Raw genomic sequence first — 113,204 nt, 5'->3', positions numbered from 1 at the left:
TACCGTCAGGGTTGCCCGCGCCAGGATGTACAACCAGATCGCGCGGTTTGTTGATCACGATGATGTCATCATCTTCGTAAACGATATTGAGCGGAATATCCTGCGGCTGGAAGCGCGCCTCTTCTTCGATTTCCACATCGATAGCGATGCGTTCTCCCCCCAGCACTTTTTCTTTCGGTTTATCGCCAATGGTGCCATTGACTAATACGCGTTGGTCGAGGATCCATTCTTTTATCCGCGATCGCGAATAATCAGGGAACAATTCGGCCAAAGCCTGATCTAAGCGTTGACCGAGTTGATTTTCGGTCACCGTTGCGGTGAGTTGTACTCGTTGTGCCATATACAGCTTCTTCGTTTAACGTTGGGTTTTACGGCTTTGCCGTTTAATATAGTGTGCTATTGTAGCTGGTCTTAATCGGGAGCAGGAACAGAGATTCTCCCGCATAAACATTTTGAGGAAGTCAAAACGTCATGACGCGCATGAAATACCTGGTGGCAGCCGCCACACTGAGCCTGGCTTTGGTGGGTTGCTCCGGCTCTAAGGAAGAGGTGCCTGATAATCCGCCGAATGAAATCTACGCGACCGCCCAGCAAAAACTGCAGGACGGTAACTGGAAACAGGCGATAACGCAACTGGAAGCGTTGGATAACCGTTATCCATTCGGCCCTTATTCCCAACAGGTACAGCTGGATCTGATTTATGCGTATTACAAAAACGCCGATCTGCCGCTGGCTCAAGCGGCCATCGATCGCTTCATGCGCTTGAATCCCACCCATCCGAACATCGACTACGTCATCTATATGCGCGGCCTGACCAACATGGCTCTGGATGACAGCGCCCTGCAGGGCTTCTTCGGCGTCGATCGTTCCGACCGCGATCCGCAGCACGCGCGCGATGCCTTCAATGACTTCTCCAAACTGGTACGTGGCTACCCGAACAGCCAGTATGCCACGGACGCCTATAAGCGCATGGTATTCCTGAAAGATCGCCTGGCGAAGTATGAGCTGTCGGTGGTGGATTACTACACCGACCGCGGCGCATGGGTTGCCGTCGTTAACCGCGTGGAAGGTATGATGCGTAACTATCCGGATACCCAGGCCACCCGCGATGCCCTGCCGAAGATGGAAAATGCCTATCGTCAAATGCAGATGAATGCTCAGGCGGACAAAGTCGCGAAGATTATCGCCGCGAACAGTAAGAACACCTGAGCCTGACTCATGGATCGCAAACGGCAGCCACTGGCTGCCGTTTTTTTATTCGTTATCCTGGTTAGCTGAAGCGGTTTAGCGTCGAGTTAACTCATCAAATATGGCCTGCTTTGGCAGGTTCGACAAGTAAAATCTCACTTCTTCCTGCCCTGTCTCACAAAATGAATTCGTTGACAAAAAGTGACAATAAAACGTGATTTAGATCACACATTTTGACATTAGGAAAGGTATGCTGGATTCACCAAGACGGGAAAGACAAGAGGTAAAATTTATGACAATGAACATTACCAGTAAACAAATGGAAATTACTCCGGCAATCCGCCAGCATGTCGCAGACCGTCTCGCCAAACTGGATAAGTGGCAAACTCATTTAATTAACCCGCACATCATTCTGTCTAAGGAGCCGCAGGGTTTTATCGCCGATGCAACCATCAACACGCCAAACGGCCATCTGGTTGCCAGTGCGCGTCATGAAGATATGTACGCCGCCATTAACGAATTGATCAACAAGCTGGAACGGCAGCTCAATAAAGTGCAACACAAAGGGGAAGCCCGCCGCGCCGCGACGTCGGTGAAAGAGGCAGGCTTTGTGGAAGAAGAAGAGTAATCCTTAACTTAAGTTGTGTCATGCCACGCGCCTTCGGGCGCGTTTTTTATTGACAGAGTGAAAACAGTACAGGTACTGTAATCCCCACTACTTAAAGGAATTCATCATGAAACTCGTCCCGTTCTTCTTCGCATTCTTTTTTACCTTCCCCTGACCGGGAGGCAATTCGTCGTATAAGAAAGAATGCGAAGACGAACAATAAGGCCTCCCACCCGGGAGGCCTTTTTTATTGGATAACAACAAAGGCAACATCTATGACCGAGGAAAACCCATTACTGGCGCTGCGCGACAAGATAAGCGCGCTGGATGAGAAACTGCTTGCTCTGCTGGCGGAGCGTCGCGGGCTGGCTGTTGAGGTTGGTAAAGCCAAACTGGCCTCCCATCGCCCGGTGCGTGATATTGACCGCGAACGCGATCTGCTGGAGCGTCTGATGACCCTCGGCAAGCGCCATAATCTGGACGCTCATTACATCACCCGCCTGTTCCAGCTGATTATCGAAGACTCTGTACTGACCCAGCAAACCCTGCTGCAGCAGCATTTGAATAAAATTAACCCGCATTCGGCTCGCGTGGCGTTCCTCGGTCCCAAAGGCTCTTATTCGCATCTGGCGGCGCGTCAGTACGCCGCTCGCCACTTTGAGCAGTTTATTGAAAGCGGCTGCGCGAAGTTCGCCGATATTTTTAATCAGGTGGAAACCGGCCAGGCCGATTACGCCGTAGTGCCGATTGAAAACACCAGCTCCGGCGGGATCAACGATGTCTACGATCTGCTGCAGCACACCAGCCTGTCGATCGTAGGCGAGCTGACGATCCCTATCGATCATTGCGTACTGGTCAGCACCTCGACGGATGCCGATAAAATTCAGACCGTCTACAGCCATCCGCAACCGTTCCAGCAGTGTAGCCAGTATCTGAGTCGCTACCCGCACTGGAAGATTGAATATACCGAGAGCACCTCAGCGGCGATGGAAAAAGTCGCGCAGGCGAACGCCCCGACCGTCGCGGCGCTGGGCAGCGAAGCGGGCGGCGCTCTGTACGGCCTGCAGGTGCTGGAGCACTGCCAGGCCAACCAGACGCAGAATATTACGCGCTTCCTCGTTCTGGCGCGCAAATCGGTAAACGTCTCCGATCAGGTTCCGGCGAAGACCACGCTGTTAATGGCGACCGGTCAGCAGGCGGGTGCCCTGGTGGAAGCCTTACTGGTGCTGCGCAATCACAATCTGATCATGACCAAACTGGAATCTCGCCCCATCCATGGCAATCCGTGGGAAGAGATGTTTTATCTCGATATTCAGGCAAACCTGGACTCGCTGCCCATGCGCAAGGCGCTGAAGGAGCTGGCGGAGATCACCCGCTCCATGAAGGTTCTCGGTTGCTACCCCAGCGAAAACGTCGTGCCGGTGGATCCGGTTTAACGTTCGCGGAACGGTAATTTCTTCATCCCTGCCACCGCCACCGGCAGGGTGAAGATGGCGCCGGACAGCGGATACTGCGCCAGCTCATCGTCCTCCATGTTTTCCCGGGTGGTGGTGATATAGAGCGTTTGCATATCCGCCCCGCCAAAGCAGACCATCGTCGGGCAACGTACCGGCATCGGGTAGGACTCCAGCTCCTCACCCTGCGGAGAGAAACGGGCGATCCGCCAGCCGTCAAACATTGCGCTCCAGTAACACCCCTCCACGTCAATCGCCGCCCCGTCCGGTATCCCTTCGCCAGGCTGAAAACGGCGAAAGACTTCGCGCCGGCCAGGCTCACCCTGCTCATCCAGCGGCGTACGGTAGATCACGGCGTTCGGCGTATCGGAGGTATACATCCAGCGCCGGTCGGCGCTAAACGCCAGACCGTTGGCGCCATGGATGTTACACTGGATCACCGTCGGCTTCAGGTCGTTATCGACCCGCATCAGCAGCGCGCCGTTATAATCCCCCGGGCCCCAGAAGGTGCCGGCATAAAAGCGCCCATCGCGATCGGTCCCACCATCGTTAAACCGCGCCAGTTCCGGATTGCTCGGGTTATCGCAGACTTTACGCCGTAGCAGACCGTGGGCGTCGGTCAGCCAGATACCGCTGCGCAATGCAACGATAAACCCACCCTTCTCGCGCAAGGAAAAACAGCCGACCTCCTCCGGAAATTGCAGCACCTGGTGTTCGCCGCTGCGGGTATCGTAGCGGTGAATTTCACATTCCATAATATCAGCCCAGTAGAGGGCCTGCTCTGCCTCGCTCCAGGTCGGGCATTCCGGCAGGTATCCGGTGTAGTCAAACAGCGGTTGTGGTTCAGCCATCGTTGTCATCCCTATAAAAAAAGCCAGCGGTCGCTGGCTTTATTGTATACACCTTTTTCGCTTTACTGCCGATTATCGTTCGCCTGACGCAGCAGCGTGCGGCTCTCGCTCTGGAAACGCTGCGCGTAATCGCCAAACCAGTGTTCGACTTTACGGAAGCTATCGATAAACGCCTGCTTATCGCCCTGCTCCAGCAGACCGATCGCCTCGCCAAACCGCTGGTAGTAGCGCTTAATCAGCGCCAGGTTGTTTTCCGAAGACATAATAATGTCGGCGTAGAGCTGCGGATCCTGGGCAAACAGACGGCCCACCATCGCCAGCTCCAGCCGGTAAATGGGTGACGAGAGCGCCAGCAACTGCTCAAGGCGCACATTCTCTTCCGCCAGATGCAGCCCATAGGCGAAGGTGGCAAAGTGGCGCAACGCCTGAATAAAGGCCATGTTCTGATCGTGCTCCACCGCGCTGATGCGATGCAGGCGCGCGCCCCAGACCTGAATTTGCTCGAGGAACCACTGATAGGCCTCTGGCTGGCGGCCATCGCAGTAGACCACCACCTGCTTGGCAAGGCTGCCGCTGTCCGGACCAAACATCGGGTGCAGGCCGAGTACCGGGCCCTGATGCGCCGCCAGCATCGCCTGCAGCGGCTCTGCTTTAACCGAGGCAAGGTCGACCAGAATGCAATCCGCCGGCAGCGGCGGCAGCCTGGCGATCGTCTCCACGGTGGTGTGAATCGGCACGCTGACAATGACCATGCCGGCATCGGCGACGATATCCGTCGCCCGCGCCCAGTCCTCTTTTTCCAGAATGCGCACCTGGTAGCCGGACAGCGTTAACATCTTCTCAAACAGACGCCCCATCTGCCCGCCGCCGCCGACGATCACTACCGGCCGCAGATTCGGGTAAAGGGTTTTGAAGCCTTTGTCGTTTTCGCTGGAATAGGATTCGCGCATCACGCGACGCAGAATGTCCTCGATCAGATCCGGTGGAACGCCGAGCGCAGCCGCCTCTTCACGCCGGGAGGCGAGCATCGCCGCCTCGCGTTCCGGGACGTAAATCGGCAGGCCATACTGGCTCTTCACCTCGCCGACTTCGGCCACCAGTTCCAGGCGCTTAGCCAGCAGGCTAAGCAACGCTTTATCTACTTCATCAATTTGATCGCGTAACGCGGTCAGTTCAGCAACCATACTTTCCTCTTACACCAAACGGGCCGCCAGGTGGCCGCGGAGATCCTTATCCAGTTCACGCAGTAGCGCATCGGTGGTTTCCCAGCTGATGCAGGCATCCGTTACCGAAACGCCGTATTTCATCGCCTCACGCGGCTGTTCAGAGGACTGATTGCCCTCGTGGATATTACTCTCGATCATCAGGCCGATAATGGAGCGATTGCCATCTTTAATCTGCGCGACAACGGATTCAGCCACGGCCGGCTGGCGGCGGAAATCTTTATTGGAGTTCCCATGACTGCAATCTACCATCAGCGACGGCTTCAGTCCCGCCTGCGCCATCTCTTTTTCGCATTTCGCCACATCGTCCGGACCGTAGTTTGGCGCCTTACCGCCGCGGAGGATCACATGGCCGTTCGGGTTACCCTGCGTTTGCAGCAGGCAGACCTGCCCGGCCTGGTTGATACCGACGAAACGGTGCGGCATCGCCGCGGCGCGCATGGCGTTGATGGCCGTGGCCAGGCTGCCGTCGGTGCCATTTTTAAAGCCTACCGGCATGGAAAGACCAGAGGCCATTTCGCGGTGCGTCTGAGATTCCGTGGTTCGCGCGCCGATGGCGGACCAGCTGAACAGATCCCCAAGGTACTGCGGGCTGTTGGGATCCAGCGCTTCCGTCGCCAGCGGCAGTCCCATATTCACGAGCTCGACCAGCAGACGACGCGCAATCTTCAGGCCGCCTTCAACATCAAACGAACCATCCATATGCGGATCGTTAATCAGCCCCTTCCAGCCGACGGTAGTACGGGGTTTTTCAAAATAGACGCGCATCACCAGGTAGAGGCTATCGCTGACCTCTTCGGCAAGGGCTTTAAACCGACGAGCATATTCGATCGCAGCTTCCGGATCGTGAATGGAGCAAGGACCGCAGACCACCAGCAGGCGCGGATCGCGGCCGGCGATGATATCGGAGATGGTTTCACGGGCGTGCGCGATCTGCGCTTCCTGTTCAACGCTCAGGGGGAATTCCGCCTTCAGTTGCTCCGGGGTCATTAACACATGTTCGTCGGTAATATGTACGTTATTCAGCGCGTCTTTTTGCATGATTGCGATCCTGTGTAGCTCGTTTGCGATAGGGGTTGCCTCAGCGGGCATGACGTAACGATACCATACAAAGTAAAGAATTCAATCCATATTCCGTAAATTTTACTTTACACCAATAAATTAATTGGCACTTACCACGGCATTAAACGTACAAAAATATTTACACATAGCGAAATCGCGCCAAAATGGCTCATCAGAGCCATCGGCATTACGAAAAATCCTGGTGAGATTTGTCCCAAAGCAAAGGGCGCATCTAATGACGGGTTTTGCTATCAGTGATATTCTTCGCCGGGCATCGGCAGCGGCTTTTCCCGCGCCAGGGCGAATTTGACGGAAGCGTTAATGACAGTATTACACCGTCTTTTATTGACTGTATTTTTTCTCATCGCGGTATCTCCTGTTTTTGCTGCCGGACCTTCAGAACATGTTCGCGCGATTGTTTCCGGGATCGTGACCTATACCCGTTGGCCGTCATTAACAGGGGCGCCGAAGCTGTGCATTTTTGCCTCATCACGCTTCACCCATAGCCTGGCTCATGAAGATCCGGATGCATTGCCCTATCAACCGGTGATAGTACGTAATAGTGAAGAAGCGTTAAAAACAACCTGCGATGGTTTTTATTTTGGCAGCGAATCGCCGACCCAACAGTCGGAATTAACTCGCCGCTATGGCTCGAGGCCGCTGTTACTCATCGCAGAACAAAATACGGATTGCTCAATTGGTAGCGCGTTTTGCCTGATCATCAACGACGACAGGGTCCGCTTCTCCGTTAATCTGGACGTTCTGACGCACAGCGGGGTTCGGGTTAACCCGGACGTCCTGATGCTTGCCCGGAAGAAACCACATGAATAAGGACTTTTCACAGACATCGCGCCCGACGTTCAAACGCGCGTTGCGTCGCATTAGCGTGATAAGCGTGGTGATTTCCATGACGCTGGTCTGGCTGCTGCTGAGCACGGCCTCTATTTTCACGCTCAAGCAGTACGCGCAGAAAAACCTTGAGCTCACTGCCGCGACCATGGGCCGCAGTCTCGAAGCCGCCCTGGTGTTTGGCGACAGCGCGGCAGCAGAGGAGACCCTCGCTTCGCTGGGGAAGCAAGGGCAGATTTCCCAGGCAATCGTGCTCAACGGCCAGAAGCAGCCCTTCGCCGCATGGCGCCACGAACCGCTGGCCAACAAAGAACAAGTGAGCGGCCTTATCAGTAAATGGCTGTTTCCGGAGCCCACGGTGCAGCCCATCTGGCACCAGGGCAAACAAATCGGCGAGCTGCGACTAACCGCGCTTGATGAACTAATTAGCCACTTTCTGGGCATCTCGATTCTGGTACTGACAGGCAGCATTCTGCTCGCCTCGTTTATCGGCCTGCTACTGACCCACTCCCTGCACCGGGGGATCGTCGCCGCCCTGCAGAGCATCACCGAGGTCGTGCATGATATTCGCGAAAACCGCCACTTCTCCCGGCGGGTGCCGGAGGAGCGTATCGAGGAGTTCCATCTGTTTGCCCAGGACTTTAACAGTCTGCTGGGGGAGATGGAGGACTGGCAGCGCCAGCTGCAGGCCAAAAATGCTCAGCTGTTGCGCAGCTCGTTACACGATCCGTTGACCGGCCTGGCTAACCGCGCCGCCTTTCGCAACGCGCTTGCCGAGCTGATGAAAAATGAAGTGGATCACCAGACCTCAGCGTTACTGTTTCTCGATGGCGATAACTTCAAATTGATCAATGACAACTGGGGACATGCGGCGGGCGATAAAGTGCTGATGGAAGTCGCCAGCCGCCTGATGACTTTCGCCGGTAAACGCCATCTGGCGTGGCGTCTCGGCGGCGATGAGTTTGCCGTTCTGCTGCGCGAGGTGCGCTCGGAAGCAGAAGTCCAGGCCCTGTGCCAGGCGCTGTCGGAACAATTTCTTCCGCCATTCAATCTGCACAATGGCCATAGCGCCACGCTCTCGCTGAGTGTCGGTTATGCCCTGGCGTGGGAGCACGCCACTGCGGAATCACTGCAAGAACTTGCCGATCAGAATATGTATCGGATGAAAAACCAACGTATCCAGCAGACGCTGAAATAATAAAGGACGCATTATGATCACGAAATATTTCGCCCCCGCCCTGATGGCGGCGGCGCTTTTGACAGGTTGCCAGGCTCCTCAGGGAAAATTTACCCCCGAGCAGGTGGCGGCGATGAAATCTTACGGCTTCACTGAAAGCAACGGCGATTGGTCCCTGGGCTTATCCGATAGCATCCTGTTTGACAAGAATGACTACCGACTACGTCCCGACAGCCGCCAGCAGATCACCCAAATGGCCTCGCGGCTGGCGACAACCGGGATAACGCATAGCCGCCTTGAAGGCCACACCGATAATTATGGTGAGGATAGCTATAACGAAGCCCTGTCGCTTAAGCGGGCCAACAGCGTAGCCGATGCCTGGGCGGAAGGCGCCCATATCCCGCGCAGTAATTTAGTCACCCGCGGCCTTGGCAAAAAATACCCGATCGCCAGCAACGACACCGCGGCCGGGCGCGCTGAAAACCGCAGGGTCACGGTGGTCATCAGCACGCCGTAAACGTCCGCTTAATCGCTGGACTTCGCCATCCTCATTGCCGTTGCCGCGCGCCAGCGCAGGTAGTCAACGGCAATGAACAACACCAGGCTGATGCCCATCAATGGCATGGCCAGACCCAGGGCTAACGCTATCCCCAGCACCAGCCCACGGGCAGGCCAGGCGAGCGACAGCCACGCCCGCAGCAGCGAATGCGCCGGATCCCAGACGGCCTGAGGCGGACGGCGCATCCACCACAGCCGGTACCCCACGGCGATGGTTACGCACAGCGTACAGCCAAACCCCACCAGCAGCAGTTGATTCGCCAGACCGAAGAGGATCCCCATATGGAAATCGACGCCCCAGCGGGTAAGTTTCGCCATCAGAGGAAAGTCGGCAAAATGGGTGCGATCCACCACCTCCATCGTGGCGCCATCGATCGCTACCGCATCCACCTGCGTCGGCCAGCGGCGGTCGATCTCATTCACCGTCCAGGCGCGTCCGTCTGATACCGGGGGACGGATCTCCAGCCGGCTGGCGTTCAGCCCCGCCTGACGGGCCACCGCCAGTGCCCGGTCAAACTGCGCGGGCTGATGCTGGGTCATGGCCATCGCCTCCCTGTGATGCCCGGCATGGGGATCGTGTGCCATCGGTGCCTCACCGTGCAGCAGGGTATTGACCTGCGGCGTCCACCAGCCGAAAGCCGCCCGCATTTTATCAACATTGCCGCCGGCCCATTGCGACCAGGTCAGGCCGGTGGCGGAGAAGAGCAGCATGCCCAGCAGTAAACTCCAGCCCAGCGTCACGTGCAGCCGACGATGATTCTGCAGGGCGTTACTGATCCGCCGTTTTGGACGCGTCATCGCCCACAGGGCAATGCCCCCCAGCGCGGCCACCCACATCCATGAGGCAGCCAGTTCGCTGTAGAGCCGCCCGCTGTCGCCCAACAGCAGCGAACGATGCGCATAGTCAATCCACTGACGCAGCGGCAGGATGCCGCTGGTGCCGTAGACCGTCATATCGCCCTTCACCCGCAGCGCGATCGGATCGACAAAAATGGCCCGGGATTCCGACTCCCCGAGACGCGGATCGGCAAACATAATGCGGGTGGTCTCGCCCACCGCGGGGGCCGGACGCACCGCCAGCAGCCGCAGATTACCCTGGGTCGCTTCCTCGGCCAGCGCAATCTGGGCGCTGAGCGGTTGCGGGGTGCCTTCGGGAAGGCCATACAGCGCATCGTGATAGAGCCAGTTTTCCAGTTGCGGCGTCGCCACATAAAGCGTACCGGTCAGGGCTGCGACAAAGATAAACGGTCCGATAAACAGCCCGATATAGAAATGGAGGCGACGCAGCAGGTTCAGCCATGCCGCGCGCGAGGTGCAGGTTGTCATACTTTTCCTTTTTTAAAGCAAAAGAGGTCGTTGCGCGGTGCGCAGATTGATTTTTATGAAAGGGAAAAAGCAGACAGCCGCGGCGGGGCGCGGGTTTCGGGGTAGAGCCAGGGAAAGTAGCGCCAGTGTTTTAATACCGGGCGAGAAGCCGGCAGGCGAATGCGCCGCAGGAGCATGGCGACGAACAGCGCCAGCGCGAAAATCAGCCCTGGGACATGGGCTAACAGCACGCAATAGCCACAGGCTTCGGCATGGTCCAGCGGCAGTTCGTGTCCGGTAGGCGTAGCACCGTCTGTGCTGTGCATCATCGCCATATCGTGGCCGGGCATCTGCGCCATACTCGCTGGCGAGCTGTCCACCATCATGGCGTGGTGCATGCCGGGCATGGCGCTCATAGGGTCTTTTTGCAGGGAGACGGAGATCAGGGGGGCCACCACGATCAGCAGGATCGCCAACAGCGCCAGCCAGGCGGCTCGCCGTTTAGGTGTCGTTTGCTGAAAACTGTTACTGACCACCGCCCCTCCGAATAGAGGGCGTATTGTAAATGATTTACATCACGATGGTTACAACAAAGATAAAAAAAGGGCCGGCCCTGAGGCCAGCCCTTTTTGTCAGGATGTCGCGAAAGCGAATCTTAGTTAAGACGCTCTTTGATACGAGCAGACTTACCAGTGCGCTCACGCAGGTAGTACAGTTTAGCTTTACGTACAGCACCACGACGTTTAACAGCAATGCTGTCAACTACCGGAGAGTGAGTCTGGAAGACACGCTCAACGCCTTCGCCGTTGGAAATTTTGCGAACAGTGAATGCAGAGTGCAGACCGCGGTTACGAATAGCGATAACCACGCCCTCGAATGCCTGCAGACGTTTTTTGGAACCTTCAACAACCCATACTTTCACTTCCACGGTATCACCCGGACGGAAGGAAGGTACGTCCTGCTTCATCTGTTCTTGTTCAAGTTGCTTAATAATGTTGCTCATAATTTAATCTCTTATCCTGGGTAAACTGATATTGGGGGCTCACGCCTGCCCATCATGTTTATGCTGCTGTTGCGCGTGTTCAGTTTTGAACTCCGCCAGCAGCTTTGCTTGCTCTTCAGTCAGAGCCAGGTTTTCCAGAAGTTCAGGTCTTCTAAGCCAGGTGCGGCCCAGCGACTGCTTCAGACGCCAGCGACGTATCTCAGCATGGTTTCCCGACAGCAATACTGGCGGTACTTCCATCTCTTCTAACACTTCAGGACGGGTATAGTGGGGGCAATCCAGCAACCCATCAGCAAAGGAATCTTCCGTTGCCGATGCTTCATGGCCCAGTACTCCCGGAATGAACCGGGAAACGGAGTCAATCAGCGTCATTGCCGGTAACTCACCACCGCTGAGAACGTAATCGCCGATTGACCATTCTTCGTCAATTTCGGTTTGGATTACGCGCTCGTCTATCCCTTCGTAACGACCGCACACCAGAATCAGTTTCTGATTCGTTGCCAGTTCGCTGACGCCCGCTTGATCAAGCTTGCGTCCCTGAGGTGACAGATAAATCACCTTCGCGCCTTCACCTGCCGCGGCTTTTGCTGCATGAATGGCATCCCGTAAGGGTTGCACCATCATTAGCATCCCCGGTCCGCCGCCGTAAGGACGATCGTCCACGGTACGGTGCCGGTCATGCGTGAAGTCGCGAGGACTCCAGCTTTCGATGCTCAGCAGGCCATTTTTTACTGCCCGGCCAGTTACCCCGTAATCGGTAATTGCGCGGAACATTTCAGGAAACAGGCTAATTATGCCAATCCACATAGCGCCGTCTTTTACCGTTTATCCGGAGAATTTAAAAACCAGGATCCCAATCTACTTCGATAGTACGCGTAGTGAGATCGACTTTCTTGATAACCTGCCCATCGAGGAACGGAACCAACCGCTCCTTGATACCAAATGCATCTTTCAGGTTTGCCTTGATGACGAGCACGTCATTAGACCCGGTTTCCATCATATCGATGACTTTACCGAGGCTATAGCCTTCCGTCGTCACTACCTGGCAGCCCATCAGGTCTTTCCAGTAGTAGTCACCCTCTTCCAGCTCCGGCAACTGCGATGAATCCACGATAATTTCGCAATTAGTCAGTAGATTCGCGGCATCACGATCGTCAACGCCTTTCAGCTTGATGATGATGTCCTGATTGTGGTGGCGCCAGCTTTCCAGCTCAACAACCTGCCACTGACCCGCCTTCTGGATTAACCAGGGCTGATAGTCAAAAATGCTTTCGGCGTCTTCGGTGGAGGAAAACACTCTGAGCCAACCACGGATACCGTAGGAAGAACCCATTTTCCCCAATACGATCGGATCAACAGGTGCTTGTGCGGTGTGTTGCTTGCTCATCATGACCACCGTGACAGATTAAGCTGCTTTGTTAGCGGCTTTGATCAGCGCGGCAACGCGATCGGAAACAGTAGCGCCCTGGCCAACCCAGTGAGCGATACGATCCAGATCCAGGCGAGTTTCTTCTTCCGCACCGTTAGCGATCGGGTTGAAGAAACCAACGCGCTCGATGAAGCGACCGTTGCGTGCATTACGGCTGTCGGTGACAACAACCTGGTAGAACGGACGCTTTTTAGCGCCGTGACGTGCTAAACGAATAGTTACCATAACATCCTCTTGTGTGAATAAAACAACCGGGCCCCATCGAGGAACGGAGCCCGGTGTCATATTAAAAGCCCGAAAATTTTACTGATTTCTGGGGAAAATGCAATCAGCAGTTGATAAGTCTGCTGTAAAAGGCAGTCGGCGGTGCAGTCAGTTCGCTGCCGGCGTGCGCGCAGCCACCGGAACGTACACGTCGTACGTGAGGATGGCGCGCACACCTCTGCGCTAAAATGACAAACAAGATAGCCTTATGCCCTTGTTTTTAACGGCCCGGGAAACCTGGAGGCATCATCCCTTTCATCCCGCGCATCATCTTCATCATGCCGCCTTTCGACTTCATCTTCTTCATCATGCGCTGCATGTCGTCGAACTGCTTGAGCAGACGGTTCACATCCTGCACCTGCATCCCACAGCCGGCGGCGATACGGCGCTTACGTGAACCTTTGATGATTTCCGGCTTAGCGCGCTCTTTCAGGGTCATCGAGTTGATGATCGCTTCCATACGCACCAGCACTTTGTCGTCCATCTGCGCTTTGACGTTGTCCGGGATCTGGCCCATACCCGGCAGCTTGCCCATCAGGCTGGCCATGCCGCCCATGTTTTTCATCTGGCGCAGCTGCTCCAGGAAGTCGGTGAGGTCGAAGCCGTCGCCTTTCTTCAGCTTGGAGGCCAGCTTCTCGGCCTGCGCGCGGTCGACTTTACTCTCGATATCTTCGATCAGCGACAGCACGTCGCCCATGCCGAGGATGCGGGAGGCGACGCGGTCCGGATGGAACGGTTCCAGCGCTTCGGTTTTCTCGCCGACGCCGAGGAATTTAATCGGCTTACCGGTAATATGGCGAATCGACAGCGCCGCGCCGCCGCGGGCGTCGCCGTCCACTTTGGTTAGCACCACGCCGGTCAGCGGCAGCGCTTCGTTAAAGGCTTTAGCGGTATTCGCCGCATCCTGGCCGGTCATCGCATCGACGACGAACAGGGTTTCAACCGGATTAATGGCGGCGTGGACGTGCTTAATTTCGTCCATCATCGCTTCGTCAACGTGCAGACGACCGGCGGTATCCACCAGCAGCACGTCGTAGAATTTGAGCTTCGCTTCTTTCAGCGCCGCGTTGACGATATCAACCGGCTTCTGCCCGACGTCGGACGGGAAGAAGTCGACGCCGACCTGCTCGGCCAGGGTCTCCAGCTGTTTGATCGCCGCCGGGCGGTAAACGTCCGCGGAGACCACCAGCACTTTCTTCTTATGCTTCTCGCGCAGGAATTTCCCCAGCTTACCGACGCTGGTGGTTTTACCGGCACCCTGCAGGCCCGCCATCAGCACCACCGCCGGCGGCTGCGCCGCCAGGTCGAGGGTCTGGTTCTCTTCGCCCATCGCCGCCACCAGCTCGTTGCGGACGATTTTGACGAACTCCTGACCCGGGGTCAGGCTTTTATTGACTTCATGGCCGACCGCGCTCTCTTTGACGCGGCTGATGAAATCACGTACCACCGGAAGCGCAACGTCCGCTTCCAGCAGCGCCATGCGCACTTCGCGCAGGGTGTCTTTAATATTGTCTTCTGTAAGGCGTCCGCGGCCGCTAATGTTGCGCAGCGTACGCGACAAACGATCGGTTAAATTATCAAACATTGTCTCTCGCCTGAGGTGGAAACGGTCGGTCGCCGCAGCGACACACAAAACGAATGTGGCGGAGTATAACACGACATCAATCTGAATGTGCTGCAACGGTTGGAGCAGAGGCCTGCTGACGTTATACTGCTTCTCTTTCTTATTTAGCCAACAGCCGACACCTATGCCTGTTTTTGCTCTACTCGCCCTTGTCGCCTACTCCGTCAGCCTCGCGCTGATTATCCCCGGCCTGCTGCAAAAAAACAGCAGCTGGCGGCGAATGGCGATTTTATCTGCGACTATCGCGTTGATCTGCCATGCTTTTGCGCTGGAAGCACGGATATTCCCCGGCGGCGAGAGCGGGCAAAACCTCAGCTTACTGAACGTCGGGTCGCTGGTGAGCCTGATGATCTGTACGGTGATGACTATCGTGGCCTCGCGCAATCGCGGCTGGCTGCTGCTGCCTATCGTCTATGCCTTCGCGCTGATCAACCTGGCCTTCGCCACCTTCGTGCCTAACGAATATATCACCCACCTGGAAACCACTCCGGGGATGCTGGTGCATATCGGCCTGTCGCTCTTCTCGTACGCCACGCTGATCATTGCCGCGCTGTATGCGCTACAGCTGGCGTGGATCGACTACCAGTTAAAGAACAAAAAGCTGGCCTTCAGCAGCGAAATGCCACCGCTGATGAGCATTGAGCGCAAAATGTTCCACATTACTCAGGTCGGCGTAGTGCTGCTGACTCTGACGCTGTGCAGCGGCCTGTTCTATATGCACAATCTGTTCAGCAGCGAAAACATTGATAAAGCGGTGCTGTCGATTATTGCGTGGTTCGTCTATATCGTCCTGCTATGGGGCCACTATCATGAAGGGTGGCGAGGACGTCGCGTGGTCTGGTTCAGCGTCGCTGGCGCCGGTCTGCTGACGCTGGCCTATTTTGGTAGCCGCGTGCTGCAACAGTTCGTGAGCTAAGTCTTTTAAGGAATCCTACGTGGAACATATCTCCACCACCACGCTGATCATAACGCTGATCGTCATGGTGATTATCTCTGCCTATTTCTCCGGCTCCGAAACCGGCATGATGACGCTGAACCGCTACCGGCTGCGTCATATGGCGAAACAAGGCAACCGCCCCGCCAAGCGCGTGGAGAAGCTGCTGCGCAAGCCGGACCGCCTGATTAGTCTCGTGCTCATCGGTAATAACCTTGTCAACATTCTCGCCTCGGCGCTGGGCACCATCGTCGGCATGCGCCTGTACGGCGATGCCGGCGTCGCGATCGCCACTGGCGTACTCACCTTTGTGGTGCTGGTATTTGCCGAAGTCCTGCCGAAAACCATCGCCGCCCTCTATCCGGAAAAAGTTGCCTACCCCAGCAGCTTCCTGTTGGCGCCCCTGCAAGTGCTGATGATGCCGCTGGTGTGGCTGCTGAATACCATCACCCGCATACTGATGCGCATGATGGGCATCCGCACCGATACCGTCATCAGCAGCGCCCTGAGCAAAGATGAACTGCGCACGATTGTGAATGAATCCCGTTCACAAATCTCACGACGCAATCAGGACATGCTGCTGTCGGTGCTGGACCTGGAGAAGGTCAGCGTTAACGACATCATGGTGCCGCGCAATGAGATTGTCGGCATCGACATCAATGACGACTGGAAATCTATCGTCCGCCAGCTGACCCACTCCCCACACGGCCGCATTGTGCTCTACCGCGATTCGCTGGACGATGCCATCAGCATGCTGCGCGTCCGCGAAGCCTACCGACTGATGACGGAGAAGAAAGAGTTCACAAAAGAGATCATGCTGCGGGCGGCAGATGAGATCTACTTTGTTCCTGAAGGGACGCCGCTCAGCACCCAGCTGGTGAAATTCCAGCGTAATAAAAAGAAAGTCGGTCTGGTTGTCGATGAATACGGCGATATTCAGGGGCTGGTCACCGTAGAAGATATTCTTGAAGAGATTGTCGGCGACTTCACCACCTCCATGTCACCCACCCTGGCGGAGGAAGTGACCCCGCTCAACGACGGCACCGTGATAATCGACGGCAGCGCCAACGTTCGCGAAATCAACAAAGCGTTCAACTGGCACCTGCCGGAAGATGAAGCGCGCACCATCAACGGTATCATCCTTGAAGCGCTGGAAGAGATCCCGGTCCCGGGCACCCGCGTGCGCATTGAGCAGTATGATATTGATATTCTCGACGTGCAGGACAACATGATCAAACAGGTGAAAGTGATGCCGGTGAAATCATTACGCGAGAGCGTCGCGGAGTAGCGCGAGCGAAGGAATTAACCTCACGGTGGGCTGCGGCCCGCCGTTTTTTTATCTCGCGCCGGGGAGCGATGACATAAAAAACGGCCGCCCGCGGGCAGCCGTTGAGCAAGGCAGCAAACGTTATTTCGCTTTTGCTACCGTCACCATCGCGGCGCGAATGGTGCGGCCGTTCAGGGTGTAACCTTTCTGCATCACGGCCAGCACGTTGCCCGCCGCCACGTCTTCAGACTCGACCATCGCAATGGCCTGGTGGACGTTCGGATCCAGCGGAACGTTGGTGTCGGCGATCACTTCCACGCCGAACTTACGCACTACGTCCAGCATAGATTTGAGGGTCAGTTCGATCCCTTCCACCATCGGCGCCAGCTCCGGGTTAGCCTTGTCAGCCACTTCCAGCGCGCGGTCCAGGCTGTCGATTACCGGCAGCAGTTCATTGACGAATTTTTCCAGCGCGAATTTGTGCGCTTTCTCGATATCCTGCTCGGTACGACGACGCAGGTTATCTTCGTCGGCTTTGGCACGCAGCATCACTTCACGTTCACGTTTCTGCGCTTCAGCCAGCTGGGCTTCCAGATTCGCAATTTTTTCATCGCGCGGATCCACCTGCTCAGCCGAAACTTCAGGCTCTACCGCCTCAACGTCGTCGTGCTGCTCCGTGATAATTTCTTCCGGGGCTTGCCCCTCAGGCGTTTTCTGTTCTTTACTACTCATGAATTTCTCCGCGTTTTTTTCGCATTCATCTCGCTAACTTCGCTTATTATGGGGATCAGTTTCCGGGTTTCAAGGGAAGCGGACAGATTGTCACTATTTCATTTAACGCAAGGACATCCAGATCATGAAGAACCATTTCAAGTGTATCGGCATTGTGGGACATCCTCGTCACCCCACCGCCCTGACCACACATGAAATGCTCTGGCGCTGGCTGTGCAGCAAAGGGTATGAAGTGCTGGTTGAACAGCAGATCGCCCATGAACTCCAGCTCAGCAACGTGAAAACCGGCACGCTGGCGGAGATTGGCCAACAGGCCGACCTCGCGGTGGTCGTGGGCGGCGACGGCAATATGCTCGGCGCGGCGCGGACTCTGGCCCGTTATGACATTAACGTCATCGGCATTAACCGCGGCAACCTCGGCTTTCTCACCGACCTGGACCCGGACAACGCCCTGCAGCAGCTCGCCGACGTGCTGGAAGGCCACTACATCGCCGAGAAACGCTTTCTGCTGGAGGCCCAGGTGTGCCAGCAGGATTGCCAGAAACGCATCAGCACCGCCATCAACGAAGTGGTGCTGCACCCCGGCAAAGTGGCGCATATGATTGAGTTCGAAGTCTATATCGATGAAGTCTTCGCCTTCTCCCAGCGCTCCGATGGCCTGATAATCTCCACCCCGACCGGCTCCACAGCCTATTCGCTGTCGGCCGGCGGCCCGATCCTCACCCCGTCGCTGGACGCCATCACCCTGGTGCCGATGTTCCCGCACACCCTCTCGGCGCGACCGCTGGTGATCAACGGCGACAGCACCATCCGCCTGCGCTTCTCTCACCGCTGCAGCGATCTGGAGATCAGCTGCGACAGTCAGATTGCCCTGCCGATCCAGGATGGCGAAGATGTCCTCATCCGCCGCTGCGATTACCACCTCAATCTGATTCATCCAAAAGACTACAGCTATTTCAATACATTAAGCACCAAGCTCGGCTGGTCGAAAAAATTGTTCTGATTTACATCGCTGCCTCTTTACTGGATAAAAAACCAGTCTATACTGTACGAAAACACAGTATTGGTTTTTCATACAGGAAGGCAGCTATGTTGGCGCAACTCACCATCAGTAATTTTGCTATCGTTCGTGAACTGGAAATTGATTTCCACAGCGGTATGACCGCCATCACCGGGGAAACCGGCGCCGGGAAATCCATTGCCATCGACGCGCTGGGGCTGTGCCTCGGCGGCAGAGCGGAAGCCGACATGGTGCGTCGCGGCGCTACCCGTGCCGACCTGTGCGCGCGCTTCGCGCTGAAAGATACCCCGGCCGCCCAGCGCTGGCTGGAAGAGAACCAGCTGGAGAGCGGGCGTGAGTGTTTACTTCGCCGGGTGATCAGCGCCGACGGCCGCTCGCGCGGCTTCATCAACGGCACCGCCGTCCCGCTCTCGCAGCTGCGCGAGCTGGGCCAGCTGCTGATCCAGATCCATGGCCAGCATGCGCACCAGCTGTTGACCAAACCCGAACACCAGAAAACGCTGCTCGACGGCTATACCGGTGAGTATGCGCTCACTCAGCGTATGGCCGAGCACTATCGCCAGTGGCACCAGAGCTGCCGCGAGCTGGCCCAGCATCAGCAGCAGAGCCAGGAGCGCGCCGCCCGCGCCGATCTGCTGCAGTACCAGCTTAAAGAACTGAATGAATTTAACCCGCTGGCGGGAGAGTTTGAGCAGATTGACGAAGAGTACAAGCGCCTGGCCAACAGCGGGCAGCTGCTCAGCACCTGCCAGCATGCCCTGACGGTTCTGGCGGACGGCGAAGAAGCCAATCTGCAGAGCCAGCTTTATACCGCGAAGCAGCTGGTCAGCGAGCTGGTGGGTATGGACAGCAAGCTTTCCGGCGTGCTGGATATGCTGGAAGAGGCGGCCATTCAGCTCAGCGAGGCCAGCGACGAGCTGCGCCACTACCATGACCGTCTGGACCTTGATCCTAACCGTCTGTTCGAACTTGAGCAGCGGATTTCCCGGCAAATCGCGCTGGCGCGTAAACACCAGGTGATGCCGGAAGAGCTGCCGACGGTTTATCAGGCGATGCTCGAAGAGCAGCGCCTGCTGGACGACAGCGCCGGCTCGCTGGAATCCCTCAGCCAGCAGGTGGTCGAACATCATCAGCTGGCGCTGGAGACCGCGCGTCAGCTGCACGCCCTGCGCCAGGCCAGCGCCGACGAGCTGACCCAGCTTATCACCGAGAGTATGCACTCACTTTCGATGCCGCATGGGGTCTTCGCGATTGAGGTCGCTTTTGATGAACGCCATCTCACCGCCGACGGCGCCGATCATATTGAGTTCCGCGTCACCACTAACCCGGGTCAGCCGCTGCAGCCGATCGCGAAAGTGGCCTCTGGCGGCGAATTGTCGCGTATTGCGCTGGCGATTCAGGTGATCACCGCGCGTAAAATGGAAACCCCGGCGCTCATCTTCGACGAAGTGGACGTCGGCATCAGCGGCCCGACCGCTGCCGTGGTCGGCAAGCTGCTGCGCCAGCTGGGCGAGTCCACGCAGGTGATGTGCGTGACCCACCTGCCGCAGGTCGCAGGCTGCGGCCACCATCATTTCTTTGTCTGTAAAGAGACTGATGGCGAGATGACCGAAACCCATATGCAGCCGCTGGATAAGCGTGCTCGTCTGCAGGAGCTGGCTCGCCTGCTGGGCGGCAGCGAGGTCACGCGCAACACCCTGGCAAACGCGAAAGAGTTGCTTGCGGCGTAAACTTTTTGATTTTCACAGGGTCATAGTGAACAGCAAATTGCCTGCTGACCGCAGCCGGAGGTTTCCATCGGCGCGAAGGTCTATTATTATCGGCATATTACAGATGAGCCACGTACTGCTCGGGCCCAAAAAGGAATCAAATCACTATGCGCTGTAAAACGCTGACTGCTGCCGCAGCGGTTCTTCTTATGTTGACCGCAGGCTGTTCCACTCTGGAACGAGTGGTTTACCGTCCTGACATCAACCAGGGTAACTATCTGGCACCTAACGATGTAGCAAAAATTCGTGTCGGTATGACGCAACAGCAGGTTGCTTATGCTCTCGGAACGCCAATGATGTCGGATCCGTTCGGCACCAACACCTGGTTCTATGTATTCCGTCAGGAGCCGGGCCACGAGAAAGTGACTCAGCAGACCCTGACCCTGACCTTCAACAATGGCGGCGTGTTAACCAACATTGATAACAAGCCCGCGCTGACCAGTCAGTAAGGCCCGGAAAAGCAAAAAGCGCTCAGTGAGCGCTTTTTTTATGGCCGATAGCCGGTCTGTTGCTGCGGGTTACTTCGCGGCGTTTTTCTCCGCCCGCTGGCGACGCAGCTCTTTTGGATCTGCGATCAGCGGACGATAGATTTCCACCCGGTCGCCGTCATGGACTTCGTCGTGCAGCTTAACCGGACGACTGTGGATACCCAGCTTGTTTTTCGCCAGATCGATGTCATCACGCAGCGCCAGCAGACCGCTGGCGATAATCGCCTGCTCGACCGTCGCCCCCTCGTCCAGGGTGACCCGCTGCAGATACTGCTTTTCAGGCAGTGCGTAGGCGACTTCAACACGAATATTAGCCGGCACTGTAAACCTCTTTGGCGCGCGAAGTGAACGCCTGCACCATGTTAGCGGCCAGCTCTTTGAAGATCCGACCAAAAGCCATCTCAATCAGTTTATTGGTAAACTCGAAATCGAGATGGAATTCGATTTTGCACGCCTCCGGGCTCAGCGGAATAAACTTCCAGCCGCCAATCAGCTTCTTGAACGGGCCATCCACCAGGCTCATCAAAATGCTCTGGTTGCTGGTCAGTGTATTGCGTGTGGTGAAGGTCTTACTGATGCCGGCTTTGGACACATCAACCGCCGCCGTCATTTGCGTCGGCCCCAATTCCAGCACGCGGCTACCGGTGCAGCCTGGCAGAAAATCAGGATAGGACTTCACATCGTTTACCAGTTGATACATCTGTTCCGCGCTGAAAGGCACCAGCGCAGTACGGCTAATCTGAGGCATAGCAGGTTCCACATTTAAACACAGTGCAAATAATATCATTTATCTGCTGCTAAAAAAAACGCTGTGCCGCAACTCGTGCTAAGATGCGCAGTACACCTCGCAGGATGCGATCGAGGTAACTGTGTATAAGACGATGACTTCAGGACATTATGACTAAGAAAAAAGCCCACAAACCTGGATCAGCCACCATTGCGCTGAATAAACGCGCCCGTCACGAATACTTTATCGAGGATGAATACGAGGCTGGTCTCGCCCTGCAGGGCTGGGAAGTCAAATCCCTGCGTGCAGGCAAAGCCAACATCGGCGATAGCTATGTCATCCTGAAGGATGGCGAAGCCTTCCTGTTCGGCGCCAACTTTACGCCCATGGCCGTGGCTTCCACCCACTATGTCTGCGACCCGACGCGCACCCGTAAGCTGCTGCTCAACCAGCGCGAACTCGACACGCTGTACGGCCGTATTAACCGCGAAGGTTATACCGTTGTCGCCCTGTCGCTGTACTGGAAGAACGCCTGGTGCAAAGTGAAAATCGGCGTCGCCAAAGGTAAGAAACAGCACGACAAGCGTACCGACCTGAAGGATCGTGAATGGGCGCTGGATAAGGCGCGTATTATGAAGCACGCCGGACGCTAACCCCCTCCCCTGAGGGCCAGCTTTCGCTGGCCCTTACGCTATATCCTTGTTGATGCTGCTTTTTCGTCCACCCCTGCTGAAAGAATCCTGCGTGATGGGGCTGGTAACGACATTCACAAATCTGTTATACTTGACCTACACATTGGGGCTGATTCTGGATTCGACGGGATTTGCGAAACCCAAGGTGCATGCCGAGGGGCGGTTGGCCTCGTAAAAAGCCGCAAAAAATAGTCGCAAACGACGAAAACTACGCTTTAGCAGCTTAATAACCTGCTCTGAGCCCTCTCTCCCTAGCTTCCGCTCTTAAGACGGGGATCAAAGAGAGGTCAAACCCAAAAGAGATCGCGTGGATGCCCTGCCTGGGGTTGAAGCGTTAAATCTAATCAGGCTAGTTTGTTAGTGGCGTGTCTGTCCGCAGCTGGCAAGCGAATGTAAAGACTGACTAAGCATGTAGTGCCGAGGATGTAGGAATTTCGGACGCGGGTTCAACTCCCGCCAGCTCCACCACTTTTTAGTTGTTTGAAGTATACTGAAGTCTACTAAGCCCGCATGGAACCAGCCTTGCGGGCTTTTTTACGTCTACAGAAGTCTACTGAAATTTGCTAGAAGCTACTCCTTATGGCACCCTTTTTGGGACCCAACGCAAAGGGTCCCAAAATCGAGGGTCCTAAAAATGGCAAAAATCGCTAAGAAACTCACTGACACTGAAATCAAAAATACCAAGCCAGCAGAAAAGGAGATCAACCTTTTTGATGGTGACGGCCTGATGCTACGAATCGCTCCCCTATCAAAGGGTGGTAAGAAAAATTGGTATTTCAGGTATGCAGTGCCAGTAAGTAAGAAGCGAACAAAGATGAGCTTAGGAACCTACCCTCATCTCACACTTGCCAAAGCTCGGGCTTTACGTGATGAATACTTGTCATTGCTTACAAGTGGTATCGATCCGCAGATTCACAACAACGATAAAGCCAATGCCCTTAAGAATGCCACTGAGCACACGCTACAGGCGGTTGCTAGGAAATGGTTAGATGAGAAGGTCAAGACTTCTGGTATCTCTACAGACCATGCAGAAGATATCTGGCGGAGCCTTGAACGAAATATCTTCCCCGGCTTAGGCAACGTTCCGATCAAAGAGATCCGTCCCAAGCTCTTAAAACAACACCTTGACCCCATAGAACAACGAGGCGTGCTGGAAACACTACGCCGTATCATTTCACGTCTAAATGAAATTTTCCGTTGGGCTGCGACAGAAGAACTTATTGAGTTTAATCCTGCTGATAACCTCGGTCAGCGTTTCAGTAAGCCCAAGAAGCAAAACATGCCTGCTTTACCACCAGATGATTTACCCCGATTCTTAATTGCTCTATCTAACGCTTCTATACGACTCGAAACACGTCTTCTAATTGAGTGGCAACTCCTTACGTGGGTTCGTCCGGGAGAAGCTGTCCGTGCTCGGTGGAGTGATATAGACGAAGATAATCGATTCTGGAACATCCCCGGTGAGTTTATGAAGATGAAACGCCCTCACAAGATTCCGCTGAGTAAAGAGGCTATGCGTATACTTGAGTTAATCAGACCAATCAGTGGTCATAGAGAGTGGGTTTTCCCAAGCATTAAGGCCCCGCTTAACCACATGCATGAGCAAACAGCTAATGCTGCAATCATCCGTATGGGATTCGGTGGTGAACTGGTAGCCCACGGAATGCGTTCTATAGCAAGAACGGCTGCTGAAGAAAGCGGTAAATTTAGAACAGAGGTGCTTGAATCCGCCTTAGCTCATACTAAGAACAACGAAATCATAGCCGCTTACAATCGTGCTGAGTATCTTGCTGAAAGAACAGAGCTGATGCAGTGGTGGGGAGATTACGTTCAGGCGCAGAAATATAAGGCAATTGCTGCGTGAAAGAGCGACACCTTCCTACGCCCCTGAAAAATTTGCAATAAAATCAATAAGTTGAATCATGGTTTTGATTTTATGGTGCATTAGATGGTGCAAAAAAAGCTCGTGTAAACGGGCTTTTTTGCATCTGAACTTCTTCATTTTGCTATCTTTCCCACTAAAAAAACTGTTTTTTAGCGAGATCTGAACCTTATGTTAATGTAATCCAGTTCTGGATTTGTCTTCGCTTCTAATTTAAGTTTTGCCCAAGATGTCCCATCGACTTTGCAAAAAAACCGTAAGTTAACCAAAGATCAATAGTAAGCATGTTAGAATCTTGCCACACAGTGTATGATTTCTAGCTGGAAAATGGCATTAGGGAGTGTTCAAAATATGAAATTGATAGGTTTTAAAATCTCTAATTATCGCTCCATTTATGGAGACTATAGGATTGATTGCAACGGTTTAATTACAATAGTCGGCCCTAATAATAGCGGTAAAACAAATATACTAAAAGCTATCAAAACCTTTTTTACAGCAAAATACAATGATGATAACTATAGTATTGCGCGAGATATTCCTTATTTATCTACTATAAGTCAGACAAGTATGTCTGCAACATTCTCTATTAGTGAGGATGATGGAGACATATACGTACTTCATAAAGATCTCTTCGAAATGCTGGATCATTCTGCATCTCGAGGAAACCAAACTGTATCATTTACTTCAGTTGATGGGAAATATTTAACACCAAAAGAAATAACACTTTACCTTACCTTTTCAAAAGATAATGGAAACCCATCTTATAACGTATATAAAGGATTGAAAAGAACAGTTGATAGCAATTCGTTCACATCGATTGAAAGAAAATTTGTAGATTTACTTCTTTCAAAATTTGAGTGTATATATGTTCCATCTTCAAAAAGTGTGGACGAACTCATTGAATATCTTGTGATACCTTTTTTAAAGAAAAAGACGTCTGAAGTTATATCCCCACTAATTGATAAAATCACGACTGAATTATCAAGCGCATCGAAAGATATCAATGAAAAACTAGCAAAAAATGGAATGGGAAATATTACAATAGATTTTGCTATTCCTGATGAAAACCCTGAAAAATTACTAACACGATTTGACTTTAAAATAAATGATACTTATAAAACATCAATTAGTGAGAAGGGAATGGGGATTCAATGCCTTTCTGTCTTTTCATCATTCGAATGGATATCTAACGAAAAATATCGTTCAGGATTAAACTGTATTTGGTTAATCGAAGAACCTGAATCATTTCTTCATCCCGCATTATATGACAACTGTAATAAAATCCTTGAGGATTTGTCAGCTTCTAATAATGTCTTTATTACAACGCATGCCCTATCCTTTGTAAATAAAGATCCTGCAAAGATTATTGGGGTTAGCAAAGAGATAGAAGAGATCCAAACTCGTAAAAGGGGTAAAGCGAATGGAATTGAACATATTGCAAAGTCGATTATAAATAATAAATTTAAACATCACCAAGATGCAACTAAAGAAATAAGAAATTCTTTAGGGGTGAAGTTTAGTGATTATTTTGGATTTGGTTTATATAATTTACTTGTTGAGGGCCCATATGATAGGGAATATTTAAAATGGGTCCTAGAAGAAACAAAAAACAGTGAGAAATTTTCGAGTCAGTGGCCTTACTTAAGAAGTTCTAAAATCATCGACTTTGGAGGATGTAGTTTCTTGGGCGGTTTTTTAAACTCAAACTACCAATTCATTTATAATGAAGTCATTTTTGTTTCATTGTTTGATGGCGATGCCGCTGGAATGAAATCTAGAAGAGATGTAAGTAATAGGCTTAGTAGCATATCTGGGTTAAGTTTTTCTTCGAATATTAACTGGGTTTCTATACCGGGCGGCAATGCCATTGAAGGATTATTCCCTGATACATGGATAGCAGAGGCCTATAATCAATATCCATCATGGATACCTGATTATGGTGTCGATGCATCAAACACATTACAACCATTTACTGTAGACAAAGATAAGAAACGGCAGTTCTTTAATTATATGACTAAACATGAAAAATCTGATGAAAAGTGGCTTGATAAATTCATACCAGTTTTAAATAGTATTGAAAATGGTTTGGTCGAGAATGCCAAGAGATTAAATGTATTATTGTAAATAAAAATTAAGCCCGAGTGGTTTCAATCTCGGGCATTTAACCTGCTACTGTTAAAAACATTATTGGTCCATTTTTGTTATTCAAAGCTTTCTTTTAATGGGATTGAAACCTATTTTTTTAAACTCTGATTATCTTTAATATGTGGTTTTTGTTGTTCTTTTTTTAGAATGTTTTTTAACTTCGATTTAAATCTATTTTCATACTCAGTTAAATGGGGTGGATTTTTCTTTATTTCTTCTTGAATAATTTTATCTTTATTTTTAAGGGCTATGATAGGCTCTCTGATTCCTAAGCGTTTTCTCATTTCTTCGATCTTAGTTGCTCTACTATTGATGTTGCCACGACTTTTGAGTCTAAATTTATCTGTGGCTGTGGTAGCTGTTTCTGCATGATCAAGTATCCTACTGATAGAACTGCTATCAGATTTATCATGCCAACGATTGAAGCGACTTTGATTATTAATTTTGTTTGATTTTTTATAGTTTTGTTTTTTAACTCCGTTGAGTATTTGTGTATTTTTCTGTTTTGTATTTCTAAATCTTCTATTTTTTTGTCTATCGTATTCCTTGAAAGATTTAGTATTGATGATGTTGTTGAAGCCGTTTTCTCTGTATTCTCTAATACTTGTTGTGTCTGATTTAATGCTGTACTGACTGATTCTGATAGTATCATCATTGATTCTGTCAGAGGCTCTATCACTGTTGAAATCTGGTTCAACAAATGATCGTCCAGAACTATTTTCGTCATTTGTTTTTCTTGCTGAGAATCTTCTAACGATTTCATCATCTCTATTTTTGTCATATTTCACCTTTGCTTTTATTGTGTTCCAACTGAATTTTTTACCAAGAGATGATCCCTTGAAGAAAATATTTTTTTCATTATTTTTGATACCAAATGACACTCCGGCGACGTTGCCAGTAAAAGCAACGTTAAAAGCCAGCTCTATGCCTACAACCTGCAGTCTGTCTATGAACGTGGACAAATCAGGCTTACCTACTAAAGCCGCCTGTAGTGCGTTCTGTAGCACTAAACGGGCTGGTTTCTCACCTGTCCTCAATGCCAGCTCGATCTCGTTCTTGGTTGGTGCTGATACGTCTGATTTTTGCCCCTGCAAGCCTTTAGTAATGGTTAAGCTGTGCTTTACTTCTAAACGTTCACAAGCTGCTATTGTGTTAAATGCTGAGTGCTGACCATGCCATACAGAACCATCAAGGCCGATCCTGTTTGCTACAATATGGATATGGTCTTTATCTGTATCTTTATGACGCACACAAATATATTGATGTTTTTCAATATCGATATTCATTTCTTTCAAATAGTCTTTTGCTATCTCCTGCCATTTTTCATCTGTTAATTTTTCATCTTTTGGAAGAGATAAAAATGCATGAAATACTGGTCTTTTGATATCTTGTCTAAAGCTGCTTACAGTCTTGAACTCATCAGTTAAATCACTTACGTTATTTTTATCTGCTGACATGTTGCTACAAATAAAACTGTGCTCATCTTTTAATATGTAATCAACTCTATTTTTAAATGATCTTCCCGTTTTAGCCACACTCCCTTTCATATATACCCCAAATCTTTATTAATTTCTATTATCCTTCTACCAACCTGCTTTATATTAAAGTTGAGTTTATCAACCTCATTTTTATCAAAATACTGATTGCCATTTAGTTTCTTTGTTGCTTGGTTTATATTATTGGCAACTGCTGAAAGCTGCATATATGTTTTTTGATTAACTTCTGGCATTTTTCTTTTAACAATAGGTTCAGAGTTTAAAATCTCTTTTCTAATGTAATGACCTCTTTCAAGCCCTGATGCTTCCACTAATGATTTTAAATATTCAAACTCTGCTTTGTTTACCCTGAACTGTATAGATATGTCTCTGCGTTCTTCTTGATTTAGTTCTATACGACCTCTTTTTCTGTCTGTATCCATATTTTATTTCCCACATGTAAACATATAATCTCTTATAGCTTTTATATAGTCTTCATCATTTTCATCAATTAACAATTTTAGAAGATCATCAGCTTTATTTTCTTCTATATACCTATGAGAAACGAAATAACATAATCTTTTTTCATCACTATTTATTTCACTAAAAGGTATATTTTTATCTTGTTCTATGTAGTAAAAAAATCTGGCTAATAACTCAAACTTCATTTTCAAACTTATTTGTTTCTCTAAGTCATCATTATTCATATTCTATTAACCCTCTTATATTTAATCAGCGCTTTTTTATCTATCATTTTTCTAACATCTGATATTGATTGCTTTGCTTCGCTTGAAGAGTCTTTTTTACCCATACAACTACGGATCATGAAGCCGCCAAGCATTATACAAAGAAGCATCATTGCTATTGCTATAATCATATATTAATTCCCTCAACTAAAGTGAATATAAAACTTATCTTCTTCTTTTGATTTTAAAACAACATTATTATAAAAACCTTTAATGTCATTGATACGTTCAGGATCTGGATAGTTCTTTATTTCTTCGCTATTTATTATTTTATTTAATGCGCTTTCTGCTCCTTTTTTACTTATTGTTTTACCTTCATTGCTACCTGAAAAATGATTATTATACTCTTCACAATGAAAACTCTTATAAAAAACAGCGTCAGCATAACCAAAAAAGAAAGCCACTTTTTTATCTTTTTTTCTTTCAATACTAAAATCGTGCGACATATGTATAACTCCTAATATTATTTATAATATCCAAAGTAAATCTTTGGGGTTTGATTTACCGCCTCCCATTTGATAAGGGGAACAGGCGGAAGGTAGAGCTTTTTGTTTTTCAACCCCCCGAACGAAGTGAGAGGGGGCAATCCGAAGGATTGGGTAAATAGCGGATACGCTATTACACCTTGCCTCAGTTTCCGAAAACTAAAAAATAAAAGCTGAACTCAACTTATATTTAAATAAATAACCGATCTAACAAAGTAGTCAATAGCGGCTACATAAATAAATACACTGCACGATAAATAAAATGCAAATAAAAGATAGGGTAAATAATATATTGTCTTTATGACAACTTTGGGGGGAATCGTCAAGGGGTAAATCGTGGGGTCCCGCTTGCGGGTTCCGATTTAGTGCTTGATGATATAGAGGAGGAAATAAAATTTATATGGGTGATGGTTCGACACTTCGAGCCATCACCTTGGAAGACGTATTTTACATTCTCCTTCTGAAAGAAATCCTGTCAGAAAAAGCCAACTTGCTAATAATAAACCCAACAATCGCAATAACAAATAAACTAATATTACCAGCCATTATTCCTGAACTCATACCAATCAAAACTGATAATATTAAGGTGCTGAATACTATTAAAAATACGCACCAACCCGGCGGAGCACCGTATAATACAGTTGCTTGACATCCAGTGCATACGTGAACCCCTTTCTGACTTTCTTTTAGACAGTATGGGCATTGAATGGTATTATTTTCCATTTCCTACTCCTCTAATCTTTCTTAAAAACCGCACCTTGGTAAACAACTCCATCTTTGACTTTTTCGATTTTAAAAGTCCAAGATCCGAGATTTTTGTTTTGCGTTTTGACGATATAGATGGGTTTCTTGCTTTCATCCCAGCTTTTAACGGTAAAAACACCATCGCGAAACTTGATCACATCTTTCTGAATATCAAGCCTGACGCCAAACTGTTGATTAACATAGTTGCCATAGATGCCATCATCGCCACACCCTGCTAACAGGACGGCAAGACCTGCCACTAACATAAATTTCCGCATACCTTTTCCTTCATTGGTAAGACACAGGCCAACGCTTGGCCTGTAAACGTCTTAGAATTCAATTATTTTGATGGTTCGTCATATCGTTTGTACCGATCGAAAATCACACCATGATAGGTTTTAGCTATCATAAACAAATAATCGATCGTTTATATCAATTAAACACCGATCGATCTGGTATCATTTGATTGTCAAAAGCTATCAATATCTAATTATCGATCTTTTATACCGATCTATTCCTGTTAAGGATTTGGATCTCGAACGGACAACAGCGGGAAAATTTCTATGATGGGATATCTGGCGCGAGACTTTTTTTTATATCTTTTATATATGGTTTTCTTTTTACTTTATTAGGCTTCGCCCTATATATTTTTTAGATCTAGTTCAACTTTATATTTTATTGGTGCCATAAAACAATGCACCTTTGCTATAAACAAAAACAGCCTTACTGAGAGTTATATACTGCCTTGTGTTCGCCCCCGAAAAGGGGACTTCATCCAAGGCTTCGCCTCCTGAAATTTTCAACTTATTTTGTTGAAAATATATCAAGATTGGCGAAAACCAAGATGAAAAATATGACTTCACCCAAGTTGATCTGGCTTAAAGCTCTACATCGTTTCCAATGTAGGACACCCTACGACACCCCCAGATTCGTTCATGCAGATTAATGTATTGTTATCCCCTATTCATGCTGTAAACAAAGGTAGGGCTTTCTCATAGCTATTCCATATACAACTTCACTTATCTGTTTAGAACTTCGCTTCGGGTTGGTATTACGTCGCTTCCCCTTCTATACCTACAACCAACAAAACATACGGACATCTCTTATTAGCGACTCGCGCTCAATTGCTCCACATATGTAGACCTGATACAAAGGTTTATAATTTGATTGCTTTCGAGGACATTAAAGATTCTGGAAGTGGTATTTAAAAGACTTGTAAAAAGCTCAGATTTAGATTTGACAAATATGAAAAGATTATTTAATACTTTATTATATTTGTAATCACGTTAATCCTCTAACTGATTACAAGACTTAAAAAAGTCAGCGAAAACTTTTTTAGTCCTTAAAAAGTCAGATTTAAAATCTGGCTTTTTTTGTATCTTTACTTTTTATAGATCTTATATTTTAATAGTCAATAGAAATAAAGAAATATTTCACAGCATCATTATTAATGCTGAAATAAATGAAGGTCAGATATACATCTGACCTTTAGTTTAATATGGGTTTATTATTCATACTTGGCCCTAAACGCTCTACAAACCAAATCACGCTGCTTTATTACGAGACGTGTAAATCATTTGGTCAATCCACTCATCAACTTCACTTTCTACGAACCTTATTGCTCGATCGCCAAGTTTTATTGGTGCAGGGAATTGTCCACGACTGATCAATCGGTAAATCCAAGCTTTACAAAATCCGGTTCTTTCCAGCACTTCAGGCAGACGGATAAATCTTTTTCTTTCTGTCATACATTTCTCCATTGTCGTTTGATGGATGCAGTATCTTCAGATCGCTTATGGCGATCAACTATCAAAAAGCACGAATTGATCAAGAGATGGTTTTTTTTTAGTCAGATTTATGAAGGGTGTTTTGAAAGCAAGCCAGCATAGGCTTTGGAGGACTTTTACAAAAAGTGCTATTTTTTGGGTCTATGTAAATTTTTTTAATAAATAATTACTTATCAATGAGTTAAGTTATTTGTGATTTAATTCCGTACTATCCCCCTTTATAATTCTTGTTTAGCACTTTGAGAAGACTTACTTAGAAGTAAGAACTTGCATACGGGAAATAGCCTCTGGATAAGAAAGGCTATGTTTCGTGAGTTCAACTCCTCAACGTCAGTAGTATCCAAGATTTTAGCTTTGGAATAAGTAAAATCTGTAATGACGCCTTTTTTTAGGACCCTTTATTGAACCCTTAATGAATCAAGATACAAAAATAACAATAAAAATCATATCGTTGAAAAACAAAGCACAGGGACGCCAGCCCACCAAAATTCTCCATCGGTGATTACCAGAGTCATCCGATGAAGTCCTGAGAGCCCGCACGGCGCAAGCCCTGCGGGCTTTTTTGTATCTGCAATTTGTCCCGCGAAGTCCGAAGAGAACTCATTAAATCCGAACCTTTTAGGCCCATTGATAGGCCCAACGAAAAGCTCTGGTATTTTCACGTTACCGATACCCCGCTAGCCCCCCCTCTCAGGATAAGACCACCCACAACATCTCGTACAACCCTTGCACACTCCGGCCGCGTCCGCGGCCGGAGGGATAGATTTACCCCTTGGCAGAATACGCGTCCAGCATGGCTAGGACCGCCCGACGCGCCGCATCGTCTGCGATATTGTCAGTCAGCGCATCAGCCCGCAGAGTGACATAAGCGTCAGCAGCCCTTCGGATGGCAATCCCGACAGAGTGACGATCGTGCGTTGCCAGGGTGGAAGTCAGCAGGCCATCGGGATCAATGCCGAGGGCTTCTATTCGGCGAACGCCACGTTGCGGTAGATTGGCGCGACGGAACAGCATCGGTCCCAGCACTTGTTCCCGGAAGAAAGACAGCATCCCCAGCGCTTCGAAGAGTTCCCCCCTGCCCAGTTTAACCCCGGCATAATGCAGCCAGATCCAGGCCCGGGACTCAAACCACTCCGGCGTCATGTTCGGCCAGTGCGCGCTAAATTTTGCCAGCTGTCGCTCGAGAGCATCGTTATCACGGGTAAATAGCACGGCAGGCTCCTCAACGCGCTGAGTGAGCATGTCCAGGGTGATAAATTTCAGATCGACATGAAGAAGTTGCGGGCCAAACAGGCAGATCAGCAGGCGAGGCTCACCGACGTGTTCCCCGGTGAAAGCATGTAGCAGATGGCCGAGCGTTCCGGCGAACGCCATACGCTGAGCCATGATTTCGTCATAATAGAGAGGGTCGATCACCACCACGAAATCCAGATCGGAGTATTGATCAAACCCGCCATGGATAAACGAGCCGCCGGCGAGAAGGGAGTGGATCCGCGAATCAGACTGTAATTTAAGCTTCAGTTGCTCTGCAAAACTTCTGTGTAAATCGGGTAGCGTATTAAGCATACTTTTTCCTGTTCACAAAAAAGACAAAGCATTACAGAATATCGAGCGATTCATCAGCAGACCAGATATTTCTGCTGGAACCCTACCCTCCATCGCGAAGCGCTAAATGCAAGCAATACTCCCCTCAAACCACCTCGCTCATCCACTCAGCAAACGCCCGCACGGCGGGAGAGAGAAAACGCTGGTGCGGATAGAGCAAAGTGATGGGTACCGGGGGCGGCTGCCAGTCCGTCAGCACTTCCACCAGTCTCCCCTCCCGCAGGTGGTCAGCAACGATATTCTCCGCCAGCTGCGCCAGTCCAAATCCTGCCAGGCACATTTTTATATAGAGCCCCGTTTCATTCACCGCGGCGGTGCCGCTGATGGGTACAGAAAAGGTCTCGCCGTGGCGAACGAAGCGGAACTCATCGGCCCGCCTCGCCTGGCCGGAGAAGTAATGCACCGCCCGGTGCTGAGAGAGCGCCTCCGGTGACGGCGGCACGCCATATTCCCGAAGATAGTCCGGTGACGCGCAGGTGACCCAGCGAAAGCGGCCCAGAGGCCGGGCCACCAGGCTGGAGTTGTTCAGCTCTCCCGTGCGTATCACGCAGTCGACGCCTTCCTGAATGAGATCGACCGGCCGATCGCTGACGCCGATCATCAGGTAGATGTCAGGGTAGCGTCGGTAAAAGTCTTGCAGATGGGGCATGACGATGAAATGCGCGATGCCCGCGGGCATATCAACCCGCAGACGCCCCTGAGGCCGCGCGACAGACTCGCCCAGGCTGGATTCGCTATGTTCGATGAGGGCGAGAATTTCCCGGCACTGCGCCAGATACTGCATCCCTTCCGGAGTCAGGCTCACCCGCCTTGTGGTCCGGTTCAGCAGCCGCACCTTCAGGTATTTCTCAAGGTTTTTAATGGTACTGGTGACAGTGGAGGCTGGCAGGGAAAGGGTTTCCGCGGCACGCACGAAGCTCCCTGCCTCCGCGACGCGCACAAACATCTGCATAGCCTGGATACGATCCACCTTCTTTCTCTCCTGTAGCGAGCAGCTTACCGACAGATGGCATGATTATTCGTTAATTATGAATAATGAAAACAATTTACGCACCTTTTTGCGCTTAATCGCCTGGCGTATCGTTGCACGGTGGATGACGAATGAAGGGTTGAAAATGACCATGACCTCAACAAATATCCATACAATCAACAAATTAAATAACACGTATAAAGGAAAAATCATGTCCGTTCAGGCTGTCGAATTACGTAAGGCCTATCGTTTATTGCAGGTCGGGTCCACCACCATGATTTCCGCAAAATATGATGGCGTCGAAAATGTCATGTCAGCCGCCTGGGTTGGGTTGGCAGGCGAGCGAAAAGTGGTGGCCTATATCGGCACCCAGGCCTTCACTCGTCAGCTGGTGGAAAAGAGCGGCTATTTCGTCGTGCAGATCCCCGTAGTCAGCCAGATGGCAACCGTCCTCTACGCTGGCGGGCGCAGCTATGCCGATGCGCCGGATAAAAACGACACCATCCCCTTCTTTTATCAGCCAGGGTTCGATCTCCCCCTTGTCGCAGGCTGCGCGGGCTGGCTGGTGTGCAAAGTGATGCCTTACCCGGACATCCAGCAACAGCACAATCTGTTTATGGGCGACATCGTCGCCGCCTGGAGCGATGACCGGGTATTCCGCAACGGACACTGGATCTTTGATGATGCACCGGACGAACTACGGACCGTTCACTATGTCGCAGGCGGGCAGTTCTATGCCATCGGCAAAGGCAGCAAATTCGATCATGGACCGGGTAAGGACTGACCCTCCCCGGTCATGAAGATCACTGACGAGATGTCTGCGCGGCAGAGCGGCTGATACTCCGGCGCCAGACGCCGGGCGCCTGGCCATACTGGCGCTTGAAGCTGCGGTTGAAGGACTGCTGGGAGTCAAAGCCGAGGGCGATCGCCACGTTGAGGATCGGCTCGTTGCTGTGGGCTAAGCGTTCAACCGATTTTTGCAGCTTTTGCGCCCGGATATACTCCCCGAGGGGGTGCCCGGTATGTTCTTTGAAGATCCGCTGCAGGTGCCACTTCGAATAGCCGGCTCGCCGGGCAACGGTATCAATATCCAGACGGCTATCAAGATGGTTGTCGATCCAGTCGATCAGATCCTGAATGATGGCGCCAGTGTTCATCATATTTCCCCCTCGCGGCCGGTTAAAAGCATCTTTAGCAGTTGCATTAAAAGGTGGCCTGGTTTTACACAAAATGCAAGTTTTATTGTTGCATTTAAAACCCTGCCAGGATCGCGCCTTTTTTCTCCGGTGAGGATCGCACATAAAGTGCAACAATTATTCTTGCACTTAGTTAAGCGCCTTCCTACAATCGCCGCGATAGTGTATTCGAAATTGTTACAATTTTGTGGCGATGATCGACACAAATGGCCTTAAGCCAGCCCGGACAAAGGAAGTGGCGCAGCCTCTCAGGCTGCGTCTTGCCCGGCGGCTACAATGACTGGAATAAAAATAATGAGCCTGCAAAAAACCTGGGGAAACATTCACCTGACCGCGCTCGGCGCGATGATGCTCTCCTTTCTGCTCGTCGGCTGCGACGACAGCGTCGCGCAAAATGCCGCGCCTCCCGCCCCGACGGTCAGCGCCGCTAAGGTGCTGGTGAAGTCGATCAGTCAGTGGGATAGTTTTAACGGTCGCATTGAAGCGGTGGAGAGCGTTCAGCTCCGCCCTCGCGTCTCGGGATATATTGATAAAGTGAATTACACCGACGGTCAGGAGGTGAAAAAGGGCCAGGTGCTGTTCACCATAGATGACAGAACCTATCGCGCCGCGCTGGAGCAGGCGCAGGCGACGCTGGCGAGAGCCAAAACGCAGGCCAGCCTGGCGCAAAGCGAGGCGAACCGCACCGATAAATTAGTCCATACCAATCTTGTCTCCCGTGAAGAGTGGGAGCAGCGCCGGTCAGCCGCGGTTCAGGCCCAGGCTGATATTCGCGCCGCGCAGGCGGCGGTGGATGCCGCGCAGCTTAACCTCGACTTCACCAAAGTGACTGCCCCTATCGACGGCCGCGCCAGCCGCGCGCTGATCACCAGCGGCAACCTGGTCACGGCGGGCGACACCGCAAGCGTGCTCACCACCCTGGTCTCGCAGAAGACGGTGTACGTCTACTTTGACGTCGACGAGTCCACCTACCTCCACTATCAAAATCTCGCCCGCCGCGGGCAAAGCGCCTCCAGCGATAATCAGGCGCTCCCGGTGGAGATTGGCCTGGTTGGCGAAGAGGGCTATCCCCATCAGGGCAAAGTGGATTTTCTCGATAATCAGTTAACGCCGAGCACCGGCACCATCCGCATGCGCGCCCTGCTGGATAACTCGCAGCGTCTGTTCACACCGGGGCTGTTTGCCCGCGTGCGTCTGCCGGGCAGCGCCGAGTTCAAAGCCACGCTGATCGACGACAAAGCGGTGCTCACCGATCAGGATCGGAAATACGTCTATATCGTTGATAAAGATGGTAAAGCGCAGCGACGTGATATTACCCCGGGGCGTCTGGCAGACGGTTTACGCATCGTTCAGAAGGGGTTGAACCCTGGGGATAGCGTCATCGTCGACGGGTTACAAAAAGTGTTTATGCCGGGTATGCCGGTTAACGCCAAAACCGTTGCCATGACCTCCAGCGCCACCCTTAACTGATCCCTAATCAGAGAATCCAAGACATGGACTTTTCCCGCTTTTTTATCGACAGGCCCATTTTCGCCGCGGTGCTGTCAATTTTAATTTTTATCACCGGGTTAATCGCCATCCCGCTGCTGCCGGTGAGCGAATATCCTGACGTCGTGCCGCCCAGCGTGCAGGTGCGCGCGGAGTATCCCGGCGCCAACCCGAAAGTGATCGCCGAGACCGTGGCGACGCCGCTGGAGGAAGCGATCAACGGCGTTGAAAACATGATGTACATGAAATCGGTCGCCGGCTCCGACGGCGTGCTGGTGACCACCGTGACCTTCCGCCCGGGTACCGACCCGGATCAGGCGCAGGTTCAGGTGCAGAACCGGGTCGCGCAGGCCGAGGCGCGTCTGCCGGAGGATGTGCGCCGTCTGGGGATCACCACCCAGAAACAGTCCCCGACGCTGACCCTGGTGGTACATCTGTTTTCGCCAAACGGTAAGTACGACTCGCTGTATATGCGCAACTACGCCACGCTGAAGGTGAAGGATGAGCTGGCGCGCCTGCCCGGCGTCGGCCAGATCCAGATATTTGGCTCCGGCGAATACGCGATGCGCGTCTGGCTGGATCCCAACAAGGTGGCCGCCCGCGGTCTGACGGCCCCGGATGTGGTGACGGCGATGCAAGAGCAAAACGTCCAGGTCTCCGCCGGTCAGCTTGGCGCCGAGCCGCTGCCGCAGGAGAGCGATTTCCTGATCTCGATTAACGCCCAGGGCCGTCTGCATACCGAAGAAGAGTTTGGCAATATCATTCTGAAAACGGCGCAGGACGGCTCGCTGGTCCGCCTGCGCGACGTGGCGCGCATCGAGATGGGTTCCGGTAGCTATGCGCTGCGCTCCCAGCTCAACAATAAGGATGCGGTCGGGATCGGTATCTTCCAATCCCCTGGGGCTAACGCCATCGATTTGTCGAACGCCGTGCGTGCCAAAATGGCCGAGCTGGCCACCCGCTTCCCGGAAGATATGAAATGGGCGGCGCCGTACGACCCGACGGTTTTCGTCCGCGACTCCATCCGCGCGGTGGTGCAGACGCTGCTGGAAGCGGTCGTGCTGGTGGTGCTGGTGGTGATCCTGTTCCTGCAGACCTGGCGCGCATCGATTATCCCGCTGATCGCGGTGCCGGTATCGGTGGTCGGTACCTTCAGCATTCTCTATCTGCTGGGCTTCTCGCTGAATACCCTGAGTCTGTTCGGGCTGGTACTGGCGATTGGTATCGTGGTGGATGACGCCATCGTGGTGGTGGAAAACGTCGAGCGCAATATCGAAGAGGGGCTTGCGCCGCTTGCCGCGGCGCATCAGGCGATGCGAGAGGTCTCCGGGCCGATTATCGCTATTGCGCTGGTGCTGTGCGCGGTGTTCGTGCCAATGGCGTTTCTCTCAGGCGTTACCGGTCAGTTCTACAAGCAGTTTGCGGTGACCATCGCCATCTCCACGGTGATCTCGGCCATCAACTCGCTGACGCTCTCCCCGGCGCTGGCGGCCCTGCTGTTAAAGCCGCACGGCGCGAAGAAAGACCTCCCTACCCGGCTGATCGATCGTCTGTTTGGCTGGATTTTCCGTCCGTTTAACCGCTTTTTCCTGCGCAGCTCAAACGGCTATCAGGGGCTGGTGAGTAAAACCCTCGGTCGCCGTGGCGCAGTGTTTGTGGTGTACCTGCTGCTGCTCTGCGCCGCAGGGGTGATGTTTAAAGTCGTTCCCGGCGGATTTATTCCCACCCAGGACAAACTGTACCTGATTGGCGGCGTGAAGATGCCGGAAGGTTCGTCGCTGGCGCGTACCGATGCGGTGATCCGCAAAATGAGCGAGATTGGGATGAATACCGAAGGGGTCGATTATGCGGTCGCCTTCCCCGGTCTTAACGCGCTGCAGTTCACCAACACGCCGAATACCGGGACGGTCTTTTTTGGCCTGAAACCGTTCGACCAGCGCAAACACTCGGCGGCGGAAATCAATGCGGAAATCAACGCTAAAATCGCGCAAATCCAGCAGGGCTTTGGCTTCTCCATCCTGCCGCCGCCGATTTTAGGACTGGGTCAGGGCTCCGGCTACTCCCTTTACATCCAGGATCGCGGTGGGCTGGGCTATGGCGCGCTGCAAAGCGCGGTGAATGCGATGTCCGGGACGATTATGCAGACGCCGGGGATGCACTTCCCGATCTCGACCTACCAGGCTAACGTGCCGCAGCTGGACGTGCAGGTCGATCGCGATAAGGCGAAAGCGCAGGGGGTATCGCTGACCGATCTGTTCGGCACGCTGCAGACCTATCTCGGCTCGTCTTATGTCAATGACTTTAACCAGTTCGGGCGTACCTGGCGCGTGATGGCCCAGGCTGACGGACCATACCGCGAGAGCGTGGAAGATATCGCCAATCTGCGCACCCGCAATAATCAGGGCGAAATGGTGCCGATCGGCAGTATGGTGAATATCAGTACCACCTACGGGCCGGATCCGGTGATCCGCTACAACGGTTATCCGGCGGCGGACCTGATTGGCGATGCCGATCCGCGCGTTCTCTCCTCCTCGCAGGCGATGACGCTGCTGGACGCCATGTCTAAACAGGTGCTGCCGAATGGGATGAATATTGAATGGACGGATCTCAGCTTCCAGCAGGCCACCCAGGGCAACACGGCGCTGATCGTCTTCCCGGTGGCGGTGCTGCTGGCGTTCCTCGTGCTGGCGGCGCTGTATGAAAGCTGGACCCTGCCGCTGGCGGTGATCCTTATCGTGCCGATGACGATGCTCTCCGCGCTATTTGGCGTCTGGCTGACCGGGGGCGATAACAACGTCTTCGTGCAGGTGGGGCTGGTGGTCCTGATGGGCCTGGCCTGTAAAAACGCCATTCTGATCGTCGAGTTTGCCCGCGAGCTGGAGATTCAGGGCAAAGGCATCATGGAGGCCGCGCTGGAGGCGTGCCGCCTGCGTCTGCGCCCGATTGTGATGACCTCCATCGCCTTTATCGCCGGGACCATTCCGCTGATCCTCGGCCACGGCGCAGGAGCGGAAGTTCGCGGCGTCACCGGGATCACGGTGTTCTCCGGGATGCTGGGGGTGACGCTGTTCGGTCTGTTCCTGACACCGGTGTTTTACGTGACGCTACGGAAACTGGTGACCCGCAGTAAGCCGGTCCAGGAGGATCTGCGCGCCTAGCCTGCAGCAGATAACAAAAAACCGCCTTCACAATTTGAAGGCGGTTTTTTTTCGTCACCAGAAAATGATTAATGCGCTTTTTTAAAGCGGGCGATCATTTCCGGTACCGGGTCGCAGCCGCTGGTATCGGCGTTTTTGAGCGCCTCCAGCGCGCTGGCCACGGTATGGCGAGCAAGGACGTTCAGCGAAGCCTGCTCCGCTTCGTCAGCGACCGATTTGAAGTACCAGCAGGCGTTGGCGCTGACCACGCAGCGGGCCGGGACCTCAGGACGCGACGCCCACAGTTTTTTATCTTCGATAACGGAAAGGTAGATATCACGCAGAGTGATTTTGTCCGCCGGGCGGCCAAGATGAATAGAGCCGTTGCGGCCAAGCGTGGAGACAATGATGCCGTCACGGGTGAGCGGAACCATTAATTTGCGGATAAAGCTCGGGTTGGCTTCCAGGCCGTAGGCCAGAATCGCACTCGTTGAACGTTCACCCATCTGCTCCGCCATTGCTACGCTGAGAACCATCTGCAAAGCTGTCGGGAAGCGGTAATCTAACATGGTTTTGTCCTGGGTTGCGGTGAATCTTGTTCTTTTTGGCACCGCAGAGGTGAGTAATCAATGAACAACAATATAACAAATACGGGAATTTTTTTGAAGCAATCTGCGGTTAGCCTGCGAAGTAAATTTTCTGATTTCGTCCGCAAAGACGGGCTGAGAAACCGCGCTCTTCCGTACCGGTTTTACTGAACGGCAATCTCCTCACCGTTTCCCAGTGGCTGCCCCCTGCGTTAAAGAAATCCGCTGCCATAACGGCAGCGGATCCTGCAGGGTGTTATGCCGTTAATTCCAGCTCGGTTTCAAAGGTGGTCACCGGCACAAACGGCAGATAGGAGATCCGCAGCCTCTCGGCCACCTTCAGGCGATGCCAGCCAGCCGGCAGGCCACCGGGTTTGAGCACCGTGATGGTCGCCTTTTCACCGAAGTTCCACCGGTCGTCGTAGACGCTCTCCAGCTCGTCGAGCGTCCACTCCCGGCCGCGCAGCGCCAGGCGGATCGCCTGCCGCGGGATGGCTTCGCCGTTGAGGGTCACGGCGATATCTTCCACCATCGACAGACCCAGACCGCGGTAGTAAGGCAGACGGGCCAAAAAGCGCACGCCGATAACTTCCCCGTCGCGGGTGACGTTACTGAAACCTTCGCGGCAGATAATATGCTGATCAAACATGATAATGCTCCTTACTGACCCAGCAGCGCCGGGGGTGGGGTTTCATCTAACAGGCGACAGAACATCAGCTGCTGGCGGCGGACCTGCTCCAGGCTGTCCACCTCCTGCGCGTCTTCCACCCAGCGGTTGCCTTCATACTCGGAGCACACATACCCCTCATAGCCGCCCTTCTGCAGCACGCGGAAGATCTCATCGTAGGGAATTGACCACTCGCTTATCTCGTCGGTCATCTCATAGAATTTGGCATGAATGTTGTGGATCCGCGGCATAAAATCGAGCATCCGCTTCGGCTCGAACGCCGCGTTGTGGCGCAGCGTTTCCGCCATCGCCAGCTGCGGGCCCGGTCCCCATTTTTGCATCACATCCAGGATCACGTATTCGCTGAGCGTCCGCTCCTCATAGGCTTTCTCGATAAAATCCGCTGCCGCCTGTGGGCAACCGTTACGAATAAAGCGCTCTTTCCACACCCGCGGGAAGCGGGCTAAAAACATTCCCATATCCGGCAGGAAGCCCAGCGCCCGGGTATTGGCTTTTTCATAGGCTTCGGCATGACGAATAATCCACGGATGATCGAAATGCAGCGGGGCGTGCACTTCCAGCAGAATGGTGATCCCTTTGTCTTCCGCATACGGCGCCGCCGCCACCAGCACCTCCGGCGCCACGGAAACCAGAGAGCGGATAAAGCGCATGCCCAGCCGGGCGGCAAAATCGATGTCGTTTTGCACGCTGCGCACCTGCTCGTCAAACGGCATCGGCCGGTCTTTATAACGCTTATAGTCGAGCATAAAGTCATGGCACACCGGCACCGTGTCATGGCGCTGCATCAGACGGTGCCAGTCGGCGATCGCCGCCTCCGGCATGCCGCACTCCGGCCAGCCGGCGAAGGTCTGTTCGCCGACGACTTCAATGCCGCGGGCGCCGAACGCCGCGCAGTGACCGATCGCCTGATCGAGGGACATCTTGCCGAGATAGGTCTCATTCTGAAAACTATACAGACTGACGCCGCGTTTTATTTTCTGAGTCATAAAAGTACCAGGTAAGTTGGTTAACAGGATAAGCCGGTCGCTTCGCGGGCGCGGGCCACCGAGGCCGCTGCGGGCAGCGACGGTTTATACTCCAGGCCAATGGCCCCGTTGTAGCCCAGGCGTTGCAGCCGGGCGATCACATTGGGCCACTCGCCGCTGCGCGGATCCGGTTCGTTACGATCCGGCGCCTGCGCTATCTGCACGTGCCCCACCCGATGCATTCTGCCGCCGAGCACCTCCTCCATCTCCTCTTCCATCACCATCGAGTGATAGACGTCAAACAGCAGCTGCAGCCGCGGGCTGTCGACCGCCTCGATAATGTCCAGCGCCAGCCGAGTATTGTTTAAGAACATCCCCGGATGATCGATGCGGGTGTTGAGCGGCTCCAGCAGCAGAGTGACCCCGGCGGCTTCCGCCAGTGTCGCCGCCTGGCGCAGGATGTGGATCGCCTGCGCCTGCTGTTCGGCGATAGCCACCCCTTCGCGGCTGAAGCCGGAGGCCACCACCAGCGGCGGCGACCCCAGCTGGCGCGAGACCGCCAGGCTGTCGCTCACTGCCGCCAGAAACTGCTCATGCTCCGCCGGATCCACCAGGCTGCGCCGGGGCTCCACCACGAAGCTCGACAGCGTCACGCCGGTCTCCTCCAGCGCCTGCGCCAGCGCCGCCAGCGGTTTATCACGCCAGAGATGAAACTCAACATGGCTGAATCCCTGCGCTTTCGCCGCCCGGACCCGATCGCTGAAATCGGGATACTCTTCACGAAACAGCCATTCAATACATGCGGACAAATACATCCGACCCCCTTCTCTACTTGCCAGATCAAAACAAACAAAATTAGAATAAGAATTCTTATTCTGTTTCGGAGCGGCAGTGTGACGCCTTCCCTTCTGGCTTCGCGGTCAACAGCAGGATCTGACGCGGCATAACCAGAATGAGTGCTCTAATTCTAATCTCTGGTTGCTATAAATTGTCAACATTATTTAACAAGCTTTTAACCAAATCTGAAGGTACATCATGCTCAATAACGCTTCGGCGGCCGCGGTTCAGGCGCCTCCCTATACCAGCGAGCGGCAGCGCACGCTGGCCACGCTGGTGGTTTCGATAGCGCTGGTGCTGGAGATCATCGACGTCTCGATCATTAATGTCGCCATCCCGGTGGTACAGCGGGATCTGCTCGCCAGCCCGCGGCAAATTGAATGGGTGGTCACCGGCTACCTGTTCTTTTTCTCCATTCTGCTGCTCACCGGCGGTCGGCTCGGCGATCTGTATGGCTACCGGCGGCTGTTTATCAGCGGACTGCTGGCGTTTGGCGCTGCGTCGGCCGGCTGCGGGCTGGCCGCCAGCCCGGAGATGCTGGTGGCGATGCGTATTGCGCAGGGGGCCAGCGGGGCGATGATGGGCCCGCAAATCCTCTCCCTGATGCAGGTTCTGTATCGCCCGCACGAACGTTTCCGGGTGATGAGTATTTTCGGCCTGCTCGGCGGCGCCGCCGGGATCCTCGGCCCGGTGCTCGGCGGGATCATCATCGAAAGCAATCTGTTCGGCCTCAGCTGGCGGCCGATCTTTTTGATCAACGTGCCGGTGATCGTTATCGCCGTCGCTCTCGCCTGGCGGGCGCTGCCGGCGGTGCGCAGCCCGGAGGCCAAAGGTATCGATCCGCTGGGAACCCTGCTGGCGGTGGTGGGCGGCGGCGCGCTGCTGCTCACCTTGATCGAAGGCCCCGCCCTGCGCTGGCCGCTATGGATGGCGCTGCCGCCGCTGCTGTCGCTCATCACGGTGTCACTCCTCTGGCGTCATCTGCTGGGCCGTGAACGGCGGGGCGGCACGCTGCTGTTGCCCCCCGCGGTGCTGCGCGACCGCTTCTTTCGCGCCGGGATCGTCATCACCCTGCTCTATCAGCTGACCACCGCCTCGCTGCTGCTGGCCACCGCGCTGGTGCTGCAGAGCGGACTGGGCTTCAGCCCGTTCCATACCGCCCTGCTGCACATCCCCTTCGCCCTTGGGGCGATGTTTTCCATCGCCGTCGCCGGCCGCCGGCTATCGCCTCGTCTTGGGCGTAACGTGACGCTGGTCGGGGTGGCCGTGCAGATGAGCGGCCTGCTGCTGATGGGCTACGGGATCGCCACGGCGCCGGGGACGCTGGCGCTGACCGCGCTGGGTCTAGGCTTCGGCCTGTGCGGCTGTGGGATGGGGCTTATCTCCGCCCCGCTGCCGGCCTTTGCCATGGCGGCGATCCCGGTGGCCCACGCCGGCGCGGCGTCGGGATTATTTCGCACCGGCCAGCAGTTTGGCGCCGCCCTCGGCATGGCGACCCTCGGCGGATTCTATCTGGCGCAAAGCGCCTCCGCGCCGGATGCCTGGCGCGGGGCCTTTATCACCCTGCTGACCCTTGGCGCCCTGATCCTGCTGGCGATTGCCGCCCTCAGCCGCCTGCTGCCCGCCTCAGTGCTTCCCCCGGCGGGTAAGCCATGACCTATCGCGTCCGGCAATGGCTGCTATCATGAGGAACCATTTATCAGGACGCACAAAGCTGTAGTACCTATTTTCTGTACACCTGCAACGGGCATGCGCCCGGAGAACAACAAAGGCATGGACTGATATGGATGAAAACATCGATGTACTGATTATTGGCAGCGGCCCGGTGGGCGCCACTTTCGCGCGGCGGATTGCCGATCGCCGCGCCGCGCGGATCCTGATGGTGGAAGCCGGCGAAGCGCTGACGTCCGCGACCGGGGTTAATATCCGCAACCTGGCGCCAGCGCAGCGGGAAACGGCCTACGACCGCGTCCGGGCGTTTCCGCTGGCCGCCCTGCCGGAGAACCTGCCGGCAGACGCCCTGCAGGCACGGCCCGGCACCCACCTTCTCGACCCGGCGGCGCCCCACAGCGGCATGCCGGCCGCCGCGCTCTCCACTAACCTCGGCGGCATGGGCGTCCACTGGACCTGCGCCTGTCCGCGACCGGGCGGCAGCGAAGTCATTCCCTTCCTCGATCCGCGGGAGATGGCCGACGCCTGGGAGTCGGCTGAGCATTATCTGCAGGTGACCCGCGAAGGATTTCCGGCCACCGCCATCGGCCGGCAAATCGTCGATGCCCTTAATCAGCACTTCGCCAGCGACCGTCCGCCGGCGCGGCTGGCGCAGCCTATGCCGCTGGCCTGCGCCGCGACGCCGGAGGGCAAGCCGCGCTGGTCCGGCGTCGACGTGGTGCTTGGCGAGCTGGCGGAGGAAGAGACCCGCCGCCAGCGCGGGGTGGAGATCCGTACCGCCACCCTGTGCACCCGGATCCTCAGTGAAGACGGCGTCGCCTGCGGGGCGGAGCTGCGCGATCTGCGTACTGGCAAGCAGTACGTAGTGACGGCCAAAGCGGTAGTGGTCGCCGCCGATGCGCTGCGTACCCCGCAGCTGCTGTACGCCTCGGGCATCCGCCCGCGGGCGCTGGGGCGCTGGCTCAACGACCAGCCGCAGGTGATCGCCCTGATTGAAGTGGACGCCCCGCCGGCCGCCGCCGCGCCGACCTCCCCGCTGCGCGACGGACGGGACAATGTCTCCGGCGTCACCTGGCTGCCGTTCCATGAGCCTGATTTCCCGTTCCACGGTCAGCTGATGCAGATGGATACTTCGCCGATCGCCTTTACCCAGCCGCCGGGGACTCCGACGAAGCCGGTGGTGGGCCTGGGGCTGTTTCTCGCCAAGGAGCTGCGCGAGGAGGATCGAATCGTCTTCAGTGATGACACCGACGCCGTAGGGCTGCCGAAAATGCAGCTTAACTATCAGTTAACCGACGGCGATCGCCGGCGTTTACAGCAGGCGGTGGCGGTGACCGAACGCGTCGGCGCCGCGCTGGGCCGCGTCGCGCCTGGCGGTGAGGCCATTATCCTGCCGGCGGGCACCTCGCTGCATTACCAGGGAACTTGTCGCCTGGGAGAAGCGAACGACGGCACCAGCGTGGCCGACCGCCGCTCGCGGGTGTGGGGTTTTCACAATCTGTACGTCGGCGGCAACGGCGTGATCCCCACCTCAACCGCCTGCAACCCGACGCTGACCAGCGTCGCGCTGGCGATCCTCGCCGCTGACGATATCGTGGCGCGCCTGCTGTAGCGCCTCTGGCTTACCGGGGCAAAAGCGGCCCCGGCTTCTCGCGAAAGGCGACATCGGTCGCCTTTTTATTGCCGCAAAATCCACATAAACCTCATGGTATTTTTGTTTGTGATGGATCACATACGTAATCACAATTTTTCCCCGCGCCGTTCCTGCTCCTACTCTTAAATCCGCGGCTATTCCCGCCGCCACCTGTATCCCTGACCTGCATACTAAAAAACCGCGCCGCCGCCAACGACAGGCGACCCGCGCGATAAAAGGAGAACGTCGTGAGCCATAGCCTGAATCCGCCCCACGCGCCACAAGCCGGCGCGATCCAGGGCATCATCATCGCCCTGACCGCCTTTCTGCCCATCCTGGCGATCGTTTCCCTGGCGCCGGCGGTCCCGACGCTGATCCAGCACTTTGCCGGGGTGCCTTATGTCGAAACCCTGGTGCCGCTGATGCTGACCGCGCCCGGACTGGTGATCGCCATCGCCGGGCCGTGCACCGGCTGGCTGGCGGATAAATTTGGCCGCCGTAAACTGCTGCTCAGCGCCACGCTGTTGTATGGCATCTGCGGCACTATGCCGCTGTACATCACCTCCCTGACCGGCATCTTTTGCAGCCGCCTCGGCGTCGGGCTGGCGGAGGCGGTGGTGTTGACCATCGCTAACACCATGCTGATCGATTACTTTGACGACAAACAGCGCCGCTTCTGGCTGACGGTGCAGGGAGTGATTGGCCCGGCGCTGGCGGTGCTGGTGCTGGCCAGCTCCGGCTATCTGACCGCCCTGCGCTGGAACGGCGCCTTTATGATCTACTTTGTCGCCATCCTGCTGTTCCTGGCGATGTACTTCTGGATGTTCGAACCGGCTCAGGCGGCCCGTCCGCAGCACGCCGCCCAGGCGGCGCAGCATAATCCGTTTCCGTGGCCGCGAGTGATCGCCCTCAGCGTGCTGACCTTTGTCTGCGCCATCATTTATTACGTGTACACCATCAATGGCGCCAACGCCTTTCATACCTTGCAAAACGCCAGCCCGCAGCGTATTGGCCTGATTATGTCGCTGGTCAGCCTCGCCGTGCCGGTCGGTTCGCTGCTGTTCGGTCTGGTCTCCCGCCGCTATACGCCGGAGCGCGTGCTCGCCATCATGCTCTGCCTGATGGGGATCGGGATGCTGGTGGTGGGTGAATCACGGACGGCGATCGCCATGGGGATCGGCTCCGCCATCCAGCAGCTGGGAGCCGGCATGGCGATTAACGCAATGATTTACTGGGTAGGGTCGCTGATTCCGCCCGCCTACTGCGGCCGGGCGATGGGCGCCTGGTCCGGGGCCTTCTTCGCGGGCATGTTTGTCAGCCCGATCATCGTTGGCGCGATCCGCCTGCGGGCCGGGAACGATGTGCTGAGCGCCTTCCTGACGCTCGGCATCGCGGCGCTGGTGCTGGCCGCCGCGATATTTCTTTATACTTTCTCCCGCCATAGCCAGCGCCTGCGTCAGCACAACCAGGCCAGCGCCTGGCAGTTAGCGAAGTAAAATCCCGCGGCTTAGCCGGCCTCGACGGGGGTAATCAGATAGCTCAGACACATCATGCCCAGATGGCGTTTGAGCTGTTCCCAGTCGCCCTCACCGGCGGCTTCCGCCGCCGATCCCAGGCCGAGGAAGCGCGCCAGCGCGGCATACGAAACCGTAAAGCAGAAGCGGGCGGCCTGCTCTGGCTCCGGGTGGCGGATCTCCGCCGCGGCATCGAGCAGCTGGTCGATAAAGGTCTGCTCGTTTTTCTGGTAAGCGGCTTTCCCAATTCCCGCCACGCGCTCATCATCCGCCCGCGCCATAAACGGCCGCAGGATCCCGGCATGGCGACGCAGATACTCCGCCTGGACATCCATCAGCGCCGGAAGCCGCTGGCGCAGCGGCAGGTTGCGCGCGTGCAGCTGCTGGATCAGCTGCTGCCATTCGGCGTCCAGCTCCTGCATCACCTCCATCATGACGGCGATAAACAGATCTTCTTTGCCGCCGAAGCGGGCATAGATCGAGCCGACAGAAACGCCCGAGCGTTTACTGATTTCAGCAATGGTCAGCAGCTCAAAGGTGCCTTCATGCAGGATTTCACGGCTGGCGGCCATCAGCCGCTCCAGCGCCACCCGGCTCCGGTCCTGTTTCGGCTGGCGCATCGCGGGAAGATCGGTCATCGCAGTTCTCACCTCTTTATCCATAGAAAACCCCCGCAGTGTATTGCAGTTAGCGACCGCGCTGCAAATTGCCCACCCGACTCCCCCGTCGGCGATGTGACAAAAGTGTGATGGCGGTCATTTTCATTCTTTGATAAACAACTAGAATCATAATTCTAGTTCTATTTAATAATAACAACCACCACACAACCCAGGAGTTGCTATGCGTTTCTCTGTTTTCCTCGTCGGCCGTTCCACCGCCCCCGAGCAGGATCGTTTTGTCATGCAGTCGCTGATCGAACATGCGCGCCAGGCTGAAGATCGCGGCTTCGATGCGGTCTTTATGCCAGACCATCACTTCACCGGCTATGCGCCGATGTCCAGCGATCCGTTTGTCTTCGCCGCCTACCTGGCCGGCCAGCTGAAAAAGATCCATTTCGGCATGTCGGTGACTACCGTCCCGCTGCACCACCCGGTGCGCTTCGCCGAGCGCGTTAACCTGCTGGATCAACTCACCGAAGGCCGCCTGCTGGTGGGCATCGGCAGCGGCACCACGCCGGAAGAGATGATCGGCTTTGGCGTGAACTATAAGGACGCCTCCAGCCTGCTGCAGGAGAACCTCGATCTGGTCCAGCGGCTGTGGGAGAAAAATATTGAAGACGATCCGATCATCTTCGAAACCGGCCACTATAAGGGCGCGGTGGTCCAGCGCATCGTTCCTGCCCCCTGGCAAAAACCCTTCAACCGCATTATGCCGGTGGCGCTGCGTGAAACCAGCATGCAGCGCGCCGCCGACAACGGCTGGCCGGCCTTTATTCCCGCGTTTACGCCGCCGATCCCTGCCAGCAACGATCCGTTTGGCCAGCTGACCCACTATTTTACCCGCTACCGCGATGCCCTGCTCAACGCCGGCCATAGCGACGAGGTGGTGAACCACTGCCTCTCGTGGACCACCCACACCTGGCAGTGCGTCCATATCGCCCCCACCGACGAGCAGGCCCGCGAGGAGATGCTGCAGATCATGGGCTGGTACCAGCAGGCCATCGACCGGGAATATGAGTACAACAAGCGGGCGGAAGAGTTTAGCGGCGTTACGCTGCACCGCCATCCGGACTGTTTCAGCGAAGAGTGGATCAAAACCTGGTGCCTGTACGGCAGCCCGGAGACCGTCGCCGAGGAACTGGAACGCCATCAGCGGCTGGGCATCGGCAACGTGCTGCTCGGCTTCACCAACGGCCCGCTGACCGAGGAGCGCCTGCGCCTGAGCCAGCAGTCGATCTCGTTGTTCGCGGACCAGATCCTGCCGCGCTTTCGCTAATCCAACCGGGAGATCCTGCTATGAATAAGCCTGCTTTCTCACGCCCGCCGCTGCTGATCGGCATCGGCGGCACCACCCGCCCGGGCTCCAGCACCGAGCGCGCCCTCGCCGCCGCGCTGGCCCACGCCCGCACGCTCGGCGCGCAGACCCAGCTGTTCGGCGGCGCTGAACTGGCGGCCCTGCCGCCGTTTAACCCGGAAGTCACCACCCGCACGCCGCAGGAGACGGCGTTTGTCGACGCCGTGCGCCAGGCCGACGGCATTCTGCTGGCCTCGCCGGGCTACCACGGCGGGGTGTCTGGTCTGGTGAAGAACGCCATCGACCTGCTGGAAGATTTGCGCGGCGACAGCCGGGTCTATCTTGATGGCCGGGCGGTGGGCTGCATCGTCACCGCCGCCGGCTGGCAGGGTTGCAACACCACCCTCGGCGCCATGCGCGGGATCGTTCATGCCCTGCGCGGCTGGCCGACCCCGCTGGGGGTCACTCTCAACACCGCCGGCGTGTCGCTGTTCGACAGTGAGGGCCGCTGCACTGACGACGCGGTCCAGCGCGCGCTGGCCACCGTAGCCGAACAGGCGCTGGCCTTCGCCCCCGCCGCCCCCTTACGGAGACAAGCCGATGCCTGCGCTCAGTCTGTCGCTTAGCGTTGCCGAAAAAGCGCGGCTCACCGCCGGGATGGGGATGTGGTCCACCCACCCTATCCCCCGCTCCACGCTGGGTTCAGTCACCCTGTCCGATGGCCCGATGGGGATCACCGGCGGCCGGGTGGACGAGCGGGATATTGCCCTGCTCAGCCCCTGCGGACTGGCGCTTGGCGCCAGCTGGGACCGCCAGCTGGTCAGCCGGGTTGGCGGCGTCATCGGCGAGGAGGCGCTGCGCACCGGAACGCAGGCGCTGCTGGCGCCTAACCTGAACCTGTTGCGCAGCCCCCTTGCCGGCCGCGCGTTTGAGCTTTTCGGCGAAGACCCACGGCATATCGCCGAGCTGGGCGCGGCGTGGATCGATGGCGTCCAGCGCCAGGGGGTGGGCTGCATCGTCAAACATATGGTTTGTAACGATTCAGAAACCGATCGGCGGACCATGAACGTGATCGTCGATGAAGCCACCCTGCGCGAAGTCTATTTCTGGCCGTTCGAAGTGGCGGCCAGCCGCGGCGTCTGGGGCATGCTGACCGCCTATAACCGGGTGAACGGGATCTATTGCGCCGAGCAGCATCAGGCCATCAGCCAGTGGCTGAAGCGCGATCTCGGCTGGGACGGGCTGGTGATGTCCGACTGGTTCGGCACCCAGAACGGCCCGGCCAGCTTCCGCGCCGGGCTGGATCTGGAGATGCCGGGCCCGGCCCGCCATATGGGCGAGCGCCTGCTGCCCGCGCTGATGGATACCGACAGCGACGCCCGGCGTCTTGACGATGCCGCCGCCCGGCTGGCGCGGCTGGCCGAACGGGTCAGCCATCCTCTGCCCTGGGATGGCTCTGCCGCCGCCCAGGCGCAGCGGCGTCACACCCTCGAAGAGGCGGCGGCGGCGGGCTTTGTCCTGCTGCACAATCGCCAGCGGCTGCTGCCCCTCGCCGCGCAGTCGGGACAGCGGCTGGCGGTGATTGGCCCCAACGCCACGACGCCCTGCTTCCAGGGCGGGACCTTTGCCAGAGTGGCGCTGATGCCGGGACTGATCTCTCCTCTGGAGGCCATTCGCCAGCGCTTTTCCGCCGCCGGGGTCGAAATAAGCTATGCCCAGGGGGTGGAGAGCGATTACCGCATCCCACCTCTGCATCATTTGCCGCTGCGCACCGCCGCCGGCGAGCGCGGCCTGGACGTTGCCTACGCCACCGCTGACGGGGGCGTGGTTCATCAGGAGGTGCGCGACGCCTCCTCGCTGATCTGGTTCCGCGATATGCCGGGCGTCGGCGACATGCTGCGCCTGACCGAACGCGCCACCGTGACGGTAAGCTGCCAGTTCACCGCGCCGGTGAGCGGCCGCTACGGCTTCTGGATCGGCGGCACCGGGGAGATCGCCCTCCAGCTGAACGGCGAGCGCGTGGCGACCTTCAACGGCGAGGCGCTGGAGGGGGATATCATGGGCAAGCTGATGCAAGCCCCGCATACCCGTCTTGAATTTCCGCTGCAGGCGGGGGAAAACCTGACCTTCCGGGCCGAGATGGCGCTGGGCAGCAGTATCGCCCACGGCATCTGGTTCGGCTGCCAGCCCCCGCAAACCATCGACCTGCTGCAGCAGGCGGTCGACCATGCCCGGGCGGCCGACAGCGTGGTGCTGGTGATAGGCGAAACGGCCGATGCCGGTCTGGAGAGCATCGACCGGGACGCTACCGCGCTGCCGGCGCATCAGGTTGCCCTGATCCGCGCCGTCTGCGCGGCGAACCCACGGACGGTGGTGGTACTGAATGTCGCCCATCCGGTGGATACCGGGTGTCTGGCTGACGCGGCGGCGGTGATGGTCGTCTGGTATCCTGGCCAGGAGTTTGGCCCGGCGCTGGCCTCGGTGCTGGCCGGGGATCGTGAGCCTGGCGGTCGCCTGCCGGTCACCTTCGCCCAGCGCCTGGACGACTATCCGGTACGCAGTCTGACGCCGGACGCCGCGGGGGATCTCTGGTATCACGAGCGCCAGCAGGTAGGCTATCGCTGGTTTAACGCCCGCGAACGCCCCGCCGCCTGGGCCTTCGGCCACGGTCTGGGGTATGCTGATATCACCCTGATCGCCGCTGCACTGACAGGCGACGAGGTGGACGCTCTGCAGCTGCGCTGCCGGTTGGAAAACCGCGCCGCCCGCGCCGGGAAAGCAGTGGTCCAGCTCTACCTGCGGGGGCCGGAGACGGCCTGGTCGGCGCTGGCGGAGTTTGCAGCAGTCAGCGTCCCGGCGCACGACGAGGCCGCCCTGACCCTTGGCCTGCCGCGTCACGCGCTGCAGCGCTGGCAGGTGCCTGCCCAGGAATGGCACCTGGCCAGCGGCCCCTGGCAGCTGGCGGTGGGTTTCGCCAGCGACGATATCCGGGCAACCTTTGACTTCGTGCTAACTCCCGACGGGAAAATCAGCCACCGGGGCTAAGCCCGGACCGATGGCAAAGAGGGTCGGCAACGTGCCGGCCCTCTTTTTTTGTTCCTGCGCCAGCCGGTTCGCGATAAAAAAACCGCCCGGCGGCAGCGTACCGACGGGCGGGATTAAAATCCTCGGGCGGTCTGTGTCAGAAGTTCCAGTACATCGAGGACTGCCAGAGGACCGCCGACTCATGCTTCGGCACCAGCGTCGGGTTATCCTGCCAGGTGATACCGTTGATCCAGTAAATCCCTTTCGTCACGCGCAGGGCGTGCGACAGGGAGATGGCGTTGATGCTCTGCGGCGCCTCCATTCCCGCCTCGCCGACATAATCGCGGAACTTCTTACTGATAAAGGAGCGGGTGTAGCCCAGCGAGGTCATATCCTGCTCTCGGCCGGGAAACAGGCCGATATCAAAGAAGGTCACCTGGAAGTCGCTGGTGTAAGCATTGCGATCGTCCGGGGCATAGTCCGCTTTCACATCGAGATACAGCCCCAGCGGAAGCCCCTTTTTCGGCTGGGTCAGCTGCATGGTGTTGGCGACGTAGAACGCATAGTTACTGCTGCTGTCGCCGGGCTGGTCAAAATACTGGTAGTGCGAGGTGTTATAGATAGCCCCGGCGCGGAACCACAGCGAGCGCTGCGACTCGCCCGCCGCCTGCTTAAAGCCAAACTCGTTTACCAGGATCGGGTTGGCGCCATCGACGTGCCATTTCAGCCCCGAGGGGTTCTGCTCCACGTCGTCGAGGTGTCCGGCAGGCGACATACTGCGGCTGACGGCAAAGTTGTTATAGAATTTCTTATCGCTGTCGCGGACGATGGCGGTGAAGGTCGGCGTCGGCGCATTGAGGCTGATCCCCACCTGCACCGGTATCACGCTGGTCGGCCCCAGCGCGGCTGAGGAGGAGTTGCCCCCCAGCACCATGCCGTAAAACTGACGAATTAACGGATAAAAACCATACTGCAGCTCCAGCTGGCCGTTTAATAAGGGCTGGTTCACCGCCAGCACCGCAATATTATGCAGTTCCGGATAGCTGTCATGATAATTCGAGGTCGCCCACTGGGGAGAAAAAGTAAATTGCGCGTCTTTGCTAAAACCAATTCGACTTAAATCATAGGTGACGTTCAGCGACATATTTTGTGACCAGGTAAAATTCTGCCCGGCATATTGTTGCGGGTCGGCGGACTGGCCTTTCAGATCGTACATCACCATCGGGTTCCAGCTTAACTGGACACCCCAGCCACGGTCGGCCAGCGCGCTGCGAAAGCCGCCAATATCGCCGATGAGCGATTCGCAGGTCGACGGAGGGCTGACGACCTGCGCTGAGCGGGTATTCAGTTTATCCAGTTGCTCACAGGTCCAGGTATCGGCCAGCGCGGTGCTGGAGAATATCGCCAGCGTCAGCGCCGAAAGTGGAAAAACTATTTTCTTACTTACGTCGGTACAGCAGAGACTCATAATAAACCCTCATTTTTATTTTTTGCAGGTAAGATGCGCCATATCGTGAAAAATAAATTGGTCACAATATGTTTATTAACAGGGATTAATTAGGCTGAAAGTTAACGCTAAATAAGGTGTACACTTTTTCTAAATAATGGCCTCCCCTTCCCGCCGGAAGACCGGCGGGCGTGTGGTAATGATGTCGTCAGGTGAAATTAACGAGCCAGCGCGCGGCGGCCCCCCATCCGGGCGCTGGCGATACCCGTCGCGCCGGCGATAGCCAGCGTCAGCAGCGCAAACAGCAGCAGGCTGTCCTGCATGCTGCCGGTCATGCCGTTCAGCAAGGTCATCAGAACCGGGCTGATGAACATGCCGAGGAAAAAGAAGGTGTGCCAGATGCCGATCCCCGTCGCCCGGTGCGGCGCCGGCAAGGCTTTCATCATCCAGGCCAGCATCAGAGGGATCAGCATTCCGTTACCGACCTGCGCGACGAACGCTGCCGCCACGCCGGCCAGCGGATTGTGGGCCACGGCGATAAACAGCAGCCCGAGGCCAAAAATGGCGTAAAAAAGGAAAAACTGCCTGTCGACGCGCTGCCTGGCGTTGCGGCCATACAGCCAGGCGCCCAGCGGCACGCCAATGCCGGCAACGGCGGTAGCGATGCCAATCTGGCTGCTGGAGGTCAGCCCGAGCTGACTGAACACCTGGCTTATCTGCAGCGGTTCGAGAAAATAGAGGATCGCGCTGGCGAGGGTAATCAGGCCGATCGCCGCCATTTTGCGCCGTGGAAAAGCGACAGCCTCCTCGCCAGCGACACTGTCCACGCGACGGCGCGTCGCTGGCTCTGCGGTGAACAGACACAGGCCGATAAAGACCGGGATCGCCAGAGCATACAGGTAGATCGGACCATACCAGCCCAGGGTTCCCAGCAGGCCAGCCCCCAGCACGATCAGCGTCGACAGTATCGACCCTATGCCGCTCTGCACCGCCAGCCATTTGCTACGCGCCTCACCGGTAAAGTAGTCGCCAATCAGCGCATTGGCGGTGGTAAGAATAAAGGCGTCGGCAATACCCATCACCAGCCGCGCCAGCAAAATGGCATACAGATCGTCGAGCATCACCGGCAGCAGGCCAAACCCTGCGTACAGAGCGGTGGCAGCAATCAGCAGGCGGCGACGGCTCAGGCGATCGCCTACCATCCCCGCCAGCGGAGCCAGCAGCGCCATGCTCGCCGCCGGTATGGTGATGATCATCGGCACCAGCAGCTGGGCGTGCGGCTGCGCGGCAAAATGACTGAACAGGAGCGGCATCACCGGCAGCATGGTCAAGGTCCCCATGATCGGCAACAGTGCCGCCAACATCAGTAACATCGCCTGTACGGCCCCCGCCTCGCGCGGGGTTGCTGAAACTTTGTGCATCACCATCTTCCGCTCTCCGTCACTGCTCTTTATTTAGAATATGAATTACAGTTCTATTTTTTATCGGTAAAGAAAGGCGTTTTACGCCCCGGCTTAATGGCTGGAAACGCATCAGCGAACTCAGCACATATACCGTTCTACCCTACCGGATGCAGGTGGCATGGACTGCGATTGCTATCACAATTAATACAATGCATTCACATTAAATTAACATAATCATCGACGCCTTCAGGCGTCGACAATCGCCACCGCGCGAATAAACCCGGCCGAGCCGCGGCGGATCTTGTAGGGAAAACAGCTCACCCAGAAGCCGTGGTCGGGAAGCTGCTCCAGGTTACTCAGCTTCTCCATTTGCCCATAGGCGATCTCCCTGCCGGCTTTATGCCCCTCCCAGATCAGCCCGGCGTCGCCGCTGGCCTGAAAGCGTTGGCGGGTAAAGTGGAAGGGTGCATCCCAGCTCCAGGCGTCGGTGCCAACCACCCGTACCCCCTGCTCCAGCAGCCACAGCGTCGCCGCCCGGCCAATGCCGCAGCCGCGCTGCAGGTAATCCGGCTGGCCGTAGCGGGCGCCGGCCGCGGTATTGATCAACACAATATCCAGCGGCGACAGGCAATAGTCTATTCGCGCCAGCTCGCGCTGCAGATCCTCCGGCTGCAGGATCGCCCCGTCGGCGACATGGCGAAAATCCAGCCGGACGCCGGGGCGCAGGCACCACTCCAGCGGCAGCTCATCGATGCCAAACGCCGGTTCGCCGCCGTTGGTGGTCGAGCTGTAGTGCCAGGGGGCATCCATATGGGTGCCATTGTGCGGCGTCACGGTCAGGCGCTCCGAGGCCCAGGCCTCCTCTCCCGGCATCTGCGCTTTTTCCAGCCCCGGGAACATCGCCGCCATTTCCGGCCATCCCTGCTGATGATCCTGATACTCAATGTTCGGCAGCAGCGGCGGCGGATCGGTCCAGGGATTGTTGTCCAGGGTGACGGAGAGGTCGACCAGCCGACGCCCCTGTAAAAGATTGATCATGGTTTACTCCGTTAACATCACAACGTGTTGATCCAGTACGCCAAACAGCGGCCGGCCATCGGGGGCGTGGGCTTCCATCGTCACCCGCTCCCCTGGGGATAAAAACGGCGTGCGCGGCTCGCCGAAGGCCAGCATCTCTATGGCCCGCACCTCGGCGATACAGCTGGCGCCGCGGCTGGCGTCCGGCCCGGACACCGTGCCGGAACCCACCACCGTCCCGGCGCGCAGACGGCGGGTCTGCGCCGCATGGGCAATCAGTTCGCCAAAATGGAAATGCATCTCGCTACCCGACTGGCAGCCAAACGGCTTGCCATTGCGGGTCACCTGCAGCGTCAGCGCCGCCCGCCCGTGCTGCCAGGCCTGTCCCAGTTCATCCGGGGTAAGGGCCACCGGTGCAAAGGCCGAGGCGGGTTTGGCGTGAATAAAACCAAACCCGGTCTGCATCTCGCGCGGCGCCAGCGCCCGCAGACTGATATCGTTAAGCAAGACGATCAGGCGGATACAGCTCAGCGCCTGTTGCGGCGAGCAGCCCTGCGGCACCTCGTCGACGACTACCGCGAACTCGCCCTCAAAGTCGAGGCCATCCTCGACCCGGCGGCAGACTATCCCGGCGTGGGGGGCAAGAAAGTCGTCCCCGCTGCCCTGATACATCAGCGGCGTCTGGTCGGCGCCGGCAATCGGCGGCAGGTGAAAGGCCCGCTGCATGCGCTCGCCATGGCTCAGGAAGGCCGAACCGTCCAGCCACTGCCACGCCCGGGGCAGCGGCGCCATCAGGCGCCGGGGATCATAGGGCTGCGCCGCCGGATAGCGGCGCGCATTGAGCGCCTGATAGCGCGCCTGCAGCGCAGGCCACACCCGCGCGGCCTGCTCCAGCGCCAGCTGAAGCGTCGGAGCGATGTCCGCCGCATCGGCCATCAGCGTCAAATCGCCCGAGACCACCACCAGGCAGCCGTCGCGTTCACCGTTATCTCGTGTTGCCAGTTTCATGACCTGCCTCCTCCAGCAGACATAGCCAGCCGTCGGCGTCCACGTCGCCAGCCAGCGGACTCAGACGTTGGCCAGCGCAGGCGCCCTGCACGCAGAGGCCGCTGTCCGGCATAAAAATCGCCCCGTGGGCGAAGCAGACCAGCCGGTCGCCCCGGGCGTTGAGAAAAGCGTCCTGCCGCCAGTTCATCGGGGTATCGAGATGCGGACAGCGGTTGCGCCACAGATAGAGCGTTCCCTGATAGCGGCAGGCAATCACCGTCGCCTGCCCGCTGCCCGTGGGGTCAAATCCCCGCGCCTGGCCCTCAGCCAGGCTGTCGGCACGGCACAGGCGAACCATCAGCGGGCGTTATCCGGACCGGGAGCCCACTTCTCGCGATACCCCAGCAGGAAATATTGCGAGTTATCGGCCCCCGGCAGCGCTTCGCGCGGCTGCCAGTGGTCATCGTGCTGATCCATATCGGCGTCGTATTCGATATGACACCCGAGCGGGCTGTTGAAGTACCAGAACCAGTTCGATCCCAGCTGATGGCGCCCCGGTCCCCAGAAGGTCTGATACCCCTTCTGCTGAAAGCGGCTGCCGGCCATCATCAACTCGGTGGGCCCGCCGAGGTGGAAGGTAAAGTGTTCAATGCCGGTCATAAACGGCGGGGCCTGGATCAGAAACAGGGTATGGTGATCCTGGGTGCCGGCGGGTCGCAGGAAGGGGCCGACGTGGGTGAAGCGATCGGTACAGACAAAGCCCAGCCGTTGATAAAAAGCTTCCGCGCGCGCGGCGTCCGGCACAAAATAGACCACATGGGAGAGCGAACGCGGCTCCGCCGCCATGTCGGCGCTGGCCCCGGTCTGATTGACCGGCCGCCCGGCGCGATCCCCCGGGGCGTTGATTTTCTCACCTTCCCGCTGCAGCGGCTGGCGCTGGCTGACGCGAAACCCGAGGGCAAAGCCGGCATCATCGACGCAGCGCAGCACGCCGTCGGCGCCAAGTTTCACCTCGCGATCGCGGCGCAGCGTCTCGGCAATAGCCTCAAGCGTGGCGCTATCCGCCACGCCATAGACGGTTTCCCGCAGCTGGCTGCCGCTGGGCAGCGCCGCGGGCAGCGACGGATCGTCACGTCCCCGCAGCAGCACCCCGGTGCCATCCAGCGCGCTAAAGAAACCGTTCTCCTGCTCGCGTAAACCGTAGTCGATAAGAAACTGTCGACAGCCCGCCAGGTCATCGACGCCAAATACCAGATAATCCGGACCAAGAATATTCATCGCGGTTGTTCCTTATGCGTGTTCAGGCCACCCGGCCGCCGAGGGCTTCCGCCACCCAGTCAGCGATGTAGTGCCCGGCGTTAATTGAGTTGTCGAAGCTGGAGTGCTGCACACCGCCCTCGCGGTCAGTGAAAATTTTCAGCTCGCGGCGCGGGCTGTTCACCAGCTGGTCGTAGGTGCGCTGCGCCCATTTCACCGGGATCTGCGAGTCCTTTTCACCATGGGTGACGAGAAAAGGCACCCGTATGCGGTCAAGAATGCCGTCGAGATGGACGTTCTCCGCGATGCGCATAAAAGCGTCGATATCCTCGCCGCCCCACACCCAGCGCACGTGCTGCCAGTAGTGCGGTACCGGAAAATCCCCTTCGCGTTCGCGGCGGCGCTGCTGCACCTCTCGCCAGTCGTGATTGGCGCCCCATACCACGCCGCAGGCGAAGCGCGGCTCAAACGCCACCGCCCGCGGGCAGTAATAGCCGCCCAGCGAGACCCCTTCCATGCCGATGCGCCCGGCATCCACCTCCGGGTGCTGTTCCAGCCAGTCAACGATGCGGCTGGCCCAGTGCTCGCTGTCATAGCGGGCCTGCATGTCGTGAAGACGTAGCGCTTCGCCGGTTCCCGGCTGGTCGACCACCAGCGAGGAGACGCCGCGCCGCGCCAGCCACTGCGGTAGCCCAACCAGATATTTCATCTCTTTGGTGGAGTCGAGACCGTTGACCTGCACCAGCAGCGGCGCGCGGCCGGTCATCCCTTCGGCGCGGACATAAAGCGCCGACAGGGTTTTGCCCTCGTAGGGGATAGTCACCCGCTGACAGTTAGCATGGGTATGGTGCAGCCCGGCGGCAAAGACATCGAGAAAGCGGCGGTACAGCGCATCGCGGTCCGGCGCGCCATGCGCCTGCAGGCGCTCGCAGGTCAGGTAATAGTTGGCCGCCCGAAGATACTTCTCGCCTGCCGACAACCGCCGTCCCCGCGCTTCATCTTCGCCCGCCAGCGCGCATAATTTATCGGCCATGCGGGACCAGGTTTCCCGGAACGCGCGGGTGCCTTCGGCGTCGGGATGCTCGGACGCGGCCAATAGCGGCGCGCACATCTCTTCGATCTCACCGATGCGGGCGCCCATCTCGATGGAGAGATCCACCGACAGGTTCCAGACATAGTTTTTAGGGAAATAGCGAAACATAGGGTCATCCTTCAACATTCAGTCGCAATCGCTGTAGCGCAGGCACTGTCACATAAAGCACCTGCGGGCGACCAATCATGTCTCAGGATGTCAGGTATCGACGGGAACAATACCAGTGGGTTAGCGTGCGCTGGCGACGATTTTCGCTTTCAGCCAGCCGAAGATAGGATCGTTATCCAGCGAGCGGTGCCAGCCGATAAATTCGCGCATCACCGGCAGCGTCACCGGGACCGGGAAAAGACGCAGCGGCAGCATCGCCGCGTACTGCTCCGCCAGCCGCCGGTGCAGCGTGGCGATCCGCGAGGTGCCGATCAGCAGCTGCGGAACGCAGTGGTAGCTGTGGGTCACCACCTCGATACGGCGGCTGAGCCCCGACTCGGCAAACAGATTGCCCTCCAGCCCCGGCTGCCGCTCGCGGCCAAAGACCACCGACACGTGCCCCAGCTGTTGCCAGGCATCGAGGGTCAGCGCCTCGCCGGTGTGGGGATTGTCCGCCCAGGCCAGGCAGACAAACTCTTCGTCAAACAGCGCTTCTGCGGGATGGTCGGCGGCCATAAAACGCTCCGGCGCCACGATGATATCCAGCTCGCCGCGGTTGAGCATGCCGGTGGACTGGGCGTCCGGCGAGAAAAACTCAAAGGTCATATTCGGCGCCTGCAGGTGCACCGTTTGCAGCGCATCCTTCAGCATCACGTTGATCACGTAATCCGAGGCCATAATGCGGAAATGGCGCTTGCTGGTTGCCGGCTCATCCACCGGCCGGCGGGCAATGGAGGTCTGAATTTTCATCAGCACGTCGCGGACCGGCTCCCGCAGTTCTTCCGCCAGCGGCGTGGGCCGCATCTTTCTGCCCACCTGGGTGAGCAGATCGTCCTCAAAGTAGGTGCGTAACCGGTTGAGCACCCCGCTGGTGGCTGACTGAGTCATATGCAACCTGCCCGCGGCGCGAGTGATGTTCTGTTCGTCAAGTAACACATCCAGTGCCACCAGTAAGTTCAGATCAAGATGTTGGTAACGCATGGGTCCCCCGGCGAGAAATGGCGTGCTTATCCTGTGGCTGAATTTAACTTTTCTGCAACTTTTTGTTTTCAATTTCCACGGCGATATCGTTTTTTGCGATAGCGATCATTCTTTATCGCGATTAGTCAGCGCGCCGCTGGCCTGGTTAACGTCCTCTACTCTGTACCCTGGAGAAAACAGCTACGATGAACATCAATAACGTATTAATCGTTGGCGGCGGCATCGGCGGTCTGTGTACCGCCATCGCCCTCCGCCAGGCCGGCGTCGCCGTCGATGTTGTAGAGATCCAACCGCAGTGGCGGGTCTACGGCGTCGGTATCATTCAGCAGAACAATGTCGTGCGCGAAATGCAGCGGCTTGGGGTGCTGGAACGCTATCTGGACGCCGCCTGGCCGTTTGACAGCGTCTCGGTGCACACCCTGAGCGGCCAGCAGCTAGCCAGCTTTCCCGGCCAGCGGCTGGCCGGTGAACAGTTCCCGGCCAACGTCGGCATCTCCCGCCTGGCCCTGCACAACGTACTCTGTTCCACCGCCCGGGAGCTGGGGGTCCGACTGACCACCGGCGAGAGCATTGACGCCTTCCGTCAGGTTGACGATGCGGTTGAGGTGAGCTTCAGCCGTGGCGGTCAGGGGCGCTACGATCTGCTGGTGGGCGCCGATGGGATCTACTCCCGGGTGCGCGGCATGCTGTACGGCGAGCGCTATCGCCCCCGCTTTACCGGTCAGGGCGTATGGCGCTACAACTTTCCGCGACCGCCGGAGGTGGACCATCTGATGTGCTTTATGGGCGAGAGCTGCAACTGCGGGCTGGTGCCGCTGGGGGACGATCTGATGTATCTGTTTATCACCTCCCACGAAGCGGATAACCCCCGCTACGCCCGCGATCAGCTGGCGGCGGAGATGCGCCGCCGTCTGCCCCCCGGCACGGGGTTGCCGGGCAGCCTGCGCGAGCATATCGTTAACAACGACGAGGTCGTCTATAAGCCGCTGGAAGAGCTGTTCGTCGACGATCCCTGGTATCAGGGACGCGTCGTGCTGGTGGGCGACGCGGTTCACGCTACCACTCCGCATCTCGGTCAGGGGGCGGGCATGGCGATTGAGGATGCCATCGTGCTGCGCGAAGCGCTGCAGCAGACCGACAGCGTCGCGGCCGCGCTGGCGCACTTTGACGCCCGCCGCCGGCCGCGCTGTCAGCAGATCTGGGCCGCCTCGCTGCAGGTCGGCGAGAGCGAGATCCACCGCGATCGCCATTTTGACCGCCAGCGGGCGATCGGCGATATGATGACCCTGACGGCGAAGCCGATATAAGCCCTGCCCGGCGCCCTCCGCCGGCCACGCTGGCGGATTATTCCCCTGTTCATTGGCCGGCACTCCCCTTTCACCCGCCGCTAATCCCTTGTCAACGACGATATTCTTCTCGCGCAGTATCATATTTGACACCCCTGCGCTCCCATGGCTAAGGTATATTTCAGCGCTCCCCTTCATCATGGAAAGGAATATACGGATATGAATATTCTCTCGGCAGAGTTTTTCAAATACGCGATCGCGATCATCACGTTGATTATTCAGATTGTCGCCGTGCGTTCAGGTTGGGTATTTCCCAAAGATAAGATATTTACCTCGCGCAAAAATATCAGTGAATTCGCCGCCGCGCTGTACAAAAATAGTAACGACCCCGAGCTGCAACGGATCGCATACGAATATGGTATCGCCGCGCTGACCAAAGATAAAAACCTGACCATGGCGCAAAGAAAGATATTATTGAAATGCAAAAATCCGGTCAGCGATATTGATAACTACAGCAAATGCCAGCATCTGATTTCAGTCAATAATGAAAAACGCATATTCAAATGGAAGAAATGGGGTTACCGCTTCTGGTTATACCGTAAGGCTGTCGAAGTCTTCAGTCTGGTGTTCTATTTTATTGGCGGCTTCTTAACGGCCCTGCCTTTCCTGTATGAAGGTCTCGCCAGCCCGGCGGTGATTGACAGAATCAATCATTTATCCCGTCTGCAAAAATTGAGTATGGCGAGTTATCTGTTTGCCTGCGGGATTTGTCTGGCGCTGATCTGCCTGCACAAACTCTCCACCATCACGATTGCGGAAAAAACCATTAAAGCGAATCGCTAACGACCGCGCCGCCCGGCGAGCTGTCCACACCTGCGGCGCCTAACCCTGTGGATAACCTGGAGGCAGTTGTCCGGCAGCCCCAGCACAAGCGGGCTACCGGCTGCCGTTCGTTTTTTGAACAGGGAAACCGCCACCACGGCGGAGGGAAGCGCCCGCCCCGCTTAATAATTCCACTTCGGCCGCGCCACCGTGTTCTTCTTCAGCAGATCGCGGAACGCTTTCAGGTAGGGCTCATTGCTGCGCCCGCGCTTACAGATAGCCGAGAACGGCGACTGAAAGCCAAACTCGTTGGGCAGCAGCACCCGCAGGCGGTTCTCTTTGATCCACGGCCAGGCGTAATGCTCCGGCAGATAGCCAATATATTTTCCCGAGAGGATCAGCAGCAGCTGGGCGTCGACGGTCTCAACGGTGGCGCTGCCTTTGCTGAAGCCCCGGCGGCGGAGATCGCTGGTGTTCCAGTAGCTGCGGGTCACCAGCGGGCACTGGCTGATCTGCTCTTTATCGAGCTGGCGGCTGAAGAACATCGGGTGCAGATCGCTGCAGTAGAGCCAGTGCTGCTCGCGGTACAGCGGCTCGCTGATGATGTTATGCACCTGCGAGTTGTAGCTGCCGATGGCCAGGTCGATATGGTTGTTCAGCACCCCGTTCAGTTGCTCCGCCGGGGTGCGAATAATCAGTTTGATATGCACATGGGGAAATTTGTCGCTGAAGCTGCGCAAGACCACCGGCAGCGAGAGCGCCGTTTCGGTCTCGATGGAGTCGAGCGTCGAGATGCACAGGGTGCCGCTGTGCTCCCCTTTAAGCAGGGCCGACTGCCGCTCCAGCTCATTGAGTTCGCTCAGCACGCGGATCGCCTGCTGTAAAAACTGCTGACCTTTCTCGGTCAGGGAAAAGCCGCCGCGCCCGCGCTGACAGAGGGTGAAGCCGAGCTGTCCCTCCAGTTGCGACATCGCATTGCTGATGGCGGAGACCGAAATGCCCAGCTCCTGCTGGGCCCGGCTGTAGCTCTCCAGGCGCGCCACCGCCTCGAAAACCTGCAGCTGGCGAATATTGAGGCTGGCGTCATTATGCATCGTATTTAGTTCACCAATAAATGAACTGAGTATTTACGCCAGACGATGTAAAGTCCAGCGCGGGTTGCGCACTATCTCTCCTGTTACGTTTCATCCGTCAGATTCAGGAGCAGACATGGATAACCTCTTTCACCAACCGCAGGGTGGCAATGAGATGCCACGCTTCGCCGGCCGCGCCACGATGATGCGCCTGCCGTTTATCGAAGATTTACAGGGACTTGATGCGGCGTTTGTCGGCATTCCGCTGGATATCGGCACCTCGCAGCGCTCAGGTACGCGCTACGGACCACGCTATATTCGCGCCGAATCGGTGATGATCCGTCCGTACAATATGGCGACCGGCGCCGCGCCGTTCGACTCGCTGTCGGTGGCCGACATCGGCGATGTGCCGATCAATACCTACAGTTTGCTCAAATCGGTGCAAATTATCGAAGATTACTACACCGGTTTGAATAGTTATCCGCTGATCCCCCTCACCCTCGGCGGGGACCATACCATTACCCTGCCGATCCTGCGGGCGCTGACCAAAAAACATGGGCCGGTGGGGCTCATCCATGTCGACGCCCATACCGACACCAATGATGAGATGTTCGGTGAGAAAATCGCCCACGGCACCACCTTCCGCCGCGCCGTTGAGGAGGGACTGCTCGACCTCAAACGGGTGGTGCAGATTGGCCAGCGCGCCCAGGGCTACGCCGCCGGCGACTTCCAGTGGGGCGTTGACCAGGGCTTTCGCCTGGTGCAGGCGGAGCAGTGCTGGCATACCTCGCTGGCGCCGCTAATGGCCGAAGTCCGCCAGCAGATGGGCGACGGGCCGGTGTATCTCAGCTTTGATATCGACAGCCTCGATCCTATCTGGGCTCCGGGAACCGGGACGCCGGAAGTTGGCGGTCTGACCTCCATTCAGGCGCTGGAGATCGTCCGCGGCTGCCGCGGCCTGAACCTGATTGGCGCCGATCTGGTGGAGGTCTCGCCCCCCTACGACGTGAGCGGTAATACCTCCCAGCTGGCGGCCAACCTGCTGTACGAGATGCTCTGCGTCCTGCCCGGCGTGAAGTACGCCTGAGGAAGCCGCCATGGAGCTGAAATGCTTTCGCACCCTCTGGGGAGTCACCACCCCCTGGCCGCAAACGCTGGATGAACTGCAGCGCGTCGGCTGCTGCGGTATCGAAGCCCGCGTCCCGTTGACGGCGGAGGAGCGGCGGCAGCTCGCCGACCGCCTGCAGGCGTCGGGGCTGGAGTATATCGCCATTCTTTTCAGCGGCGGCGGAGTGCTCCCCGCCCAGCATGAAACGCCGGAACAGCATCTGGCGCGCCTGCAGACCCGCTTCGCCGAGGCCAGCAGCCTCAACCCGCGCTTTGTCAATCTGCTGGCGGGCAATGATCGCTGGCCGCTGGCGCAGCAGGTCGATTTTCTCGGCAAGGCGCACGAGCTGGCCGCCGGGTTTGGGTTGACCTGCAGCTTTGAAACCCATCGCGCCACCTCGCTGTACAGCCCGTGGCTCACCCTGGAGATTGTTCAGCAACTCCCCCAGTTGCGCTTTACCGCCGACATCAGCCACTGGGTGGTGGTCAGCGAGCGCTTGCTGGATGACCCCTGCGATGACTTCAGCGCCTTTATCGACCGCGTGCATCACGTGCAGGCCCGGGTGGGCTACGACCAGGGGCCGCAGGTGCCGCACCCGGCGGCGCCGGAGTATCAGCCGGCGCTGGCCTTTGCCGAGCGCTTCTGGGAGCAAATCTGGCATTCACAGCGCCGGCGCGGCTATCAGCAAACTACCCTGACGCCGGAGTTTGGCGCCGACGGCTATCTGCACCACCTGCCGTTCACCAACGTTCCGGTGGCCGATCTCTGGTCGCTCAACGCCTGGATGGCCGCGCGCCAGCAGGCCCACTTTCAGCAGTTTTTAACGCTCACTGAACAGGAACCGCAGCCATGACCGCCGTGAAGCACGCTTTTACTGAACTCCCGACCATCGATATCCGCGATCTGGCCGGCGACGATCTCGCCAGGCGCCAGGCGGTGGCCGACGCCATCGGCCGCGCGGCGCGCGAGGTGGGCTTTTTCTACATCACCGGCCACGGCATCGACCCGGCGCTGATCGCCGGCGTCCGCGCGGCGGCGAAGCAGATCTTCGCCCTGCCGATGGAGGAGAAGATGAACTACTACATCGGCCGCTCCAAAAGCCATAAGGGCTACGTCCCGGAAGGAGAAGAGATCTACGGCGCCGGCAAGCCGGACCATAAAGAGGCGTTCGATATCGGCTTCCAGGCGGCGGACGACCATCCGCTGGTGCTCGCCGGTACGCCGCTGATCGGCGCCAACGAGTGGCCCGATCTGCCGGATTTCCGCGCGCGGGTGCTGGCCTACTACGACGCGGTCTTCGCCCTCGGCCACCGCCTGTTCGACGCTTTCGCCCTCGCGCTCGGCCTGCCGGAAGGGTATTTCAAACCGATGGTGACCTGCCCGCCGGCTAAGCTGCGGCTAATCCATTACCCGTTCGACGCCAGCGTCGAAGATGTTCCCGGAATTGGTGCACACACCGACTATGAGTGCTTCACCCTGCTGCTCGCCGACCAGCCCGGGCTTGAAGTCCTCAATGAAGAAAGCGTGTGGATCGACGCGCCTCCCGTCACGAACGCCGCCGGAGAAGAGGCGTTCGTGATCAATATCGGCGACATGCTGGAAGTGCTCAGCGCTGGCACATTTGTTGCTACAGCCCACCGGGTGCGCAAAGTGCCGCAGGAGCGGTACTCCTTCCCGCTGTTTTTCGCCTGCGATTACCACACGCTGATCCGCCCGCTACCGACCTTTCTGGCCGCCGGCGAAGCCAGCGAATATCAGGAGCTGAGCATCGGAGAGCATATGTGGAGCCAGGCGCTGCAAACCTATCGCTATCTGCGCGAGAAGGTCAATCGCGGCGAGCTCCAGTTGCCGGAGCGCGCGCGCGGCACCAATACCTTTGGCCATTTGAAAAAACAGGCACAGCAAAAAAACCCCCTAACCCCCCGTGAGGATCCATGATGACTAGCACCCTGAAAAAAATCTCGCGCCGTGTCGCGCTTACCCTCGCCGTCAGCGCCTGTTTTTCCCCTGTCACCCAGGCGGCGGAACTGCTGACCGAGGGCGTCTTTAAGGTGGGGATGGAGGTCACCTACCCGCCGTTTGAGTCCTATGACAGCAATAACAACATCGTCGGTCTCGACCCGGATTTCGCCGCGCTGATCGCCCAACACCTGCAGGCCAAACCGCAGCTGATCGACACCAAGTTCACCAGCCTGATCCTCGGCATCGGCAAGAAATATGATGCGGTGATCTCCGGGATGTACGTGACGCCGGAACGCCAGAAACAGGCCGACGCCATCCCTTACGCCCTCTCCGGCGCGTCGATCATCGCCCTGAAGGGCGGCGCGGTGCAGCCGAAAACCGAAGATGAGCTGTGCGGTGTGAAGGTCGGCCTGCAGGCAGGCACCACCTGGGTGACCAGCCTGAAAAAACACTCCGATGAGTGGTGCCTGAAAAACGGCAAACCGGCCATCACCATTCAGGAGTTCCCGACGGCGCCGGAAGCCTCGCAGGCGCTGCTGTCGAAGAACATCGGCGCCCAGCTTGAGATCGCCCCGGCGGCGCAGATCATCGTCGATAAGAGCCGCGGTCGCCTGGGGATAAGCTCTACGCGCCTGGTCTACCCGCTGCCGCTGGGGATCTACGTCGCCAAAGGTAACACCGAGCTGGCGGAGGCGATTAAGGCCACCCTGGCCACGCTGAAAGCCAACGGCCAATATGCCGCGCTGATCAAAAAATACAACTTAGAAAGCATCGATTAAGACAATAAGCACTGCGCAACAGGAGTCGGTATGGCGTTCGATTGGGGATACTTTTTTTCACTGTTTAGCATTGGAGCATTCTGGCAGGCGTGCGTGACCGTGATCGTGGTCAGCACCTTGTCCTGGGGGATCGGCCTGGTGGTCGGTTTTCTGCTAGCCTGCGCGAAGCTCTCGGCGCCGCGCTGGATCAAGATCCCCGTCGAACTCTATATTTGGTTTTTCCGCAGCGTGCCGCTGATGGTGCTGCTGGTGTTTGTCTACAACCTGCCGCAGCTGTTTCCGGTGACCCAGCCGCTGCTCGGGGTGCCGTTTATCGCCGGGCTGGTGTCGATGACCGTCACCGAAGCGGCCTATATGGCGGAGATCCACCGCGGCGGGCTGTTGTCGGTGGCCAAAGGGCAAAGCGAGGCGGGCCATGCGCTGAGCTTCAGCTTTATCGGCATCCAGCGGCTAATTATTATTCCTCAGGCGTTTCGCATCTCGCTGCCGACGCTGATCAATGAATACATCACCATCATTAAGCTGAGTTCGATTCTGTCGGTGGTCTCCTTACCCGAGCTGCTGCTCACCGGCCAGCGCTTGTACGCGCAAAATTTCCTCGTGATGGAGACGCTGCTGGCGGTGGCGGTGTACTACGTCATGGTGGTTACCGTCTTCACCTGGCTGTTCCGGGCGCTGGAAAATAGCCTCGATATTCAGCGCAAGCGTCCGCAAACCCTCAGCGAGGCGGAATGCCAGGCGCTGCGCCAGAGCCTGCCGGCGCTGACGGAGGAGATCAAAACTCCGGCCGTCAACGGCGCGCCGCCGGCGCTGGATCTGCGGGGCATCCGCAAATCCTGGGGCCAGCATGAGGTGCTGAAAGGCATCGACCTACAGGTGGAGAATGGGGAGGTGATCAGCATCATCGGCCCGTCCGGCTCAGGCAAAACGACCCTGATCCGCACCATCAACGCCCTCGAAAGTATTGATGGCGGGGAGATCATTCTCTACGGCGAGGACTACCTGAAAGGCGGAGCCATCGTCGATAAACGCCAGATGCGCGCCGGGGTGCGGCGTATCGGCATGGTCTTCCAGAGCTTCAACCTGTTCCCCCACCGCACGGTGCTCGACAACGTGATGCTGGCTCCGCGCTACCACCAGCTGCTGGATCAGCCGGTCGCCCGCGAGCAGGCCCTGGCGCTGCTCGACCGCGTCGGTCTGCTGGCCCACGCCCACAAATACCCCGGCCAGCTCTCCGGCGGCCAGCAGCAGCGCGTGGCGATCGCCCGGGCGCTGGCGCTGAAGCCGGACATCATGCTGTTTGACGAACCGACCTCAGCGCTGGATCCCGAGCTGGTGGGCGAGGTGCTGAAGGTCATTCAGTCGCTGGCCCGCGAAGGCATGACCATGCTGATTGTCACCCACGAGATGGATTTTGCCCTGTCGATTTCCGACCGCGTGGTGCTGATGGAGAACGGCGTGGTGCAGGCCGACATCGCCCCGCAGGTGATCCGCAGCCCGCTGGAGGCCCCTTCTCTGCAACGAATCCGTGAATTTATGGGAGTACGCTAAATGGCAACTGAGCAACACCTGCGCCAGCAGTTGGCCGCCGCCTACCGGCTGGCGGCGCTGTTCGGCTGGGAGGATACCCTCTACACCCACTTCTCCGTGCGCCTGCCCGGCGACGGCGAGCCGCGCTTTTTAATTAATCCCTTCGGCATGATGTTTGACGAGGTCACCGCCAGCAACCTGATCGTGGTGGATATGCAGGGCAAAGTCGTCGAGGGCGACGCGCCGGCTAACTCGGCGGGCTTCACCATCCACAGCGCGGTGCATATGGCCCGGGAAGACGCCCACTGCGTGATCCACACCCACACCCTGCCGGGGATGGCGGTGGCCGCCTGCGAGGATGGCCTGCTGCAGCTCAACCAGATCAGCACCGAGTTTTACCAGCGCGTCGGCTACCACCCCTATGAAGGGGTGGCCTTTGACCTTGACGAACGGGCGCGCATTCAGCGCTCGCTGGGGAATAATATCGCCATGATCCTGCAGAGCCATGGCCTGCTGTCGGTGGGCCGCACCGTGGCTGACGCCTTTTACATCATGTACTACCTCAACCGCGCCTGCGAGATCCAGATGGCCGCCGCCCAGCTGGCGGCCCTCAGCCCGGTCCACACCATCGCCCCGCATCTCAGCCAGCACGCCTGCGAGCAGCTGATGGGCGTGGAGCATGAACGTCAACAGGTCTGGCAGGCGTGGTTGCGCCGTCTTGACCGTCTCGATACCTCTTACCAAGACTAACGCCTATGTCTGATATCACTATCGTGGTGGATTGTAACGACGCGGATTTCGCCCGCGATATCTGCGCCGCCCTGCAGCAGTTTCCCGACGTCACCGCGCTCCTGCCCCATCACCAGGCGGCGCGCGACGCCCAGTACGCCAGCTGCTGGTTCCCGAACCCGCAGCTGTTGACCCGCTCGCCGGGGCTGAAGCTGATCCAGGCTGCCTCCGCCGGGGTCGATCATCTGCCGCCCGCGCTGTTCGCCAGCGATATCCCGCTGTGCCGGGTGATCGATGAGGACTTTCGTCACGGCATGTTCGAATATGCCCTGTGGAGCGTCCTGTGGTTTCAGCGCCATTTCGACCGGGCGCTGGCCCACCAGCGGACCCAAACCTGGAAGCTCTATCCCCAGCGCGCCGCCGCCGACTTCCATATCGGCATTATGGGCCTCGGCGAAATTGGCGGCTATATCGCCGACCAGCTGGCCCGCCTTGGCTATCGGGTCTCCGGCTGGTCGCGCAGTGAAAAGCAGCTGGCTGGCGTCACCTGCTATCGCGGCGCGGAGGCGCTCGACAGCTTCCTCGGGTCGCTTGACGGACTGATTAACCTCCTGCCGCTCACCGCGCAGACCCGGGGTATCCTCGCCGCGCCGCTGTTCAGCCGGCTTCCCGCCGGAGCGGTATTAATCAACTGCGGGCGCGGAGAGCATATGGTCAATGAGGATGTGCTGGCGGCGCTGGAGAGCGGCCAGCTCGCCGGCGCGGTGCTCGACGTCTTCCCGCAGGAGCCACTGCCGGCTGACGATCCGCTGTGGCGCCATCCGCAGGTGGTGATCACCCCGCATATGGCCTCTGCTGCCCCTGCCGAGGTGATCGCCCGCCAGCTGCTGGAGAACATTCAGCGCCAGCGTCGCGGGCTGCCGCTCAAAAACCTGGTCAATAAGCACGCCGGTTACTGATCCCCACCGATACCGTCGCTGCTACGCTTAATGGGTGATTCACAACCAGAAGGCAGGAACATGAAGATTGATTTATCGGGGAAAGTCGCGCTGGTCACCGCCTCCACGGCGGGTATTGGCTTTGCTATCGCCAAAGGCCTGGCGGAGAGCGGCGCAGAGATCATCATTAACGGGCGCAGCGAGCAGAGCGTGAACGCCGCCATCGCTCGTCTGCAAAATGAGGTGTCGGGCGCGAAGGTGCGACCCGCCATCGCCGACCTCAGCGGTGCCGACGGCGCAGCCCAGCTGCTGCGGGCGGTGACCAGCGTCGATATCCTGGTCAATAACGCCGGGATCTATGGCCCGCAGGATTTCTACGCCACCGACGACGCGACATGGGACAACTACTGGCAGACCAACGTCATGTCCGGCGTACGCCTGTCGCGGGGGCTGCTGCCGGCGATGGTCAGCAAAGGCTGGGGACGGGTGGTGTTTATCTCCTCGGAATCGGCGCGCAATATCCCGGCGGATATGATCCACTATGGCGTCACCAAGACCGCCCAACTGTCGCTGGCCCGCGGCCTGGCGAAATATGTCGCCGGCAGTGGAGTGACCGTTAACAGCGTTCTGCCGGGGCCGACGATTTCCGACGGCTTTGCCGAAATGCTGAAAGACGAAGTGGCGAGAACCGGCCAGTCGCTGGAGGAACTGGCGAAAGCGTTCGTCATGACCCACCGTCCGAGTTCGGTGATCCAGCGGGCGGCCTCGGTGGAAGAGGTCGCCAATATGGTGGTCTACGTCTGCTCGCCGCAGGCGTCGGCCACCTCCGGCGCCGCGCTGCGCGTCGACGGCGGCGTGGTGGATGATATTCTCTGACGCCTCTCATTCAGGGGAGTCCCCCTCCCCTGTCGCCTTTCCCGGCGCTAAAAAGCGCAAAATGTTAAAAAACAGCCGCAAAGTCGCACAAAGTGAACAGGAACATGTATTCCCAAAACTTATGATATTTGTTTTAACTATAAGTTGTGGTGTTAATGTCTCTGTTACGAAGCTTGCTTTTCTTTCTCGGCGCGGCGGTCGCAGCCGCTCTCGCGGTACTCTGCCTGTGGGTGGATATTCGGGTATTTGGCAACGACATCCCGGAGGTGTCGCTGACTGAAGTGGTGCAGGAGAGCGTGCTGGCCGTCATCGTACTGGTTCACTTCCTGCTGGCGCGCAACTACCCCCACTTACGCTACAGCAATATCCTCATCGGCGGCTTCTTCCTCGCCATGCTGATCCGTGAGCTGGATGGCCTGTTTGATTTACTTTCCCATGGCAGCTGGGTGTGGTTTGCCCTGCTGGCCACCGCGGGGTCGCTGCTGGCGCCGCTGCGCCATCTGCGTCAGACCCTGTCGCAGCTGGCGGCTTATACCCGCACGCCCTATTACGGCATGATGATCAGCGGCCTGCTGGCGATTCTGGTCTTCTCGCGGCTGTTCGGCATGCACGGCCTGTGGTACGCCGTACTGAATGAGAACTTCGCCCGGGTGGTGAAAAATACGGTGGAGGAAGGCAGCGAGTCGTTTGGCTATATGCTGTGCCTGACCGCCACCCTCGGCTACGCCTGCTACTTCCGCGGTCTGGCGCGACAGGCGCTGTCGCCGCAGGGCTGACTGCGGCCGATAACCACCGCCGGACGCGCCCGCCGGCGGTGACGCGCCGCCGCGTTAACCGCGAATTTTCCATTTCCGTTTGAGAACCTCTTTGTCCTGGCTATCCAGCCACTGGTTCACTTTCTCCAGCAGCGCCGGATTATCTTTACTCATCATATACACCTTATCGCTGGCGGTGCCGGCGAACGGCGTCTCGTTGGCGACGCAGAACACACCGGGTTCTTTGCTCTGGTAATAGTCGCCTTCGATCAGATCGGTCACCATCATATCGGCCGTTTTCTGCCGCAGCGCCTCCAGATTATCGACGTTGTTCTGTACGCGAATAATCTGCGCCTGCTTAATATGCTCATCGACAAAGCTCTGGTTTGTGCCGCCAGGGTTGACGACCACCTTCACCTCCGGACGGTCAATCTTCTCCAGCGATCCAAGCCGTGGCGCAGCCTGACAGTTGGCTAAGGCGATTTTACCGTTCGCCACCACCGGGTGGCTGAGGGCGAAGTCCTTCGCCCGCGCCGGCGTCTGCGTCACGCCGCCCATCGCAATATCGAATTTGTCCGCCTGCAGATCGGCGGCGAGCGCGGGCCAGCTGGTGTAGACGAAGCTCACCTTCAGCCCCAGCGTGCGCCCGAGATCGCGGGCCATGTCGACGTCATAGCCCTGCAGCTCGCCGGCGGCATTGCGAAACGCCAGCGGGGCGTAGTCGCCCGGCACGCCGACCTTCAGTTCACCGCTGCGCTCGATGGTTTGCATATCGCGCGCCTGGGCGCCGCAGGTCATTATCGCCAGCGTCAGCGCCAGCCCCACCGTCAGTTTCATCTCGCCATCCTTATTGTTATCGGGTTTTCGCGCCGGGGTGGTCGGCCGCTTCTCAGTCAGCACCCTCCGCCGCGCGTAACAGGGAATTCATCCTATTTTTAAATTCCGGGACATACAACCCGGCGTGGCGGTTGCCGATCGCAAATCTGACAACGAAACAGGGCTATCGCCCGGTGAATGATTTCTCATCCGCCGGGCGTAGCCTTACGCCAGCGATCGTATTTTCCAGCCTGACGTGATGTCGAAATTAGGTTCAAAAACAGCAGCAGAAAAAACCTAACTCATTGTATTAAAATAACAAAACATTTTATCTCGCGATATTCCCCCTTCCACTCTGGTCATTGTCCGTCTTATTTACTCCGCTATTTCCCCACGCTAATATCCCGGTAAAGCGATAATAAATAACATGCGCAGATTATTTCCAGACGTAAATAAATTGGTAAGTTAAATAAATTAATTAAAAACATATCCAGTGCAAATAATTCACCCCCCTGACGCGGCAGAATTCATGCTCTGGCGATCTGTTTTATCGGCAATACAGAAGGAAAGAAAATGAAAGTAATCTCGCTGTGTCTGGCGACATTGGTTGCCGGACTGGTTGCCGGCCCGGTTTGCGCGGCAGACGGCACGCTGAACTTTATCGGTAAGGTTGTGAACGGGGCATGCAAGCTTGAGGGAGCGGGCGACAACGGGGTCATCAACGTCAGCATGGGCGATATTCCGCTGTCGCGGCTGAAAAACAGTCAGTCTGGCACCGGGCCGGCGGTAGGTGTCGATATTCGCGTCAAAGATTGCGAGAAAGGCACCTACTATATTGTGGTGGATGGCCCCACCCCCACCGGCATGCCTGAACATCGCGTACTGGCCCTCGACGGCCGCGGCAAGCCGGCCGGCAACGTAGGAATTCTGCTCACCGACCGTACAGGCACTCCGCTCAGCCTCGATGAACGCATCGATCCGCAACACGATCCCCGCATTGAGATCCCGGTGGACGGCGGCTCCGGCACCTTCAGGCTCAAAGCTTTCTACTACACCTGGGATAAAGCCCACATGGATCCTGGCGACGGCAACGCGACGGCCCGGTTTACCATTATGCAGGAATAGCTTTCCGGTCAGGGATGAAACGTCGACGTAAAGGAAGCGATCATGAAAACTCAGGTGGCTGTTTTGCTCAGCGCATTGGCCTTTCAGGCCTGCGCCGGGATAACCATTAATGCCTCACGGGTGATCTATTCAGGAAAAGACAAAGTCGCCAGCCTGAATATCAATAACCGCAGCAGCACCCCCTATAAAGTGCAGATCTGGCTGGACGCCGGGCTCAATGCCTCGCGCGTCGGCCTGCCGATGGTGGCGACGCCGCCGCTGGTCTATTTATCGCCGCAGCAATCCGCCCAACTGCGCTTTATCTATCTCGGCAGCGGGCTGCCCGACGATCGGGAAAGCCTGTTCTGGGTCAATATCCAGGAGACGCCGCCGACCGCCGGCGGCAATCATACGCTACAATTTGTCGTCCGCACCCGTCTGAAGCTGTTTTATCGTCCACCCGCCATCGCCACCACCCTCGTCAAGGAGGTGCAAAAGCTGCAGTGGCAGCAGAGCGGCAATAACCTGCGCTTGACGAACTCAGGCCCTCTGCATATCACCCTGGTCAACGGGGCGCTGATCGATAATAAAGGCCACCTCTCGCCGATGAGAAACGTGATGCTCCGGCCCTACAGCAGCCATACCGTAATGACCACCGACAGCGCTCGCCTGTACCAGTTGAACTATATCGACGACTACGGCGCGGTAGTGCCGATCCCGCTGCAGGGCAGTCTGCCCACGGGGCCAGGCTAGTTATACTCCAGGGCGAAGGTCACCATGCTGTTGGCCGTGCCCGCCGCCACGGTGGCGTCGGTTTGCACATACTGCGCGTTAAAATTGATAGCCTCGGCGGTCCCGGCGCTGGCGCCAGTTACCCTTTTCAGGATCGGCAGATTGCTGGCCTCATTGATCTTAACGCTGGTGCCGTCGGGCACCGCCGCGCCGGGGTTATTGCCGTAGGTCAGCTTCACGCCGACGCCGCTGGCGCTGTTGCTGACCTGGCTCAGCGCCAGGGTATCGCTCTCCACGCTCACGCCGAAAAAGCCGATGCGCACGTCGGTCGGCGTCGGACAGAACACCGGGATCGAAAAGCGCTTCGCCTGGCCGCCGGTGCTCCCTTTACCGTGAAACTCCGCCCGGTTTACCGTGCCCAGAGTGACCTGGATCGACGACGTCGTCACCTGACAGCTACCGCTGCTGCCGATGTCCACGTTCAGGGCAGCCATATCGATACTGACCGGCGCGCTGGCGACATAGCTGGCGCTGCCGCTGGCCTGCTGCTCAATGGTCATCTCCCCCACCTGCGGCAGCGACGGCGAGTTGGTATGCGTCCCGTCCGCCAGCTGCACCGTCCCGGTTTTATAGAAGGTCACCGCGATCCTGACCGTGGTTTGCTGCTGCGTCATCAGCGCCGGGAGCATCGCGCTGTCGCACACCACCACCGACTCGCCGCCCGCGGAGTGGCTGCCGTCGATAGCGCGCATCGGGCCGCCGGCACACTGAAAGCTGAGCGAGTACCCGATGCCGTCGATGGCGCTGGGGTAGACGTGCTGTCCGTTAATCACCACCGGCGCGCCGCCGGTTTTCAGCTGCTTATAGACGATGCGTTTGGCGCTCGCCGTCGGCAGCTGCAGGTCGCAGGAAAAAGGGATCCCGCTGCCGTTATCCGCCATCGCGCTGGTCATCTGAGTATTGACCGGCAGCGTGGGTAAATACTTGATATTGGGAATATTGACCGTGGTCTGACCGATATTCGCGCGGCAGGTTTCCGCCCGCACACCGGGAAGATAACCGCTCAGCGTCAGCAGAAAGAGGAAAGGAAGTAGACGAAAAACAGATTTCATAGCCGCCTCAGCGTGTCTGGCACAGTCCGGAGACGGTTTTCACCGTGTTCAGACTCTGCTGTGGGTTATCCGGAAGATGAAAATGCAGCCTGCAGCTCTGCGACTGGTTGTTCACGACCCAGCTCACCGCCAGGGTCCCCTCCTGCGGTACGCCGCTGAGGTACACCTGGCCGCCGTCAGCCACCATGCCGCCCGGCGCATTGCCGCTCTCCTCCGCCGTGACCAATTGCGCGCTGGCGCCAAACGGTAACGGCCCCTGAGCATTGCGCAGGGTAAACAGCACCCGGTTGCCAATGTGGGTCCGGTAGTTGGCCATCACCACCGCGCCGCCACTGGGGATCACCGTCTGCCCCTGCTGGTCGACGTCGGTATCATCCGCCATCGACTCCGTGTCGAGGGTAATGACATTTTTCCTATAGGCGGTGAGGGACGGCACCACGGCATAGCCGCGCCAGTCGGTGTGCACATTGTTGCCGTTTTGTACCGCCACCCCGGCGGCCCCCGGCGCGCGGACGATGGCGAAGCTCTCGCCCACCGTCTGGCCGAAAGTGACCCCGTGCGGATGCGCGACCACCGAGCCGGCGCCTCCCCAGGTCAGCTGGTTGCTGGCGGCGTCATGGCGATAGCCAAGCTGGGCGTTGCCGAAGCCGCCGTGGTAGTCGAGAGCAGCGCTGCTATTGCTGCCTCGTCCCTGATTGCCATAGCCCTGCTGAACCGAGTAGAACAGGTTCGGCCGCGACGGCACCGCGCCATACAGCGACACCTGCTGCGAGGTATAGCCATTGCTGTCCGAGGTGGTGTTGTAGCTCACCGCGCTGTCGGACAGCGGACCACCCAGCGGAATATTGATATTGAAAGACCAGGAGCGATCGTTTTTTTGCTGACCGCTGGCGCGGGTGTAGTAATAGCCCACCCCCCAGGAGATCCCTTTCCAGGCGCTGTAGAACCCGAGATGTACCGTCTCATCCCGGCTCTGCCGGTGCCAGTATTCCTGCGACCAGGCGGAAACCGCCAGACTCCCCAGATCGCCAAGGCTTTGTGACACCGAGATCTCTTCCCGTCGGCGCCGGTTGTCCACCTGCCCCTGCGCGCTTTCCAGGGCGCTGGCTTCGGCAAAATCGTAATAGCCGCTGGAGGAGTAGCGATAGCTGGCGAGGCTGAATGCGGTGCCCGAGCTGACAAAATTTTTCTGATACTGAGCGCGCAGCGAATGGCCCGCATAGCGCTTACCCGACGGGGTACGGGTGACGGCCTGGGTGACGTCGCCTCCCAGCGATCCGAATTCGCCGAAGCCGCGGCCCAGGCCCAGCGCCCATGACTGATAGTCCTGGGCCAGCTGCGTGCCGCCGTAGAGGGTAAATCCCGCCGACAAACCATAGAACAGGGTGCCCTGCAGGAATTCCGGCGAGCGCACCGAATCCGCCCCGGAGTGGTAGCGGCCGGCGCTGAGGCTGAATTTGCCTCGCCCTTCGCGCAGCATATACGGCACGGCGGAATAGGGTTGGGTAAAGGTGCGCACCGAACCATTGCTCTCGGTCACCTTCACCTCCAGATCGCCGCTCTGCGAGGTGGGATAAAGATCGCTGATGGCGAACGCCCCCGGCGACACAAAGGTTTCGTAAATCACATATCCGTGCTGGGAGACGGTCACCTTGGCATTGCTGTGCGCCACGCCGCGAATGGTGGGGGCAAAGCCACGCTGGCTGTCCGGGAGCATCTCATCGTCAGACATCAGCTGTACGCCGCGAAACGGGATACTGTCAAACACGTCGCCGGTGGTGTAAGTATCGCCGATCCGCAGCAGACTCTTCAGCGAGCGGACGTCGCGCTGCAGCCAGGTGCTCTGTGAATCCCAGTGTCGGCGCTGCTGGTCGTACTGCATTGAGGAGACGTTGCGCAGCCGCCAGGCGCCCAGGTTCACGCCGCTGCGTAAATTGAGATAGTTTGAGCGGCTGCTCTCCCCGTCATCGGCGTTCTTGATTTGCGCGCCGGAAAAATAGTAATCGACAAACGCGGCCGGCACGCCATCGTCCCAACGCGAGGGTTCGACATAGCCGCGGCTTTGCACGTTCATCGCCGCCTGGGGAATACTCAGCGTCAGGCGCTGGTTAGCGAAGGTGAAGCGGCTGCTGGCGTCGGGAATAAACTTCTCGATCCGGGTGAAGGTCTCACCCTCATGCAGCGTTTGAAAAGCCGGAAACGCGCTAACGTTAACCCCATACTCCGCCAGCTGCCCGGGCGTCAGCACCGGCTGCAGCTTCCCGCCATCGTCAACAAACGTAATATCGGCCTGGCCCAGCTCCTGGTCGTTAACCACCACGGTGACAGGGTAAGTCCCCGGCTGCTGTCCGCCGGGTTTGGCAAAGTAGTGCAGATCGGAGGTTTGCTGCTGCGGGTCGGCAAACTCCAGCGCCGCCGGGTCAAAATAGTCGTCAGCCAGCGCCCGGCTCAGCGGGCTGAGACAACAGATCATCGTCGGCAGCGTCGCCAGCGCCAGCGCCCGTCCGGCGGTGACGGGCAACGCGGCATACTCCCGCACCCTGGCTGTTGTTATTCTTTTCATGCTGGCGCCGTCCGGTAAGCTCATTACAAAGGGGAATTACTGCTGGGCGAAATCGCTGACGCCGCCGTAGTCGTTAATCGCCCGCCATTTGACGGTGCCGTGCCCGCTCACCGACCACGTTTTCTGACCGAAGGGGGCCACCATGCCAGGGTCGTCAATTGCCTGCCCGCCCACCGCGACGGAATAAAAAGAGACAAAATAGGGAGTGGGGTTTGCCACCGTCAGATGACCGCCGGACTGGCTAAACTTCAGCTGCTGCCAGGCTTTCGCCGGGTCGCCAGCCAGGCCGTTGGGGCGATAGAAGATTTTGAATTTCGACTTAATATTGACCTGCAGCTTGTTCACCTCGCCCTGGGGCGTCGGGGCGATACTTTTGACGTTCAGCCAGTAGACCGATTCACGGTCGCTGGGCAACGAGGCGCCAATAAAGTTAATGCGCAGGACGTTATTCTGCTCCGGATCGAGACGGAACAAGGGCGGCGTAACAATAAAGGGCACCCTGGCCTTATCATTTTCCGCGTAATTTTCCACCCATGACTGCACCAGATAGGGCGTATGGGTATCGGCATTAGTGACTGAAATAGCAGCTTCACGCTTCCCTTCCTGATAAATCACACGGGTTCCACCCATGACAATACCGGCCTGCGCTGCCGTGGAGCACAGCAGAAAGGCCGCAACGGCAATTATTTTCTTCATCATGACTTACCATCAGGCAAAGGTTGAAAAGACAATAAAATAAAGCAGTAAATAACAGAGCCAGTACCCGTCGGGATAATTAGCAAAAACAACTATACCGTCACGAATATATTTCATGACTTCATGACAATTATCTCTTTAGCTATCTGCAATTAATCAGGACGCAATGAACTGACTCTGAATAACGTGCAATATGATTAGTTATAAATCATATTGAAATTAGCCGTACCGTCGGCTTTACCTGCCGTCACGGTCGCCGCGGTGGAGACATAGTCGGCGTAAAACTCGAGGTCGGCAGTGCCGGTGCCGCCGCTGGAACCCGGAGTGACCGTTTGTTTTGCGGTCGTTTTACCGAGGCTGACCGCCGTCGTCTGATCGTGCTCATACAGCTTAATGGCTACGCCTTTGGCGCCGCCGCCGTTGATGGCCAGCAGGGAGGTATCCGTCTGTTCACGCGCGCCGTCAAACAGCACGGCGACGGTAGTCACGCTGGCCGGGCAATCTTTCACTTTGATATGGAAAGGAGTTTTCGTGGTTTCGGCGCCGGTGCCGGTAAAATAGTTGCTGGCCCATTTGCCCAGATCCACCGGCTGGCCGGAAGAATTACTATCGACGTTGCAAGAGCTGTCGGTGATCGACCCATTGAAGGTGATCTGCCCGCCGGCGCCTTGCGCGCTGGTGCCCGAGTTTGGATTAATGGTATTGGCCGCAGTAGCCTGGAAGGCGACGCCAGAAAGCAGCGCCCCTATGAGGATGGTGATAAAGCGAGGTTGTTTTTTCATTATTTATCTCATCGTTAACGAATATATTTTCCATCATCGCCAATAGCTCCATAGCTATCGCGAAACGGCTCGTCAGCTCCTCCCTGTAAATGTTCATTGCGTTCCTTCCGCAGGATAGTAGGCACACGTTCTCTCCACTCTGCTTTATTTCGCCAACAGATGGCCATGAATGACAAGCAGAAGAAAAAAGAGTTATTTTGATGTGCGAAATAAATATATTACCCGAAGTATCAAAAGGCAACCTGAGGAAATGTTAATTGTAGGTTAACAACTGTATTCGCCATAAACTTAATTTTTGAAATGGCTTTTCAATGTTAATTTACATATCTATACAAAAGAAATTAAAATACCTTTAAACAACAACAGATCAATTCCATTAACAAATTTAAAGATAAGTGTTCAAAAAGTCGTCTTGTTTTATTGTGCGCTTGCCGGGCAGCACCAAAAAATTAGGAATTTTCCTGGTATTAATATTCATCATTTCTACACAAACGACGCAAAGACAGTCGGCCCCCATCCGATAATTTCTTGTTCTGGAAGTATTTTTATTTTCAAGTGAAAGTCGTTATATCAGTGATGTGAATATATCGCCGTTGCCGCCGATACTAACCCATCGTTTGCATGGGGTTATTTTGAAGTAAAAAAAATCCGCAACCCGAATGGATTGCGGACTGGGGATCAATCAGAAATGAGATGGACTTCAGAACAGGCCCAGCGGCGCGGTGCCGTAGCTCACCAGCAGGTTTTTGGTTTGCTGGTAGGCATCCAGCGCCATCTTGTGCGTTTCCCGGCCGACGCCGGACTGTTTATAGCCGCCGAACGCCGCATGCGCCGGATAGACATGATAGCAGTTGGTCCATACGCGACCCGCTTTAATGCCGCGGCCCATGCGATAGGCGAGGTTGGTATCGCGCGTCCACACCCCAGCGCCGAGGCCAAACTGGGTCTCATTGGCGATAGCCAGCGCTTCCGCTTCGTCCTTAAAGGTGGTCACCCCGATCACCGGCCCAAAGATCTCCTCCTGGAAGGAGCGCATATCGTTGCGGCCTTTAATTAGCGTGGGCTGAATATAAAAACCATTATCCAGCGCCGGCGCGATAGCCGCCCGCTCGCCGCCGGTCAGGATTTGGCCGCCCTCTTCCCGGGCAATCTGAATATAGGAGAGGATCTTGTCGAACTGCTGGCGGGAAGCCTGGGCGCCGATCATGGTGTCGGTATCTAACGGATCGCCGCGGCGGATCTGCGCCACCTTCTCCATGACCCGCGCCATAAAGGGCTCATAGATGGATTCATGGATCAGCGCCCGCGACGGGCAGGTACAGACCTCACCCTGGTTGAAGAAGCCGAGCACCAGCCCCTCCACCGCCTTCTCAATAAACTCCTCTTCTCCCTCCATCACATCGGCGAAGTAGATATTGGGCGATTTGCCCCCCAGCTCGACGGTGCAGGGGATAATATTCTCCGCCGCGCAGGCGAGAATATGCCGCCCGACCGGCGTGGAGCCAGTAAATGCCAGCTTGGCGATACGTTTGCTGGTGGCCAGCGCCTCGCCCGCCTCTTTGCCGAAACCCTGCACCACGTTCAGCACCCCGGCCGGGAACAGATCGCCGATCAGCTCCAGCAGCAGAGTAATACTCAGCGGCGTCTGTTCCGCCGGCTTGAGCACCACGCAGTTCCCCGCCGCCAGGGCCGGGGCCAGCTTCCACGCGGCCATCAGCAGCGGGAAGTTCCACGGGATAATCTGACCGACAACCCCCAGCGGTTCATGGAAATGGTAAGCTACCGTGGTTTCATCAATCTCGGCGGTACTCCCCTCCTGGGCGCGCAGGCAGCCGGCGAAGTAGCGAAAATGATCCACCGCCAGCGGCAGGTCGGCGTTCAGCGTTTCGCGGATCGGTTTCCCGTTGTCCCAGCTCTCCGCCACCGCCAGATATTCCAGATGCTGTTCAATACGATCGGCGACCTGCAGCAGCAGCCTGGAGCGCTGCTGCACTGAGGTTTTGCCCCACGCCGGCGCCGCACGGTGGGCGGCGTCGAGGGCGAAGTCAATGTCTCTGGCATCCGACCGGGGAAACTGCGCAATGTTGCTGCCGTCTACCGGGGAGGTATTCATAAAGAATTCACCGCTCAGCGGCTCGACAAATTTACCGTCAATAAAGTTGCCGTAAGCGGATTTAAATGAAACCAGGGCGCCGGGCTGGCCAGGGTGTGCATAACGCATCGCAAATCTCCTTCTGTAGGGTTGAGACGCAGCGGCATATTGATTTTTTAAACTTGCCGCCGAACGCTTCTCACTTTGCAGGGGTTATGCCAGTTTTTTATTTACTTTAAATCTTTTTATTTATTAATAGGTTGCCTTCACTAACTGGGCAGATGGTCAGCCACTGTTGCACGGGTTTCCACTTATGTGTTGCAAATCGCAACACCAAATAAACCAAATAGCTACAATATTGCAACACAGCAACATCGACCCAGAGGTGCCCTGTGCCAGGCAATCCCTTTCTTCTCGCACCAGAGGTTAACGCCAATCCCCTGCTGAGCGATTCATGGTCTCGCTGCCAGCGCTACGGTCTGGATCCCGCTACCGAGGATTTTCCCCGCCTCGACGCCGGCGAGCTGGCGGATCGACTCGCCAGCCACCGCAGCCTGCAGCAGTTGGCGCAGCCGGTGGTGGAAGCCCTGTCGCGCCAGGTGGCGGACCTGCAGTCGGTGGTGATCCTCTCCGACCCCGGCGGTCTGGTGCTGCACACCGTCGGCGATACCCAGGCGATGCAAAAGGCGCAGCGCGTGGCGCTGGCGCCCGGCAATCTGTGGAGCGAAAGCGGGCGTGGGACCAACGCCATCGGCACCGCGCTGGCGATTGACGACGGCTGCGAAATCGATGGCCGTCAGCACTTTCTCACCCGCAACCAGAATTTGTACTGCGCGGCGATGCCGCTCCAGCGGCCGGACGGAAGTATCGCCGGCGTGCTGGATATCTCCGGCCCGGCGGATTTTCCCCACCAGCATACCTTTGGCTGGGTGAAAGCAGCGGCAAAGCAGATTGAGTATCTGTGGGTGAAGCAGAGCCTGCATCCTGAGCAGTGGCTGATGAGCCTGCACCGGCAGGTGGACAAGCTCGACAGCGTCGAGGAGCTGCTGCTGGTCTTTTCCGATAACGTCCTCACCGCCGGCAACCGGCTGGCGATGCGCGAGTTCGGCCTGAGCGCGGCGCAGTTTGGCCAGCTCACCTTTGCGTCGCTTTTTCCGACGCTGACGCAAACGGCGGTCAGCGTTCCCCTGCCGCTGACCACCCCGCAGGGTCGCTATCACTATCGCCTGCGCGAGCCCACCCGCCGCCGGGTGGCGGTGAGCGCCCCGCCGGCCATGCAGCTCCCCTTCACCAGCCCGCGGGAAGGCGAAAAGCTGCTCCGGCTGCTTAACGCCGGCATCGCGCTCTGTATTGAGGGGGAAACCGGCAGCGGCAAAGAGTATGTCAGCCGCACGCTGCACCAGCACAGCCGCTGGCGCAGCGGTAAATTCGTCGCCATTAACTGCGCCGCCATCCCGGAATCGCTGATCGAGTCCGAGCTTTTCGGCTACCAGCCGGGGGCGTTTACCGGCGCCAGTAAAAATGGCTATATCGGCAAAATCCGCGAAGCCGAGGGCGGGGTGCTGTTTCTTGATGAGATCGGCGATATGCCGCTGGCGCTGCAGACCCGCCTTCTGCGGGTACTGCAGGAGAAAGAGGTGGCGCCGCTGGGCGCCAGCCGCAGCGTGCCGGTGAACTTCGCCTTGATCTGCGCCACGCACCGCAACCTGACCCAGCGGGTCAGTGCCGGCGAATTCCGCGAAGATCTACTGTGGCGCCTGCGGGAGTATGCCCTGGCGCTGCCTCCGCTGCGCGAGTGGCCAGCGCTGGAAACCTTTATCGCCACCCTGTGGCGCGACCTGGGCGGCGCTTCGCGCCGGGTGACGCTGTCCACCGCGCTGCTGATCCACCTCAGCCAGCTGCCGTGGCCGGGAAACGTACGCCAGCTGCAGAGCGTCCTGAAGGTGATGCTGGCCCTCGCCGATGAGGGCGACACATTAACGCCCGATGCGCTGCCGGAGACATATCGCACCGCGCCTGCGCCGCTGCCGCGCGGGGGATTGCAGGCCCATGACGAGCAGTTGATTGTCGATACCCTCGCCAGAGTCAACGGCAACGTCAGCCGGGCGGCGCAGATGTTGGGCATCGCCCGCAGCACGTTATACCGTCGCGCCGCCCGTGCCGGACGGCCACGCCGCTGAGACTATGGCGTAAAGCGCGCCGGCAGCCAGGAGAACATCCGCCGGCTGACGGCCTCGCACAGCAGCACCAGTCGTGGGCCGACCGCCTGCCAGACTCGCTTCGCCACGATGACCCCACCGACGGCGACCAGGGCCGCGCCCACCATATCCAGCGGAAAATGCACCCCAAGATAGATCCGCGACCAGGCCACCGGCAGCGCGGCCAGCAGCATCAGCAGGCCAAGCGCCCGCAGGCGCAGCGACAGCAGCGCAAACGCAGCACTGAACATTACCGTACCGTGATCGCTGGGAAAGCTGTTATCCGCCGGATGGCTTATCCAGGTATGGCCGAGGGGGATCATAAACGGCCGCGGATGGAACCAGAGCGTCCCGCACACCATCCCCAGCCCGAGGGAAATGATCACGGCCAGGGTCATAAACAGCGCCTGACGATGTCCCTCACGGCCACCGAGAAACCACAGGCCGAGCGCGATCGTCGGCATCATAAACACAATGCCATTGGCGCAAAAACTGGCCAGCGACAGCAGGCCATCCGCGGCGCCAGGCTGCGCGTTAAGCGCGAAAAAAACAGATTGATTCAGGGTTTCCAGGGCGTTCATGGCGATAGCTCTCAGTCGTCATCTTTCTGTCATTATCGCCCGGACGCCTTAAGATACCCTTAACCGCTGGGCGGTGTGCTTTTAGCAAGGCGCAGTCCTTCCCGCAGGGCATCGATCGCCACCCGCGTTTTTTGCGGCAGCCACGGCCCTTCCGGCCACACCGCGTGGATAGCGAAACGCACACGGTCGCTGGGCGCCAGAACCTGCTGCAGCGTCCCGTCGGCGAGCGCCTGCGCCACCAGCCAGTCCGGCAGCCAGGCGATGCCCATCCCCTGCTGCGCCGCGGCGGCGATGGCGGCAAAGTCATCCTGCACCAGCCACGCCTCCGGGGTGAAGCGCACTTCGCCCTGCTGCGGGTCGTAAAGTTGCCATTTTTGCAGCTGACCGTTATGCAGATAGCCGAGGGTGCGGTGCTCGCTCAGCCCGGCGATGGTCTGCGGCGCCGGCTGGCGGCGCAGGTACTCCGCCGCCGCGCACAGCACCATGCCATGCTCCCCCAGCGCCCGCGCCCGTAGCGACCCGGTATCGGCCAGGCTCCCGATACGCACCGCGAGATCAAACCCCTCTTCCAGCAAATTGACCTGCCGGTCGCTGTAGTGGAGCTCGAGCTTCAGCAGTGGATAGCGCTGACTCAGGCGGAACAGCAGCGGCGCCACGCAGCGCTGGCCAAACAGCACCGGCAGCGAAATCCGCAGCCGTCCCTGCACCTCGCCTTTGCCGCGCTGCAGCGCTTCTTCGGCCTCGCGAATGCGACCCAGCGCCTCCCGACACTGGTGATAAAATTGCTCTCCCTCTTCCGTCAGCAGTTGCCTGCGGGTGGTGCGCTGGAATAGCGCCACGCCGAGACGCGCCTCCAGCCGAGCAATGGTTTTCCCCACCGCCGATCGCGTGACGTGGAGGATCGTCGCCGCGCTGGCAAAGTTACCGCTCTCGACCACCGTGACAAACACCGGGATCGCGTTCAGATCGTCGCGCACAGATTGGTTCCTTATGGGATACAATAGCGGAAAATAATGTCACTCCAGAGAGAAAAAAGACAGTGTTAGTCTCTGCCTCTACCCTTTACCTGAGGCACTTATCATGGCTAACGTTCTGGTATTAAAATCCAGCATTAATGGCGAAACATCCCTGACCAATCAGCTGATTAACGAATTTCTCGCGGCGCGCCAGGCGGCGGGTCACCCCGATCGGATCCGCGAACACGATCTCAGCGCCATGGCGCTGCCGACGCTGGATGGCGCACTGTTCGCCGCCCTGCGCGGGGCGGCGGATCCGCAGCCGGCCATCCGCGCGGCGGTTGCGCTCTCCGACCAGCTTATCGCCGAGTTAAAAGCCAGCGACCTGCTGGTGATCGGCGCCCCGATGTATAACCTCAACGTCCCGACCGATCTGAAGAAATGGTTCGACCTCGTGGCGCGGGCGCGGGAAACCTTTCGCTACACCGACAGCTGGCCGCAGGGGCTGGTCGAGGGCGTCCGGGCGGTGGTCGTCAGCAGCCGCGGCGGTATTCACCAGGGCGAAAGCACCGACGCCGTCACCCCCTATCTGCGCGCGGTGCTGGGGCTGATGGGGATCCATGAGGTGGAGTTTATCTATGCCGAAGGGCTGGATAACCGCCCGCACGGTCGCGACGCCGGGATCGCCAGCGCCCGGGCGCAGATAGCCGATCTCGCCGTTCCGGCCTGAGTCACGGGAAAATGTGCTGGCGCTGGCGGTCTTTTTATTTTAGAGTTATCTAAATTTAGAAAAAGCTAAAATACATGACCACACCTGAAGATCTGCAGGCCCGCGCCGGAGAAGCCGCCGCGCTAATGAAAGCGATGAGCAATCCTCACCGATTGCTGATCCTGTGCATGCTGTGCGACGCGCCGCGGGCCAGCGCCGGTGAACTCGCCCGCGCCACCGGCCTGAGCCCTTCCGCCACCTCGCAGCATCTCGCGCGGATGCGTGACGAGGGGCTGATCGACAGCGAACGCGACGCTCAGCGTATCCACTATTTCATCACCCATCCTGCAGTACAGCAGGTGATCAACACGCTGAAAACGCTCTATTGCCCGTGAGGAGCCTATGACCATCGCCACCTTAACCCCTGCCGAAGCCCGGGCGCAGATTGCCCAGGGCGCGAGACTGATAGATATCCGCGATGCGGATGAATACGCGCGCGAACATATTCCCGATGCCGAGCTGGTGCCGCTCGCCACCCTGAACGGCGGCGCGACCCTAAACGCCCGGGCCGGCGAGCGCGTGATCTTTCATTGCCAGGCCGGCTCCCGGACGCAGAATAACGCCATTCGTCTGGCCGCCGCTGCCGCGCCGGCGCAGGTCAGCCTGCTGGCGGGTGGGATTCAGGCGTGGAAAGCCGCGGGGCTCCCGGTTGAGGAAGATAAATCGCAACCGCTGCCGCTGATGCGTCAGGTGCAAATTGCCGCTGGCGTTCTGATTTTACTGGGGGTGCTGCTGGGCTATACCGTGAACGGCGGCTTTTTCCTGCTCAGCGGCGCGGTCGGCGCCGGGCTCACTTTCGCCGGGGTGACCGGCTTTTGCGGCATGGCGCGCCTGCTGGCGATCATGCCGTGGAACCGGCGCCAGGGGAGTTAAAACGCACTCCAGATAAGCCAGGCAATGCCGCCGAAAAGCAGCCATTTGACGATGTAATAGACCGTCTTATTCCATTTTTTCAGCCGCTTGCCGACAATACGGATCTGGTAGATATAGCGAAATGCCCGGTTAATTCCGCCGGTGCGATCGCTGGCGTCGTTGGGCGCCGAGGCGGCGCTCATCAGATAGCGCCCCAGCCAGTGGTTGACCTTCTGCGCCCAGCGGTAGCGCATCGGCCGTTCAATATCGCAGAACAGAATCAGTCGATTCTCACCGCTGGTATTTTCTGCATAGTGGATATAGGTCTCGTCAAACAGCACGCCTTCCCCGTCGCGCCAGCTGTAGCGCTGACCATCCACCTCGATAAAGCAGCGGTCATCGTTCGGCGTCGCCAGGCCAAGATGAAAGCGCAGGGAACCGGCGTAGGGGTCGCGATGGCGCGGCAGACGGCTGCCGTCCGGCAGGGTGGCAAACATAGCCGCTTTTACCGACGGGATATCCCGCAGCAGCGCGGTAGTTTGCGGACAAAGCTGGCTGGCGGAAGGATGGGCATCCTCATACCATTTCAGATAAAAGCGTTTCCAGCCGGTTTTAAAAAATGAGTTAAATCCGGCGTCATTATATTTATCGGCCGCTTTAATCTGCTCCAGTTGCTGGAGGCGGATCCCTTCTTCGCGAATAACCAGCCAGTTCTGCTGCAATATCGCCAGCTCGGGAAACATCTCCGGGCGCAGATAAGGCGTATTCGGTACGCGGGAAAATAAATACATAAATCCATTCAGCGGCGCGGTAAATGTGGAATGGTCGGAGAGCTGTCGCCAGAAACGATAGCGCACCCGTCCGCGGTAATGGACATACAGTACAGCAATAACAATGATCAACAGAATGATATACTTCATGGTGTCTTTCCTGACCTGATTGGTGGTAACCCTACCCTCGCCGTCCCCCCTTCTCAGCAGCGGTATGGCGCCAGCAAAACATTAACAACTCTAATACATATACCTCCAAATTGTTTTAACAAAAAACAGCACACCCGGTGTTCAGTGAACGGGCGTTGAGCTATGGTTTAGGTTCATACGTAGTATTAACAGTGAGGAGTGAATGATGTTTTCTGTCGGCGATCTGGTGCAACCGCGTGCGGGCGGGCCAAAACTGAAAGTGATCGAAGTGCAGGGCGAGGATCTGGTGGTGGTTCAGGCCGCTCAGGAGCAGGGAGAACGCTATACGCTGAAGTCAGACGAGGTGACGCGATATCAGGAAGAGGGAGACTTCGGCGTCTGCTGAAGCTCCCTTGCTGCAGGTCATAAGGCCAGGCCGGGCGGTGGGTCTTCCCCGCCGTCGTGGCGCTGGCCGAATCGGTTTTAAATTAAAAAGCTGTCCAGCGATTTCCCCTCGGCGACCGCCTGGGCAATCGGCTTCGGCATTCTTCCCTGGCCGGTCCAGGTTTTCTCGGCGCCGGTATGATCGGTATAACGATATTTCGCCGGGCGCGGTTTCCGCTTTTTACCGCCCGCCATCGGCGGCTGAATATCGGCTACCAGCTCGTCAGGAGAAATACCGTCGGCGCGCATCAGCTCAAGCCAGGTATTCACTTTTTCCTGATATTCCGCTTGCTGCTGTGCCGCCAGCTGCTGTTGCGTACGTATTTCTTCAGTGACGATCCTGAGCTTTTCCAGCATCTCTTCAAGCACGTCAATGGAGAATTCACGGGACAGCGCGCGCAGTGAACGGATATTATTCAGTTTGTGTAACATTGAAGACATAAAATTAAAAAATTCCAAATAGCAAATTAAAAGACACAACGCGGCAAGTGTAATAGAAACGTTTATTTATTTCCAGCCTGCGGTTGTCCAGATAAATATATTATGCAGAGAGTAAATCTCTTCCGCCTGCCCTATATCGGAAAATCCCCGGTTCTTTTTCGCCAGCGCGGGCCAACGAGACCATGAATAAATAAAAGCGGCGGATAGTGAGATAGGAAAATATATTCAGCAGGCGATATTACCTTTATGGTCAGCGGCTTATCCTCTTATCGTCGGCGGATGCGCTGGCCCTCTCCACACGGCCTAATGAATAGTTACCCAGCTAGGAAGAATAAAACGCCACACGTCACTTTAGAATTTTTCACCACAAAAACCGGCATAATGGCATAAAAACATCTAAACGAGACTCTCATCACAGGCTAACGCGATTTTGCGCCACGGCGAGTGCTCAGACGCCGCCTCCCTGGTCAAACACCATGGCAAAACACCACATAACCACCTGAAAATAAACACATTTAATGAAAACAGCAATAAAAGTAGCGTAACGGGCAGAAAACCAACCATCGCAGAGTATTTTATCGACAAAAAGGCAATAAATAAAAATTTATAGCTAGTTGCCACTTTTAATGCAGAGATATACTCTACGCACATCAAAACAGGCAGCCCAAAAACGCTATACCAACGCGCATTTTTCGGCGTTCTTGACTTCATTTTCGAGGAGCACTCCGATGTTCTCTGCGCACTCCCGCTTGCGGCACGCGGTTGCAGACACCTTTGCGATGGTGGTTTACTGCACCGTCGTCAACATGATGATCGAAATTTTTCTCTCTGGTATGACGTTTGAGCAGTCGTTATCGTCGCGCCTGGTGGCGATCCCGGTCAACATTATTATTGCTGTTCCTTACGGGATTTATCGCGATTTCGCGATGCGTCAGGCCCGGCGCATCACTCCGGCCGGCTGGATGAAAAATATGGCCGACGTGCTGGCCTACGTGACCTTTCAGTCGCCGGTATATGTCGCCATTCTGTGGAGCGTGGGTGCGGACTGGCACCAGATTGTCGCTGCGGTGAGCTCGAACCTGGCGGTATCGATGATGATGGGCGCCGCTTACGGCTACTTCCTCGACTATTGCCGCCGCCTGTTCCGCGTGGCTCCCTACCAGCAGGCAAAAGCCTGACCGACACGTTAACAGCGACTGGCTCTGCCAGTCGCTTCCTCCCGCCAGCCGACTTCGCCCGGGCCTTTATCCAGCGAATTAATTCGTCGACATGGCCGGCTGAGCTTCGCCAAATAGCCCATTCAGAAAACGCTCAAGCGCCATGCGTGAGCTAAATCCGTGCGGAATTCCATAATGCTGCTGCGCATCCCCGGCTAAATACAGCGGAAACTGTTCATAATGGTCGCAGGTTTTGATATCTGAAGCCGGTTCAGCCAGCATATTGCTGCGCTCTTTTAACGCCGGATGAATAACTAACGCTGTTCGCCCCATGCGCGCTTCGCGGTTCACATAAACATAATTATCGCCGCGGCGATAGCCGTACGCTTTTTGCGTCACAACATCCATGGTGAAGCCGGCTTTTTCAAGAACACGCGCCACCTCATCGGGTCTTAAATACATACTGATTCCTCGTTATCTTTTACCGCACATTGACCTTACCTTATTCATTAAGGGCAGTGCTTTCGGAATATTCCAGAAACCACAGTAGTAAGCATAATTCAAAATCTTGTCCTACACTTACTCACTCGATGGAATTAAGGGAGATAACGATGGCTAACCATGTGAACCGCAACAATTTTGACGATAACGCCGAAGATATTCATAACGATGTCAGCCAATTAGCGGACACGCTGGAAGAGGTGCTGAAATCGTGGGGCAGTGACGCGAAAGAGGAAGCGGAAGCGGCGCGTGCCAAAGCGCAATCGCTGTTAAAAGAGACCCGCGCTCGCATTAATGGTCACAACCGGGTGCAGCAGGCGGCGCTGGATGCGCGCCAGGCAGCATGTGATGCGCTGGGCTGCGCCGATACCTACGTGCGCAATAAACCGTGGCACAGCGTGGGCGCCGCCGCCGCCGTCGGGGTATTTATTGGCGTATTGCTCAATTTACGTCGATAATAGCTATAGCGTTTGCTGCCGCCGCGCGATAAGCGTGCGGAAGCCCGCCTGCTTCACGGAAAGCAATGAAGATAACAAATACGCGTCAGCCCCTGCGCGCCTCTGGCCGCAGGGGTTTTTTACGCACCATCGGGTGTGACGCCGACGCTGATCGCCTCCCCCAGCCGCCGGGCCAGCGCGCCAGCCATTGCCGGCGAGCGAAGATTGGTAAAACTCATCAGTAATCCCCCCTCGCCGGTATGGCGCATCCGCCAGTCGCTCAACGCCTGTACCGCCAGCCCGGCCGCCACCGCCCGTTGGGCCAACAGGCGATCGTCGCCGCTAACCGGCATGACCAGCTGAATCCCCCCTTGCTGCGGCGTAACCTGAAAGCCCTGCGCCTGCAGAGCAGACTCCAGCCACTGCCTGCGCTGGCTGTAGCTGGCGCGCATTTTTTTCAGATGACGCCAGAAATGGCCCTGCTGGATAAAATCCGCCAGCGTCTGCTGCCACAGGGTGGGAACCGTACAGGGCTGGCGCTCCACGGTCTGCTGAAAGCGCGCCGCCAGCGCGCTCGGCACCACCAGCCAGGCGGTGCGCAGCGCCGGAAACATCGACTTGCTGAAGGTGCCCGCGTAGATGACCCGCTGGGGCGCATCAAGGCTTTTCAGCGGCGGCAGCGGTTTGCCGCGATAGCGAAACTCGCTATCGTAATCGTCCTCAATGATCCATGCGTCACGCTCCGCGGCCCATGCCAACAGCTGGCGACGCCGGGGCAGCGACAGCGCCACGCCCAGCGGACTCTGATGCGCCGGGGTGAGCAGGGCAAACCGCGCCTGCGGATGATGGCGCTGGCCCCAGGCGATATCCATCCCCTCGTCGTCCACCGGGATCGCATCCACCACCAGTTGCCCGGCCTCGACCACCGGGCGGATAAAGGGATATCCCGGATCTTCCATCCACATATGCTGCCCCGGCTGTGCCAGAGTACGCAGGATCAGGTTCATAGCGGTGGCATAGTTGCCGGCGATCAGCACCTGCTCCGGCTGACAGTCGATACTGCGCGACAGGCGCAGATAGTCGACGATCGCCTGACGCAGAAGCGGGTCGCCGCCGGGATCGCCGGGCGCCAGATCGAACCGCGACTGCGTGCGCAGCCGGCGCCCCATCACCCGCGCCCACAGCCCGCGCGGAAAGAGATCCAGCGCCGGGAGCCCCATCTGAAACGGCAACGGCTCCGCCGGCGCGGCAGGTTGCGCTGGCATTACCGGCGCCAGCTGGCGCGGACTGAGCCGTTCGCTGACAAAGGTTCCCGCCTGCCCGCGTCGCTCGAGCCAGCCCTGAGCGACCAGTTCGCCCCAGGCGTTTTCGATCGTCGCCCGGGAGACGCCCTGCTCCTGGGCAAACACCCGGCTGGCGGGCAGACGGCTGCCAGGAGCCAGTTCGCCCCGTTCAATGGCAGATTTCAGCTGGCGGGCAATACGCTGATAGAGAGGGAGGTGGCTGGCTTCCATTATGGTCTGCTTTTTTCATCACAATATGGCTATCTTTTGCAGTCCATTATAGTGCTATTTTGGCTGCCGTCTTAGAGAGGAGAACACCATGAGCCAATTACGTCAGCCATTCAGTGAACTAAGCCCGGAAGTCTATAAAGGGCTGGTGCAGGCCAGCCTCGCGCTGGAGAAAAGCGAACTGGGCAGCGCCCTGGTGGAGCTGGTCTATTTACGCGTGTCGCAGATCAACGGCTGCGCCTTCTGCCTTGAGAAGCACAGCCAGGCGCTGCGCAAGGGCGGCATGGCGCAGAGCAAACTGGATGCCCTGGCCGGCTGGCGGGTGAGCGACCATTTTACCCCTGCCGAACGCGCGGCACTGGCGTGGGCCGAGTCGGTCACCGACATCGCCGCCAGCCATGCGGAAGATGAGGTTTACCTGCCGCTGCGCGAACATTTTACCCCGCGTCAGATAAGCGATCTCACCTTCGCTATCAGCCTGATGAACGCCTTTAACCGCCTCGCCGTCGCCATGCGTCTGTAGTTTCGCGCAACCTTCCCCCTCCTCCGCCTGGCCATCCCGGAGGGGGAATTCTTTGCTAAAAACGCTATATATTGAGTGGTTGAAGTTTTAAATAACTACATCTAGTATTTCCTTATTGAATGGCCCACAACGTTCGACGCTACGTTTAGCGCCGTGCTGTTATCTTAAATGGAAATACGAATCATGCGCATTATTATTTACACTCGAAATGACTGCGTGCAGTGCCATGCCACCCGGCGAGCCATGGAGAGCCGGGGACTGGCCTTTGAAATGGTCAACGTCGACCAACAGCCGGATGCCGCCGACATCCTGCGCGAGCAGGGATTTCGCCAGCTGCCGGTGGTGATCGCCGGCGACCTGCGCTGGAGCGGCTTCCGCCCGGATATGATCAATCGCCTGCGTCCCTCCGTCGCGGCGGCCAGCGCATGAGCCTCATCGTCTACTTCTCCAGCCGTTCGGAGAACACCCATCGCTTTGTGCAGCGCCTGGGGCTGCCGGCGGTGCGCATCCCGCTGAACGAGCGTGAACATCTGCAGGTAGACGAGCCCTACATTCTCATCGTTCCCAGCTATGGCGGCGGCGGCACCGCCGGCGCCGTGCCGCGTCAGGCGATCCGCTTTTTAAACGACGTACATAACCGTCGACTGATCCGCGGGGTGATTGCCGCCGGCAATCGCAACTTTGGCGACGCCTGGGGGCGCGCCGGGGATGTCATCGCGCAGAAGTGCGCCGTGCCCTATCTCTACCGCTTCGAGCTGATGGGAACCCCCGACGATATCGATAACGTACGCAAAGGAGTCAGCGAATTTTGGCAACGACAACCGCAGAACGTATAACCGCCGCCGTGGATTTTCACGCTCTCAATGCAATGCTGAACTTATACGACAGCGAGGGTCGCATCCCGTTTGAGAAAGATCGCCAGGCGGTTGAGGCCTTTATGGCGACCCAGGTTCAGCCCAACACCCTCGCCTTTGCCAGCCAGGAGGATAAACTCAGCTGGCTCGTCCGCGAGGGCTATTACGATCCGCAGGTGCTGGCCGGCTATGACCGCGGGTTTGTGTTGGCGTTGTTCGACCATGCCCGGCGCGCCGCGTTTCGCTTCCAGACCTTCCTCGGGGCCTGGAAGTTCTACACCAGCTACGCGCTGAAGAGCTTTGATGGCAAACATTACCTCGAGGATTTCGCCGAACGCAGCGTAATGGTGGCCCTGACGCTGGCCCGGGGCGATGAACAGCAGGCGCGGCAGCTGACGGAGGAGATACTCAGCGGCCGCTTCCAGCCGGCTACCCCCACCTTCCTCAACGCCGGCAAACAGCAGCGCGGGGAGCTGATCTCCTGCTTCCTGCTGCGCATTGAGGATAATATGGAGTCCATCGGCCGGGCGGTGAACTCGGCGCTGCAGCTGTCGAAGCGCGGCGGCGGCGTGGCCTTTTTACTCTCTAACCTGCGCGAGGCCGGGGCGCCGATCAAGCGCATCGAAAACCAGTCCTCCGGCGTGGTGCCGGTGATGAAGATGCTGGAGGATGCCTTCTCCTATGCCAACCAGCTCGGTGCCCGCCAGGGGGCGGGGGCGGTCTGGCTGCACGCGCACCATCCGGATATTTTGCGCTTCCTTGATACCCGGCGTGAAAATGCCGATGAGAAAATCCGCATCAAAACCTTGTCGCTGGGGGTGGTGATCCCTGATATCACTTTCCAGCTGGCGAAAGAAGACGCGCAGATGGCGCTGTTCTCGCCGTATGATGTCGAACGGCTGTACGGCAAACCCTTCGCCGACTGCGCCATCGGCGACCTCTATCCGCAGCTGGTGGCCGACGAGCGGGTGGGCAAACGCTGGATCCGCGCCCGCGACCTGTTCCAGCGCCTGGCGGAGATCCAGTTTGAATCCGGCTACCCGTACATCATGTTTGAAGACACCGTGAACCGCGCCAGTCCAGTGGCCGGGCGGGTCACCATGAGCAATCTGTGTTCCGAGATCCTGCAGGTCAGTACGCCGTCCGCCTATAATGAAGACCTCAGCTATGCCCATATCGGGGAAGATATCTCCTGCAACCTCGGCTCGCTGAATATCGCCCATACCATGGACTCGCCGGATTTCGGCCGCACAATCGCCACCGCGGTGCGCGCCCTGACCGCCGTGTCCGACATGAGCCACATTCAGTCGGTCCCTTCCGTGGCGGCCGGCAACGCGGCCTCCCACGCCATCGGCCTGGGGCAGATGAATCTGCACGGTTACCTGGCGCGGGAAGGCATTGCCTACGGCAGCCCGGAGGGGCTGGACTTCACCAATATCTACTTTTACACCGTGACCTGGCACGCGCTGCACACCTCGATGCTGTTGGCTCGCGAGCGCGGTCAGCGCTTCGCCGGCTTCGAGCAGTCGCGCTACGCCAGCGGGGAGTACTTCGACAAATATCTGCATGAGGAGTGGCAGCCGAAAACCGCACGGGTCCGCGCGCTGTTCGCCCGCGCCGGCATCTCCCTGCCCGACCGGGAAAGCTGGCGCCAGCTGCGCGACGACGTCATGCGCTATGGCATTTACAACCGCTATCTGCAGGCGGTGCCGCCCACCGGCTCGATCTCGTACATCAACCATGCCACCTCCAGCATTCACCCGATCGTCTCGAAGATTGAGATCCGCAAAGAGGGGAAAACCGGACGGGTGTACTACCCCGCGCCGTTTATGAATAACGACAATCTGGCCCTCTATCAGGATGCCTACGAGATAGGGCCCCAGAAAATCATCGACACCTACGCCGAGGCGACGCGCCACGTCGATCAGGGGCTGTCGCTGACCCTGTTCTTCCCCGATACCGCCACCACCCGCGATATCAACAAGGCGCAGATCTACGCCTGGAAGAAAGGCATTAAGACGCTCTACTACATCCGACTGCGCCAGCTGGCGCTGGAAGGCACTGAAATTGAAGGCTGCGTGTCCTGCGCGCTGTAAGGAGATCAGGATGACTCATTTAACGCGCGTCAGCGCGATCAACTGGAACCGCATCGATGACGATAAAGATCTGGAGGTGTGGAACCGTCTCACCAGCAACTTCTGGCTGCCGGAGAAAATGCCGCTGTCGAACGACATTCCCGCCTGGCAAACCCTCAGCGCGGCGGAGCAGCAGTTGACCATTCGCGTTTTTACCGGGCTGACCCTGCTCGACACCATTCAGAACACCATCGGCGCGCCGGCGCTGATGGCGGACGCCCTGACCCCGCATGAGGAGGCGGTGCTGTCGAACATCAGCTTTATGGAAGCGGTTCATGCTCGCTCTTACAGCTCCATCTTTTCCACGCTGTGCCACAGCAAGGAGGTGGATGCCGCCTTCGCCTGGAGCGAAAGATGTGAGCCCCTGCAGCGCAAGGCGCAGCTGATGCTGGGCTACTATCAGGCCGACGAGCCGCTGAAGAAAAAAATCGCCAGCGTGTTCCTCGAATCCTTTCTCTTCTACTCCGGCTTCTGGCTGCCGATGTACTTCTCCAGCCGGGGAAAGCTGACCAACACCGCGGATCTGATCCGCCTGATCATTCGCGATGAAGCGGTGCATGGCTATTACATCGGCTACAAATATCAGAAAGGACTGGAGATCGTCAGCCCCGGCAAGCGCGAAGAATTGAAAAATTTCGCCCTCGATCTGCTGATGGATCTTTACGACAACGAGCTGGCCTACAGCCGGGAACTGTACGGCGAGAGCGGCTGGTTCGACGACGTTAGCGCTTTCCTGTGCTACAACGCCAACAAAGCGCTGATGAACCTCGGCTACGAGGCGCTGTTCCCGGCGGAGATGGCGGCGGTTAATCCAGCGATCCTCGCGGCGCTGTCGCCCAACGCCGATGAAAACCACGACTTTTTCTCCGGTTCTGGCTCCTCCTACGTGATAGGAAAAATGGAAGAGACCGCCGACGACGACTGGGACTTTTAACCGTACTTTCACCAGGAATATCGCGACCGAATTCCTGGTGATCTATTTCGCAGAAAAGTGGGTTCATCTGTCAAATATTCTCTCCATGGCCTAACCGTCATCATCCCGTCATATTTAGCAGAAAACTGGTCTATTTCAGCCGAATTATCCAGAGATAATCAAAAAATATTACCCACAACAAATTACCGCTCAGCCCTTATATCACGGGGGCTGCGCCGCCATGTCCCTCACTCCATTTTTCCGAGAGTTTGTCATTAAGGGTTGTCACAGAATCTGAGTATGTTAGGGTGTAAAAAGATCATAATCACCATTGGGTACCGTATCGCAATAAACAAATAACAGGAACTTCTCTATTGCATGGCAATTAAATTAGAAATTAAAAATCTTTATAAGATATTTGGCGAGCACCCTCACCGTGCTTTCAAATATATTGAGAAAGGACTCAACAAAGCGCAAATACTGGAAAAAACGGGGCTGTCGCTTGGCGTCAAAGACGCCAGTCTGGCCATTGAAGAAGGCGAGATATTCGTCATCATGGGGCTCTCCGGTTCGGGGAAATCCACCATGGTTCGCCTTCTCAATCGCCTGATTGAACCCACCCGCGGCCAGGTGCTGATTGACGGGGTCGATATCGCGAAAATGTCGGACGCCGAGCTGCGCGAGGTGCGTCGTAAAAAAATTGCGATGGTTTTTCAATCCTTTGCACTGATGCCGCACATGAGCGTGCTCGACAACACGGCGTTTGGCATGGCGCTTGCCGGCGTCCCGGCCGCTGAGCGAGAGCAAAAAGCGCGGGAAGCGCTGCGGCAGGTGGGGCTGGAGAATTATGCCCACGCCTGGCCGGATGAACTCTCTGGCGGGATGCGTCAGCGCGTCGGTTTAGCCCGCGCCCTGGCGATTAATCCCGATATTCTGTTAATGGATGAAGCCTTCTCCGCGCTCGATCCGCTCATTCGCACCGAAATGCAGGATGAGCTGATCAAATTACAGGCTAAGCATCAGCGTACCATTGTCTTTATTTCCCATGACCTTGATGAAGCCATGCGAATTGGCGATCGTATCGCCATTATGCAAAATGGCGAAGTGGTCCAGGTCGGTACTCCGGATGAAATATTGAATAATCCGGCCAATGATTATGTCCGCACCTTCTTCCGCGGCGTCGATATTAGCCAGGTCTTCAGCGCCAAAGATATTGCCCGTCGTAGTCCGGTCGGCCTGATTCGTAAAACACCAGGTTTTGGCCCCCGCTCAGCGCTGAAATTATTACAGGATGAAGACCGGGAATATGGCTATGTCATCGAGCGTGGTAATCGCTTTGTCGGGATTGTGTCGATCGATTCTCTGAAAACCGCGCTCAGCGCCGGCCAGGGGATCGAGGCGGCGCTGATTGACGCCCCGCTGGCGGTGGAGGCGCAAACGCCGCTCAGCGATCTGCTCTCCCACGTCGGCCACGCCCCGTGCGCCGTCCCGGTGGTGGATGAAGAACAACAATATATTGGCATCATTTCCAAACGAATGTTGCTCCAGGCTTTAGATCGCGAGGGGGTGAATCATGGCTGATCAAACCAATCCGTGGGACAGCGCCCCGGCAACCGACAGCGCCGCCCAGGCTGCAGACGCCTGGGGTGGCGCTTCTACTGCCGCGCCGACCAATGGCGGCGGCGCCGACTGGCTGCACAGCGCCCCGGCGCCGCAGCCGGAACAGTTCAATATCATGGATCCGTTCCATAAGACCCTGATCCCGCTCGACAGCTGGGTGACCCACGCCATCGACTGGATCGTGCTGCACTTCCGCCCGCTGTTCCAGGGGATCCGCGTGCCGATCGACTACATTCTCAGCGCCTTTCAGCAGCTGCTGTTGGGAATGCCGGCGCCAGTGGCGATTATCGTCTTCGCGCTGATCGCCTGGCAGATCTCCAGCCTCGGCATGGGGGTCGCCACCCTGGTATCGCTGATTGCCATTGGCGCCATCGGCGCGTGGTCGCAGGCGATGGTCACCCTGGCGCTGGTCCTCACCGCCCTGCTGTTCTGCATGATCATCGGCCTGCCGCTGGGGATCTGGCTGGCGCGCAGTCCGCGGGCGGCGAAAATTATCCGCCCACTGCTGGATGCCATGCAGACCACGCCGGCCTTTGTCTACCTGGTGCCGATCGTAATGCTGTTCGGCATCGGCAACGTGCCCGGCGTGGTGGTGACGATTATCTTCGCCCTGCCGCCCATCGTCCGTCTGACCATCCTCGGGATAAACCAGGTGCCTGCGGATCTGATCGAAGCGTCGCGCTCATTTGGCGCCAGCCCGCGCCAGCTGCTGTTTAAAGTTCAGCTGCCTCTGGCGATGCCCACCATTATGGCCGGGGTTAACCAGACGCTGATGCTGGCCCTGTCGATGGTGGTGATCGCCTCGATGATCGCCGTCGGCGGTCTTGGCCAGATGGTGCTGCGCGGCATTGGTCGCCTGGATATGGGCCTGGCCACCGTCGGCGGCGTGGGGATCGTGATCCTGGCGATTATTCTTGACCGCCTTACCCAGGCCGTCGGCCGCGACGCCCGCAGTCGCGGCAACCGCCGCTGGTACACCACCGGCCCGCTGGGGCTTCTCACTCGCCCTTTCTGTCGATAAGTCGATAACAGCGCCGCTCCCCGGCACCAGCCGATGCCGGGGGGCCGCCCTTCCCGTTAAACAATAAGAGGAACCACCATGCGACATAGCACGATGATGGCCACCGCCGCCTTTGCCACCCTGATCGCCACTAGCGCCTTCGCCGCCGACCTGCCGGGCAAAGGCATTACCGTCAAGCCGGCCCAGAGCACCATCTCCGAAGAGAGCTTCCAGACCCTGCTGGTCAGCCGCGCGCTGGAGAAGCTTGGCTACACCGTCGAGAAACCGAGCGAAGTGGACTATAACGTTGCCTATACCTCGATTGCCGCTGGGGATACCACCTTCATCGCCACCAACTGGCAGCCGCTGCACGATGACATGTACGCCGCGGCGGGCGGTGATAACAAATTTTACCGCAAGGGGGTATACGTCTCAGGTGCCGCCCAGGGCTATCTGATCGACAAAAAAACCGCCGAGCAGTACCACATCACCTCCATCGATCAGCTCAAAGATCCGCAGATCGCCAAACTGTTTGATACCAACAACGACGGCAAAGCGGACCTCACCGGCTGCACCCCTGGCTGGGGCTGCGAAGCGGTGATTAACCACCAGATTGACGCCTATGGCCTGAGCAAAACCGTCACCCATAACCAGGGCAACTACGCGGCGATGATGGCCGACACCATCGCCCGTTATAAAGAGGGTAAACCGGTGCTCTACTACACCTGGACGCCGTACTGGGTTAGCGACGTGCTGAAGCCTGGCAAAGACGTCGTCTGGCTGCAGGTGCCGTTCTCCTCCCTGCCGGGCGAGCAGAAAAACATCGATACCAAACTGGCCAATGGCGCCAACTATGGATTCCCGGTCAACACCATGCACATTGTCGCCAACAAAGCCTGGGCGGAGAAAAACCCGGCCGCCGCCACTCTGTTTAGCGTCATGAAGCTGCCGATCGCCGACATCAATGCCGAGAATGCGATGATGCACGACGGCCATGCTTCTGAAGCCGACATTAACGGTCATGTTGATGGCTGGATCAAGGCCCACCAGCCGCTGTTCGACAGCTGGGTGAAAGCCGCCCTCGCCGCGCAGCAGTAACCCGCTCCCGGATAAGGCCCGACGCCTTATCCGGGCCCCCTTCCCCGCCTTTCATCCCGTCTGGGTCAGGGAAAAGCGGATTGCGGGCATTTTCATAGTGTTAAGGCGCGTCGCGCTCTGTTAAGGTGGGGACATCGGTCAATTTGCCACCTTCACATGGATCCAGCGATAAGTTATTCATATGGAAAACCCCGCGCCCTTAACCTGTGCCTTATCTGAACGTGTCGCCACCGTCGGCGAAGGCATTAAAGACAGTCTCCCCATCGTCATCAGCTACCTTCCGGTGGCATTCGCCTTCGGACTCAATGCCACCCGGCTGGGTTTCACCCCGCTGGAAAGCCTGTTTTTCTCCTGCATCATTTACGCCGGCGCCAGCCAGTTTGTGATCACCGCCATGCTGGCCGCCGGCAGTTCGCTGTGGGTCGCCGCCCTGACGGTGATGGCGATGGACGTACGCCACGTGCTGTATGGCCCCTCGCTGCGCAGCCGCATCCATACCGCGCTGAACAAAAAGAAAACCGCCCTCTGGGCCTTCGGCCTGACCGATGAGGTTTTCGCCGCCGCCACCGCCAGGCTGGTTCGCGACCACCGCCGCTGGAGCGAAAACTGGATGCTCGGTCTCGCGTTCACCTCGTGGGCATCCTGGGTGTGCGGCACGCTGGCCGGCGCCTGGTCCGGCAACGGTTTGCTGGTGGACTATCCGGCGGTGGAAGCCGCGCTCGGCTTTATGCTGCCGGCGCTGTTTATGAGCTTCCTGCTGGCCTCTTTCCAGCGCCAGCAATCCCTGTGCGTCACCGCGGCGCTGGCGGGCGCCCTGGGCGGCATTCTGTTATTTTCCATTCCGGCGGCGATTCTTGCCGGAATTGTCTGCGGGTGTCTGACGGCGCTGGTCCAGGCCATGCTGAAGGGGATGCCGGATGAACAGTGAGGTCCTTCTGCTCGGGGTGATTGTCGGCGGCGTGAACTATCTGTTTCGCTATCTTCCCCTGCGTCTGCGCGCGGGCCATGCCCGGCCTGCCCGCCGTGGCCCGGTCAGCGTGCTGCTGGATACCATCGGTATCGCCTCGATTTGCGCGCTGCTGGTGGTCTCCAGCGTGCCGGAGATCCTCGCCGATGCCCATCGTCTGGCGCCGACGCTGATCGGCTTCCTGGTGCTGGGGGGCGCCTTCTGGAAAACCCGCAGCATTATTATCCCGACCCTCCTGTCGGCGTTGGCCTACGGTCTGGCCTGGAAAATCGCCAGCGGGCTCTAAGCTTTACGTATCAATTTTGGTCAATAATTCATTTGATTTATTTGTCACAATAGTTATTATATCGGCTGTAATTAATGAGGTCATACCCAAATGGATAGTTCGTTTACTCCCATTGAGCAAATGCTCAAGTTCCGCGCCAGCCGCCATGAAGATTTCCCGTTCCAGGAGATTCTGTTAACTCGTCTTTGCATGCATATGCAAGGTAAGCTGCTGGAAAATCGCAATAAAATGCTCAAAGCGCAGGGAATTAACGAGACATTATTTATGGCGCTGATTACGCTGGAGTCGCAGGAAAACCACAGCATTCAGCCGTCCGAGCTGAGCTGTGCGCTGGGCTCGTCGCGTACCAACGCCACCCGTATCGCTGATGAACTGGAAAAACGCGGCTGGATTGAACGCCGCGAGAGCGATAACGATCGTCGCTGTCTGCATCTGCAGCTGACCGAAAAGGGCCATCAGTTTTTGCGTGAAGTCCTGCCGCCGCAGCATAACTGCCTGCATCAGCTGTGGTCTTCACTCAGCACCAGCGAAAAAGATCAGCTCGAACATATTACCCGCAAACTCCTGAGCCGCCTTGACCAGATGGAAGAAGAAGGCGTGCTGGCGGACTCTCTACGCTAAGGGCGGCGTCGCTCAGCCCATTTTTACGTTGCAAGGAAAACAGCCAGGCCAGCAGATCTCTGCTGGCCTTTCTGATAAACAGGTCGGCTCAGCCGATGTGAAATAATAAGATCGTGGAGAATAACATGAGCGCAAATGCGGAGAGCCAAACCCCGCAGCAACCAGGCAGCAAAAAAGGGAAGCGTAAAGGCGCCCTTCTGTTGCTGACATTGCTCTTCATTATTATTGCCGTGGCATATGGGATTTACTGGTTTCTGGTACTGCGTCACTACGAAGAGACCGACGATGCCTACGTGGCAGGGAACCAGGTACAAATTATGGCCCAGGTCTCGGGCAGCGTGACCAAAGTCTGGGCTGACAACACGGACTACGTGCAGAAAGGCGATCCGCTGGTCACCCTCGATCAGACCGATGCCCAACAGGCGTTTGAGAAAGCCAAGACGCAGCTGGCCGCCAGCGTGCGTCAAACCCGTCAGCAGATGATCAACAGCAAGCAGCTGCAGGCGAATATTGACGTCAAAAAGACCGCCCTCGCCCAGGCGCAGGCTGACCTGAACCGCCGTATCCCGCTGGGCGCGGCGAACCTCATCGGCCGCGAAGAGCTGCAGCACGCCCGCGACACCGTCGCCAGCGCGCAGGCCGAGCTTGACGTGGCCATCCAGCAGTACAACGCCAACCAGGCGATCGTGCTGGGTACCAAACTCGAACAGCAGCCGGCGGTGCTGCAGGCGGCGACCGAAGTGCGTAACGCCTGGCTGGCCCTGCAGCGTACGCAGATCGTCAGCCCGATTAGCGGCTACGTTTCCCGTCGCTCGGTACAGCCTGGCGCGCAGATCGGCACCACCACGCCGCTGATGGCGGTGGTTCCGGCAACTAACCTGTGGATCGACGCTAACTTTAAAGAGACCCAGCTGGCGCATATGCGCATTGGCCAGCCGGCCACGGTGATCAGCGACATCTATGGCGATGACGTGAAATACACCGGCAAGGTGGTTGGTCTGGATATGGGGACCGGGAGCGCCTTCTCCCTGCTGCCGGCGCAGAACGCCACCGGTAACTGGATCAAAGTGGTACAGCGTCTGCCGGTCCGCATCGAACTGGATGAAAAACAGCTGGCGGAACACCCGCTGCGCATCGGCCTCTCGACGTTGGTAGAAGTTAACACCACCGATCGCGATGGCGAAATGCTGGCAAGCCAGGTGCGGAGCTCCCCGGTCTACGAGAGCAACGCCCGCGAAATCGCTCTCGATCCGGTCAATAAGCTGATAGACGAGATCATTCAGGCCAACGCCGGATAATTCGGGGTGAGTGTAATGCAACAGCAAAAACCGCTGGAAGGCGCGCAGCTGGTCATCATGACCATTGCGCTGTCGCTCGCGACGTTCATGCAGGTGCTGGATTCCACTATCGCCAACGTGGCGATCCCGACCATCGCCGGTAACCTTGGCTCATCGCTGAGCCAGGGGACCTGGGTCATCACTTCGTTCGGGGTCGCTAACGCCATCTCCATTCCGATCACCGGATGGCTGGCCAAGCGCGTGGGCGAGGTGAAGCTGTTCCTGTGGTCCACCACCGCTTTCGCCATCGCCTCCTGGGCCTGCGGCGTCTCCAACAGCCTGACGATGCTGATCTTCTTCCGCGTCATTCAGGGGATTGTTGCCGGGCCGCTGATCCCGCTGTCGCAAAGTCTGTTGCTCAGCAACTATCCGCCGGCGAAACGCTCTATCGCCCTGGCGCTGTGGTCGATGACGGTGATCGTCGCTCCCATCTGCGGCCCGATCCTCGGCGGCTATATCAGCGATAACTACCACTGGGGATGGATCTTCTTTATCAACGTGCCCATTGGCGTGGCGGTGGTGCTGATGACCCTGCAGACCCTGCGCAACCGGGAAACCAAAACCGAACAGCGGCGTATCGACGGCGTCGGCCTGGCGCTGCTGATCATCGGTATCGGTAGTCTGCAGGTGATGCTGGACCGGGGCAAAGAGCTGGACTGGTTCTCCTCCAATGAAATTATCATTCTGACCATCGTGGCGGTGGTGGCGATAAGCTTCCTGATCGTCTGGGAGCTGACCGACGATAACCCGATTGTCGATCTGTCGCTGTTTAAGTCGCGCAACTTCACCATCGGCTGCCTCTGCATCAGCCTGGCCTACATGCTCTACTTCGGGGCCATCGTGCTGCTGCCGCAGCTGTTGCAGGAGGTCTACGGCTACACTGCGACCTGGGCCGGCCTGGCGTCAGCGCCGGTGGGGGTGATCCCGGTCATTCTGTCGCCGATTATCGGCCGCTTTGCGCATAAGCTCGATATGCGGCGGCTGGTCACCTTCAGCTTTATCATGTACGCCGTCTGCTTCTACTGGCGCGCCTGGACCTTCGAACCGGGGATGGACTTTGGCGCCTCGGCGTGGCCGCAGTTTATCCAGGGCTTCGCGGTGGCCTGCTTCTTCATGCCGTTGACCACCATCACCCTTTCCGGCCTGCCGCCGGAGCGGCTGGCGGCGGCGTCGAGCTTGTCGAACTTCACCCGTACCCTTGCTGGCTCCATCGGTACCTCGATCACCACCACCCTGTGGACCAACCGCGAGGCGCTGCACCATGCGCAGCTCACCGAATCGGTGACGCCGTTCAACCCCAACGCGCAGCAGATCTACGATCAGCTGCAGGGGATGGGAATGACGCAGCAACAGGCGTCCGGCTGGATAGCACAGCAGATAACCAACCAGGGGCTGATTATCTCCGCCAACGAAATCTTCTGGATCTCAGCGGCCATTTTCATCCTGCTGTTGGGACTGGTGTGGTTCGCCAGACCCCCGTTCAGCGCCGGCGGCGGCGGCGGCGGCGCGCACTAAGCCTCACATTAAGGGACCTGCGGGTCCCTTTTTTACGCCTTCAGGTTGTCCAGTTCTCGCTAGTTTCTGTCTCGTTTGCGAAAGCCCGCCCGCCGGCGCTCGGGCAGGATAAAGGCTGACCATTAAGGAGAACACTATGCTGAGCCATCCTGCTGAAAAGTACCGACCCTATCCGCCGATCGCTCTTCCCGACCGCCGCTGGCCTGACCGGCAAATCAGCCACGCCCCACGCTGGCTGTCGACTGACCTGCGCGACGGCAACCAGGCGCTGGCCGAGCCCATGGACAGCGCCCGCAAACTGCAGTTCTGGGATCTGCTGCTGGAGTGCGGCTTTAAAGAGATTGAGGTCGCCTTCCCTTCCGCTTCACAAACCGACTTCAACTTTGTCCGCCAGCTGATTGACGAACAGCGCATCCCGGAGGATGTCACTATCCAGGTGCTGACCCAGGCGCGAGACCCGCTGATCCTGCGCACCTTTGAGGCGCTGCGCGGCGCCCGCCGGGCCACCGTCCACCTCTACAATGCCACCGCGCCGCTGTTCCGCGAGCTGGTTTTCGGCATGGACAAGGCCGAGGTGATCGCCCTCGCGACCCGCGCCACCCGGCTTATCCGTCAGCAGTGCGAACAGCAGCCAGAGACCCGCTGGCAATATGAATATTCGCCTGAAACCTTCTGCTTCACCGAGCCCGAGTTTGCGCTTGAGATTTGCGAAGCGGTGGCGGATGTCTGGCAGCCCTGCGCCGAGCGACCGATGATCGTCAATCTGCCGGCGACGGTGGAAGTCAACACCCCGAATGTCTATGCCGATCAGATCGAATATTTTTGCCGCCACTTCTCCCGCCGCGGCGAAGTCTGCATCAGCGTGCATCCGCACAATGACCGCGGCACCGGCGTCGCCAGCGCCGAGCTGGCGGTGATGGCCGGTGCCGACCGGGTGGAAGGCTGCCTGTTTGGCAACGGCGAACGCACCGGCAATGTCTGTCTGGTGACGCTGGCGATGAATCTCTACAGCCAGGGCATCGACCCTGAGCTTCGCTTCGAGCAGATGAACCGGGTGGTGGAAGTGGTGGAAAACTGCAATCAGATCCCCGTTCACCCGCGCCACCCGTGGGCGGGAAGTCTGGCTTACACCGCCTTCTCCGGCTCTCATCAGGATGCGATCAAAAAAGGATTTGATGCCCGTCAGCCTGGCGACCCGTGGCGGATGCCCTATCTGCCGATTGACCCGCAGGATATTGGCTGCAGCTATGAGGCGGTGATCCGCGTCAACAGCCAGTCGGGGAAAAGCGGCAGCGCCTGGCTTATCGAACAAAATCATGGCCTGAAGCTGCCCCGCGGGCTGCAGCAGGACTTCAGCCAGCACGTTCAGCAGGTCACCGATAGCGACGGCAAAGAGATGACCCACCATGCGCTGTGGCAGCTGTTCCGCACGCGCTACGGGCTGCAGACGCAGTCTGCGCTGACGCTGGTCGATTATCAGAGCGCCAGCCAGCAGAATGGCCAGCTTTCCCTGCAGGCAACGCTGCGTCACCACGGCGAAACCCGACGCCTGCAGGGCCAGGGCAACGGCCTGCTCTCCGCCGCAGCCAGCAGCCTCAGCGCGCTGTTTCGGCAACCGTTTATGATCAAGGACTATCATGAGCATACCCTCGGCGCGCGCAGCGACAGCCGGTCGGTGGCCTATATCCGCTGCGTTTTTCCGCAAGGAGAAAGCTACTGGGGCGTGGGTATCGATAATGACGTGGCGCGCGCCTCGCTGCAGGCGCTGTGCAATGCGCTCAGCGCCGCCGATCAGGCCGGGGGACGAAAATAGTCGCTGGGGGCGACGCCCATCACCCGACGAAACATGGCGCTGAAGGCGCTGTGGCTGCCGTAGCCCAGCTCCAGCGCCACCCGCAGCACGGAGTGGCCCTGCGCCAGGCGAATCAGCGCTTCCATTAGCTTCGCCCGGCGCACCCACTCGCGCCACGTCAGGCTAGTCTGCTGCTGAAAATGGCGGTTCAGGGTTCGCTCGCTCATGCTGCACGCCTTCGCCGCCTGGCTGCTGCTCCAGACGTCGCCCGGCGCCTCGCGCACCTGCTGGCACAGCCGGCGCAGCGTTTCGCTTTGCGGCTCCGGCAGGCCAAACGGCAGGATCGCCATCCCGCGGATCTCATCGAGGATCAGCTCATAAATCCGTTCGTCGCGGCTGGCGGGGGCATAACGTTCGGCCAGCGCCAGGGAGGAGACAATCAGTTCCCGCAGCAGGGGCGTGATCTGTACGATCTGGCAGCCCGCCGGAAGATCGGCGCGCGCCAGCGGATCGATAAACAGCGTTCGCGCCGCCACGTTGCCGGTCATGCGCAGTGCGTGCGGCGTTCCCGCCGGCAGCCAGACGCCACGTCCGGGCGGCACCACCCAGTAGCCTGCCGGCGTCGCCACCCGCACCACGCCGCTTAAAATATGCAGCAGCTGGGCGCAGTCATGCTGATGCCAGTCTTCCTGGTCACCGTGAGCATAATCATGGGCAAAGGGCACCAGCGGGCGGTGCTGAAAGGAGAAGGTGGTGGTCGTCGTCATGGCGGCGTCGGGAAAGCGGCCCGGCGACAGGCGTCGGGCCGCGGCGGAAGCACTAGATGTGCAGTTCCTGCAGTTTTTCTTTCGGCAACGCCAGTTCGTCGTTGCTGTTGATGCGCACATCGCGCTCGATGATATGACGAGCGATCTCCTGCGCCTCTTCCAGCGAGTGCATGGTGTAGGTCCCGCACTGGTAGACGTTCAGCTCCGGGATCTGGTTCTGATCTTTCACCTTCAGCACGTCGGCCATCGCCGCTTTCCAGGCGTCGGCGACGCGCTGCTCGTCCGGCGTACCAATCAGGCTCATATAGAACCCGGTGCGGCAGCCCATCGGCGAAATGTCGATAATTTCCACGCCATTCCCGTTCAGGTGATCGCGCATAAAGCCGGCGAACAGGTGCTCGAGGGTGTGGATACCGCGCTCCGGCATCACTTCCTGGTTCGGCACGCAGAAGCGCAGATCGAATACGGTGATTTCATCGCCATGCGGCGTGTTCATTTTCTTCGCGACACGCACCGCTGGGGCTTCCATTCGGGTATGGTCGACTGTGAAACTATCTAACAACGGCATTCGTCACCTCCGGGAGTGAATTTTTTTAAAATAAAATGAACTCTTTGTTCAGCCGCGAGTCTCAGTATATGAAAGACGCGCATTTATTATCATCATCATCCCTGAATCAGAGATGAAAGTTTGGCCACAGTGATGTGGCCTTTTTCTTTTCCAGCGCTTCGACCGCTACGCGTGCCGCGCCAACAGCGCCTCAAACGGCTCGCTGTCTTCCGCTTCTATTTTCTTCTGTCGCGCCACCGACGCGTCACGCTCGGCGATGAAATCTTCTTCGCTCAGGATCTCCAGCGGCTCTTCACGCAGCTGGGTCCGGTAACGATCGGCCAGCGCACGGCCGGTTCCACCAATCCCTTCTTCAATCATAGAACGCAGAATGCGGGCTGAGAAGGTTAATTCCGGATCGTCAAAACAGGCCAGCAGCTCATCGCAGACCTGTTGATAGGCCTCGCCGCCGTGAATGCTGTCCAGCGTCTGCGCTACACGGCGTAAATCGCGGAACAGATCTTTACCCACCTGCGCCAGCGGGAACTGCGCGCTTTCGCAGCCGATGCCCAACGTTAAGCCCGGCTTACGCCCTTCCAGAATCACCCGATTCCAGTTGGTGCGGGTGCACAGCAGCTCATCGCTGCTCATCTCCGGCGCGTCGGCCAGCGCGCACCAGACCATAAACAGGTCGAGGAAACGCACCTGCTGGGCGTCTACGCCGATCGGCGAGAAGGGATTGATATCCAGCGAACGCACTTCGATATACTCAATACCACCGCGCAACAGCGCATCGGACGGGGTTTCGCCCCGACGGGTGACGCGTTTCGGGCGGATCGGCGCATAGAGTTCGTTTTCAATCTGCAGGATATTGCTGTTGATCTGCAGATACTTACCGTCTTTTTCCAGCCCGATTTTGGCGTACTCTTCCGACGGCGTTTTAATCGCGCGCTTCAATCCTGCCACATACTCGTGCAGATCGTTAAACGTAATTCCGAGATTGCTTTGCGACTTATTGGTATAACCAAGGTCGCTGAGGCGCAGCGAGGTGGCGTACGGCAAGTAATACATGCCGTTGCCCGTCTCCTCAAAGGGCAGCGTCGTCGGCTTTCCTTGCAGGAACGAAGCGCAAATCGCCGGCGAGGCGCCGAACAGATAGGGGATCACCCAGCCAAAGCGATAGTAGTTACGAATTGAGCGGAAATAGCCCGCCGAAATGGCCTCTTTACCACTCTCAGCGTCTTCCACACCACATTTAGCCTGCCAGAAGGCCATCGGTAGGGAGAAGTTATAGTGCACGCCGGAGATAGTCTGCATCAGCGCGCCATAGCGGTTCTTCAGCCCCTCGCGATATAGCGTTTTCAGGCGCCCCACGTTAGAGGTGCCGTACTGCGCCAGCTCAATATCCTGACCGGGGGCGATATAGCATGGCATACTCAGCGGCCACATCCGCTCGTCGCCAAGCTGACGCGCGGTATAGCGATGGACATCGCGCATAAAGGTCAGCATATGCTCAATATCGCCGTCTACCGGCGTAATAAACTCGAGTAAAGCTTCGGCAAAATCGGTGGTAATCCATTTATGCGTCAGCGCTGAGCCTAACGCCGGAGGGTGACCGGTCGTCGCCAGCGTACCGTCTGCGTTCACGCGCAGCGTTTCCCGCTCCAGACCACGTTGAATACCCTGCAGAGCCTGCGGATGTTTTTCCAGCCAGGCCAGCGCCTGTGATACGTCCGGGATCAATTTGACCTCCCGCCTGTCGAAATCGTTTGAATAAGCATAATTGTAATGGATGAACTGTCAGTCCAATTAGTGCCACCACGTCATGCCCTGAAGCGTCGCTGCCGCAATAGCGATATAGCGCAGCGCCTTTCCAAGGCATAAGAAAAAGAGTACCGGTCCCCAGGAAATGCGCATCCATCCCGCCAGCAAACACAGTAAATCGCCGACAACCGGCGCCCAGCTCAGCAACAGCGTAACCGCGCCGTAGCGCTTAAGCCAGCCGGCCGCCCGCTCCTGCCAGCGCGAGGTTTTACGCAGCGGAAACAGGCGCCCCAGAATAACGTTAGTTACCCCTCCAAGGCTATTGCCGATTGTTGCTATTAATACTAACCACCACGGATGACTAACCCCCGTTAGAAGCATCGCAACCAGCACGACCTCCGAATTGCCGGGAAGCAGCGTGGCGCTTAAAAAGCTACTGGCAAACAGCGAGAGGAGTGACAGCGCGTCGCTCACAGCAAACGCACGTCTACAGCGTCCATTCCCGCGCGCTTCGCCGCTTGCAGACCAAAGTCGGCATCTTCGAAGACCACGCATTTTTCCGGCGCGACGCCCATGCGCTCGGCGCACAGCAGGAAGGTATCGGGCGCGGGTTTATGGTTGACCACATGATCGGCCGCCACCACCGCGGAGAAGTAATGACGCAGGCCCAGGTGCGCCAGCAGCGCTTCGGCGACGGCGCTTTCGCTACCGGTGCCGACCGACATCGGGCGACGGCCGTGCCACGCCTTGACCACCTCGATCAGCGGCAATGGACGTACGCTGTCCAGCAGCATCGCCTTAACGGCCAGGGTTTTTTCCTGCGCCAGGCGATGTGGATCGAGATCCGCCTGGTTGAGTTCAATAATCGCCTGGGCAATCCGCCAGGTCGGTGAGCCATTGAGGGCAACCATCGCCTGTTCGTCGAAACGCATACCGTAGCGGCCCAGCACCTCATTCCATGCCTGACGATGGGTCGGCTCGGTATCGAGGATAGTGCCATCCATATCAAAGATCAGTCCTGCGTAACCTTCGTACATCGTCTTCTCACCAACCGGTTAATGAATGGTTACTGTAACGCAAAAGCCGGTCGTTGTCGCGGCCAGCGGCGCAGACGACAAAGGCGCCCACAGGCGCCTTCAGGCATCAGACCGGATAGGCGGCCTTATTTAATTCGCAGATCGTTTTCGACCATTCGCACGCCCTGCACCCGACGGGTGACTTCCACCGCCCGTTTAGCGCTTTCCGCGGAGGAGACAAATCCGCTCAGTTGGACGCGGCCTTTAAAGGTCTGGACGCTGATTTCAGAGGACTTGATGTCTTTATCGTTAAAGAGCGCCGTTTTTACCTTGGTGGTCACCACGGTATCGTCAATATAGCCGCCCGTACTCTCCTTTGTAGCCGATCCCGCACAGCCAGCGAGGGCCGTCGCCACCAGCAGCGTTGCGCAAAAAGCAGGTATTGCTTTGAACCATTTCATGGATTTCTCTCCTTGCATTTATCTCAGCCTGATAACGCTGATATACAAGGATAAATTATAGTGGAAAGCGCGGCTTGCCAATAAAAAAGTCAGGATGAAACTGGCGATGGGAAACGCGGTTATCGGGATGGTGAGAGAAGAGTGAAGATGATGCATTCAGAACGGGTGCTGCGATAATTTCGCAGCCTATGTAACAACATCGTCGCTATTACTGAGGAGAATATGGTGCATCCGGGAGGATGATTCGGCTTCGCCTCACCCTTCGGGCCGTTGCTTACGCAACGTTATCCTCCCTGGTGCTGGCGATGATTTCGCAGACCATAAAACAACATCGTCGCTGTTATTAAGGAGAATATGGTGCATCCGGGAGGATTCGAACCTCCGACCGCTCGGTTCGTA

At 57.4% G+C, this 113,204-nt stretch carries 112 protein-coding genes, 1 other RNA gene, 2 pseudogenes and 1 other annotated feature (1 of these 116 running past the window's edge); of the genes and pseudogenes, 59 read left to right on the top strand and 56 right to left on the bottom strand.

Annotated features, from left to right (window positions below; genetic code table 11):
• On the bottom strand, positions 1-340 hold the 5' end (the start) of the coding sequence (rluD, locus tag ABLU73_RS24000) for a 23S rRNA pseudouridine(1911/1915/1917) synthase RluD (RefSeq protein WP_004206840.1). The gene continues 641 nt to the left of window position 1, outside the view; the window shows 340 of its 981 coding nt (coding positions 1-340); the start codon lies at positions 338-340; the stop codon falls past the left edge of the window.
• Positions 341-471: 131 nt separating this feature from the next.
• Between rluD and bamD the strand changes: the two genes are divergently transcribed.
• The 4 genes from bamD (at position 472) to pheA (ending at position 3,231) form a co-directional block, all read left to right on the top strand.
• Entirely contained in the window at positions 472-1,209 is a 738-nt protein-coding gene (gene bamD / locus ABLU73_RS23995) for an outer membrane protein assembly factor BamD (protein ID WP_004145664.1), read from the top strand.
• Positions 1,210-1,480: 271 nt separating this feature from the next.
• On the top strand, positions 1,481-1,816 hold the full coding sequence (raiA, locus tag ABLU73_RS23990; RefSeq protein ID WP_002914111.1) for a ribosome-associated translation inhibitor RaiA: 336 nt from the start codon (positions 1,481-1,483) through the stop codon (positions 1,814-1,816).
• Positions 1,817-1,921: 105 nt separating this feature from the next.
• Positions 1,922-2,046: a sequence feature (Phe leader region), on the top strand.
• Positions 1,923-1,970, top strand: coding sequence for a pheA operon leader peptide PheL (gene pheL / locus ABLU73_RS23985; protein ID WP_100250063.1), 48 nt, complete (start codon positions 1,923-1,925; stop codon positions 1,968-1,970). Its footprint overlaps the feature before it by 48 nt.
• Before the next feature lie 24 nt (positions 2,047-2,070).
• Entirely contained in the window at positions 2,071-3,231 is a 1,161-nt protein-coding gene (gene pheA, locus ABLU73_RS23980) for a bifunctional chorismate mutase/prephenate dehydratase (RefSeq protein ID WP_049092790.1), read from the top strand.
• Here the strand turns inward: pheA and ABLU73_RS23975 are convergent.
• From ABLU73_RS23975 to aroF, 3 genes are all read right to left on the bottom strand, one after another.
• Positions 3,228-4,100 (bottom strand): SMP-30/gluconolactonase/LRE family protein, encoded by an 873-nt coding sequence (locus tag ABLU73_RS23975; protein WP_114505791.1) that lies wholly within the window; start codon positions 4,098-4,100, stop codon positions 3,228-3,230. The two genes, pheA and ABLU73_RS23975, sit on opposite strands and share 4 nt — an antisense overlap.
• Before the next feature lie 62 nt (positions 4,101-4,162).
• On the bottom strand, positions 4,163-5,284 hold the full coding sequence (tyrA, locus tag ABLU73_RS23970; RefSeq protein WP_049003974.1) for a bifunctional chorismate mutase/prephenate dehydrogenase: 1,122 nt from the start codon (positions 5,282-5,284) through the stop codon (positions 4,163-4,165).
• 9 nt (positions 5,285-5,293) lie between these two features.
• Positions 5,294-6,364 (bottom strand): 3-deoxy-7-phosphoheptulonate synthase AroF, encoded by a 1,071-nt coding sequence (aroF, locus tag ABLU73_RS23965; protein WP_060656637.1) that lies wholly within the window; start codon positions 6,362-6,364, stop codon positions 5,294-5,296.
• A 342-nt stretch (positions 6,365-6,706) separates the two neighbouring features.
• Between aroF and ABLU73_RS23960 the strand changes: the two genes are divergently transcribed.
• From ABLU73_RS23960 to ABLU73_RS23950, 3 genes are read left to right on the top strand one after another with little or no spacing between them, the layout of a single operon-like run.
• Positions 6,707-7,216 carry a YfiR family protein gene (locus ABLU73_RS23960; protein WP_017900644.1) on the top strand — a complete coding sequence of 170 codons (510 nt, stop codon included), beginning with the start codon at positions 6,707-6,709 and terminating at the stop codon, positions 7,214-7,216.
• The gene (gene dgcN, locus ABLU73_RS23955) at positions 7,209-8,432 is read left to right on the top strand and encodes a diguanylate cyclase DgcN (protein ID WP_004206845.1); all 1,224 of its coding nucleotides are present in this window, start codon (positions 7,209-7,211) and stop codon (positions 8,430-8,432) included. Before ABLU73_RS23960 ends, dgcN begins: the two co-directional genes overlap by 8 nt.
• Before the next feature lie 13 nt (positions 8,433-8,445).
• On the top strand, positions 8,446-8,928 hold the full coding sequence (locus ABLU73_RS23950; RefSeq protein ID WP_017900643.1) for an OmpA family protein: 483 nt from the start codon (positions 8,446-8,448) through the stop codon (positions 8,926-8,928).
• Between the two features lie 8 nt (positions 8,929-8,936).
• Here the strand turns inward: ABLU73_RS23950 and ABLU73_RS23945 are convergent, their stop codons facing one another.
• The 7 genes from ABLU73_RS23945 to ffh all read right to left on the bottom strand — a co-directional run bounded on the left by ABLU73_RS23945 (position 8,937) and on the right by ffh (position 14,555).
• The gene (locus ABLU73_RS23945; protein ID WP_264924774.1) at positions 8,937-10,295 is read right to left on the bottom strand and encodes a PepSY-associated TM helix domain-containing protein; all 1,359 of its coding nucleotides are present in this window, start codon (positions 10,293-10,295) and stop codon (positions 8,937-8,939) included.
• A gap of 53 nt (positions 10,296-10,348) precedes the next feature.
• Positions 10,349-10,810 carry a DUF2946 domain-containing protein gene (locus ABLU73_RS23940; RefSeq protein ID WP_264924773.1) on the bottom strand — a complete coding sequence of 154 codons (462 nt, stop codon included), beginning with the start codon at positions 10,808-10,810 and terminating at the stop codon, positions 10,349-10,351.
• Between the two features lie 119 nt (positions 10,811-10,929).
• Complete coding sequence (rplS, locus tag ABLU73_RS23935) at positions 10,930-11,277, bottom strand: 50S ribosomal protein L19 (protein ID WP_002914145.1); 348 nt, start codon at positions 11,275-11,277, stop codon at positions 10,930-10,932.
• 39 nt (positions 11,278-11,316) lie between these two features.
• Positions 11,317-12,084, bottom strand: a complete 768-nt coding sequence (gene trmD / locus ABLU73_RS23930) for a tRNA (guanosine(37)-N1)-methyltransferase TrmD (protein WP_002914147.1) — start codon at positions 12,082-12,084, stop codon at positions 11,317-11,319.
• A gap of 31 nt (positions 12,085-12,115) precedes the next feature.
• Positions 12,116-12,664: a ribosome maturation factor RimM gene (gene rimM / locus ABLU73_RS23925; protein WP_004150977.1), complete on the bottom strand. Its 549-nt coding sequence runs from the start codon at positions 12,662-12,664 to the stop codon at positions 12,116-12,118.
• A gap of 18 nt (positions 12,665-12,682) precedes the next feature.
• Positions 12,683-12,931, bottom strand: coding sequence for a 30S ribosomal protein S16 (gene rpsP, locus ABLU73_RS23920; protein WP_002914149.1), 249 nt, complete (start codon positions 12,929-12,931; stop codon positions 12,683-12,685).
• Positions 12,932-13,190: 259 nt separating this feature from the next.
• Complete coding sequence (ffh, locus tag ABLU73_RS23915; protein WP_002914152.1) at positions 13,191-14,555, bottom strand: signal recognition particle protein; 1,365 nt, start codon at positions 14,553-14,555, stop codon at positions 13,191-13,193.
• Positions 14,556-14,718: 163 nt separating this feature from the next.
• Between ffh and ABLU73_RS23910 the strand changes: the two genes are divergently transcribed.
• Positions 14,719-15,510, top strand: coding sequence for an inner membrane protein YpjD (locus ABLU73_RS23910; protein ID WP_002914153.1), 792 nt, complete (start codon positions 14,719-14,721; stop codon positions 15,508-15,510).
• A 19-nt stretch (positions 15,511-15,529) separates the two neighbouring features.
• Positions 15,530-16,816 carry an HlyC/CorC family transporter gene (locus ABLU73_RS23905; RefSeq protein ID WP_023318900.1) on the top strand — a complete coding sequence of 429 codons (1,287 nt, stop codon included), beginning with the start codon at positions 15,530-15,532 and terminating at the stop codon, positions 16,814-16,816.
• A gap of 120 nt (positions 16,817-16,936) precedes the next feature.
• On the opposite strand, the gene grpE is transcribed toward ABLU73_RS23905, so the two are convergent.
• Positions 16,937-17,527: a nucleotide exchange factor GrpE gene (grpE, locus tag ABLU73_RS23900; RefSeq protein WP_004174800.1), complete on the bottom strand. Its 591-nt coding sequence runs from the start codon at positions 17,525-17,527 to the stop codon at positions 16,937-16,939.
• Positions 17,528-17,651: 124 nt separating this feature from the next.
• Between grpE and nadK the strand changes: the two genes are divergently transcribed.
• From nadK to bamE, 3 genes are all read left to right on the top strand, one after another.
• A complete protein-coding gene (nadK, locus tag ABLU73_RS23895) occupies positions 17,652-18,530 on the top strand; it encodes an NAD(+) kinase (RefSeq protein WP_002914158.1) in 879 nt (292 codons plus the stop codon).
• Between the two features lie 86 nt (positions 18,531-18,616).
• Positions 18,617-20,278 carry a DNA repair protein RecN gene (gene recN, locus ABLU73_RS23890; protein WP_348850466.1) on the top strand — a complete coding sequence of 554 codons (1,662 nt, stop codon included), beginning with the start codon at positions 18,617-18,619 and terminating at the stop codon, positions 20,276-20,278.
• Positions 20,279-20,424: 146 nt separating this feature from the next.
• Positions 20,425-20,766, top strand: coding sequence for an outer membrane protein assembly factor BamE (gene bamE, locus ABLU73_RS23885; protein ID WP_004206850.1), 342 nt, complete (start codon positions 20,425-20,427; stop codon positions 20,764-20,766).
• A 69-nt stretch (positions 20,767-20,835) separates the two neighbouring features.
• Here bamE and ABLU73_RS23880 read toward each other — a convergent pair whose 3' ends face one another.
• Both ABLU73_RS23880 and ABLU73_RS23875 read right to left on the bottom strand, forming a co-directional pair.
• Positions 20,836-21,126, bottom strand: coding sequence for an RnfH family protein (locus ABLU73_RS23880; protein WP_194417828.1), 291 nt, complete (start codon positions 21,124-21,126; stop codon positions 20,836-20,838).
• The gene (locus ABLU73_RS23875; RefSeq protein ID WP_004174798.1) at positions 21,116-21,553 is read right to left on the bottom strand and encodes a type II toxin-antitoxin system RatA family toxin; all 438 of its coding nucleotides are present in this window, start codon (positions 21,551-21,553) and stop codon (positions 21,116-21,118) included. The genes ABLU73_RS23880 and ABLU73_RS23875 overlap by 11 nt, the downstream gene beginning before the upstream one ends.
• A gap of 149 nt (positions 21,554-21,702) precedes the next feature.
• Here ABLU73_RS23875 and smpB point away from each other — a divergent pair, with 149 nt between their 5' ends.
• The 4 genes from smpB to ABLU73_RS23855 all read left to right on the top strand — a co-directional run bounded on the left by smpB (position 21,703) and on the right by ABLU73_RS23855 (position 26,230).
• Complete coding sequence (gene smpB / locus ABLU73_RS23870) at positions 21,703-22,185, top strand: SsrA-binding protein SmpB (RefSeq protein ID WP_002914164.1); 483 nt, start codon at positions 21,703-21,705, stop codon at positions 22,183-22,185.
• Positions 22,186-22,329: 144 nt separating this feature from the next.
• Positions 22,330-22,692: a transfer-messenger RNA gene (gene ssrA / locus ABLU73_RS23865) on the top strand.
• A 166-nt stretch (positions 22,693-22,858) separates the two neighbouring features.
• Entirely contained in the window at positions 22,859-24,088 is a 1,230-nt protein-coding gene (locus ABLU73_RS23860; RefSeq protein ID WP_080816188.1) for an integrase domain-containing protein, read from the top strand.
• 369 nt (positions 24,089-24,457) lie between these two features.
• A complete protein-coding gene (locus ABLU73_RS23855) occupies positions 24,458-26,230 on the top strand; it encodes an AAA family ATPase (RefSeq protein WP_279906379.1) in 1,773 nt (590 codons plus the stop codon).
• Between the two features lie 110 nt (positions 26,231-26,340).
• Here ABLU73_RS23855 and ABLU73_RS23850 read toward each other — a convergent pair whose 3' ends face one another.
• From ABLU73_RS23850 to ABLU73_RS23810, 9 genes are all read right to left on the bottom strand, one after another.
• A complete protein-coding gene (locus tag ABLU73_RS23850; protein ID WP_348850464.1) occupies positions 26,341-27,786 on the bottom strand; it encodes a relaxase/mobilization nuclease domain-containing protein in 1,446 nt (481 codons plus the stop codon).
• An 8-nt stretch (positions 27,787-27,794) separates the two neighbouring features.
• Complete coding sequence (locus tag ABLU73_RS23845; RefSeq protein ID WP_348850463.1) at positions 27,795-28,169, bottom strand: hypothetical protein; 375 nt, start codon at positions 28,167-28,169, stop codon at positions 27,795-27,797.
• A gap of 3 nt (positions 28,170-28,172) precedes the next feature.
• On the bottom strand, positions 28,173-28,433 hold the full coding sequence (locus tag ABLU73_RS23840) for a hypothetical protein (RefSeq protein ID WP_279906376.1): 261 nt from the start codon (positions 28,431-28,433) through the stop codon (positions 28,173-28,175).
• A 182-nt stretch (positions 28,434-28,615) separates the two neighbouring features.
• A complete protein-coding gene (locus ABLU73_RS23835) occupies positions 28,616-28,918 on the bottom strand; it encodes a hypothetical protein (protein WP_348850462.1) in 303 nt (100 codons plus the stop codon).
• Between the two features lie 486 nt (positions 28,919-29,404).
• The gene (locus tag ABLU73_RS23830; RefSeq protein WP_071883304.1) at positions 29,405-29,680 is read right to left on the bottom strand and encodes a hypothetical protein; all 276 of its coding nucleotides are present in this window, start codon (positions 29,678-29,680) and stop codon (positions 29,405-29,407) included.
• A gap of 11 nt (positions 29,681-29,691) precedes the next feature.
• Positions 29,692-29,979: a hypothetical protein gene (locus ABLU73_RS23825; protein ID WP_279906374.1), complete on the bottom strand. Its 288-nt coding sequence runs from the start codon at positions 29,977-29,979 to the stop codon at positions 29,692-29,694.
• A gap of 1,266 nt (positions 29,980-31,245) precedes the next feature.
• Positions 31,246-31,449: an AlpA family transcriptional regulator gene (locus ABLU73_RS23820; protein ID WP_042948911.1), complete on the bottom strand. Its 204-nt coding sequence runs from the start codon at positions 31,447-31,449 to the stop codon at positions 31,246-31,248.
• A gap of 804 nt (positions 31,450-32,253) precedes the next feature.
• Entirely contained in the window at positions 32,254-33,054 is an 801-nt protein-coding gene (locus tag ABLU73_RS23815) for a nucleotidyltransferase domain-containing protein (RefSeq protein WP_264923695.1), read from the bottom strand.
• Between the two features lie 124 nt (positions 33,055-33,178).
• Positions 33,179-34,063 carry a LysR family transcriptional regulator gene (locus tag ABLU73_RS23810; RefSeq protein WP_264923696.1) on the bottom strand — a complete coding sequence of 295 codons (885 nt, stop codon included), beginning with the start codon at positions 34,061-34,063 and terminating at the stop codon, positions 33,179-33,181.
• Positions 34,064-34,274: 211 nt separating this feature from the next.
• Here ABLU73_RS23810 and ABLU73_RS23805 point away from each other — a divergent pair, with 211 nt between their 5' ends.
• Positions 34,275-34,847, top strand: coding sequence for a flavin reductase family protein (locus ABLU73_RS23805; protein ID WP_004205767.1), 573 nt, complete (start codon positions 34,275-34,277; stop codon positions 34,845-34,847).
• A 19-nt stretch (positions 34,848-34,866) separates the two neighbouring features.
• Here ABLU73_RS23805 and ABLU73_RS23800 read toward each other — a convergent pair whose 3' ends face one another.
• The gene (locus ABLU73_RS23800; RefSeq protein WP_004205765.1) at positions 34,867-35,220 is read right to left on the bottom strand and encodes a helix-turn-helix domain-containing protein; all 354 of its coding nucleotides are present in this window, start codon (positions 35,218-35,220) and stop codon (positions 34,867-34,869) included.
• Between the two features lie 333 nt (positions 35,221-35,553).
• Between ABLU73_RS23800 and oqxA the strand changes: the two genes are divergently transcribed.
• Together oqxA and oqxB are read left to right on the top strand one after the other, a co-directional pair.
• The gene (gene oqxA / locus ABLU73_RS23795; RefSeq protein WP_264923697.1) at positions 35,554-36,729 is read left to right on the top strand and encodes a multidrug efflux RND transporter periplasmic adaptor subunit OqxA; all 1,176 of its coding nucleotides are present in this window, start codon (positions 35,554-35,556) and stop codon (positions 36,727-36,729) included.
• A 23-nt stretch (positions 36,730-36,752) separates the two neighbouring features.
• Positions 36,753-39,905 carry a multidrug efflux RND transporter permease subunit OqxB gene (gene oqxB, locus ABLU73_RS23790; RefSeq protein ID WP_264923698.1) on the top strand — a complete coding sequence of 1,051 codons (3,153 nt, stop codon included), beginning with the start codon at positions 36,753-36,755 and terminating at the stop codon, positions 39,903-39,905.
• A 68-nt stretch (positions 39,906-39,973) separates the two neighbouring features.
• Here oqxB and ABLU73_RS23785 read toward each other — a convergent pair whose 3' ends face one another.
• From ABLU73_RS23785 to ABLU73_RS23770, 4 genes are all read right to left on the bottom strand, one after another.
• Positions 39,974-40,453: an Rrf2 family transcriptional regulator gene (locus tag ABLU73_RS23785; RefSeq protein ID WP_004205761.1), complete on the bottom strand. Its 480-nt coding sequence runs from the start codon at positions 40,451-40,453 to the stop codon at positions 39,974-39,976.
• Between the two features lie 274 nt (positions 40,454-40,727).
• Entirely contained in the window at positions 40,728-41,120 is a 393-nt protein-coding gene (locus tag ABLU73_RS23780; protein WP_048325404.1) for a DUF6379 domain-containing protein, read from the bottom strand.
• Between the two features lie 11 nt (positions 41,121-41,131).
• Entirely contained in the window at positions 41,132-42,145 is a 1,014-nt protein-coding gene (locus ABLU73_RS23775) for a TIM barrel protein (protein WP_023290705.1), read from the bottom strand.
• 20 nt (positions 42,146-42,165) lie between these two features.
• Positions 42,166-42,939, bottom strand: coding sequence for a TIM barrel protein (locus ABLU73_RS23770; protein ID WP_048295375.1), 774 nt, complete (start codon positions 42,937-42,939; stop codon positions 42,166-42,168).
• 220 nt (positions 42,940-43,159) lie between these two features.
• Here ABLU73_RS23770 and ABLU73_RS23765 point away from each other — a divergent pair, with 220 nt between their 5' ends.
• The 3 genes from ABLU73_RS23765 (at position 43,160) to ABLU73_RS23755 (ending at position 47,761) form a co-directional block, all read left to right on the top strand.
• Positions 43,160-44,617: an MFS transporter gene (locus ABLU73_RS23765; protein WP_126494164.1), complete on the top strand. Its 1,458-nt coding sequence runs from the start codon at positions 43,160-43,162 to the stop codon at positions 44,615-44,617.
• A 127-nt stretch (positions 44,618-44,744) separates the two neighbouring features.
• Positions 44,745-46,244 (top strand): GMC oxidoreductase, encoded by a 1,500-nt coding sequence (locus ABLU73_RS23760; protein ID WP_264923699.1) that lies wholly within the window; start codon positions 44,745-44,747, stop codon positions 46,242-46,244.
• Positions 46,245-46,513: 269 nt separating this feature from the next.
• Positions 46,514-47,761, top strand: a complete 1,248-nt coding sequence (locus tag ABLU73_RS23755; protein ID WP_135730338.1) for an MFS transporter — start codon at positions 46,514-46,516, stop codon at positions 47,759-47,761.
• Between the two features lie 11 nt (positions 47,762-47,772).
• Here ABLU73_RS23755 and ABLU73_RS23750 read toward each other — a convergent pair whose 3' ends face one another.
• The gene (locus tag ABLU73_RS23750; RefSeq protein WP_048325409.1) at positions 47,773-48,417 is read right to left on the bottom strand and encodes a TetR/AcrR family transcriptional regulator; all 645 of its coding nucleotides are present in this window, start codon (positions 48,415-48,417) and stop codon (positions 47,773-47,775) included.
• Positions 48,418-48,619: 202 nt separating this feature from the next.
• On the opposite strand from ABLU73_RS23750, the gene ABLU73_RS23745 reads away from it, so the two are divergent.
• The 3 genes from ABLU73_RS23745 to ABLU73_RS23735 are packed head-to-tail and all read left to right on the top strand — an operon-like array spanning position 48,620 to position 52,777.
• Positions 48,620-49,714 carry an LLM class flavin-dependent oxidoreductase gene (locus tag ABLU73_RS23745; RefSeq protein WP_048325410.1) on the top strand — a complete coding sequence of 365 codons (1,095 nt, stop codon included), beginning with the start codon at positions 48,620-48,622 and terminating at the stop codon, positions 49,712-49,714.
• 20 nt (positions 49,715-49,734) lie between these two features.
• Entirely contained in the window at positions 49,735-50,358 is a 624-nt protein-coding gene (locus ABLU73_RS23740; RefSeq protein WP_053810049.1) for an NADPH-dependent FMN reductase, read from the top strand.
• On the top strand, positions 50,333-52,777 hold the full coding sequence (locus tag ABLU73_RS23735) for a glycoside hydrolase family 3 protein (RefSeq protein WP_153669551.1): 2,445 nt from the start codon (positions 50,333-50,335) through the stop codon (positions 52,775-52,777). Before ABLU73_RS23740 ends, ABLU73_RS23735 begins: the two co-directional genes overlap by 26 nt.
• Before the next feature lie 136 nt (positions 52,778-52,913).
• Here the strand turns inward: ABLU73_RS23735 and ABLU73_RS23730 are convergent, their stop codons facing one another.
• The 8 genes from ABLU73_RS23730 to ABLU73_RS23695 all read right to left on the bottom strand — a co-directional run bounded on the left by ABLU73_RS23730 (position 52,914) and on the right by ABLU73_RS23695 (position 61,088).
• Entirely contained in the window at positions 52,914-54,224 is a 1,311-nt protein-coding gene (locus ABLU73_RS23730; protein ID WP_043521376.1) for a carbohydrate porin, read from the bottom strand.
• A 197-nt stretch (positions 54,225-54,421) separates the two neighbouring features.
• On the bottom strand, positions 54,422-55,624 hold the full coding sequence (locus ABLU73_RS23725) for an MFS transporter (protein ID WP_224051453.1): 1,203 nt from the start codon (positions 55,622-55,624) through the stop codon (positions 54,422-54,424).
• A gap of 228 nt (positions 55,625-55,852) precedes the next feature.
• Positions 55,853-56,644, bottom strand: a complete 792-nt coding sequence (locus tag ABLU73_RS23720) for a cyclase family protein (protein WP_264923701.1) — start codon at positions 56,642-56,644, stop codon at positions 55,853-55,855.
• A 3-nt stretch (positions 56,645-56,647) separates the two neighbouring features.
• Positions 56,648-57,631 (bottom strand): fumarylacetoacetate hydrolase family protein, encoded by a 984-nt coding sequence (locus ABLU73_RS23715; protein ID WP_053810047.1) that lies wholly within the window; start codon positions 57,629-57,631, stop codon positions 56,648-56,650.
• Positions 57,609-57,968: a Rieske 2Fe-2S domain-containing protein gene (locus ABLU73_RS23710; RefSeq protein WP_057213229.1), complete on the bottom strand. Its 360-nt coding sequence runs from the start codon at positions 57,966-57,968 to the stop codon at positions 57,609-57,611. The genes ABLU73_RS23715 and ABLU73_RS23710 overlap by 23 nt, the downstream gene beginning before the upstream one ends.
• Complete coding sequence (locus tag ABLU73_RS23705) at positions 57,968-58,888, bottom strand: VOC family protein (protein WP_043521370.1); 921 nt, start codon at positions 58,886-58,888, stop codon at positions 57,968-57,970. Before ABLU73_RS23705 ends, ABLU73_RS23710 begins: the two co-directional genes overlap by 1 nt.
• Before the next feature lie 22 nt (positions 58,889-58,910).
• Positions 58,911-60,068 carry a prolyl oligopeptidase family serine peptidase gene (locus ABLU73_RS23700; RefSeq protein WP_053810045.1) on the bottom strand — a complete coding sequence of 386 codons (1,158 nt, stop codon included), beginning with the start codon at positions 60,066-60,068 and terminating at the stop codon, positions 58,911-58,913.
• 120 nt (positions 60,069-60,188) lie between these two features.
• On the bottom strand, positions 60,189-61,088 hold the full coding sequence (locus ABLU73_RS23695) for a LysR family transcriptional regulator (RefSeq protein WP_043521365.1): 900 nt from the start codon (positions 61,086-61,088) through the stop codon (positions 60,189-60,191).
• 185 nt (positions 61,089-61,273) lie between these two features.
• On the opposite strand from ABLU73_RS23695, the gene ABLU73_RS23690 reads away from it, so the two are divergent.
• Both ABLU73_RS23690 and ABLU73_RS23685 read left to right on the top strand, forming a co-directional pair.
• Entirely contained in the window at positions 61,274-62,395 is a 1,122-nt protein-coding gene (locus ABLU73_RS23690) for an FAD-dependent oxidoreductase (RefSeq protein ID WP_094334116.1), read from the top strand.
• A gap of 144 nt (positions 62,396-62,539) precedes the next feature.
• Positions 62,540-63,217, top strand: coding sequence for a hypothetical protein (locus ABLU73_RS23685; protein WP_225608960.1), 678 nt, complete (start codon positions 62,540-62,542; stop codon positions 63,215-63,217).
• Between the two features lie 161 nt (positions 63,218-63,378).
• Here the strand turns inward: ABLU73_RS23685 and ABLU73_RS23680 are convergent, their stop codons facing one another.
• On the bottom strand, positions 63,379-64,290 hold the full coding sequence (locus tag ABLU73_RS23680) for a LysR family transcriptional regulator (RefSeq protein ID WP_004205760.1): 912 nt from the start codon (positions 64,288-64,290) through the stop codon (positions 63,379-63,381).
• A 115-nt stretch (positions 64,291-64,405) separates the two neighbouring features.
• On the opposite strand from ABLU73_RS23680, the gene speB reads away from it, so the two are divergent.
• The 9 genes from speB (at position 64,406) to ABLU73_RS23635 (ending at position 72,967) form a co-directional block, all read left to right on the top strand.
• Positions 64,406-65,356, top strand: a complete 951-nt coding sequence (speB, locus tag ABLU73_RS23675; protein ID WP_004145693.1) for an agmatinase — start codon at positions 64,406-64,408, stop codon at positions 65,354-65,356.
• 10 nt (positions 65,357-65,366) lie between these two features.
• The gene (locus ABLU73_RS23670) at positions 65,367-66,230 is read left to right on the top strand and encodes a TIM barrel protein (protein WP_049093575.1); all 864 of its coding nucleotides are present in this window, start codon (positions 65,367-65,369) and stop codon (positions 66,228-66,230) included.
• Positions 66,227-67,315, top strand: coding sequence for a 2-oxoglutarate and iron-dependent oxygenase domain-containing protein (locus tag ABLU73_RS23665; protein WP_264923702.1), 1,089 nt, complete (start codon positions 66,227-66,229; stop codon positions 67,313-67,315). Before ABLU73_RS23670 ends, ABLU73_RS23665 begins: the two co-directional genes overlap by 4 nt.
• Complete coding sequence (locus ABLU73_RS23660) at positions 67,315-68,118, top strand: ABC transporter substrate-binding protein (RefSeq protein WP_016161662.1); 804 nt, start codon at positions 67,315-67,317, stop codon at positions 68,116-68,118. Before ABLU73_RS23665 ends, ABLU73_RS23660 begins: the two co-directional genes overlap by 1 nt.
• A gap of 30 nt (positions 68,119-68,148) precedes the next feature.
• A complete protein-coding gene (locus tag ABLU73_RS23655) occupies positions 68,149-69,669 on the top strand; it encodes an amino acid ABC transporter permease/ATP-binding protein (RefSeq protein ID WP_049093577.1) in 1,521 nt (506 codons plus the stop codon).
• On the top strand, positions 69,670-70,398 hold the full coding sequence (locus ABLU73_RS23650; RefSeq protein ID WP_049093578.1) for a class II aldolase/adducin family protein: 729 nt from the start codon (positions 69,670-69,672) through the stop codon (positions 70,396-70,398).
• Between the two features lie 5 nt (positions 70,399-70,403).
• Positions 70,404-71,336 (top strand): glyoxylate/hydroxypyruvate reductase A, encoded by a 933-nt coding sequence (locus ABLU73_RS23645; RefSeq protein ID WP_043521346.1) that lies wholly within the window; start codon positions 70,404-70,406, stop codon positions 71,334-71,336.
• 60 nt (positions 71,337-71,396) lie between these two features.
• Positions 71,397-72,191 carry an SDR family NAD(P)-dependent oxidoreductase gene (locus tag ABLU73_RS23640; RefSeq protein ID WP_096833927.1) on the top strand — a complete coding sequence of 265 codons (795 nt, stop codon included), beginning with the start codon at positions 71,397-71,399 and terminating at the stop codon, positions 72,189-72,191.
• 155 nt (positions 72,192-72,346) lie between these two features.
• On the top strand, positions 72,347-72,967 hold the full coding sequence (locus ABLU73_RS23635; RefSeq protein WP_004205741.1) for a hypothetical protein: 621 nt from the start codon (positions 72,347-72,349) through the stop codon (positions 72,965-72,967).
• Between the two features lie 54 nt (positions 72,968-73,021).
• Here the strand turns inward: ABLU73_RS23635 and ABLU73_RS23630 are convergent.
• Positions 73,022-73,874 (bottom strand): annotated as a pseudogene (locus tag ABLU73_RS23630) (transporter substrate-binding domain-containing protein).
• A 461-nt stretch (positions 73,875-74,335) separates the two neighbouring features.
• Between ABLU73_RS23630 and ABLU73_RS23625 the strand changes: the two are divergent.
• The gene (locus ABLU73_RS23625; protein ID WP_043521341.1) at positions 74,336-74,887 is read left to right on the top strand and encodes a fimbrial protein; all 552 of its coding nucleotides are present in this window, start codon (positions 74,336-74,338) and stop codon (positions 74,885-74,887) included.
• 42 nt (positions 74,888-74,929) lie between these two features.
• Positions 74,930-75,619: a molecular chaperone gene (locus ABLU73_RS23620; RefSeq protein WP_049115856.1), complete on the top strand. Its 690-nt coding sequence runs from the start codon at positions 74,930-74,932 to the stop codon at positions 75,617-75,619.
• On the opposite strand, the gene ABLU73_RS23615 is transcribed toward ABLU73_RS23620, so the two are convergent.
• From ABLU73_RS23615 to ABLU73_RS23595, 5 genes are all read right to left on the bottom strand, one after another.
• Positions 75,616-76,710, bottom strand: coding sequence for a fimbrial protein (locus ABLU73_RS23615; protein ID WP_064187480.1), 1,095 nt, complete (start codon positions 76,708-76,710; stop codon positions 75,616-75,618). The genes ABLU73_RS23620 and ABLU73_RS23615 overlap by 4 nt on opposite strands.
• A 7-nt stretch (positions 76,711-76,717) precedes the next feature.
• On the bottom strand, positions 76,718-79,273 hold the full coding sequence (locus ABLU73_RS23610) for a fimbria/pilus outer membrane usher protein (RefSeq protein ID WP_264923703.1): 2,556 nt from the start codon (positions 79,271-79,273) through the stop codon (positions 76,718-76,720).
• 36 nt (positions 79,274-79,309) lie between these two features.
• Positions 79,310-79,972 carry a molecular chaperone gene (locus ABLU73_RS23605; protein WP_032426129.1) on the bottom strand — a complete coding sequence of 221 codons (663 nt, stop codon included), beginning with the start codon at positions 79,970-79,972 and terminating at the stop codon, positions 79,310-79,312.
• Between the two features lie 194 nt (positions 79,973-80,166).
• Positions 80,167-80,751 carry a fimbrial protein gene (locus ABLU73_RS23600; RefSeq protein ID WP_004205729.1) on the bottom strand — a complete coding sequence of 195 codons (585 nt, stop codon included), beginning with the start codon at positions 80,749-80,751 and terminating at the stop codon, positions 80,167-80,169.
• Positions 80,752-81,451: 700 nt separating this feature from the next.
• The gene (locus ABLU73_RS23595) at positions 81,452-82,972 is read right to left on the bottom strand and encodes an aldehyde dehydrogenase family protein (RefSeq protein WP_004205728.1); all 1,521 of its coding nucleotides are present in this window, start codon (positions 82,970-82,972) and stop codon (positions 81,452-81,454) included.
• A 263-nt stretch (positions 82,973-83,235) separates the two neighbouring features.
• Here ABLU73_RS23595 and ABLU73_RS23590 point away from each other — a divergent pair, with 263 nt between their 5' ends.
• Positions 83,236-85,023, top strand: a complete 1,788-nt coding sequence (locus ABLU73_RS23590; RefSeq protein WP_017900623.1) for a sigma-54-dependent Fis family transcriptional regulator — start codon at positions 83,236-83,238, stop codon at positions 85,021-85,023.
• Between the two features lie 2 nt (positions 85,024-85,025).
• On the opposite strand, the gene ABLU73_RS23585 is transcribed toward ABLU73_RS23590, so the two are convergent.
• Together ABLU73_RS23585 and ABLU73_RS23580 are read right to left on the bottom strand one after the other, a co-directional pair.
• Complete coding sequence (locus ABLU73_RS23585) at positions 85,026-85,622, bottom strand: undecaprenyl-diphosphatase (RefSeq protein ID WP_004205726.1); 597 nt, start codon at positions 85,620-85,622, stop codon at positions 85,026-85,028.
• Positions 85,623-85,681: 59 nt separating this feature from the next.
• Positions 85,682-86,599, bottom strand: coding sequence for a LysR family transcriptional regulator (locus ABLU73_RS23580; protein ID WP_017900622.1), 918 nt, complete (start codon positions 86,597-86,599; stop codon positions 85,682-85,684).
• 103 nt (positions 86,600-86,702) lie between these two features.
• On the opposite strand from ABLU73_RS23580, the gene ABLU73_RS23575 reads away from it, so the two are divergent.
• The 3 genes and pseudogenes from ABLU73_RS23575 to ABLU73_RS23565 all read left to right on the top strand — a co-directional run bounded on the left by ABLU73_RS23575 (position 86,703) and on the right by ABLU73_RS23565 (position 88,236).
• A complete protein-coding gene (locus ABLU73_RS23575) occupies positions 86,703-87,308 on the top strand; it encodes an NAD(P)H-dependent oxidoreductase (RefSeq protein WP_004205724.1) in 606 nt (201 codons plus the stop codon).
• Positions 87,309-87,382: 74 nt separating this feature from the next.
• A complete protein-coding gene (locus ABLU73_RS23570; protein WP_002914277.1) occupies positions 87,383-87,682 on the top strand; it encodes a metalloregulator ArsR/SmtB family transcription factor in 300 nt (99 codons plus the stop codon).
• 7 nt (positions 87,683-87,689) lie between these two features.
• A pseudogene (locus ABLU73_RS23565) lies at positions 87,690-88,236 on the top strand (rhodanese family protein).
• On the opposite strand, the gene lpxO reads toward ABLU73_RS23565, so the two are convergent.
• Positions 88,217-89,119, bottom strand: a complete 903-nt coding sequence (lpxO, locus tag ABLU73_RS23560) for a lipid A hydroxylase LpxO (protein ID WP_004205722.1) — start codon at positions 89,117-89,119, stop codon at positions 88,217-88,219. The pseudogene ABLU73_RS23565 and the gene lpxO sit on opposite strands and share 20 nt — an antisense overlap.
• A 205-nt stretch (positions 89,120-89,324) precedes the next feature.
• Between lpxO and ABLU73_RS23555 the strand changes: the two genes are divergently transcribed.
• Positions 89,325-89,504 carry a hypothetical protein gene (locus tag ABLU73_RS23555; protein WP_004205721.1) on the top strand — a complete coding sequence of 60 codons (180 nt, stop codon included), beginning with the start codon at positions 89,325-89,327 and terminating at the stop codon, positions 89,502-89,504.
• Between the two features lie 77 nt (positions 89,505-89,581).
• Here the strand turns inward: ABLU73_RS23555 and stpA are convergent, their stop codons facing one another.
• On the bottom strand, positions 89,582-89,983 hold the full coding sequence (stpA, locus tag ABLU73_RS23550) for a DNA-binding protein StpA (RefSeq protein ID WP_023290746.1): 402 nt from the start codon (positions 89,981-89,983) through the stop codon (positions 89,582-89,584).
• Between the two features lie 728 nt (positions 89,984-90,711).
• On the opposite strand from stpA, the gene alaE reads away from it, so the two are divergent.
• Complete coding sequence (gene alaE, locus ABLU73_RS23545) at positions 90,712-91,161, top strand: L-alanine exporter AlaE (RefSeq protein ID WP_004205719.1); 450 nt, start codon at positions 90,712-90,714, stop codon at positions 91,159-91,161.
• Positions 91,162-91,239: 78 nt separating this feature from the next.
• Here alaE and ABLU73_RS23540 read toward each other — a convergent pair whose 3' ends face one another.
• Entirely contained in the window at positions 91,240-91,602 is a 363-nt protein-coding gene (locus ABLU73_RS23540; RefSeq protein ID WP_002914291.1) for a DUF2002 family protein, read from the bottom strand.
• 149 nt (positions 91,603-91,751) lie between these two features.
• On the opposite strand from ABLU73_RS23540, the gene ABLU73_RS23535 reads away from it, so the two are divergent.
• Positions 91,752-92,099 (top strand): DUF883 family protein, encoded by a 348-nt coding sequence (locus tag ABLU73_RS23535; RefSeq protein ID WP_004205716.1) that lies wholly within the window; start codon positions 91,752-91,754, stop codon positions 92,097-92,099.
• Positions 92,100-92,218: 119 nt separating this feature from the next.
• Here the strand turns inward: ABLU73_RS23535 and ABLU73_RS23530 are convergent, their stop codons facing one another.
• Entirely contained in the window at positions 92,219-93,592 is a 1,374-nt protein-coding gene (locus tag ABLU73_RS23530; RefSeq protein ID WP_180405535.1) for a PLP-dependent aminotransferase family protein, read from the bottom strand.
• Between the two features lie 88 nt (positions 93,593-93,680).
• Between ABLU73_RS23530 and ABLU73_RS23525 the strand changes: the two genes are divergently transcribed.
• From ABLU73_RS23525 to leuA, 14 genes are all read left to right on the top strand, one after another.
• Positions 93,681-94,112 (top strand): carboxymuconolactone decarboxylase family protein, encoded by a 432-nt coding sequence (locus ABLU73_RS23525; RefSeq protein ID WP_004205714.1) that lies wholly within the window; start codon positions 93,681-93,683, stop codon positions 94,110-94,112.
• 183 nt (positions 94,113-94,295) lie between these two features.
• The gene (gene nrdH / locus ABLU73_RS23520; protein ID WP_004205709.1) at positions 94,296-94,541 is read left to right on the top strand and encodes a glutaredoxin-like protein NrdH; all 246 of its coding nucleotides are present in this window, start codon (positions 94,296-94,298) and stop codon (positions 94,539-94,541) included.
• Positions 94,538-94,948 (top strand): class Ib ribonucleoside-diphosphate reductase assembly flavoprotein NrdI, encoded by a 411-nt coding sequence (gene nrdI / locus ABLU73_RS23515; protein ID WP_004205706.1) that lies wholly within the window; start codon positions 94,538-94,540, stop codon positions 94,946-94,948. Before nrdH ends, nrdI begins: the two co-directional genes overlap by 4 nt.
• Positions 94,921-97,062 carry a class 1b ribonucleoside-diphosphate reductase subunit alpha gene (gene nrdE, locus ABLU73_RS23510; protein ID WP_017900618.1) on the top strand — a complete coding sequence of 714 codons (2,142 nt, stop codon included), beginning with the start codon at positions 94,921-94,923 and terminating at the stop codon, positions 97,060-97,062. The genes nrdI and nrdE overlap by 28 nt, the downstream gene beginning before the upstream one ends.
• Before the next feature lie 10 nt (positions 97,063-97,072).
• On the top strand, positions 97,073-98,035 hold the full coding sequence (gene nrdF / locus ABLU73_RS23505) for a class 1b ribonucleoside-diphosphate reductase subunit beta (protein WP_348850459.1): 963 nt from the start codon (positions 97,073-97,075) through the stop codon (positions 98,033-98,035).
• Positions 98,036-98,392: 357 nt separating this feature from the next.
• Positions 98,393-99,595: a glycine betaine/L-proline ABC transporter ATP-binding protein ProV gene (gene proV / locus ABLU73_RS23500; RefSeq protein ID WP_002914328.1), complete on the top strand. Its 1,203-nt coding sequence runs from the start codon at positions 98,393-98,395 to the stop codon at positions 99,593-99,595.
• Positions 99,588-100,655 (top strand): glycine betaine/L-proline ABC transporter permease ProW, encoded by a 1,068-nt coding sequence (gene proW / locus ABLU73_RS23495; RefSeq protein WP_023290754.1) that lies wholly within the window; start codon positions 99,588-99,590, stop codon positions 100,653-100,655. The genes proV and proW overlap by 8 nt, the downstream gene beginning before the upstream one ends.
• A 78-nt stretch (positions 100,656-100,733) precedes the next feature.
• Positions 100,734-101,732, top strand: a complete 999-nt coding sequence (gene proX, locus ABLU73_RS23490; RefSeq protein WP_017900617.1) for a glycine betaine/L-proline ABC transporter substrate-binding protein ProX — start codon at positions 100,734-100,736, stop codon at positions 101,730-101,732.
• A gap of 181 nt (positions 101,733-101,913) precedes the next feature.
• A complete protein-coding gene (locus ABLU73_RS23485; protein ID WP_017900616.1) occupies positions 101,914-102,660 on the top strand; it encodes an AzlC family ABC transporter permease in 747 nt (248 codons plus the stop codon).
• A complete protein-coding gene (ygaH, locus tag ABLU73_RS23480) occupies positions 102,650-102,985 on the top strand; it encodes an L-valine transporter subunit YgaH (RefSeq protein ID WP_004205699.1) in 336 nt (111 codons plus the stop codon). The genes ABLU73_RS23485 and ygaH overlap by 11 nt, the downstream gene beginning before the upstream one ends.
• 90 nt (positions 102,986-103,075) lie before the next feature.
• On the top strand, positions 103,076-103,606 hold the full coding sequence (gene mprA, locus ABLU73_RS23475) for a transcriptional repressor MprA (protein ID WP_002914337.1): 531 nt from the start codon (positions 103,076-103,078) through the stop codon (positions 103,604-103,606).
• A 125-nt stretch (positions 103,607-103,731) separates the two neighbouring features.
• Positions 103,732-104,904: a multidrug efflux MFS transporter periplasmic adaptor subunit EmrA gene (gene emrA / locus ABLU73_RS23470; protein WP_004205697.1), complete on the top strand. Its 1,173-nt coding sequence runs from the start codon at positions 103,732-103,734 to the stop codon at positions 104,902-104,904.
• A gap of 15 nt (positions 104,905-104,919) precedes the next feature.
• Entirely contained in the window at positions 104,920-106,458 is a 1,539-nt protein-coding gene (emrB, locus tag ABLU73_RS23465) for a multidrug efflux MFS transporter permease subunit EmrB (RefSeq protein WP_002914342.1), read from the top strand.
• Between the two features lie 136 nt (positions 106,459-106,594).
• The gene (leuA, locus tag ABLU73_RS23460; protein WP_085846544.1) at positions 106,595-108,271 is read left to right on the top strand and encodes a 2-isopropylmalate synthase; all 1,677 of its coding nucleotides are present in this window, start codon (positions 106,595-106,597) and stop codon (positions 108,269-108,271) included.
• Here the strand turns inward: leuA and ABLU73_RS23455 are convergent.
• From ABLU73_RS23455 to ABLU73_RS23430, 6 genes are all read right to left on the bottom strand, one after another.
• Positions 108,250-109,017 carry a helix-turn-helix transcriptional regulator gene (locus ABLU73_RS23455; protein ID WP_032456498.1) on the bottom strand — a complete coding sequence of 256 codons (768 nt, stop codon included), beginning with the start codon at positions 109,015-109,017 and terminating at the stop codon, positions 108,250-108,252. The genes leuA and ABLU73_RS23455 overlap by 22 nt on opposite strands.
• 52 nt (positions 109,018-109,069) lie before the next feature.
• Positions 109,070-109,585 (bottom strand): S-ribosylhomocysteine lyase, encoded by a 516-nt coding sequence (gene luxS / locus ABLU73_RS23450; RefSeq protein ID WP_004205694.1) that lies wholly within the window; start codon positions 109,583-109,585, stop codon positions 109,070-109,072.
• 165 nt (positions 109,586-109,750) lie between these two features.
• A complete protein-coding gene (gene gshA / locus ABLU73_RS23445; protein ID WP_004205693.1) occupies positions 109,751-111,307 on the bottom strand; it encodes a glutamate--cysteine ligase in 1,557 nt (518 codons plus the stop codon).
• A 66-nt stretch (positions 111,308-111,373) separates the two neighbouring features.
• Positions 111,374-111,802 (bottom strand): YqaA family protein, encoded by a 429-nt coding sequence (locus ABLU73_RS23440; protein WP_231828985.1) that lies wholly within the window; start codon positions 111,800-111,802, stop codon positions 111,374-111,376.
• On the bottom strand, positions 111,799-112,365 hold the full coding sequence (gene yqaB, locus ABLU73_RS23435; RefSeq protein WP_004205690.1) for a fructose-1-phosphate/6-phosphogluconate phosphatase: 567 nt from the start codon (positions 112,363-112,365) through the stop codon (positions 111,799-111,801). Before yqaB ends, ABLU73_RS23440 begins: the two co-directional genes overlap by 4 nt.
• A 125-nt stretch (positions 112,366-112,490) precedes the next feature.
• Positions 112,491-112,805, bottom strand: a complete 315-nt coding sequence (locus ABLU73_RS23430; protein ID WP_004205689.1) for a BON domain-containing protein — start codon at positions 112,803-112,805, stop codon at positions 112,491-112,493.
• Between the last annotated feature and the right edge of the window lie 399 nt (positions 112,806-113,204).

This window comes from Klebsiella sp. GG_Kp175 (assembly GCF_040062325.1).
GTDB lineage: Bacteria > Pseudomonadota > Gammaproteobacteria > Enterobacterales > Enterobacteriaceae > Klebsiella > Klebsiella quasipneumoniae.
The sequence above is the reverse complement of the archived record's forward strand: the minus strand, read 5'-3'. Positions and strand labels throughout refer to the sequence as shown.

Excerpts from the sequence above, each read along its gene's own strand:
- ABLU73_RS23875 (WP_004174798.1), bottom strand. The coding sequence starts at position 21,553 with ATGCCTCAGATTAGCCGTACTGCGCTGGTGCCTTTCAGCGCGGAACAG.
- ABLU73_RS23785 (WP_004205761.1), bottom strand. The coding sequence starts at position 40,453 with ATGTTAGATTACCGCTTCCCGACAGCTTTGCAGATGGTTCTCAGCGTA.
- ABLU73_RS23680 (WP_004205760.1), bottom strand. The coding sequence starts at position 64,290 with ATGCATAATGACGCCAGCCTCAATATTCGCCAGCTGCAGGTTTTCGAG.
- ABLU73_RS23945 (WP_264924774.1), bottom strand. The coding sequence starts at position 10,295 with ATGACAACCTGCACCTCGCGCGCGGCATGGCTGAACCTGCTGCGTCGC.
- ABLU73_RS23575 (WP_004205724.1), top strand. The coding sequence starts at position 86,703 with ATGGCTAACGTTCTGGTATTAAAATCCAGCATTAATGGCGAAACATCC.
- ABLU73_RS23745 (WP_048325410.1), top strand. The coding sequence starts at position 48,620 with ATGCGTTTCTCTGTTTTCCTCGTCGGCCGTTCCACCGCCCCCGAGCAG.
- ABLU73_RS23840 (WP_279906376.1), bottom strand. The coding sequence starts at position 28,433 with ATGAATAATGATGACTTAGAGAAACAAATAAGTTTGAAAATGAAGTTT.
- emrA (WP_004205697.1), top strand. The coding sequence starts at position 103,732 with ATGAGCGCAAATGCGGAGAGCCAAACCCCGCAGCAACCAGGCAGCAAA.
- pheA (WP_049092790.1), top strand. The coding sequence starts at position 2,071 with ATGACCGAGGAAAACCCATTACTGGCGCTGCGCGACAAGATAAGCGCG.
- ABLU73_RS23770 (WP_048295375.1), bottom strand. The coding sequence starts at position 42,939 with ATGTATTTGTCCGCATGTATTGAATGGCTGTTTCGTGAAGAGTATCCC.
- ABLU73_RS23665 (WP_264923702.1), top strand. The coding sequence starts at position 66,227 with ATGACCGCCGTGAAGCACGCTTTTACTGAACTCCCGACCATCGATATC.
- ABLU73_RS23820 (WP_042948911.1), bottom strand. The coding sequence starts at position 31,449 with ATGACAGAAAGAAAAAGATTTATCCGTCTGCCTGAAGTGCTGGAAAGA.
- ABLU73_RS23650 (WP_049093578.1), top strand. The coding sequence starts at position 69,670 with ATGGCAACTGAGCAACACCTGCGCCAGCAGTTGGCCGCCGCCTACCGG.
- ABLU73_RS23685 (WP_225608960.1), top strand. The coding sequence starts at position 62,540 with ATGGCTAAGGTATATTTCAGCGCTCCCCTTCATCATGGAAAGGAATAT.
- ABLU73_RS23830 (WP_071883304.1), bottom strand. The coding sequence starts at position 29,680 with ATGGAAAATAATACCATTCAATGCCCATACTGTCTAAAAGAAAGTCAG.
- rplS (WP_002914145.1), bottom strand. The coding sequence starts at position 11,277 with ATGAGCAACATTATTAAGCAACTTGAACAAGAACAGATGAAGCAGGAC.
- bamD (WP_004145664.1), top strand. The coding sequence starts at position 472 with ATGACGCGCATGAAATACCTGGTGGCAGCCGCCACACTGAGCCTGGCT.
- ABLU73_RS23600 (WP_004205729.1), bottom strand. The coding sequence starts at position 80,751 with ATGAAAAAACAACCTCGCTTTATCACCATCCTCATAGGGGCGCTGCTT.
- ABLU73_RS23805 (WP_004205767.1), top strand. The coding sequence starts at position 34,275 with ATGTCCGTTCAGGCTGTCGAATTACGTAAGGCCTATCGTTTATTGCAG.
- ABLU73_RS23540 (WP_002914291.1), bottom strand. The coding sequence starts at position 91,602 with ATGTATTTAAGACCCGATGAGGTGGCGCGTGTTCTTGAAAAAGCCGGC.
- ABLU73_RS23485 (WP_017900616.1), top strand. The coding sequence starts at position 101,914 with ATGGAAAACCCCGCGCCCTTAACCTGTGCCTTATCTGAACGTGTCGCC.
- ffh (WP_002914152.1), bottom strand. The coding sequence starts at position 14,555 with ATGTTTGATAATTTAACCGATCGTTTGTCGCGTACGCTGCGCAACATT.
- ABLU73_RS23660 (WP_016161662.1), top strand. The coding sequence starts at position 67,315 with ATGACTAGCACCCTGAAAAAAATCTCGCGCCGTGTCGCGCTTACCCTC.
- ABLU73_RS23620 (WP_049115856.1), top strand. The coding sequence starts at position 74,930 with ATGAAAACTCAGGTGGCTGTTTTGCTCAGCGCATTGGCCTTTCAGGCC.
- ABLU73_RS23975 (WP_114505791.1), bottom strand. The coding sequence starts at position 4,100 with ATGGCTGAACCACAACCGCTGTTTGACTACACCGGATACCTGCCGGAA.
- nrdF (WP_348850459.1), top strand. The coding sequence starts at position 97,073 with ATGACTCATTTAACGCGCGTCAGCGCGATCAACTGGAACCGCATCGAT.
- ABLU73_RS23670 (WP_049093575.1), top strand. The coding sequence starts at position 65,367 with ATGGAGCTGAAATGCTTTCGCACCCTCTGGGGAGTCACCACCCCCTGG.
- ABLU73_RS23740 (WP_053810049.1), top strand. The coding sequence starts at position 49,735 with ATGAATAAGCCTGCTTTCTCACGCCCGCCGCTGCTGATCGGCATCGGC.
- yqaB (WP_004205690.1), bottom strand. The coding sequence starts at position 112,365 with ATGTACGAAGGTTACGCAGGACTGATCTTTGATATGGATGGCACTATC.
- rimM (WP_004150977.1), bottom strand. The coding sequence starts at position 12,664 with ATGAGCAAGCAACACACCGCACAAGCACCTGTTGATCCGATCGTATTG.
- ABLU73_RS23715 (WP_053810047.1), bottom strand. The coding sequence starts at position 57,631 with ATGAAACTGGCAACACGAGATAACGGTGAACGCGACGGCTGCCTGGTG.
- ABLU73_RS23735 (WP_153669551.1), top strand. The coding sequence starts at position 50,333 with ATGCCTGCGCTCAGTCTGTCGCTTAGCGTTGCCGAAAAAGCGCGGCTC.
- speB (WP_004145693.1), top strand. The coding sequence starts at position 64,406 with ATGGATAACCTCTTTCACCAACCGCAGGGTGGCAATGAGATGCCACGC.
- ABLU73_RS23780 (WP_048325404.1), bottom strand. The coding sequence starts at position 41,120 with ATGTTTGATCAGCATATTATCTGCCGCGAAGGTTTCAGTAACGTCACC.
- ABLU73_RS23530 (WP_180405535.1), bottom strand. The coding sequence starts at position 93,592 with ATGGAAGCCAGCCACCTCCCTCTCTATCAGCGTATTGCCCGCCAGCTG.
- ABLU73_RS23815 (WP_264923695.1), bottom strand. The coding sequence starts at position 33,054 with ATGCTTAATACGCTACCCGATTTACACAGAAGTTTTGCAGAGCAACTG.
- ABLU73_RS23860 (WP_080816188.1), top strand. The coding sequence starts at position 22,859 with ATGGCAAAAATCGCTAAGAAACTCACTGACACTGAAATCAAAAATACC.
- proW (WP_023290754.1), top strand. The coding sequence starts at position 99,588 with ATGGCTGATCAAACCAATCCGTGGGACAGCGCCCCGGCAACCGACAGC.
- ABLU73_RS23950 (WP_017900643.1), top strand. The coding sequence starts at position 8,446 with ATGATCACGAAATATTTCGCCCCCGCCCTGATGGCGGCGGCGCTTTTG.
- grpE (WP_004174800.1), bottom strand. The coding sequence starts at position 17,527 with ATGAGTAGTAAAGAACAGAAAACGCCTGAGGGGCAAGCCCCGGAAGAA.
- ABLU73_RS23635 (WP_004205741.1), top strand. The coding sequence starts at position 72,347 with ATGTCTCTGTTACGAAGCTTGCTTTTCTTTCTCGGCGCGGCGGTCGCA.
- ABLU73_RS23585 (WP_004205726.1), bottom strand. The coding sequence starts at position 85,622 with ATGAACGCCCTGGAAACCCTGAATCAATCTGTTTTTTTCGCGCTTAAC.
- ABLU73_RS23535 (WP_004205716.1), top strand. The coding sequence starts at position 91,752 with ATGGCTAACCATGTGAACCGCAACAATTTTGACGATAACGCCGAAGAT.
- ABLU73_RS23760 (WP_264923699.1), top strand. The coding sequence starts at position 44,745 with ATGGATGAAAACATCGATGTACTGATTATTGGCAGCGGCCCGGTGGGC.
- leuA (WP_085846544.1), top strand. The coding sequence starts at position 106,595 with ATGCTGAGCCATCCTGCTGAAAAGTACCGACCCTATCCGCCGATCGCT.
- ABLU73_RS23855 (WP_279906379.1), top strand. The coding sequence starts at position 24,458 with ATGAAATTGATAGGTTTTAAAATCTCTAATTATCGCTCCATTTATGGA.
- ABLU73_RS23640 (WP_096833927.1), top strand. The coding sequence starts at position 71,397 with ATGAAGATTGATTTATCGGGGAAAGTCGCGCTGGTCACCGCCTCCACG.
- ABLU73_RS23775 (WP_023290705.1), bottom strand. The coding sequence starts at position 42,145 with ATGACTCAGAAAATAAAACGCGGCGTCAGTCTGTATAGTTTTCAGAAT.
- ABLU73_RS23710 (WP_057213229.1), bottom strand. The coding sequence starts at position 57,968 with ATGGTTCGCCTGTGCCGTGCCGACAGCCTGGCTGAGGGCCAGGCGCGG.
- ABLU73_RS23750 (WP_048325409.1), bottom strand. The coding sequence starts at position 48,417 with ATGACCGATCTTCCCGCGATGCGCCAGCCGAAACAGGACCGGAGCCGG.
- ABLU73_RS23555 (WP_004205721.1), top strand. The coding sequence starts at position 89,325 with ATGTTTTCTGTCGGCGATCTGGTGCAACCGCGTGCGGGCGGGCCAAAA.
- aroF (WP_060656637.1), bottom strand. The coding sequence starts at position 6,364 with ATGCAAAAAGACGCGCTGAATAACGTACATATTACCGACGAACATGTG.
- emrB (WP_002914342.1), top strand. The coding sequence starts at position 104,920 with ATGCAACAGCAAAAACCGCTGGAAGGCGCGCAGCTGGTCATCATGACC.
- ABLU73_RS23825 (WP_279906374.1), bottom strand. The coding sequence starts at position 29,979 with ATGCGGAAATTTATGTTAGTGGCAGGTCTTGCCGTCCTGTTAGCAGGG.
- ABLU73_RS23645 (WP_043521346.1), top strand. The coding sequence starts at position 70,404 with ATGTCTGATATCACTATCGTGGTGGATTGTAACGACGCGGATTTCGCC.
- oqxB (WP_264923698.1), top strand. The coding sequence starts at position 36,753 with ATGGACTTTTCCCGCTTTTTTATCGACAGGCCCATTTTCGCCGCGGTG.
- ABLU73_RS23655 (WP_049093577.1), top strand. The coding sequence starts at position 68,149 with ATGGCGTTCGATTGGGGATACTTTTTTTCACTGTTTAGCATTGGAGCA.
- mprA (WP_002914337.1), top strand. The coding sequence starts at position 103,076 with ATGGATAGTTCGTTTACTCCCATTGAGCAAATGCTCAAGTTCCGCGCC.
- ABLU73_RS23910 (WP_002914153.1), top strand. The coding sequence starts at position 14,719 with ATGCCTGTTTTTGCTCTACTCGCCCTTGTCGCCTACTCCGTCAGCCTC.
- nadK (WP_002914158.1), top strand. The coding sequence starts at position 17,652 with ATGAAGAACCATTTCAAGTGTATCGGCATTGTGGGACATCCTCGTCAC.
- ygaH (WP_004205699.1), top strand. The coding sequence starts at position 102,650 with ATGAACAGTGAGGTCCTTCTGCTCGGGGTGATTGTCGGCGGCGTGAAC.
- tyrA (WP_049003974.1), bottom strand. The coding sequence starts at position 5,284 with ATGGTTGCTGAACTGACCGCGTTACGCGATCAAATTGATGAAGTAGAT.
- ABLU73_RS23430 (WP_004205689.1), bottom strand. The coding sequence starts at position 112,805 with ATGAAATGGTTCAAAGCAATACCTGCTTTTTGCGCAACGCTGCTGGTG.
- trmD (WP_002914147.1), bottom strand. The coding sequence starts at position 12,084 with ATGTGGATTGGCATAATTAGCCTGTTTCCTGAAATGTTCCGCGCAATT.
- ABLU73_RS23705 (WP_043521370.1), bottom strand. The coding sequence starts at position 58,888 with ATGAATATTCTTGGTCCGGATTATCTGGTATTTGGCGTCGATGACCTG.
- ABLU73_RS23595 (WP_004205728.1), bottom strand. The coding sequence starts at position 82,972 with ATGCGTTATGCACACCCTGGCCAGCCCGGCGCCCTGGTTTCATTTAAA.
- ABLU73_RS23695 (WP_043521365.1), bottom strand. The coding sequence starts at position 61,088 with ATGCGTTACCAACATCTTGATCTGAACTTACTGGTGGCACTGGATGTG.
- ABLU73_RS23725 (WP_224051453.1), bottom strand. The coding sequence starts at position 55,624 with ATGCACAAAGTTTCAGCAACCCCGCGCGAGGCGGGGGCCGTACAGGCG.
- ABLU73_RS23960 (WP_017900644.1), top strand. The coding sequence starts at position 6,707 with ATGACAGTATTACACCGTCTTTTATTGACTGTATTTTTTCTCATCGCG.
- ABLU73_RS23700 (WP_053810045.1), bottom strand. The coding sequence starts at position 60,068 with ATGTTTCGCTATTTCCCTAAAAACTATGTCTGGAACCTGTCGGTGGAT.
- alaE (WP_004205719.1), top strand. The coding sequence starts at position 90,712 with ATGTTCTCTGCGCACTCCCGCTTGCGGCACGCGGTTGCAGACACCTTT.
- ABLU73_RS23730 (WP_043521376.1), bottom strand. The coding sequence starts at position 54,224 with ATGAGTCTCTGCTGTACCGACGTAAGTAAGAAAATAGTTTTTCCACTT.
- ABLU73_RS23690 (WP_094334116.1), top strand. The coding sequence starts at position 61,274 with ATGAACATCAATAACGTATTAATCGTTGGCGGCGGCATCGGCGGTCTG.
- proV (WP_002914328.1), top strand. The coding sequence starts at position 98,393 with ATGGCAATTAAATTAGAAATTAAAAATCTTTATAAGATATTTGGCGAG.
- nrdI (WP_004205706.1), top strand. The coding sequence starts at position 94,538 with ATGAGCCTCATCGTCTACTTCTCCAGCCGTTCGGAGAACACCCATCGC.
- ABLU73_RS23615 (WP_064187480.1), bottom strand. The coding sequence starts at position 76,710 with ATGAAATCTGTTTTTCGTCTACTTCCTTTCCTCTTTCTGCTGACGCTG.
- ABLU73_RS23605 (WP_032426129.1), bottom strand. The coding sequence starts at position 79,972 with ATGATGAAGAAAATAATTGCCGTTGCGGCCTTTCTGCTGTGCTCCACG.
- ABLU73_RS23835 (WP_348850462.1), bottom strand. The coding sequence starts at position 28,918 with ATGTCGCACGATTTTAGTATTGAAAGAAAAAAAGATAAAAAAGTGGCT.
- rpsP (WP_002914149.1), bottom strand. The coding sequence starts at position 12,931 with ATGGTAACTATTCGTTTAGCACGTCACGGCGCTAAAAAGCGTCCGTTC.
- nrdH (WP_004205709.1), top strand. The coding sequence starts at position 94,296 with ATGCGCATTATTATTTACACTCGAAATGACTGCGTGCAGTGCCATGCC.
- ABLU73_RS23525 (WP_004205714.1), top strand. The coding sequence starts at position 93,681 with ATGAGCCAATTACGTCAGCCATTCAGTGAACTAAGCCCGGAAGTCTAT.
- ABLU73_RS23610 (WP_264923703.1), bottom strand. The coding sequence starts at position 79,273 with ATGAAAAGAATAACAACAGCCAGGGTGCGGGAGTATGCCGCGTTGCCC.
- stpA (WP_023290746.1), bottom strand. The coding sequence starts at position 89,983 with ATGTCTTCAATGTTACACAAACTGAATAATATCCGTTCACTGCGCGCG.
- oqxA (WP_264923697.1), top strand. The coding sequence starts at position 35,554 with ATGAGCCTGCAAAAAACCTGGGGAAACATTCACCTGACCGCGCTCGGC.
- ABLU73_RS23625 (WP_043521341.1), top strand. The coding sequence starts at position 74,336 with ATGAAAGTAATCTCGCTGTGTCTGGCGACATTGGTTGCCGGACTGGTT.
- ABLU73_RS23765 (WP_126494164.1), top strand. The coding sequence starts at position 43,160 with ATGCTCAATAACGCTTCGGCGGCCGCGGTTCAGGCGCCTCCCTATACC.
- bamE (WP_004206850.1), top strand. The coding sequence starts at position 20,425 with ATGCGCTGTAAAACGCTGACTGCTGCCGCAGCGGTTCTTCTTATGTTG.
- proX (WP_017900617.1), top strand. The coding sequence starts at position 100,734 with ATGCGACATAGCACGATGATGGCCACCGCCGCCTTTGCCACCCTGATC.
- raiA (WP_002914111.1), top strand. The coding sequence starts at position 1,481 with ATGACAATGAACATTACCAGTAAACAAATGGAAATTACTCCGGCAATC.
- recN (WP_348850466.1), top strand. The coding sequence starts at position 18,617 with ATGTTGGCGCAACTCACCATCAGTAATTTTGCTATCGTTCGTGAACTG.
- ABLU73_RS23455 (WP_032456498.1), bottom strand. The coding sequence starts at position 109,017 with ATGACGACGACCACCACCTTCTCCTTTCAGCACCGCCCGCTGGTGCCC.
- ABLU73_RS23720 (WP_264923701.1), bottom strand. The coding sequence starts at position 56,644 with ATGATCAATCTTTTACAGGGGCGTCGGCTGGTCGACCTCTCCGTCACC.
- dgcN (WP_004206845.1), top strand. The coding sequence starts at position 7,209 with ATGAATAAGGACTTTTCACAGACATCGCGCCCGACGTTCAAACGCGCG.
- ABLU73_RS23800 (WP_004205765.1), bottom strand. The coding sequence starts at position 35,220 with ATGAACACTGGCGCCATCATTCAGGATCTGATCGACTGGATCGACAAC.
- luxS (WP_004205694.1), bottom strand. The coding sequence starts at position 109,585 with ATGCCGTTGTTAGATAGTTTCACAGTCGACCATACCCGAATGGAAGCC.
- ABLU73_RS23845 (WP_348850463.1), bottom strand. The coding sequence starts at position 28,169 with ATGGATACAGACAGAAAAAGAGGTCGTATAGAACTAAATCAAGAAGAA.
- smpB (WP_002914164.1), top strand. The coding sequence starts at position 21,703 with ATGACTAAGAAAAAAGCCCACAAACCTGGATCAGCCACCATTGCGCTG.
- lpxO (WP_004205722.1), bottom strand. The coding sequence starts at position 89,119 with ATGAAGTATATCATTCTGTTGATCATTGTTATTGCTGTACTGTATGTC.
- ABLU73_RS23570 (WP_002914277.1), top strand. The coding sequence starts at position 87,383 with ATGACCACACCTGAAGATCTGCAGGCCCGCGCCGGAGAAGCCGCCGCG.